Source organism: Micromonospora tarapacensis, from assembly GCF_019697375.1.
Lineage (GTDB): Bacteria > Actinomycetota > Actinomycetes > Mycobacteriales > Micromonosporaceae > Micromonospora > Micromonospora tarapacensis.
On record NZ_JAHCDI010000004.1, the window covers coordinates 1,633,236 to 1,748,578 of the forward strand.

Genomic DNA, 115,343 nt, shown 5'->3' on the forward strand with positions numbered 1-115,343 from the left:
GCCACGGGCCGGCGACGGGCAGGTCCGGGTCCGGGTGGCCGCCACCCCGATCACCCCGCTGGACGTGCTCTGCGCGACCGGCACGTCGTACTTCGGCACGCCCGCCACCCCCTATGTGCCGGGCGTGCAGGGCGTCGGCCACCTCGACGACGGCACGCCGGTGTGGTTCGCCACGGGGGCCGGGATGCGCCCCGGCGACGGCAGCATGGCCGAGCACTGCGTCGTGCCGTACGCCGATGTGGTCGCCCTGCCCGACGGCGTCGACACCCTCGTGGCGGCCCTCGGGCTCTCCGCGGTGGCCGCCCTGATGGCGCTGACCTGGCGCGGCGAGCTGAGCCCGGGGGAGCAGGTGGTGGTCCTCGGTGCCGGCGGCGTCGTCGGTCAGGCCGCCGTGCAGCTGGCCCGGCTGCGCGGTGCCCGGCGGGTCGTCGCCGCCGCCCGGTCGACCGCCGCCCAGGAACGGGCCCGCGTGCTGGGTGCCGACGCGGTGGTCGCGCTCGCCGACACCGACACCGTCGACGACCTCGCCGCCCGGCTCACGGCCGCCTGCGACGGGCCGGCCGACCTCGTGCTCGACCCGCTGTTCGGGGTGCCGGCCGCCGCGGCGCTGCGCACCCTCGCCCCGTACGGCCGGTTGGTCAATCTCGGCAGCTCGGCCGGCGAACAGGCGCCGTTCGACTCCGCGACGCTGCGCAGCCGCTCGCTGCGCATCCTCGGCTACACCAACAACGAACTGGACCCGGTGCAACGCGCGCGGGCGATTCGGGAGATCGCCGACCACGTCGCCGCCGGTCGGCTCGCCGCGACCCACGAGACCGTGCCACTGGCCGACGTCGCTGACGCGTGGACCCGACAGGCAACCGGTCGGGCGGCCGGCCGGATCGTGCTGACCATGCCGAGGCACTGAGCCGCTGCCCCCGTTGCCGCTCTCGACTGGCCGTGACGCTTCGTATCGGCTGGCCCGCCCGCCACCCTCGCCTGTGCGCCCTTTGCTCTGCTTCACCATACGCAACAGTCACTTCGTGTGACTGCCGTGTCGCGGTAACCCTCCCGCTTCCGGTTGCGTCGTCGCTGCTCGCGAGGGGGTTGCGTGGGTTGAAGCAGAGCAAAGCGTGGACCGTATGTGTCCGACGGGGGCGCGGCTTGAATACGGTGCGTGACGGTTACCCGTGGTCGGAAACGCGCGGAGCCGGACGTGGTGGGTGGCGGATGGTGGCGGCGCGGCTTGGCCGGGACCTTGCCGCTGACCTGTCGGCGTGCCACCGAGATCGGACGGGTTGAGCAGTGTCGCATCGGGCACGACTGGCTGTCAGAAGTCGCTAGACTTCGTCAGCTCCCCCCGCCGGAGCAGGTAAGTCCCGCAACACGGCTCGGCTCGGCGCCCACCCGACCCGGCAAGCCGTCAAGATTGCTCTTCTCAGCGCCCTGTCCCGGCCCTGGTTCCGCCACGATAGCCCGGCAGCGGTTGGCCCGGGTCGTCGGGGCACCACGCCGACCGTGCTCGGCGTGGTGCCCCGACTGGCCAGACTCCGCAGCGGGATCGTCAGTACCGTAGGTTGCGCAGGTAGTGGTAGCCGACCGCGGCGGTCTGCTGGGGCGTCACGTCGGGGGTGTCGTTCTCCACGATGTATTCCAGCACCGGGTGCTTCCGGAAGATCCGCGCGAAATCGATCATCCCGGTGCCCAGGTCGGCCATGTCGCCGTCGGCGGCGTGCCGGTCCTTGACGTGGTACTGCAGCACCCGTTGCGGCGCGGAGCGGATGACGTCCAGGGTGAAGCCCTCGGGGTCGGCCACCCCGTCACCGGAGTTGATGCCGCCGGTGACCGCCCAGTAGATGTCGATCTCCAGATGGACGAGCCGGGGATCCAGTTCCTCGGTCAGCACGTCCCACGGGGTACGGCCACCGCCCAGGTCGATGGTGAACTCGTGGGCGTGGTTGTGGTAGCCGTACCGCAGGCCGGCCCGGGCCGCCGCGGCGGCCTCGACGTTCATCTGCTCCGCCCAGCGTTTCCAGTCGTCGGCGTTCTGGGAGTTGAGGTATGGCACCACCATGAACTTCTGGCCCAGGGTGACCGCGTTGTGGATCTTCTCCTGCAGGGCGGCGGGATCGGCGCTGATCCCGTCGTGGCTGGAGCTGGCCTTGACGCGGATGCTGTCCAGGAAGCGACGCAACTGGGCGGCGTTGCGCCCGAAGTAGCCGAGCGCCAGTTCCACCTTCGGGTAGCCGATCCGGGCGAGGTGCCGCAGGGTGGCGTCGTACCCCGGCTCGCCGTTCAACGCGTCCCGGACCGTCCACAGCTGGATGCTGATCAGGCCCGGCGGCACCCGCCGCCTGGCATGACCCGGGCCGTGGCCGTGCCCTGGACCGTGGCCGTGGCCGTGGCCGTGCCCCGGGCCGGCGGCAGCCGCAGTGGCGCCGACTCCCGTCGCGAGGCCGACACCGGCCACCGCGGCCATCGAGCCGCGCAGCAGACCCCGCCGGTCGATGACGGAGCGCCGCAGCGCGGCCATTCCGTCGTAGCCGTAACACATGATGACTCCTTTCGTGGATCTACACGCCGGGAACCAGCACGACCTGGTCGGTGCCGGTGAGTGCGGGCAGGCCGTCACCACCGGCGTCGGTGCAGGACGCGACGAACACGGCGGACAGGTTGTCGGTCTCCGGGTCGTGGCCGGAGGGCACGGTCGTCAGGATCGAGCCGGTGCAGCCGTTGGCGGTGGTCTGAGGGTGGCCGTGGTCGTCGTGGCCCAGCACGTAGGTCACGCCGACCCGGGCGCAGTCCACCGCCTGGTCGTCGGTGACCTGCACCTCGAACTGCACCGTGTCGCCGAAGGCGAAGGGCTGGCCCTCGACCGGCGCGACCAGTTCCACCACCGGCACGGCGTTGCCGACCACGATCGGAGCCGGTCGCCGTCCGGGTCGCTGGTGCCGTCGCTGGAGAACTCGACGGTCAGCGGCGCGAGGCCGGCGGTCGGCGCGGCCGAGACCTGGGGCACCGGGCTGTGGTTGCCGTCCCAGCCGATGTGGTCGATCCGGGCGACCTGCGCCTCCGGGTTCTCGCTGAAGAAGCCGTCGCCGTACTCCAGCACGTAGAGCGCGCCGTTCGGGCCGAACTCCAGGCAGGTCCAGGTTGCCCTTGGCGTCGAAGACGATGTCCCCGCCGACGTGGCAGCAGATGCCCCGGTCGACGGGCACGTCGAGGATCCGCTGCTCGGTGGAGAGCACCAGCCTGTCCCTGACCAGGCGGAACCGGGACAGCCGGATGACACCCTCGAAGGGCGCCAGTTCCTCCTCGGTGCCCCAGGCCGGCGCGTCACCCTCGTTGACGTCGGGGGTGGACGGGTCGTCGACCGGGGTGTCCATCGGCGGCGAGTAGTACAGATAGACGTCGAGGGTGGCGGCGATCGTGTTGCGGCCGGTGTCGGGGTCGTGCAGCCAGACCTCGCCGGCCCGGGTCACGTGCAGCACCCGGCCGTCGGGCAGCACGGCGAGGTCCATCGGCTCGCCGGGCCGGTCGTTGAGGGTGACCTTCTGGAAGGCCGTCTCCGGTGGAGGGCTGGTCGTGCCGGGCCTGGCCGTCGGGTTGGCCGGCGCGGCCATCGAGGTGGCGGGTGGGGCGACAGCGCGATGGTCGTCAGGCCCGCCACGGCGAGCGCGAGTCGTCTCTTCAACTGCCTCTCCTTGGTGAGGACGGGTCGGGGCAGGTCGGGGACGTAGCGGTGAATCCTCCTGGGGATGGTGTCGGGCAGCACCGAGCAGCCCGTCGTCGCCGATGTTCGGCGACGCGGGCGAAGGATCGGGTAGGTGAGGGCGGCTGTCGGTAGGGTCACGGTCGAGGCGCTGGTCCCCGTGTCGGTTCACCTCGACGCAACATCCCGGCTGAAGTTAACAAAAGTGTTGTCGATGTGTCTATGGGTTCCGCCGGCCCTGGCGCGAACTTTTCGTCAGGACAGCGAAAGACTCATTCGTGCCGGTAAAACCATCCCCGGTCACGCCGAGCCGGGTGAGTAGGATGCTCACCTCGCCGTGCAGGCGGCGCAGCTCGGTGGCGGTGGGAGCGAGCTCATAGCAGTGGTGGTGGGTGGCGGTCGAGAGGGTTGCCCAGGCGAGCGCGACACGGCGGGCGACCTCGCCGCCGGGCCCGAGCCGGCCACGCAGCATCAGCTGCTTCGCCCGGCCCTGCCGGCAGGCGGCCACCGACGGCTTCACCCGCCGCCAGTACGCGTCGATGCCGCCCTCAAGGGCGAGGCGGACGAGGCAGGCACAGGCCCGCGGCCACCAGCCCGCGGTGACCGCCGCCGTGCCGAGCGGGCCGGCTCCGCGCAGCAACTGGTCGGCCGCCGCGAGGCAGCGGTGGGGGTCGGCGGGGTCGCCCCGACACGGGCGGTCACGACAGGGCCTGCGCGAGGTGGCGGGCGTCGGAAACCAGGCCGGGCAGATCCCCCGGGTACGTCCCGTGTACACCCTCCTTGCACGCCTTGTACGCGTCCACCGCCCGCTTCCCATGTCGACGGACCAGGTGACCGAGCACGTCACCGCCCCGATCGGCGTCGTCGAACAGCGCCAGCGCGACGAGGGTGGCCAGGCGCCGGGAGGCGTCCATGATGGCCGCCTCGACGCGGTCGTGCGGTGTTCCGCGCGCCACCTGCTGCCGCCATACGGCCCGATGGCAGGCCGCCTCGATCGCCGACCGGCACAGCTCCGCCACGACCGGCCCACGCACCTCGGTGGCGATGTCGTCGTTGCGCGCCAGCGCGTACGCGTCGTCGAGATGGCGGCTGACCGGGTCGGAGCCGGGCCGCAACGTCACCACCGACCGCTCCGCACGGTGCACCTCGACGATCCGTGCGTCGCCGAGTCCGAGCCGGGCGACCGCGTCGGGCAGCCGCGTGTCGTGCGTGAAGACCACCACCTGCCGCTGCTCGGCAAGCTCGGCGAGGACCCGGGCCAGCCCGTCGACCTTGGCCGGGTCCATGCTCTGCACCGGGTCGTCGACGACGACGAACCGGAACGGACTCTCCGGAGCGCAGCCGCGCGGCAGGAACGTGGCCAGCCCCAGGGCGTGCATCTCGCCCTGGCTCATCACCCCGAGAGCGGTGCCGTTGTCGGCGCCGTCCACGCTCACCGGGAAGACCACCCGCCGCCGGGTGTTCGTGCCGTCCAGGGTCATCGCGCCCAGCTCGACATTGCTCTCCTGCCGCAGCTGCGCCCAGATCCGCTGGGAGTGGGCCGCGAACGGGGCGACCCGTTCGTTGCGCAGGTCCGCCGCGGTGGTCTTCAGCCAACCCCGGGCCGCCTTCAACCGGGCCAGTGTCGTTTCCCGCTGCGGCAGCCGGGCCGCCGCCTCGATCCAGTCCCGCAGCCTGCCGGCCGCGCGCCGCCAGCCGCTGCCCCGTTGCCGCAGGAAACCCTCGGCGTGGGCGCGGGCTTCCTGGGCCGCCGCCACCACCGCCGGGTACCGCTCGCCCAGGTGCTTGGCGAGCTGGTCCGGGTCGCCCGGCGCGGCCCGCAGCGCCGCCACCGCCGCGCGCAGCCCGTCCAGCGGCACCTCGGGTGCGTCACCCTCGGGCACGACGAGACCGTCGAGCAGGTGGTGGACCTGCCGCAGCAGCGTGCTCAGCCGGGCGGACGCCGTCTGGGCGGCGAGACTCCGGTCGCGCAACCGGGCCAGCGAGGCCGCCGCGTCGGTACGCCAACGCTCGTCGAGGGCGCCGGCCGCGCAGACCGGGCAGGGGCCGTCGCCCAGCTCCTCGTGCTGCTCGATGGCGAGCCGGAGCAGCTCGGCGCTGCGCAGTGCCGCCCGGGACCGGCCGTCGTCGCGTCGCTGCGCCTCCGCAGCCGCGTCAGGCAGCTGCGCGACCAGCCGCCGCACCTCGTCCGGTGCCGGCAGGCTCATCGTGACCAGACTGCGGCAGAGCAGCAGCGGGCCGTCGACGGTCACCTCGTCCGGCTCGTCGAGGATCGCGGTCAGCGCCGCGAGGTCCACGGTGCCACGGCCGCCGAGCAGGTCGGCGGCTCGCCGTGCCCGGTCGTCGGCGATGTCGGCCAGGTCGGTGGCGAGGGTGGCGCGCTGCGCGCGTACCTCCTTGAGGGTCGTCTCGACGGGCCGGGCGGCGGCCATCAGTCGCCGGTCGGCCTCGGTGACCGCCTCCAGGCCGAGGATCGCGGCGATGGCGTCGAAGAGCTGGCTCTGCGTGCCGGCGGTGAGTCGCCCCAACTCGGCGGCGGTGAGGAACGGACGGTACAGCTCCAGCGGGCGGAGCAGCCCCAGCCCGGTGAGGTCGCCGTGCCGGCCCTGGTCGCTGGTTACCGTGACCTCCGCATCGGCCAGGGCCGCGCCGTTCGGCCACGAACGGGTCACCGTCACCGGCTTCGCCACGCCGTCGACCCGCAGCCGCACCTCGATCCAGCACGGGTCGGGGTGGTGCAGGTTGCGCCATCCGGTCCGCCAGACGCTGTTGCGGTCCGCCCACCGGGCGCTGTCGCCGGTCAACGCCAGTTCGACGGCCTCGGCGAAACTCGACTTGCCCGAGCCGTTGCGGCCGACCACCAGTGTGATGCCCGGCCCGGGGCTGATCCGCAGCGTGCGTTCCGGGCCGACGCCCCGGAACCCGGCGACGGTCACCGAGTCGAGCCAGACCCGCGCCGGCGGCCCGCCTCCGGTGGAGGTGCCCGGCATGAGACTGGTCTTCCCGCCGTCCAGTGCGGCAGCCAGGTCGTCGGCCCCGCCCAGCGCGGCGAGGATCAACTCGGCGGTGTCGTCGGGTACGTGGTCGGCGGCGAGCCGGTCGAAGATCAGCTCGACGAGGGGTTCGCTGCGCCGCTCGCCGGAGGGCTGCGGCACGGCTGTGGGCTGACGGGGGATCGGCATGGTCGTCTCCAGGCGCGTGGTCTGCGCGGGCCGGCGGGGTGCCGGCCCGGCGGCGGGCAGAGGGAACGGGTGCGGGGAACCTGTCGAGCTGATGGCGTGGCCGGATCAGGCCGGCGCGGTGCGCAAGGTTCAGGCCCTCCGGCGTCGGGTCCGCGGCCAGTTTTCAGAGGATCTTGATGGAGTCGATGCTGAGCAACGGCACGGTCGTCTCGCCACCGATCTGGGTGTCGTAGCTGAACGAGCCGAGCACCGTGACGTCGGCCCGGAAGATGTCGTCCTCGACCACGTCTTCGAGTTCGTCGGCGTCGCCGGAGAGCAACGTGTTCGTCTCGTAGTCGTACTCCGAGGCCATCCGTCGGTGAGCGACATCGGCGCGGAACGTGTCGACGCCGGTGGCGGCGTCGAACTGCGTCACCTTGCCGAAGACCACGTAGGTCTTGCCGATGTGCGCATCTGGGTTCTTGGCGACCAGCTTCCACTGCCGCTCGCTCAACGTCCTGTAGGACGGTGCCTTTGGTCTCGGCGCAGGCGTGGTCCTCGTCGGGGACGGGACGGTGGTGGCGGGGGCTGCGGTCGTGGGGTCGGCGGTGCTTGGCGTGGTGGCCGGGCTGGCCGGCCTGGCCGGGGTGGGGCTGGCGACTGCGGTGGGATCACCGCCATCGCCACCGATCAGGGCGGCGATGCCGACTCCACCACAGCAGAGGGCGATGACGAGGACGACGCCACCGACGATCCAGGCCTTGACGTTGGAGCGTGCGGTCGGCGGGGCGGTGGCCACGGGAGGCGGGGCGGGGGAGGTCGGCTCGGTCATCACGTACTCCTGCCATGGGAGGGAGCTGTGAACGGCCGGGGCGGGCGGGGTTTCGCCCGCCCCGGGTGGGGTCAGCGCAGGGCGACGTCGACGCCGCCGGAGAAGGCGGAGTCGTGCAGTTCGAGCTTGGTGAGCTTGACGCCCTTCGGGATGTCGAAGACGAACACGCCGGTGACCTGGTTGCCGGGGTTGATCTCCTCGAAGAAGGTGTTGCCGTCCTCGTTGGCGTAAAGACCCGCCTCGGTGTCGGACGAGTACTCGGTGCCGTCGGCCGCGTACGCCTTCTGGCTGCTGCCGTCGAGCAGCTGAGCCTCCTTGCCGATGTTCTTCACGTTCATCGTGATCAGGCAGAACTGGCCCTGGGCCTTGGCCCCCAGCAGGTCGCTGCCGACCTTCTTCACGCCGCACTTGGACGACTTGACGGTGAACTCGAACTTGCCGTCCCGGACGGACTCGCCGATCTTGGCGGTCTTCGCCGTGTCCTCGCCCTTGGCGCTGTCATCCCCGCTGGCGCTGCTGGCGGCGTCGTCGGTCGAGCCGGCTCCGCAGCCCAGCGCGACGAGAGCGGTGGCGAGCAGGGCGAAGGTCGCGATCTTGCGCATGATTGTCCTCCTGATATGAGCGTGGCGGCGTCAATGAGAGCACTGCTTGTGAACGATGTCAACGCACATGATGGTTGACAGATGTGACACACTCTGGAGGTGCAGGTGAACCCGACCATCACGGCGGCGGAGATCGCCCGGCTCGCCGGGGTCGGCCGCGCCGCCGTCAGCAACTGGCGCAAGCGTCACCCCGCCTTCCCGACGCCGGTCGGAGGCACGGCCGCCAGCCCCGAGTTCGACCTCATCGCCGTCGAACAGTGGCTCCGCGCGCAGGGCAAGCTGCCCGAGGTGTCCCAGGCCGACCGGCTCTGGCGGCACCTCGCCGCCGTCACCGAGAACCCCGCCGCCGCCCTGGCCGACATCGGGGCCCGGCTACTCGCCCGCCAGCGCGGTGGCCGGCCGCCACGGCAGCAGGCCGAGCCGCCCCTCAAGGCGCTGCTGCCGGAGGTCGACGCCCTCGCCGAGGCCCTCGGCCCACCGGCCGCCTTCGACGAGCTGTGGCAACGCTTCTCCACCTCCGGTGCCGGCCGCCCGGCGTCCACCCCCGACCAGCTGGCCGACCTGATGACCGCGCTCGCGGCGGCCGGCGACGGCACCGTCTTCGACCCCGCGGCCGGCACCGGTGCCGCCCTGCGCGCCGCCGTCCGTGCCGGCTGCACCACGGCGTACGGGCAGGAGATCGACCCCGATCTCGCGCGACTGGCCGGCCTCTGGCTCGCCCTGCACGACGTGCCCGGAGACGTCCGCCCCGGCGACTCGCTGCGCGCCGACGCGCACCCCGGACAGACCGTCGACGCCGTCGTCTGCCACCCACCGTTCGGTCTCACCAACTGGGGCAGCGAGGAGCTCAGCTACGACCCCCGCTGGGAGTACGGCGGCGTCCCACCCCGCACCGAACCGGAACTGGCCTGGGTGCAGCACTGCCTGGCCCACCTGCGCCCCGGCGGGTACGCCGTACTGCTGATGCCGCCCACCGTGGCGGGTCGCCGGGCCGGCCGCCGCTTCCGCGCCGAACTGCTGCGCCGCGGTGCGCTGCGTGCCGTCATCGCGCTGCCCAGCGGGGTGGCCGCGCCGCACGGCGTACCACTGCACCTGTGGGTCCTGCGACGGCCCGCGCCCGACGCGCCGGCACCGGCGCGGGCGCTGCTCGTCGACGCCACCGAAGACGACCTGCCCGACCGGATCCTCAGCGCCTGGCAGAAGTTCACCGCCGGGGAGGAGGTCGAGGAGGCGGGCTTCGCCCGCGCCGTACCCGTGATCGAGCTGCTCGACGAGGACGTCGACCTGACCCCCGCGCGCCGCCAGCCGACCACCGCCGACGGGCGCACCGACGAGCACCTGCTGCACACCCGCGACCGCCTCGCCGCCGTCGTGGCCGCCCTGCCGGCGCTGATCCCGCACGCCGAGCCCACGCCCGACGGGGCGAACCCACCGCTGATGACGGTCAACGAGCTGGCCCGAAGCGGCGCGCTGCACCTGCTCGGTCCGGTCCGCACCGCCACCGACCCGGCCGACGACGACGATGCCGGCGCACCCGTGCTGACCGTCTCCGACGTGCTCGTCGGCGGCGACGCCTCCGGGGCCGCCGACGACCGGCTCGGCCAGCGAATCGTGCTGGCCGTCGGGGACGTGGTGGTGCCCATGGTCGCCCGCGCGCTCACCGCCCGGGTGGTCACCACCGCCGGGGCCCTGCTCGGGCGCAACCTCTACCTGCTGCGCCCCAACCCGGCCGCCCTGGATCCGTGGTTCCTGGCCGGGCAGCTGCGCACCTCGGCCAACGAGAGGCAGACCTCCAGCCTCTCCGGCACGCTGCGCTTCGACGTGCGGCGGGCACTGGTGCGCCGGCTGCCGCTGGAGGAGCAACGGGCGTACGGCGAGGCGTTCCGGCGACTGGCTGCCTTCGAGTCGGCACTGGGCCAGGCCGCCGCTCTCGGTGCCGAGTTGGCCCAGCTCACCGCCGACGGGTTGGCCCGTGGCTCGCTGCGCGCCACAACCGACTGATGACTTCCATTGCCCATGTCCGACGGCCGCCGGGCCGCGGCAGGCGCGTGGGTCGATGTTTCGGGAACGGCTGAGAGCCAGGTCAGACCTCGATGATGGGCCAATCGTCGCCGAGGATCTTCCGGACCTGATCGGGCCGGGAAGCAGGCACACGAGCGGGTCGTACGGGAACTCGCCATGTCCGGCGGCCCGCAGCGCGGCGCGCACGTCGTCGGAGTTTCGACGTCGGCGCAGCGCCTCGTGACGTACGCGGACACCTGCCGGGCGGGCAGCGCGTCGAGTTGCTCGGCCACGTCATCGGGAACGGAGATCGTCACACGCCGACTCATACCCGAGCCCTACCGGAGTATGAATCAGCTTGTCGCGGGTAGCGGAAGACGTGTCGAGTGCCCGTGCCGGGCGCGCCTCGATACTTGTCGCCGTCGACCAGGGGCATCGGGCAGCTCGAATTTTGCCGGTCAGCTGTCGATGACCCGGAGGATCACTGTTCCGGTGCTGGTGTCGAGATAGACGAGGCCGTTGTAGTGCGTGGTCCGCACGTCCTCGGCGTACTGGTCGTTGGCGTGCCAGGTGCCGCCGTCGGGCAGGAAGGGTCGTAGCCCGGTGCTCAACAGTTCGGCCCACCCCGCGGGCGCAGGGCTCCATTCGTAACGCTTCAGGGCCGCCGCCAGGGTGTCGGGCCGTAGTACGACGACGGCCTCGATGCGGGTGTCGGTCGGTCCGGGCACCCCGGGGTCGTCCGTGCCGGCCGTCGACGCCTGCCAGTGAACCTCGACGAAGTCGCCGAGATTCGGGAACCGACTGGCGATCGGTTCCCGATCGGTCCGTACCGGTGGAGGGCTCACGCTGGTGGTCCTTTCTGTCGGCTGCCCGTCGCGGTCGACGCAGCCGGAGAGGGCCACGGCAATGGCCGCCACCAGGAGAAGCCCCGCAGGGCGGTCAGCCATCGGAACGTCCGTCCGCACGGTCCTCACCTGGGGCGCTGCGTTCGGGACCGGTGCCACCGCCGAGGTCGGGCGGCTCGCCGATGGTCCACGTCACGGTGCGCTCCATCTCTCCGTAGGTACGGAACTCCTTGGCCCACCCTAAGGTCGAGAAGCGGCCGTTGTCGTTGTCGGGCTCACCCGTGGCGATGTCGGCGGCGTTGAGGTTGAAGTTGTACACGTCCTCGGCATGGACTCTGATCTTCATCGTGATCTGGTCTCCGTCGACCACCACGTCGGACGTACCGTAGATCGCGAAGTCACCGAGGGCCTTCTGCCAATTCTCCGTGGTCGGGTAAAGGCCCATGCTGTCGACCATCGCCGGGTCTCCGGTCATCTGGAAGCCGGTCTGCCCGGTCTCCCGGTAGAGCCGCTCCGCTTCCCGCTGCGCGAGCGCGATCTCGTTGTCCACCGCCTGGCGAATGTTGGGGTCTTCCCGGTAGCCCTCCTCGAAGTCGACACGCATGTCGGTGCCCAACCCGGTGCGGTAGTGGGCATACAGGGCGAGGGCGTCGTCGAGATCGGGGCGGGCTGCCTGAGCACCCCGCAGGATGGCCTGCCACTTGTTCCAGCCGGCGTAGTCCGCGGGGGTCGGGGTGGCGTTCGGGTCGTACGGGAAGTCGTTGTCCCACCTCAGTTCGGGAGCGGTCGGTGGGCCGACGTGGTATTTCCCGCTGGCATCGCGGAGGCCGGGCGTCTGGCTGACGATCTTCGCGCTGAGTTCGGAGTTCGCCAGGAAGTCGGGTAGTAGCCGGTAGGCGGCGGTGAGCTGGGCGACCGCTTCGGTGCGAGCGTCGGTCTCGATCCGGATCGCGTCGTCGTAGGCGCCGGTTGCGGTCTGCCACAGCCGATCGGCGTCGGCGCGTACCTCCTCGATCTCATCCTGGGCACCGAACTCGATGAGCCAGTCGGTGAAGCCGGTGGTGGCGCGCAGGTCGTGCCACGCGCGCAGTGCGTCGGACATCCGCACCACCGGAGACTGGGTGGCCACGATCGGCGCGATCAGCACGCGCAGCTGGCCCTCCGCGGTGATCCCGTCGGCCACCAATTCCTGGGCGCGCGTCTGTGCCCGCACGTAGTCGGCAATGGCCCTGCCGGCCTTCTCGAACCCGTCATGCAGGCCCTCGACCAGGTCGATGGTCTCCCGGAGACGCTGCTCGTAGAGGCCGGCCGCGTCCGAGACCCACTCCGTCCGACCCCGCAGCCCGTCGAGGTCCGGCAGGGCCTCCCGGATGATTCCTCTGGTGTTCAGGCATTCCTGTGCCACGACGTTGACGTGCCCAGGCTTCATTTCCTCGATGTACTTCACCGCATCCCGGTACGCCATGGCGTCAATTTGGGCGCTGGTCGGCGGGCTGGAAGGTCGACTCGGTGAGGAACCTGGTCATCTCCGCAGCGATCGCTGCATCGGTGTGCTGGTAGCCGTCGGATGAGGATTCGACCCGGGTCGACAACGCCGCCAGCAGGGCGATCACATCCTGGTACTGGTCGTGAGCGAATTCGGCGAACGAGCGCATGGCCCGCGCCATGTCGGGATGGCTGGCCGGGGCGGCGGCCCAGTCGAGCAGGAACAGGTCGACCTGACCCGCCTGAAGTTGCTGAGCCAGGTCGTGCAGGATCGCCGCCGTCCCGGTCAGGGACGTCGGGTTGGCCTGGAACCCGTCCAACACGTCGTCGCCCCCGTCTTCACTGACGTACCCCGATTCTGCCAACCGGCCACCACGAGCGTGAAGGAGCAGCGGCCGAACGGTTGACCGTCGGATATCCGACTGCGGCACGTTGTGGCACGAGGATGACCGCGAGTCTGGCGTGCCGGAGCGGGTCCAACCGGGCGGACAGGTCGTGCGCATCGGCTCTCGCCCTGCCGGGTCAGTGGCCGGGCACGGTAACCGGCCAGGAGAACCAGCGTAACTGGCCAGGAGAAACGGGCGGGTCGGCTGTTGGCCCGAGGATCGCTGTTCGTTGTACGGTCATGCGTCCCGCGCGGTGGGTGGCCGGAGCCGGCGGGCGGCGATGGATCGTGGGGCATCGTGAGGAGGATGGGTGACGCTGGGCAGCGTTGGCGGTTACCAACTGGTCAAGCCGCTCGGCGCGGGCGGCATGGGTGACGTGTGGTTCGCGGTGTCGCCGACGGCGGAGCGGGTCGCCGTCAAGGTGATCAAGAAGCATCTGTTGGCGGCGCCGACCATGCAGGAGCGGTTCGCCGCTGAGGTGGAGAGCCTCAAGCTCGTCTACGGCTCCCGGGTGGCGCGGCTGGAGAACGCCGACCCCTTCGGCGATCCGGCCTGGCTGGCGGTCGAGTACGTGCCCGGCGCCACCCTCCGTCAGCACCTCGACGCCCGGGGGGCGCTGTCGACGCCGCACGCCGCCATGGTCGGCGCGATGCTGGCCGAGGGCCTGACCAACGTGCACCAGGTGGGTCTGCTGCACCGCGACCTCAAGCCGCAGAACATCATTCTGGGCCCGGACGGCCCCAAACTCATCGACTTCGGCCTCGCCGTTCTCGTCGACCGTCACGACTATCTGACCGAGCCGGGCGCGCTGGTGGGTACGCCGGCCTACATGTCGCCGGAGCAGGTACGCGGCGAGCGGGACCTCACCGTCGCCGTGGACGTCTACGGTCTCGCCGCGACGTTGGTCTTCGCCCTCACCGGGCACGGCCTCTACCCGCAGAGCAACTCCTGGAATCTGCTGCTGCGCATCACCGAGCCGGGTGACCTGCCCGACCTCAGCGGCGTACCCGAGGAGTTGGCGCCGCTGCTGGGCGCGATGCTCGCCCACGACCCGACGGCCCGACCCGGGCTCGACACCGTGCGCCGACGGCTGCTGACCGTGGCCACCACGGCCGGCGGCGCGAGCGTGGTGGAGCTGCGCCGACAGGTCGCCGCCCTCACCTACGTGGGCGACGCCGAGCTGCTGGTGCCCCCGGATCTGGACGACCCCCGGCAGGACCCGGAGCAGGTGGCGGCGGTCGAGCCGACGGCCCTGGACGCCGGACCGGCCACCACGAACGTCGATCCCGAGGCACCCGCCGCCAGCGGGGTCGACGTGCGGTGGCTGGTCGACAAGCTGCGCCGTCAGTACGCCCGCCGCGCCACCCTGTAGGAGGGCCCACCGATGAGCACCCCCCAGGACGCGACCTTCGCCCCGGGTTCCCGCATCGTCGTGCGGGACGAGGAGTGGCTGATCCGCAGCGTCAAGACCGGCACCGCCGACGGCACCATGATCAAAGCGGTCGGAGTGTCCGAGTTCGTGCAGGACGTCGCGGCGACCTTCTTCACCGCGCTGGAGGACATCACGCCGCTGGTGCCCGAGGAGACGGAGCTGGTCCAGGACACGTCGTCGCGGTTCCGGCAGAGCCGGCTGTTCCTGGAGGCCGTGCTGCGGCGCACCCCGCTGCCGCGCACCGAGCGGGGCCTGGCCCTGGCCGACCGGTTCCTGCTGGACCCGCTGACCTACCAGCAGCGCCCCGTCGAGCTGGCGTTGTCCGGCCTCCGGCCGCGGATCCTGCTCGCCGACGTGGTGGGCCTGGGCAAGACCCTGGAGGTCGGGCTGATCCTGGCCGAGCTGATCCGCCGGGGGCGGGGTGAGCGCATCCTGGTGGTCTCCCCGCAGCAGGTGCTGGAGCAGTTCCAGCGGGAGCTGTGGACCCGCTTCGCGATCCCGCTGGTGCGGCTGGACTCGACCGGCATCCAGCGCATCCAGCAGGAGATCCCCGCCGGGCGGAACCCGTTCACCTACTTCAAGCGGGCCATCATCTCCGTCGACACGCTCAAGGACGCCGGGCAGTTCGGTCACCACCTCGACGCCACCACCTGGGACGCGGTCGTCATCGACGAGTCACACAACCTGATCAACAAGGGCACCCAGCGCAACGAGCTGGCCCGCCGGCTGGCCGCCAAGACCGACGCGCTGCTGCTGGCCAGCGCCACCCCGCACAACGGCGACAAGGAGTCCTTCGCGCAGCTGATCTCGCTGCTCGACCCGGCGGCGATCGCCAACGAGAAGGACTACCAGGCCAGCGACATCGCCCACCTCTACCTGCGCCGCACGAAGATCAGCCCGGAGGTACGCGACCAGATCGGCGACCGCTGGGCCGACCGTGGCCCGTCGGAGGCGGTGCGCTGCACGGCGACCCCGGTCGAGGAGCAGATCTTCGACGAGCTGACCGATGTGTGGCTGGCCGGCAAGTGGTCCGACGAGGCGATCACCGGGCAGCACCGACTCTTCCCGTACACCCTGTTGAAGTCGTTTCTGTCCTCGCACCGGGCGCTGCACGAGACGGTGACCAACCGGCGCAGGAAGGCCACCGGCACCGAGCGGACGGCGCTGGACCGGCTCGCGGAGCTGACCTCCGCGATGACCGACCGGGATTCCAGCAAGCTGCACGGGCTGGTCGAGGAGCTGAAGAGGATCGGTGTCGGGCGGGGCAGCGACATCCGGGCCGTGGTCTTCTCCGAGCGGGTACCGACGATCAAGTGGCTCGCCGAGGTGGTTCCCGGCATGCTGGGTCTGAAGCCGACCGCGATCCGGGTGCTGCACGGCGGGGTGGCCGACGCCGACGAGCAGACGATCCTCCAGGAGTTCGAGCTGGCCGGCAGCGACGTCCGGTTGCTGTTCACCGGCGATGTCGTCTCCGAGGGCGTCAACCTGCACCAGCAGTGCCACCACCTGTTCCACTACGACATCCCGTGGAGCCTGATCCGGATCGAGCAGCGCAACGGCCGCGTCGACCGCTACGGGCAGCGCCACCGGCCGCAGTTCCGCGCGCTGATCCTCACCTCCGGCCGTGAGGACGCCAAGGACGACCGGGCGGTCTCCGAGAAGCTGCTCGACCGGGAGGAGACCGCGCACCGCAGCCTCGGCAGCGTCGAGGCCGTGACGGGTCGCTACGACGCGAAGGCCGAGGAGGACCGGTTGGTCCGCGACCTGCTGGCCGGCAGGACGGTGGAGGAGTCCTACGCGGGCGCCCACGCCGAGATCGACGTGATGGCCGATCTCTTCGGAGAGGTGGGCAGCGCACCCGTCACGGCGGACGTGCCGCGCGCCCGGGTGCCGAAGCTCTTCGACTCGACGCGGGATTTCGTCGACGCCGCCCTGAACGAGGTGTACCAGGACCGGCCGGAGGACCACATCGACCTGCGTCGTGAGGACGAGCTGCTGACCTTCCTCGCCCCCGACGACCTGGTGCACCGGCTCACCGACCTGCCCCGCTCCTACCTGCGTGCCCACCGCGAGGGCGAGGACCTGCGCCTGAAGGTCACCTTCGATCGGGCGCTCGCGCAGCGCAAGCTCGACCAGGCCCGGCAGAGCCGTACCCCGAGGTGGCCGGAGATCGCGTTCCTCAGCGACGTGCACCCGATGGTCGACTGGCTTGTCGACAAGGTGCTGATCCGGCTGGGTCGCCAGCAGGCCCCGGTGCTGACCGCCGAGGTGTCCGCGCCGACGTTCCTGATCCAGGGCGTCTACGCCAACCGCCTCGGGCAGCCCACGGTCGTGCAGTGGATGGCCGTCGCCGGGCTGCCCGGGTCGCCGACGATCCGGCCGATGGACGAGGTGCTGAGGGAGGCCAACGTCGGCCCCACGATGGTCAACCGGGCCGAGCCCATCGCGGTCGGTCCACTGCGGGCGCTGCTGCCGGCGGCCGTCGAGGTGGCCCGCCAGCACCTCGGTGACAAGGGTGCCGAGTGGGCCGAGACCAACGCCGGGCCGCTGCGCCGCTACCGGGAGCGGCTGGCCGCCTTCCAGCAGGCCAGCCTCGTCGACGAGCTGACCGGCGCGCACCGGGAGAGGCGACGCCAACGGGTCGACGCCACCGTCCGGGAGCAGCACGACCTGCTCGACCGCCTGGAGACCGCCGGTGATCCGCTGCTGCGGGTGCTCGCCGTCCTCGTACCGTCGCAGCGAAGCGGAGTGCCGGCATGAGTGAGCGTAGCGAGCGAATCATCAGGCTCAGTGTGGTGGTGCCTCATGACGGCACGCAGCGAAGCGGAGTGCCGGCATGAGTGAGCGTAGCGAGCGAATCATCAGGCTCAGTGTGGTGGTGCCTCATGACGGCACGCAGCGAAGCGGAGTGCCGGCATGAGTTTCGAGTCGCTGACCAACCGTGGCGAGTACCTTTCCGCGCACTATCTCGCCGAGATCCTGCCCGCCACCCTCAAGGGCGGCCTGGTCAAGCAGTGGGCCGAGCGGGAGAAGGCGGGGGAGGGCACCCCGCGCACCGGGTTGCGTGGCATGCGCCGGCAGTACTTCGACGCCAGGACGGAGCTGACCGACGTCGAGTTCTTCGACCCGGAGCGGCTGCGCAAGCAGCATCAGGACGTGCTGCGGGCGCTCGGGTTCGCACCGCAGCCGCAGACCGTCACGGTGGAGCGCGCCGGCCACGAGTACGAGATCCGGGTGGCCCACGCCGAGTTGGGCACCGGGCACGGCATCGTCGCGCTGGACTGTGGTTGGGCGGTCGACGCCGAGGCGGCGCAGGATCCGGACGACGCCGGCCGCCTGCTCGACCCGCTCACCCTGTCGAGCACCGAGACCATCGCCACGGGCGCCAAGCTCGCCTCGCTGCTGTTCGCCGCCGACAGCCCGAAGCTGCGCTATGTGCTGATCCTCAGCGGTGGTGTGGTCACGCTCGCCGACCGCAGCGTCTGGGGTGAGGGCCGCTACCTGGCGGTCAGCCTGGACACCGCGTACGCCCGCAACGACGACCGGGAGTTGGACGTCGTCGCCGCCCTCTTCGGCGCGGATTCGCTGCGTCCACCCGCCGAGGGCGGCACCGAACCCCTCGCCGAGCTGGTCGCCGGCTCCCGCCAGCACGCGGTCGGCGTGTCCAGCGAACTCCGCGAGGGCCTGAAGGTCTCTGTCGAACTCATCGCCAACGAGGTCCTCGACCAGATCCGGCGGGCCGGCTTCCAGCCGCAGCAGGTGATGGCCCTCGACGAGCTGGCCAGGGAACTCGCTCGGGAGGCCCTGCGTTACCTGTACCGGATCCTGTTCCTGCTCTACGCCGAGGCGCGTCCCGAGCTGGGTGTGCTGCCGGTCAACGACCCGCAGTACGTCGAGGGCTACAGCCTGGCCCGCATCGGTGAGCTGGTCTCCCGCCGGCTCGCCCCGTCCGCCGAGGGCGGCACCCACCTGCACGAGTCACTCGACCTGCTGTTCCGCATGGTCAACGAGGGCCACCGGCCACGCGGCGGCGCGGGGGCCGGCGAGCGGGCCAGCGAGGGCGAGGGCCTGCGCTTCGAGCCGATGCGCTCGGATCTGTTCCTGCCGGAGAAGACCAGGCTGATCGGCCGGCTGATCGCCGAACCGGGCAGCGACCCCGACGACCCGGACGGCCCGAAGATCGACACCCGGCTGCGCAACAAGGTGCTCTACGAGGTGCTGCGCCGGCTGATGCTCACCAGGGGCGGCAAGCGCCGCCGGGGCGGGTTCATCTCGTACGCGCAGCTCGGCATCAACCAGCTCGGCGCGGTCTACGAGGGCCTGATGTCGTACACCGGGTTCGTCGCCACCGAGCAGCTCTACGAGGTCGCCAAGAACGGCGACCCGAAGGACGGCTCCTGGATGATCCCTGCCTCCAAGGCCGACGAGTACGACGACGCCGTCTTCGTCACCAGGGAGGACCCGTACACGGGGGTGCGCAGCCGGGTCAGCTACCAACCCGGCCAGTTCGTCTACCGGCTCGCTGGCCGGGACCGGCAGACCAGCGCCTCCTACTACACCCCGCAGTCGTTGACCGAGGTCACCGTCCAGCTCGCCCTGAAATACCGCCTCGACCAGGACGACACTGTCACCCCGGCCCGTGAGCTGTTGGACTGGACGATCTGCGAGCCGGCGCTCGGCTCCGGCGCGTTCCTCAACGAGGCGATCAACCAGGTCGCCGCCGAATACCTGCGCCGCCGGCAGACCGAACTGGAAATCACCCTCGACCCGGAGCAGTACCACCTGGAACTCCAGCGGGTGAAGGCGTACATCGCCCTGCACAACAGCTACGGCGTCGACCTCAACCGCACCGCCGTCGAGCTGGCCGAGGTGTCGCTCTGGCTCAACGTCATGCACGCCGGCCTCCAAGCCCCCTGGTTCGGCCTGCACCTGCAACGCGGCAACTCGCTCATCGGCTGCGGACGCAAGACCTACGAGCCCAGGCAGCTCGCCGACAAGTCGTGGCTGACCACCGCCCCGGCCGAGAGGCCGTTCCGGGACGGCCCGACCGACGAGGGCACCATCCACCACTTCCTGCTCCCCGCCGACGGCTGGGGTGCGGTAGCGGGGGAGCGCGAGGCCCGCGAGCTGGCGCCGGCCGAAACCGCAAAACTCAAGGCCTGGCGTACGGCGATGAAGCGCACCCCCTCCGCCAAGGGCAAAAACTCGCAGGTCAAACGCTTGCAGGCGCTGGCCGGTCGGGTCGAGTTCCTGTGGGGGCTGGTGCAGCAGCGCCTCGCCATCTCCGAGCAGGAGATCCGCCGCCACATCCCGGTCTGGGGCGCCGACGACCTGCCGCCGGTCACCGAGGCAGTGCCCCGCGAGGACATCCTCGCCGACCTGACCGCACCCGGCACCCCGTACTGGCGGCTCAAGACCCTGATGGACGTCTGGTGCGCGCTGTGGTTCTGGCCGCTGGACAAGGTCGGCCTCCTCGACGGCTCCGACCCCGCCTACCCGGCCGCGCCCGTCCAGGTCGCCCACGTCAAGAACGAGCCAGCGTACGACGCACCGGTGGTCTACGAGGTCGCAGACCTCCTCGGCAACGTGCAGCCGCAGCAGGTAAAGCTGCCCACCAAGGCGACCGGCACCCGCCGGACCACCGTGGCCGAACAACTCCGTAAACAGGTCCCACTGACCAACCTGGACGACTGGCTGACCTTCGCCGAGGCGCTGATCGGCCGACGTGACCTGGACGAGAACACCGAGCGGTTCTACGGTCAAACGTTCACCAGCCTGAGCGAGATGAGCGACTTCGAGCAAAAACTCGACGGTGTCATCGGCGTGGACTCGCCTTGGACACTTTCGGACCGGTTCCCCTGGCTGCTTTCCGCCGACCAACTCGCGGATCAGCACGGCTTCTTTCAATGGGAACTGACATTTGCCCAAGCCTTCGCTAAGGGTGGATTCGATCTCCAAGTCGGCAATCCGCCGTGGGTTCGCCCGCGATGGCAGGAAGATGTCGTGCTCGCCGAACGTGATCCCTGGTTCGTGCTGACCGAGAGCCCTTCGCCGGACGCCTGGCATCGCCGGAGGCTGCTGACAGCGACAATCGACACCTTTTTTGCCCAGGAATTCACTGCCAACACCGGATACGTCGCCTTCTACTCTGCTCCGGCAACCTACGCCTTACTCGCAGGCACCCAGCCGGATTTGTATCGAGCATTCGCGTGCCGTGTGTGGTCCAATCTGTCAGGCGAGGGCGTAGCTGGGCTCATCCACCCAGACAGTCACTTCAACGGTGCGCGAGAGGGCCGGCTACGCGCGGCGGCCTATGGCCACTTGAGGCTTCACGCGCACTTTCAAAACATGCGGCTACTCTTCGGGGAGATCAACTGGCGGCAGGAGTTCGGCATACATGTATACGGGCCAATGCGGGGTCATGTCGATTTTGCCCATATTAGCTGGCTGTACGCGCCCGAAACGCTGGTCGGATCTCTAGCGCACGATGGACGTGGCCCACTGCCCGGCATGAAGGCCGAAGGCACATGGGACCTACGGCCACATCGAGGCCGACTTATCACCGTTGACGAGGAGGTACTCGCTGAGTGGCGACTAGTAGTCGGCGAATTCGACGTTCCTGTGCGCCAAACGAGGCTGCTACAGCCAATCACCGTGGGCGAGCAGGGTGCGATCGCCGCCATGGCGCATGTGCGCAACCGCCTTGCTGATCGGAAGAACATGATCTCTAGAGGCTTCGATGAGAAGGGTGCCAAGGATGATGGAACTATCACCTGGCAGGGCTTGGCCTCGCAAGACTGGTCCGAGGTGATCTTGCAGGGGCCACACTTCAGCGTTGCCACCCCGCTAGCCAAACAGCCCAATATTCCGTGCCGGAGTAACAAGGACTACGAGCCCTGGGATCTGACAGTTGTTGGCGAAGACGCGGTCCCTCGGACGAACTATCGCAGGAGTGGGGACCGCCGAGGATATCTACGAGCGCAGGATGTGTGGGATGGGCGCCCGTATTCTGATTACTACCGCCTGGTGTGGCGCGAGATGGTGCCGTTGACGACGGAGCGGAGCCTGTTTGCAGCCATCATCCCGCCAGGGCCAGCCCATATCCACGCGGTCCGCTCGATGGTGGTAGGTGCCGAGCGTGAGACCGCTCTGCACGCAGCATTCTGGGCCTCTTTGCCGTTGGATTACCTACTTCGGATCACCGGTCGTGGACACCTAGATGTGCATAATGCGGGTGTGATGCCCGCGCCTGATCCCGATCATCCGCTTGCGTCTGCGGCGTTGCTGCGCGCGCTGCGGCTGAACTGTCTAACCCGCGCATACGGTCCACTGTGGCAGAGGACCTCCGACGATCGGTGGAGAGATGAGGAGGGCTGGGCGGTTTGTTGGCCCGCGCTGCCCGAGGCGCAGGCCCTCGGCGATGTCGGACGCACGTGGACTTACCGAGTCCCGCTCCGGACAGAGCGGGTCCGCCGGTCCGCTTTGGTAGAGCTTGATGCACTCGTCGCCGTCTGGCTCGGAATTGATGACGAAGAGCTGCTGTCGATTTATCGGGCTCGCTTCCCAGTGCTGAATGAGTATGAGTCCGCGATGTGGTTTGACAGCAATGGACGCAGGATTACGCGGGACTATTATGCGCGTGGAATCAAGCAGTCTGGCGAAGCGTACGGGCAGCTGATGGCATTTCTTGAAGATCCCGAGGGAAAGCCGGTCCCGGACGGGTACGCGGCACCGTTCTACCGGGCGGATCGGGAGAATGAGTATCAGCAGGCGCATGCTACGTTCAGTAGGCGGCTTCGGGATGCGATTGACGCGGGTTGGCGGCCGTCGTAGCCCGCGCCACCCCCTACCTTCGAAGGAGACAAGGTGACTCCGAGTAACCATCAGAAGCACCAGGCTGGGCGGCATCTTGTGGTGGCCGAGGCGTTGTTGCAGGGATATTCGGCGAGTCTGGATGGTGCGCGGACCTTCGTGAAGATCAACGGTAGGACGGCTGCCGTGCAGGTGGCGGCGCAGGGTGGGTGGATGATCGCGGACATCGACAAGATGACGGCGATGTCGGTCGACATCTACGTCCTCGTGGATGTGACCGATGTGCGTCGGGACTTCTACGTCGTGCCCGGCGGTGAGCTGCGGGCCGGGGTGCGGGCGCGGCACGAGGGATTCATGGCAAGTGTTGGCGGTGTCCGGCCGCGTAACCCGGACAGCCGGCACACGGCGATCTACCCGTCGAACGTGGAGACGTGGCGTAACCGGTGGTCGCTGTTCGACCACGAGACGCAGCCCGCCGGTGGAGACGCGACCGCCTGATCGGTCGTGCAGCGGGAGCGCATCAGCTGGCTGCGCTCTCGCCTGGTGTACGGCTCAGTGCGGGGTCTTGCTGGACCGGACGAAGCGGGTCCACGCGGCGGGGGAGAAGGTGAGGGCAGGCCCGGCCGGGTTCTTGCTGTCGCGCACCGCGATGAAGCCGGGCAGGTTGTCGGCGACCTCGACGCAGTTGCCGCCGTTGTCGCCGCTGCGGGTGCTCTTGCGCCAGTTGGCGCCGGTCAGCTCAGCCATGATGGACCTCTCCGACGATCTTGTTGATCAGTTGCTTCGATTGTTGCTCATCGAGGGCCAAAGACGTGAGGCTCGTCCACACTTCCTCGTAGATGGCGAGTTCTTCCTTGCGGTCGAGGTAGAGCGCCCCGGTCAGCGACTCGCTGTAGATGACCGATGGATCGGGCTCGACCCGGTTGCGGAGCGGGAAGTCCAGCATGACGAAGGGACCAGCGACCGCGCCGAAGTGCAGCCCTGCGGCGAGAGGAGTGACCCGGATCGAGACGTGCGGGAGACCGCCCATGTTGAGCAGGTGTCGTAGCTGCTCGACCATCGTGGCGGGACTGCCGACAACCCGCAGGAGAACTGCCTCGGCGAGAACGACCTCGAACTGGGGTGCGGCGGGAAGGCGACGTTCCAGGAGCGTCTGACGTTGAAGTCGCACTTCAACCAGCCGCTCCCGCTCGTCCTCCGAGATGCGTGATCGGTGCTGGTATACGCCATGGGCGTAACCCCTGGTCTGGAGTAGCCCGGGTATCAGGGTGTCGTCGTACTCGCGGAGGCGGGAGGCGGCGGCTTCGAGGCCGACGTACATCTCGAACCAGTCTGGGATGGCGTCGCCGTAGGAGTGCCACCAGCCCTTGGCCTTGGTTTCGGAGGCCAGAGCGGTGAGGGCGGCGGTCAGCTCGGGGGTGGCGGCGTACAGCTCGCAGAGGGCCTTGACGTCGACGGCGCGGGTCGGGCCGAGGCCGGTCTCGATGCGCCACATCTTTTGCCGGCTGCACTGCATGGCCTCGGCTGCGCCGTCGAGGGTCATGCGTGCTTCGGTGCGCAGGTCGCGCAGCGCCCGCCCGAGCTGTCGCCTGGGGACTGTCGATCCCATGTCGTCGGCCATCAGCCACCCCTCTCGTGTAGCGTTTTGTTACATCCGGACGCCATTGGCGAAACGTGGAACGGTTGCTCGATAATTGATTGCCCCGAGCGCCGTTCGCGCAAGAGCGAATACCGTCTGACGATACAAGACACCCCCGACAGCAGCCACCACCACGCAATTCCCATAAGCGCAAGTGGCGGACCTCGGGCTTGCGGCGCACGCACCCGCGCGGCTCTTACTGCTCCGAAGTGGACGAACAGGTGAGGTGGCGAATGCGATCTCATCGATAGATTGACCGGTCTGCCTATGGGTGGGCGAGGCAGATGCGTTGGTGGAGGTGAGGCATGAGGTCGAGGTGGATCCCGGCCTGCTGCCCGCCACGCTCGCGCGCGACGGCGTCGTCCTGATCCAGCAGGGGTCCGTCGCTGCGGTCAGGGCGCTACTTGAGAGCTGGACGGTGCCGGTCAGCCATCCTCACCAGGTGGCCGACGGACTGACAGCCATTGCGCCCCGCGTTGTCGAAGATGCCGCCGCCGTCCGACGCGGCCTTTCCACAGACGATCCGAGCCGTCATCGAGGCGTACCCTGAACCCGAGCCGCTGCTGCGTGCCATCCTCGACGACCATCGAATGCAGTCTGCTGCGTATCGACAGGTTATTGCCGCTCTTCTGGTGACTCCGAGCTGACGCCGCACCCTGGAAGGAATGTCCTATGACCGAGCGACCGCCGTACCTGGTCGAGAGAAGCCCGGGGTACTTCGAATATCAGCTGCCGATCTCGGTCAAGCTGGTGATCGACCACCATGGCCGGGTGCCGCTGTTGCGCAACGAGCGTGACGAGTGGGAGCTGCCCGGTGGGAAGCTCGAAGTAGGCGAGACACCCGAGGACGGCGTCTGCCGGGAGGTTGCCGAAGAACTCGGGCTGACCATCGAAGCAGTCGACATCATCGACTCCTGGGTCTATGAGATCACGCCGGTCCGGCACGTGTTCATCGTGAGCTTCGGCGCCACCTACGTCGGCGACGAGGACCTCGTCCATTCGGCTGAGCACAAGGAACTCGGCGTGTTCACCTACGACCAGGTGTCAAGCCTGCACATGCCTGAGCCCTACAAGCGCACTGTTCGTCGCTGGCACGAGCGCCGACTGACCGGGCGATCGGTCCCCACCTGATCTGCGGGCCCGGCGCATCCGCCGGCTGCGCTCCCGGCTGGAGACTGTCGATCCCATGTCGCCGGCCATCGGCCACCCTCTGTTGCGTCTTGTCACATCCGGACGCCATCGGTGAAACGTGGAATGGCGGCAGTCATCGTCCGTGCAACTCTTCTTGGGTGGGCATTGGCGTACCGTCGAGGTCTTCGGGTTTCGGTCCGAATCGGGTTGGCTGGCCATCGTGGAACATTCCGTGATCCGTCTGTGCAACATCCGGTGATTGCGTAGAAGAAAATCAGCTGAGTCGCAAGGAATTGCCTTGCGATACGTTGCCTTTCCGCCGCACGCCGGCACAGGATGACCGCAGCGCGGCGGCCGGCTCTTCCCCGAACCGGCCGCCGCGCCGCCCGGCAGGATCGTGCCGCGCCGCCCGGCGGCGAAGACGGCCACGGGACATCGGGCAAGGACTTCGAGCGGGCAGGGAAGGCGGGTGGGGACATGGGCGGACGATGGAAGTGGTTCCTGCGGCCCGGCAAGGTCGCGCTGGACCTGACCGGGCAGGCGGTACCGGACGGGGACGTGCCGGGACGGTTCCGGCGGCAGGTGATCGAGCACCTCGTACCGCAGGCGCGGGTGACGTCGCGGTGCGACGGCGCGCTCGTCTACGAACGGCCCGAGGAGCGGCCGGCATCGCCGGGCCGGAACCAGCGGGCGGGCCGCTACGACGCGGACCGGTTTGGCGAGCGGAACCAGGGGAGGTTCGAGACGCAGGCCGCCTCGGCGCCGTCCGGTGGTGAGCCGGTCGAGGCCATGCCGCCGGCCGAACTCCTCGCCACCGCCGCCCAGCTCGAACGGGCCAACCGCCTGGCGGATTCGCACTGGCGCAGCCCCACAGAGGACCCGCGTAGCCGCAGATGCCCGGCCTGCCGCGCGGACGGCACCTGCCCCCGGGCGGCCTGGGCCGACGCGATCCTCATGCGCTGCCTGCGGTCGTACCTGCGATGAACGCCTTCGACCTGTCGCCCGCGCAGATCCGCAACCGGCTGATCCTGCGGGCCCGGAAGGCGGCACTGGCCGGCCGCCCACGGCCGCCGTCGCCGGGATGCCCGCGCGGTCCCGTCGAGGCGACACCGACGACGGTCCCCGGGCCGGTCGTGCCGTGTGTGGCCGTCGCCGTGGGGGACGTGGTCCGGCTCGCCGAATCCGACCACCGGCACGCGACCGGTCCGCTCCGGCTCCGGATCGCCCGCCTCCGGCCGGACATCAGCGAATGGTACGAGGGCGAGTGGGTGTGGCTCGAAGGCGTCGAGATCGGGCCGGACGACCAGGACGGCGCGTACCGGCCGGTGCTGGTCAAGATAGCTGCGCTCCGGCCGCTGCCGGAACGGTGATGACGTGCCTGCGTCAGCCCGCTACCCGATGTTGAAGACCCGGCGTGGCCCGTCGATCGCCTCGAAGTAGGAGTGGCATGGCGGCGGGATGAACGTCGTCCAGTCCGCACCTGCGGCCACCCTGGCTCGAATCGCGGTGGTGGTGAGGACCTCGGCGGGGCCCAGATCGTCGAAGATGTGCACGCGCTCGCCGCGGGACCGCCACACCGATTCCTTCGCCGCCTCGAATCCATCCTTTGTGGTCAGACAGATCACTCGTCGGGGTGGGTAGAACTGCGCCACGGTCGGCCAGTCGAGGTCGTGCCGTGGGGCAACGAGCAACGCCACCCGTTCGGTGCCGGCCTCACCTGTCAGGGCCAGGCGCATCAGGGTGAACCGTTCCCAGATCGTCAACGGGTTTCGGGACGGGTGGTAGGCATCGTTGGCCAGATCTCCGTAGCGGCCCGGCGACCGCCAGCCGAAGTGGGTGGTCAGGACCGCGACATGGGGGAGTGGCAGAGCCGTCAGGCTGTGCCGCAGTACGGCGAGATGCCCGATGTGTGGAGGCTGGAACCTGCCCGTCCACACCGCATGCAGTCGTTCCATCGCTGCTCACTGGTCCGTGCTGGGCATCGGCCCGGTGAGAGCGGTGAGGGCCGCTCCGGTTGACGCCAGTAGCCGAGCGGGGCTGTCGTTGGTCGAGAAGTTGTGGTCGGCGCCCTCGATGACACGTACCCGGGCGGTCGGGATCGCGGTCAGGTCCATTCCTGCGGTGTACTGGTCCGCGCCGCCGAGCCACACCCCGTCGACGTCCTTGCAGTGCGCGTCCCAGGCGGCGCCCGACTCGTCGATCATGTCCCGGCGCAGTTCCAGACCGTGCCGGTACGTCCGCCCGGTGCGGTGCAGTTCGTCGAGCTGCCTGCCGCGCAGGAACACCCGGCTCAGATCGACCAGCCGGCACAGCGGCGCGAGGCACCAGACGAGCCAGTTTTCTGCCCCTGCCTGGTCGCGGGCCCGCAGGGCAGTCGCACCGCCCATGGAGTGACCCACCAGCAGCAGAGACGAACCATGTCTGCTCGCCCACTCGCTGACGATCTCGATGGACCGCACCTCGGAGGTGAAGTCTCTGAAGACGGGTGTCGAGTCTCCGGATCCGAGCGGGTCGACGGTCAACGTCTCGAAACCCTGCCACGACCAGGCACGCGCCAACCGGTTGTAGAGCCCGTACGGACCGTGCCGCGAGCTGCCGAAGTAACCCGGGATCAGGATGACGGTCCGCCGGCTGGCAGCCCAACTCGGTACGTGTCTGGTCACCGCGACAGCGCCGTCGGGCGACGAGATCCGTAACTGCTCGACGTCGGGCCACGACTGCTGCGGAAACGCGGGCACGGCCCGCCAACCGTCGGCCTCCTCCCGCCACATGCGAGCAGTGCCGTTCGGGGTGGCCAGGTAGCGGTACCGGGAATCGGTGGGCAGAACTCCGTTCAACAGGTGGCTGATCATCAACACCGTCGAATTGCTGCCCACCACCAGGCGGTCGCGGCACCGTTTCCGGCCCTCTGTCCGCCACCAGCCGACCAGCCGCTTCTCAAGATCCTTGGCGGCCTCGCTGGCGGGGATCTCCAGCTCGGCGGCGCTGATCACTCTGGCCCGGAAGAGGTCGATCGAGCGGTGCGCCTGTGGATGTGCGCTGCGCAATTCGGCTGTCGACAGGCCAGCGGCCACGCCGAGGTGGACGGCGGGCAGCCCCAATTCGCCCTCGTATGGAAGCTGTAGCTCTCCGGCGATCAGGCGGGCCGAGGAGACCGCCTGCGGGGTGGGGGTGGCAACGACGGCCGTCAGGGTGACGGCGCGGGATCGGAGCGTGCGGGCGAGATGGGCTACCTGGTCCTGGCCTCTGAGGGTGACGGATGCCAACCCGGAGGCGCCGTGGATGTCTCGAAGGTTCTTCTCGGTCTCGACGTGGCGAGCAAGGACGATGGTTGCCAACCGTCAGCCGTCCTGTTACGAGATCGCCAGCGGGCCGGCGTTGGACAGGAGCCGTTCAGCCATGATCAGCGTGGTGAGGTAATAGCGCTGGATTCTTGGCAGGAAGGATTCTCGGGTGACCGAAAGGGTGAACTCCTCCCAGCGTGCACCGGCCGACTTCTCGAAGGTGCGGCCGTGCAGGGTGAGAGCATCGATCTCTCCGGTGAAGAGGTCCATGCCCGCCGCGACCGGCAGCCAGACCAGCGCGGCGACCTCGTCGGCCGCCGGGCGGTAGTCAGCCAGGGGTAGGTCACAGCGGTAGAGGTAGACCGACTGGTACTCCCGGTTGCGTTGGCCGTTGGACTGGTCGGCGACCTCGACGCGCTCGCCAAGGTGGTGCAGGCTGTCCGGCGCGACGGTCAAGCCGAGTTCCTCGGTGACCTCACGCAGCCCGGCCATCAGCGGTTCGCCGGCCTCAAGGTGTCCTGCGGCGCTGATATCGAGCAGACCGGGAAAGTTGCGCATGGTGTCCGCGCGTTTCTGCAACAGAAGTGCGCCACCGTCGTTACCCGAGACGATCCAGCAGTGGAACGTGCGGTGCCACTTTCCCTGTAGGTGCGCCTCGATGCGGTCCATGTTGCCGGCGGGCTCCAAGTTCGCGTTGTAGATGTCGATCTGCTCTGCCACGGACTCACCTTCCTGTGATGAATGCGGCGCCGGCCGGTCGCGCCCAGACCGAGGCCGCCACCGCCCGATCACGCAACGGTGCCAGCTGATCCGCCTCTACATCCTCACGCAGTGCTTCCAGGATCCGGACTTCCAGCACAAGGGACTTTGCGTAGCGTCCCTGATCTGACTCGGCGTGGAACGCCGCCTTCGCCTGGCGCACGAGGTCGAGCGCCTCACGCAGCGAGGCGGTGCCCAGGAAGTCGCCGGGTTGGACAAAGCCGCCGGTGTTCACACCCACCATCGTGACGATCGCCAGCGCTCGCGCGTACCCGACGTGTGCGAGGTCGACGCGTACCTCGCGCGGAACCAGCTCGGCCACACCGGCCAGCAGTTCGGCGGCTCGATCGAAGTTCCACTCGGAGGGCCGGCCATCGCGGACCGTCCGGATGACGCCCAGATGGCGGTGAGCCTTCGCCAGCAGGAGACTCCGCCGGGGCTCGCCGAAGCCCGTCGGCAGTTGGTCGCCGTACCGGATCGCTCGCTCGATGTTGACCACGGCGATGTTGCGATTCAGGAGGTAGTTGGCCCAGCCGAGGTCATCGATGAGGATGGAGATGATCGCCAGCTTGTCGTCGACGAACTGAGCCGATTCCAGCGCCCATTCGCCGAGTTGCACGCGTTGCTCGTGGAAGCCGAGGACATGCAGCGTCAGCGAGGCGTTCTCCCGCAGTCGCAACAGGGCCGGATCGCGCTGCTGTTCATGCAGGATCCCGCCGTAGGCGGTGATTCCGTCGGCGTACTGATGGTAGGCGTCAACCACGTCGTGTTCGGCCGCTTGTCGTCTTGTCAGCAGGTAGACACCCTCGACGATGGCAGCCACGGCGATCACTACCACCGCCACGGCAGAGGGCAGTAGCCATCGATACACGCGTTCGTGCCCGCCTTCGTCCACCCACTCCTGTGTCGTCTGGAAGGCGAAGGTGGCGAGGGCGATCGCCGTACCGACGAGGAGACTGGTGACGGTGCCTGAACCGGTGAGCGCACGTCGCAGGCGCACCGCACCTCCCCGGCGGATGGTCGCGAACAGGAGCGCTGATACTACCGACAGTGAAGATGTCTCGTGTGGCCCCGGACGCCGCTCACCGAGGATCCGCAGCCCGTCGCTGGCATCCAGCGGTGTCGCGAATCCGACTCATCGTGCGATCGTGGCTTGTCGGCCGGGTCAGCGCAGGTCACGGGTGCAGTAGCATCCCCGGGTGATCCGCTCATGAGGCCGACCATCGCCGCCGACACCCTGCGTCGGACCCTCACCCAGTACCTGACCACCACCTTCGGGCTGACCGAGGACGGCGTACGCCAGGGTCTGGAGGGTTTTCTCTCCCACCCGGAGCAGGGCATCTTCCGCGGACCGTACCTGCGGATCCGCACCCCGTTCCGGCCGGCGGAGGGTGACTGGCGGGCGGGCCTGGACTGGGCGCCGGCCGACTTCACCCCCTACCTGCACCAGGCGACCGCGTTCGCCCGGCTGTCGACGAAGGGCAAGGCGGCCGAGCCGACACTGATCACCACCGGTACCGGCTCCGGCAAGACGGAGTCGTTCCTGATCCCGGTGCTCGACCACTGCCGGCGGCAGAAGCAGCGGGGCCGGGCCGGCGTCAAAGCGATCCTGCTCTACCCGATGAACGCCCTGGCGACCGACCAGACGGCTCGCATCAACGAGCTGCTCACCGATCCGGCGCTGGCCGGCGTCACCGCCGGTCTCTACATCGGCGACGTGGCCGCGATCGAGTACCCGCACGTGTTCACCAAGCGGTCGGAGATGCGCCGCACCCCGCCGGACATCCTGATCACCAACTACAAGATGCTGGACCTGCTGCTCCAACCTCGATCCGTCAGAGGGTTTTGCTCCCCTGCCTGACCGTTTCGGCTGACCGTTTTGTCCGGCCCGAGTGGGGGTGGGACTGCCACGTGTCGCTGTGGAAGCGCGAGGTCTCCGGCCCTCGGAGGGCAGCCTTTCTGCTGGTAGGTGCGGGAGTCGGGGTCAGGTGGTCAGTGGTAGCTGGGTGAGGCGTTGCCAGCAGAGGGTGAACGCGTCGGCCCAGGGCCAGGTCTCGGGGATCGACAGGACACGGCGGCGGGCGTGGACGGCGATTTTGCCGGGCAGGTGCAGCAGCCGGTAGCGCAGGGTGTCGGGTTCGGCGTCGGCGAGATCCGGCTGGTCGTGCAGGCCGAGCAGTCTGGTCCAGGAGGCCAGGTCGGCGGCGAGGTTGGCGGTCAGGACCCAGCCGCGGTTGACCGTCCACGTTTTCGAGGGCAGGTTGCGCAGGCCCATCGCCTTTGCGCCGCGGACGTGATCTTCCACGCCGGCGTGAGAACGGTGTAGGGCGTCGAGCCATTGCGGCTGGTGCGAGCCGGGCACGCCGGCGATACGGGTGATGTTGGTGGCCACGATCTGGTAGCGCCAGCCGGTGCGTTTCTCCAGGTCGGTGAGGTTCTTGGCGTGCCGGGCCGAGGGTTTCACCCGGCGTACGAGCAGCCGTAGTGTGCCGGTCCAGGCGTGCAGGCGCGGGTTGAGGCCGGTCAGTTCCGCGACGTGCGCGTCGCTGGTGGCGGTGCCGTCCTGGTGCAGGCTGTCGCTCCAGGCGTCGGCGGGGATCTGGTTGATCGCGGTCTCGTCGGCGGTGGTGATCGTCCAGCCGACGGTGAACTTCACGCTGCGCCACGCCCGGTTCATCTGCTGAAGATGTTCCAGGAGCTCGTGGGTGGCGCCGGCACCGTCGACGCGGATCAGCAGCTTGCGCCGGTAGGCGACCGGGAGTTGCGTGATCGCGTCGCCGAGGACCCGGATGTGATCAGCAACCGTGTTCGATCCGGCGTTGCCGGGCCGCAGCAGCATGGCCAGGCATTCCGCGGTGTTGGCACACCACGCGCCGAGCGGGTGGAAGCCATAGCCTTTCTTGAAGGTGGCCGCCGCGCCCTGCTTGTCGCTGTGGGCGGTGATCAGCGTGGCATCCAGATCGATGACCACCCACCCGGTCAGGAGTTTGCCCGCGACGGTCAGCCACGGGAATCCCTGCGGGCGGCGGGCGAGCAGCGCCCACACGTGGGCGCGGACCTTCGCCCGCGCATTGCCGATCCGCTTCAACGCGGTCTCGTCGAGGCCGGCCAACGCTCGCCGGACGGTCGACTCCGACGGGGATCACCGAAGACCAGGCCCTGATGGGCGAGCAGCGCGATGTCGGACATGCTCGTGGCGCCGAGCACGATCGCGACCGCGAGCGACACCAGGACCGTGCCGCGATCCCACCATCCAGGGCCCTTGCCGCGCGGCAGCACCTTGTTCAATCCGCTGGTCAGACCGGTCCGATCAGCGCATTTCCGCAGCAGGACCGCACCCGCATGACCGACCAGCCCTTTCCCGCCCGAGCCGACGACCAGCCGCTGATCCCACCCACTACCCTTACTCACCAGGAAGGTGCACCCGATTCTGCTGTGGACATGGACTCGACACCCACATCCTTGCAGGTCAGGTGCACCTTTCTTTCACTGACCTCGATCAGTCAAATCCCCCTCTGAACAGGGGAGGCCAACGCGCCGACGACCTGCCGCTGTGGGAGGGCGCCGAGCCGGCGTACGTGGTGCTGGACGAGTTCCACACCTACGACGGCGCGCAGGGCACCGACGTGGCGATGCTGCTGCGCCGGCTCGCCGCCGCGCTCGGCCTCACCGAGCCGGAGCGGCCGTTGGGGCCGATCTGTCCCGTGGCCACCTCCGCCACGCTCGGCGAGGGCGGCGGCCGGGACGGGCGTTCCGCGATCCGCGAGGTCGCCGAGCAGGTCTTCGGTGTCGCCTTCGAGGCCGGTTCAGTGGTGGGGGAGGACCGCTACGAGGCCGGCGAGTTCGTCGCCCACCAGGATTTCAGCCTGCCGCTGCCCAGCCCGGAACAGCTCGCCGCCGTCGACGACCGCGACACCGAGGCGATGATGGCGCAGGTCGCCGAGCTGGTCCTCGGCGAGGACTGCCTCGACGACCCGGCGCGCCTGGGCGACCTGCTGCGTCAGCATCCGTTGACCAGGGCGGTGCTCGACTCGCTCCAGGCGCGGCCGTGCACCCTCGACGAGGTCATCGACGTGCTGCCCCGCAAGAACGCCACCGGCTGGGGCAGCGTGATGAAGACCCGACCCGAGATCACGGCGAAGGCGCTCGCCCGGTTCGTCGGCCTGCTCTCCGTGGCGCAGCACCCGCAGGCCCCCGGCCGGCCACTGCTGAACATCGAAACCCACCTGTGGGTACGCGCCGTCTCGCGTCTGCTGCGCGGCACCTCCGGGCAGGCCACCTTCGGCTGGTACGGCGAAGCGCCGCGCGAGCTGGACCCGTACGCCACCGACGCCGACGTGGTCGTGGCCGACAACCGCCACCCCCGGCTGCCGGCCATCTACTGCCGGCACTGCGGCCGTTCCGGCTGGATGGCGTTGTCGCCCGAGAAGGACCCGCAGGAGCTGGAGACCGACCCGGACAAGATCTACCGGGCCAGCGTCGGCCGGGACAAGCGCCGGGTCCGCGCGCTGATCGCCGCGACCCCCGACGAGGTACGCCAGCACCCGGCCGGCCTGCTGGTCCTGGAGTACGGCCGCCGGGTGCGTCCCTTCGACGAGCAGCGCGACGGCCAGCTCACCGACGACGCCCTCGTGGTGCTCGGTGACCTCGTCGACCTCGACGGCGCCGACAAGGACCGCTGCCCGTCCTGCGAGCTGGACCACGGCATCCGTTTCCTCGGCGCCGGACTGGCCACCCTCGCCTCGGTGGCGATCACGCAACTCTTCACCGGCGGCGAACTCGACGCGGCCGAGAAGAAGACGCTGCTGTTCAACGACTCGGTGCAGGACGCCGCGCACCGCGCCGGGTTCGTCGCCAACCGGTCCTACTCGTTCTCGCTGCGCTCCCTGCTCGCCAGCCGGCTCGGGCCGGGGGAGTCGATCGGGCTCGACGACCTCTTCGCCAGGATGGTCGAGGCGGCGGCCCAGCCGGAGATCCTCTGCACCGTCGTGCCGCCGGACCTGCACGACCAGCCCGGCGTCGACAGCCTGCTCGCCGGGGAGCACACCGGCAGCCGGGAAACCTGGGAGCTGATCAGCGAACGCCTCGTCTTCGCCACCGTGATGGAGACCGGGCTGCGTTCCCGGCAGGGCCGCACCCTGGAGTTGACCCGCAGCGTCGCGGTCGACGTGGCCCTCGAAGACCCGGCGCGGGCCGCCGAGATCTGCCGGGACGTCCAGCTCACCGGCCCCGGCCACCTCGACGGCACGGCACCGGACGACGCCCGCTACCTCGCCTTCCTCCGGGGTCTGCTGGAACGGCTGCGTACCCGGGGTGCGGTGTACCACGAGTGGCTGGTGCCGTACCTCAAGCGTGGTGGCACCCGGTGGCAGGTCTGGGGCGGCCGTCCGGCCGGCATGCCCGCGTTCCCCAGAGGTCTGTCGGCGCCCGCGTTCCTGCTCGCCACACCGAAGTCCCGCTCCGAGTTCGACGTGATCACCGCGCGCGGCAACTGGTACCAGGACTGGACGTCACGCTGTCTCGGCCTCGGTCCCGGCGACGCCGCCGGCTACCTGACCCGGCTGTTTCCGGCCCTGGCCGCCGCCGACGTGGTCGCCGTCGGTGACACCGAGGACGGCAACACGGTGTACGGGCTGATGCCCGGCCACCTGCGGGTGACCCGGCTCGACGAGGCGTCCGCCGCGGCGGGCGGCGTCGGCTGCGACACCTGCCACTGGCAGCAGACGGAACACCCCGACCGGGTGGCCGACTGGGTCGGCCAGCCGTGCCGGCAGTACCGCTGCCGTGGCCACCTCCAGGCCGCCCACGACGACGCCGCGCCCGACGACTACTACCGGCGGCTCTACCTGGACAGCCCGGTGTTCCGGGTGGTCACCGGCGAACACACCGGCATGCTCACCCGCGCCCAGCGGGAGACCGTGGAGCGGCAGTTCCGCGACGGCGAGCGGTACACCGACCCGAACGTGCTCTCCTGCACACCCACCCTGGAGATGGGTATCGACATCGGCGCCCTCTCGGCGGTGGTGCTGGCGTCGCTGCCGCACGGGCCGGCCAACTACATGCAGCGGGCCGGCCGCGCCGGCCGTCGCAGCGGCAACGCGCTCGTGCTGACCCTCGTCGGGCGATCCGAGCGGGACCGCTACTACCTCACCGACCCGCGCGACATGATCGCCGGTCAGATCGTCCCGCCCGGCTGTTTCCTCTCCGCCGTGGAGATTCTGCGCCGCCAGTACCTCGCCCACCTGATCGACCTGGCCGCCCGCGGCCGGCTGGCCGGAGTGCTGCCGATGCCACGACGCGCGCACGTGCTGTTCGGTCCGACCGGCTGGCTGGCCGGTCTCGCCGAGGCCGGCCGGCGCGACGGTGCCCGGCTGGTGGAGGAGTTCCTGGCGATCTTCGGCGACAAGGTCCTGCGGGCCGCCGCCGACCAGCTACGGGAGTTCGCGGTCGACGGCGTCGTCGGTCGCGTCACGGAGGCCGACGAGGTCTGGGAGTCCCGGCTGGCCGACCTGCGCCGCCGGCTCCAGGAACTCGCCGCCGCCCGGGGCACCCTGGTGCCCAGCGACCCCGACCACGCCCGCGAGATCAAGATGTTGAAGGCCGAGGAGGCCGCGGTCCGTCGCCGGCTGCGGGAGGCCAGTGCGGCTGCCGCGCACGGCACGCTTGTCGCGTTCGGGCTGCTGCCGAACTACGCGCTCATCGACACCCGCACCGACCTGGAAGCCACCCTCACCTGGGAGGACAAGACCGACGGCGACCGCCGGTTCCACAGCGAGATCCGCGAGTACGCCCGCCCCGCCCGCCCGGCGCTGGTCGAGATCGCCCCCGGCAACAGCTACTACGTGCGGGGCTACCGGCACGAGATCTCGGGGCTCGACGTCGGCACCGTCGACCGGCCGTCCTACGAGCAGTGGCGCGTCTGCGGTCAGTGCGGCTACGTCCGTACCCACCTGGCCAAGGAGGACACCAGCGCCTGCCCGCGATGCGCGGACCCCGGCATCGCCGATCACGGGCGACTGTTCCAGGTGCTTCAACCGACCCGGGTGCTCAGCCGCGACAAGCGCGACGACGCCCGCATCCGCGACGACAGCGACGACCGGGACCGGCGCTTCTACGCCACCACCGTCGCCGTCGCCGTCGACCCGGCGAAGGTCGATTCCTCCTGGCGGCACGCCCACGACACCTTCGGCGTCGACTACAGCCGGCACGCGATGATCCGCCACTTCAACCTCGGTGCCCAGCGCTACGACCGGGCGGCGGAGTTCTTCGCCGGCGACGAGGTGCGGATCAACCGGTTCCACGCCTGCACCTCCTGCGGGGGGACCACGGTCGACGGTGCGCCCGCCGTGAGCGCGCAACTCGCCGCGCAGGCCTCCGGATCGACAGTCGTGCAGGGCGCCGAGCACCACCGCCCCTGGTGTGCGTACCGCCGGTCGCCGGCCGCACCGGACACCCACGTGGACCTGATCCTGGCCCACCAGCTGGAGACCGAGGCCCTGCGCATCCTGATCCCCGCGGCGACCGCCGTGGTGCAGGAGCGCGTCGTGTCGTTCGCCGCCGCCGTCCGGCTCGGGATCGCCGCCCAGTACGGCGGCGACCCCGCGCACCTTCAGGCGGTGTCGGCCACCATGCCCGACGGCCAGAGCGACGGAACCCGCAACTTCGTGGTCGTCTACGACACCCAACCGCAGGGCACCGGCTACCTGCACCGCCTCGCCAGGCCGGAGGAGTTCCGCGGCGTCCTGGAACTGGCCCGGACGCGGATCGCCGACTGCGTCTGCCGCCACGAGGGCAGGGCGGTCTGCCACCGCTGCCTGCTGCGTTACGCCCGCAACGACGAGTTCGCGCTGATGAGCCGCGACGAGGCGCTGGGCATGCTGGACAAGCTCCTGGACACCTGGGACGTCGAGGAGGGCACCCGGACCGACGAGATCTCGCTGATCCACCAGGTGGAGAGCGAGTTGGAGATGCGTTTCCTGACCAAACTGCTGGCGCTCGGCGAGGCGCCCCACTCGGGCCTGCGCATCGACCGGCGGACCGATCACGACGGTGCCCGCATCGCCGACCTGCGGTTCGTCCGGGACGACGGTCGGGGCGTCACGCACTGGCAGATGAAGCTACAGAACACCGTCCGGGGCACCCGCCCGGACGTCCACTTCAAGCGCCTCGACGCGCCCTCGCCCGAGGTGGCCGTCTACCTCGACGGCTTCAAGTACCACGCCTCGTCCCAGTACAACCGGCTCGCCGACGACGCGGAGAAGCGGGCCCGGCTGCGCGCCCACGGCTACCTCGTCTTCGCCGCCACCTGGGACGACGTCAAGACGTGGGGCGGCACCGACGGGCAGGGCCGCTGGACCCCGTACGGCGGGGTCTGCAAGCAGGCGGCCCGGGAGAACTACCGGAGGTTCCTCCCCGGCGCGCACCCGGACGAGCTGGAGGAGACCATCTGGGTCAACCCGATCCAGCAGCTGATGCGCTTCCTCGCCGAGCCCGATCCGACCCGCTGGCAGCGTCGGGCCGAAGCGACCCTGGCGGGTCTGCTCAAGCAGGCGCGGGACAACACCGCCACCGACTCCGGCGGCGTGGCGGAGCGACTGCTGGCCGCGTTGCGCGGAGAACCACTGCCCGCACCGACCGCACGGCACATCATGATCGCGCGGGCCCGGGACAACGCGGACTGCCCGGTGACCGTCGTCGTCGACGGCCGCAGCAGACCCCTGCCGACCTGGTCGGCGCTTGCCGTCCTCGACGACCTGCCGGCAGCCGTGGCCGGGGCGGGACACAAGGAACGCTGGGCGGCCTGGCTGGCGTGGGGCAACGTCGTCCAGTTCCTCGGCAACGGCGGCGGTGACGCCGGTCAGCTCGCCGTCTCCGACCTCGACGCCTTCGAACCGGCCTCGATGGCCGTCACCGAGGGCACCGGGTTCGGGCCCGCCCACCGGGCGTTGCCGCTCGACGAGGAGACGGCGACCTGGCTCGGCGTCGTGACACCGCCGATGGCCACCGGGGCCGGGACGCTCGGCAGCGAGTCGCCGTGGCGGGACGTCCTTCGCTACCTGGACCCGGAGGAGCACACGCTGGACCAGCTCGTCCAGCAGCTCGCCCGGCAGGACCTGCCCGCACCGGTCGTCGGCTACGAGCTGGGCGACCAGGGTTGGCAGGCCGAGCTGGCGTGGCCGGAGCGGCGCATCGCCATCGTGCTCAGCGGCCCCTCCGACGACCCCGAGACCGAAGACCGCGACCGGGCCTACGCGCAGGCGGGCTGGCACGCCCGGACCGCCCGGGAATGGTCGGTCGACGAGCTGGCGGCAAAGATCAGAGCGTGGAGTGGGGGAGAACCGCGATGAGCACCGGGGCAAGCCTGCGGATGCTGGACCGCGCCGACAAGGAGGTCATGAAGCTCACCCGCGCCGACATCGGCGCGGTCTACGAGTTCATGCACAAGTTCCGGCACAACCCGGAGAACCCCGGGCTCAACCTCAAGGCGCTCAACAGCGACACCCGCCTGATGTCGGCCCGGGTCAACAAGGACTACCGGGCGCTGCTGCTGCACATCGCCGAACGCGACTACCTGCTCGTCGCGGTCAAGCACCGCGGGGAGGTGTATGACGACCTCGGCCGCTACGCGTACCGGATCAACCGGGTCACCGGCGGTATCGAGGTGGTCGACCTGGCTCCGCTCGGCGACAGCATCGTCGGTCGGGTGGTGCCGCCGGAGGCCGAAGCGGAACCGGCGCAGAAACCGCTCTTCGCGGCGTACGCCGACGCCCAGCTGCTGGAGCTCGGCGTCTCCGAACCGCTGCTGCCGCAGGTCCGGGAACTGACCACCGAGGCCGAGCTGCTGGAGCTGCTTGACCGGGCACCGCAACTCACCACCGACGTGCTCTTCGCGCTCTTCGACGGCACCCCCTACGACGAGGTGCTCCAGCAGGTCACCGACCCGGTGCGCGCCGACGATCCGGTCGACACGGAGGACTTCGAGGCCGCCGTCGAGCGCCCCGCCACCCAGGTGACCTCCGACGACGAAGCGTTGCAGGCGATGCTCGGCGAAGCGTTCGAGCGGTGGCAGATCTTCCTGCACCCCACCCAGCGCAAGCTGGTCGAGCGCCGGTACAACGGCCCCGCCCGGGTCGGCGGCGGTCCGGGCACCGGCAAGACCATCGTCGCCCTGCACCGGGTGGCGCACCTCGCCCGACAACTGCCACCCGGTGTGGACAAGCCGATCCTGCTCACCACCTTCAACCGGAACCTCGCCGCCGACCTGCGTACCCGGCTGATGGCCCTGGGTGGTCAGGAGCTCGTGTCGCGGGTCGACATCGTCAACATCGACCGGCTGGCCAGCCGGGTGGTGGCCGAGGCGAAGTCGGGCGGCGGCCGGCGCGTCGTGGACGACAACCGGGTGCCCGAGCTGTGGGCCGAATTCCTCGTCGAGACGGGGGAGACCGGTTGGGAGGCGGAGTTCCTCGCCGCCGAGTGGACCCAGGTGATCCTCGGCCAGGTGCTCAACTCACGGACGGACTACTTCAAGGCCCGCCGGCCCAACCGGGGCCGCAGCCTCACCCGGGCGGAGCGCGACCGGACCTGGCAGCTGACCGAGCGCTTCACCAGCTGGCTGGAGAACCGTGGCATCTGGACCTGGCGGCAGGTGGCACAGCGGGCCGCCCGCCTCGAAATGGACCGTACGGCCCACCACAGCGGTGCCGGTGGGGATCCGTCCGGCGGGTTCTACCGGCCGCGTTACCGTCACGTGGTGGTCGACGAGGCGCAGGATCTCAGCGCCGCCCACTGGAAGATGCTGCGCGCCATGGTCGCGCCCGAACCGGACGACATGTTCCTCACCGGCGACACCCACCAGCGCATCTACGACAACCACGTCACGTTGGGCAGCCTCGGCGTCAACATCCGTGGCCGGTCGTCGCGGCTGACGCTGAGCTACCGCACCACCCGGCAGATCCTCGCCGACGCCCTGCAGATCATGACCGGCGAGGTGTACGACGACCTCGACGGCGGCGAGGAGGACCTGGCCGGCTACCGCTCGTTGTTGCGCGGTGGCCGGCCGCACTTCCGTGGGGCACCGACCTGGGCGCAGGAGCGGGACCTGATCGTCGAGCAGCTGCGGAGCTGGGGCAACCCGACCGACGGCTCGGTGGCCATCTGCGTGCCGACGAAGGAGCTGGCGGCGGAGTTGATCAGCAGGCTGGAGACCGACGGGCTGCCGGTGGTGGAGATCGGGCCGGACGGCCCCAAGCAGCCTGACGGGATCCATGTCGGCACCATGCACCGGTTCAAGGGCCTGGAGTACCAGCGCATGGTCATCGCCGCGGTGAGTGACGGCCTCGTCCCCCGGCAGGTGATCAGCCGATACCGGGACACCGATCCGAAGCGCTATCAGCGTGAACGCCAACGGGACCGTTCCCTGCTCTTCGTGGCCGCCACCCGGCCCCGCGACGAGCTGACGGTGTTCTGGCACGGCACGCCAAGCCCGTTCCTGACCAGCCGCCTGGTGCAGCGCCAACCACCGTGAGTCCCGGCGGCGCCCTTCGCCCGCCACGGCCCACGTGGTGGGCCGCGTCGGGCGACCCGCGCGCAAGTAACGAACATTGGTGAACTTCGATGCATTCTGGACCTTCACCTGGCGCGCCCCCGTAACACTGCCCTACCGTCGGGGCATGGTCTCGCGTCGATCGGTCCTGCGGGCGGTACCGCTCGCGGCTGCTGCCCTCACCGCCGCCCCAGGTCATCCCCGTTGGCTCACCGGGTCGTCCACGTCGACGGATCCGGTCCGCGTACCCCCGGACCCGGCCACGACCGAGGCCGCCGCGACCGCGGTACGCGGCTTCACCGCCGACCTCTACCGCACGATCGCGTCGAGCCACGCGGGCGGCAACGTGGTGTGTGCGCCGTACTCGGTTCAACTGGCGCTCGCGATGGCCAGGGCAGGCGCCGGATCGACCACTGCGGACGAGATGGATGCCGTGCTGCACGCGCCGCATCCGCGACCCGGCGCGCTCGACAGCGGGCTGAACACCGTCGACCAGTCGCTCGCCGCGCGGTTCCAGGGTGGCGACGGAGTGCGGCAGCCCCGGGTGACCACGGCCAACGCCGTGTGGACCCGGCTCGATCTGGGCCTGCGGTCCGGGTTCCGGGACACCCTGGCCGGCTACTACGGCGCGGTCGCGCACCCGGTGGACTTCCGTGGTGCGCCGGAAGCGGCCCGCCAGGAGATCAACACCTGGGTGTCCGACCGGACCAACGCGAAGATCCCGGAGCTGTTGGCCCCGGACTCGGTGCGCACCGACACCAGCCTGATGCTGACCAACACGGCCTACCTCAAGGCGGCCTGGTACTACCCCTTCCGGGCGTCGGCCACCGTGGAGGAACCGTTCACCCGGGACGACGGCACGGTCGTCCAGGTGCCGATGATGCGCGGCCCGTTCGACCGGATGGGGCACGTCCTGGGCGACGGTTGGCGGGCGGTCGACGTGCCGCTCGCGGGCGACGGGCTGGCCATGGCCATCGTCATGCCGACCCGCGACAACCTCGCCGCGGTCGAGGCGAACCTCGACGCGGCGTGGCTGGGCGCATTGTTCACCGGCTTCCAGTTCACCGACATCCAACTGCGGATGCCCCGGTGGACGTTCCGCCTGCCGGCCCAGTTGGGCGCGGCGCTGAGCGGGCTCGGCATGCCCACGGCGTTCACGTCGTACGCCGACTTCACCGGCATGAGCACCACCGACCCGGCGCTGTGCATCGACGACGTGGTGCACGAGACGTTCATCGGGGTGGACGAGAAGGGTGTCGAGGCGGCAGCCGCGTCGGCAGTCATCATCCGGCCGCCGTCGATCCCGCAGGGACCGCAGTTCTTCGTGAACCGGCCGTTCCTGTACGTCATCCATGACCGGTTCACCGGCGTACCGCTGTTCCTCGGCCGGGTCCACGACCCGCTGGCCACCGGCCCAGCCTGACCGGGTGCTGCCCGCCGAGGTGACCGGAGGTCGGCCGCGTTTCAGGTCGAGAGGGGCCGGTCACGGCGGGCGTCGGCCAGCACCTCGGCCCACCATCGCAGCTCGGTCAGGCTCGCGGTCAGGCCACGGGTGAGGTCCGCGTCCGGCGCGTACCGGCCCTGGCCGTCGAGGGATGCCCACGGCTCCCGCAGGCCCGTGACTCGGCGGGTCGTCACGACGCTCAGTTCGGCCAGCACCCCGCGCAGGTGCTCGATCGCGGCGTGCCTGCCCTGCGCGCCGTAGGCCACGATGGTCGCGGGCTTGAGGCGCCACTCACCGTAGTGCCAGTCGATCAGGCGTTTGAGCGAGGCAGGGTAGCTGTGGTTGTACTCCGGCGTGACGAACACGAACGCGTCGGCTGCGGCTATCCGGTCGGCGATCTCGCTTTTCGGCCCGCCGCCGGGAAAGAGAAGGCTGTCGTCGGGCAGGGTGACGTCGGCGACGTCGATCCGGTCGACCTCGATCGACGTGTCCAGGGCGGCGGCGACCCAGCCGGCGATCGTCGGGCCCATCCGTTCCCTGCGGACGCTGCCCGAGATCACGGCGACGCGCAGTCGGACGGGGACTGTGGCGGCGGATGGGCTGCTGTGGTGGTCGGTCGACGTAGTCAATGCTCGTAAGAAGCCAGACGGGTCTGACACCCGTCCAAACCACCCCTGAACTGTGCCATCCCACCTGGCCAAGTCGACGAGGAGACGGCCGGAGGTCAACGCCGGTCAGGCCGGGGGATGCCCCGTAGGTGCCAGGTGAGGGCGAGGGTTAGGAGTGCGATGGCAGTGGTGACCCAGTAATTGGTGTGCCAGGAACGGCCAGTGGCGAACTCGTCGGTGAGAACCGAGTTCGGTACTGCGTGCTGGGCAACCACGAAGCCCGCGAAGAGTGCTGGCGTAACCACGGCGGAGGCTAGCGGGCCGAGAGCCAAGCACAGGATGGCGCCAATGCATGAGAAGGCGGCCACGTTGCCGATCAGCCCGTGCAGGGGTGGAAACTGTTCGCCGGGGTGCCTGAGAATGATCGCCAAATACCACGCCGGCAAAACGGCCAAGGGCGCGGCGAGCGTGGCCACAGAGTAGGCCATGTGTCCGAGCCGGGCCGACAGTCGGGCGGTGAATTCGCGGCCATGAAACTGCGGGATGGTGATGGCGGGGAGGACGCTGGCCAGTGCGACCGCGACGATTTCCGGGGTGCCCACGCCCCGGGGTGGTAGGTCGAACACGACGCTTACCGAGAGGCTCAGTTCGGGAAACAATACCGTGAACAGCAATGCGACAAGGGTGACGGCTACCGCGAGTGGGCCACCACGGACGTGCCACAGCCCTGCAGCGCGGCTTCGCATTACCTGAGAGCTGCGGACAGGCGGCACGAGGTAATCAACTCCTGGTTGACCTGGACGAATGCGCTGATTTGCTCGGCGTTCATGGTGGTCAGCTTTCGCGCTGCCGGTGGTGGTTCGTCGGGACCATAGGCGCCTGCCAGGTCTTCGAATCCGGCTAATTGAACAATTCGCGCATAGAGAACGGTGGCGGTGTCGTAGCTTTCGGTGGTCCGGCCGGGCTGGAGGCAGCCGCCGAGCGTGATGGCTTCGCTTACCTGGAGGGCAACTTGGGCGGGAATGGTACTGGCGAGGAGTCTTCGGTCCTGGGGACTCGGGTCCAGGTTGATGAGGGCCTCTCCAGGGCCTGGGGTGTCGTGATCGGACGCGGCAAAATCCGTCACCTGGTGCAGGATCGGTGCGAGCCCGGCAGCACGCAGCCGTGTCACGACATCGACGGTGCTGGCCATAGCCGGCTGGTTCGCCGTGTGCAGGCACACCTCTGTGCCATCGACTTGCTGGCACACGCGTGAGACGGGACGGTCCACCACAGTCAACGCAGGGCGCCACGCGAAGGCGATTGCAGCTAGGGCACCCACCACGGCCAGCCACGTGAGAAGGGGCCGGCCCTGTCGGCGGACTGACCCGCGGGATGCAGCCCACGATGCGAGAGAGGCGGAAAGCAGGCAGATGCCGATGGAAGCGACAACGGCGAAGACGGCGGTCGCGGGGTTCATCTCGAATCTGGGCGAGCTGGGAGTCCACTGGCGTACTGGCAGCAAGAGCCCGATCGGCATAAACAGCGGCTCATTTGGCAAGCCCATTACAGCGAAGGCTAGAACAGCGACCGCGGGAGCAATCACCCAGTGCCGTACGGCAGCACCAACGCAGAATCCGATGACCGCCAATGTGGTCACACCGGCCAAACCGACTACCACGTCCCGGACTGCTAACGCACCGGCGGTCGCTTGTCGCGCCGCGGCGAGATGAACCGGGACCAACCCGAGGGCATGGCCCAGGCAGAGCCACACCGCCAGGGCAAGCCCATGGACGAGGAACAGACCGGCGCCCACCCTCGGCCGCAGTACTGCGGCCACCGGAGAAGCCTTGGGGAAGTATGTTGCTCCGAGCGCAGCGGCTACACCGGCTACCAACGATCCGGGGATCCAGAGCGACTCGTGCCACGAGGTGGCGACGGTCGACCAAGTGACGTAGTCGGATCCGACTACATCCCTGGTGGCCAGAAACGAACCGGTCGCCATGAGAGCGCCTGCGGCCGGGAACACCCACAGGGGTCCGGGCCAACCGAACAACAGGCGCAGGCGATTCACTCGGAACCGCCGAGGGACACGATCAGATCATCGTAGGCCCGCTCGAACGGCGACCCAGGGCGGCCATCGTCAGACGCCTCGGGAATGGTCAGCTGCGAGATCGGGCCCTGGTACTGAATCTTTCCGTCTACCAGGACACCGACCGAGTCCGCGAGGTGCTCGACATCCTCGGTCATGTGCGTCGACAGCACCACCGGCCGCTCGGTGGCGAACTGCTGAATCACCTGCCGTACCTTGAGCCGCTGCCCCGGGTCGAGACCCACAGTGGGCTCGTCGAGGATGAGAATGCGCGGATCATGCACAATTCCGGTGGCCAGAGCTACCCGTTGCCGCTGCCCGCCGCTGAGGGTGCGGATCCTCCGAGAGGCCAGGTCCAAAGCCTGCATCTTGCTCAAGGCTGCCTCGACTGCCGCGTCCGTCCGCGCCGCTTCCATCCCGCTCAGCCAGGCCGCGTAGGCGACGAGGTCGCGCACCCTGGCCAAACCCGGAAGCGACGGGTTCTGCGGTACGTACCCAAGCACCTCCTGAGCCGCCTTACCGTCACTGACGTCCCGGCCGTCGATGATCACTTCACCATGGCTGGGCCGTGCCAGACCCACCATGCACTTGATCAATGTAGTCTTTCCCGACCCGTTCGGACCCAGCAGGGCGGTCACCCCCGGACCGATCGTCCAGGAGGCGCCGGTCAGAGCCCGACGCCTCCCGTACGAGAATGACAGGTTTCGAACCTCAACGATCCCGGTCACTCAAACCTCTTGCCCTTGTAGTAGTGAGACTCGCAGTGTAGTCAGCAGCGGGTGGCGCCCGACGAAGACGCATACGCCCCAGTGCTTGATCTGAAGTCAGAGTAGTAGGTACCACGGCCGTTGCCGCAGGACCCGTCGACCGTTTTGGTGCCCCAGCCACCACCAGAGATTGAACCGACAGTGTCGTCGGGCCAGTTGTTCCGGTCCTCCCTGATCCGACCCTCGCCATCGAGCGTGTTGGAGCAGCCCGAACGACCTACGACCGCGTCGTTGTTCGAGTTCGGCGTGTCGACCCGTAGGGTACACGCCCGAACTGAGGATGAATCAGCCATCGCCACTCCAGCCCCCACGCCAACCAAGCCGAAAGCCGCAACGCCGATGATCAACACCTGTGGAATTCTCCGCATGAAACTCTCCAGATTCGGTAGTTTTGCAGTGCCACAAAGATCAGTAGTAGTGGTGCAGTGACTGCACTCTTTTTGGGTGCGACTCCTTCGAGAGATGCACCATTAGCGGCGACAGCGTCGGCCCTCTATATAGGGCGGAGAGCGCGCGATGAGGGGACCACCTCCTGAGTCGGATCGCATCTCGTCACACAGTCGAGGCACCGTTGAGAGCAACACAACGGGAACCGTCCGACAATTCGCTCAACACGGAGCAGGGCCCACCACATTCCGATCATGACTGGGACAATCCAGTAACGACAGATCGACCCTTACCACCCCCGCGATAAGCTCGATAGACATCGACGTCCGAATAACTTTAACCGTCGATCAAGGCCTATCATCAGGCTTCCACATCTAAGCACGATAATCAATCCCGCGGGTCCAGGCAGAGGAAGGCAGAGGACACGCCGAGTTGCCGAGTTGGCCACCTGGGTGCGCACACATGATCAACCGTCGCTGACGGGCGGCAACGCTCACGCTTGTACTGGTACTCAATACTAGGCACGAACCAGACGGGCGCTCTACGTCGCCCTCCCCCCGATCTCCAACCATGATCTTTTCCGGGTGGAAGCAATGGCGGCTGCTGTGTCGGATCACGACAACCTGGAAAGATCCACGGGTCGGAATTGCCGCCCGATACTGGGTGCGTGAGGGTGAGGGCCACGGCCCAATGGCGCTTCTTTAAGGGATCACATCGCCAGGGCGAAGTACATGGTCAGCCGGGCCGGCAACGACCGTTTCCGCTGCTCCCGCGCCTGCGCCTGATCAACCACCGCGTCCACCAACTCCGGCGGGAACGTCTTGGTCAACACCCCGATCGCCACCCGATCCGGTAACCGATCCCGCGCTGCCTTGACGATACGAGTCACACCAGCCACAGGGAAGATCATAGCCCACCATGGACCTAAGGAAGCGCCATTGGGGCCACGGCCGTTGACCGTTGCGGCCGGCGTGTGTCGAGGAGGGCATCGACTTGCGCGTGGCGAGCGACCCGTTCGGGTACGGGTAGTCATGCCTGCGCGAGTGCCTTCAAATCCAGCCACGGCACAGGTTCGCGAGTCAGGACGGCCGCCGTTAACCGCCGAGGAGCGCCGGAAATTTCGGTGCTCTAGCCACCGACGCGGCCTGCCAGCACCGAGGCAATGATCGCGTTTCACATTGACCGGTTTGGGCCAGGTCTGGGCCACGCCAGATTTCCGACGGGGCGGTGACCCGGCCGGCTGGGCAATGTTGACAAGGTGGTGAGTACGGGTCCCGAGCCACTCGGCGGGACTCCGAAGTGCCGTGCGGAGGTGTTCCAGCGCGCGGGCGGTCTGACTCTTGACCGTGGTCATGTCCGAGACGGTGCAGGTTCAACATATGTTGAAGTCAAGCCCTCGGGGTGCCTATCCTGCGGTCATGACAGCTCTCGGACGGTCCACCCGGACGTTCAGTGTGAGTGAGGTCGCCGTTGACGGCGGCGTCGCGCCCTCCGCCGTGCGGTTCTACGAGAACCACGGGGTCATCACGGCGGTACGCACTTCGGGCAACCAACGTCGCTTCGACGAATCCGCCGCGTGCCGGATCCAGGTGGCCAAACTCGCCCAGCGGGCGGGCCTGAGTGTGCGCGAGATCGCCGCACTCTTTGCCGACCTGTCGGCCGACCCGACGCCCGAGGAGTGGGCGGGTGTCGCCGGTCGGCTGGTGGCCGAGGTCGAGGAGCGGGTACGCAAGCTCAAGGCGCAACTCGCGGCGATGGAGTCGGGAGCCAAGTTGTGCGAGATCGGGCGGGACGACCCCGCACGATGATCCGTCCGTGAGCGACTGTCGTCGCGCACTTGACTTCGACATATGTTCAACGCTGATCGTCGGGGGATGAACGATTCCCGAACCGAGGTCCCGTCGTCCGCCCAGACGCTCGCCGCCCTCGTCGAGACGGCCACGATCGTCGGCCTGGGCACCAGCACCCGAGCGGCGACCGAGACCTTCCGCCTGGTCGAGGAGACCACGCACGCGCTGATCGAGCACGGTTTCCGGGCCGTCGCGTTGCTGGAGAACGAGCGGGTCGGCCACCTCTACGACCGGTATGTCCGGGGCGAGGACGTCGACCTCGACCGGGCGCTCGCCCAGGCGTGGGGTCCGTGGCGGACGGTCGAGATGCGCGACGCGCTCGCCCGGTTGCGCCGGCTCAACGAGCGCCACCGCGACGATCCGGTCCGCATCGTCGCCGTCGACGGGCGACGTACGTTGCCCGCCGACTACGACCGCGTCGTGGCGCTGCTCGCCCCGGCGGAGCCGGCGACGACGGCGCGGATCGGCGAGATCTTCGGCATCATCCGCACCGCCCACGACAACGGTGAGCACGTCCAACGGCTACGCGGCGCCCACCCGGGCGTGCCGTTCGTCGAACTCGCCCGGGACGCCCGTGACCTGGCCGCCCAGCTGGACGCCGGTCCGGCCCGCGACGAGGCGGTGCGGCTGATCGAGATGATCGTCGACTTCCACGCGAACGCCATCGGTGCCGGATACGACCCGGAACGGGAGGAGCGCGCCGCAGCCGAGCGGCTTCTGGATCATCAGCGGCGCACCGGTGACCGCGTCGTGCTGTGGGAAGGCGCCGCCCACGTCGCGGCTCACGGCAGCACCATGATGGGGGCGCATCTCAGGGCGGCCATGGCCGACGGGTACGCGGCCGTCCACATCACCTTCGGCGACGGCCGGATCCCCGACACCGACATCCCGCGCCCCAGCCCGACATCGCTGGAGGCGCTGCTGCTCCAGGGCGGTGGTGAACGGATCATCGACCTGCGCTCCGATGTCCCCGCCGACCTCGCCGACCGGCTCGCACAGCCGTGGCGGACCCGACTGATCTCCGGTCTCTACCAGGCGGACCATGACGAGGAGCACTACTACGAACTGCCCGGCCTGGCCGGCAGCTTCGACGCGATCGCCTTCATCCCCAGGGTCACCGCGATTCACCCGTTGCCGGACTGAAAAGCGACACACCTGGCGGGTGCAGCGGGCCGGCGGCGGAGGGTCTCGGTAGGGTGCTGCGGGACGAGACCGCCGCCGGAGGGACGAGATGACCGAGCAGCCGTCGAGGCCCACCTTCGGGCTGGACGAATTCGGGCTCGACGACCGGATGCGGTTGTTCGGTTATGTCACGGCGGAGAACCGGTTCGCGTACCGCTGGCTGTTGCGCGCCTTCGAGGCGGCGCGCTCCACCTATCACGTCATGCTGCACACCGCCGAGGTGGCCGCGACGCTGGGCGCGCTGCACGAGGCGGACCCGGACTGCCCGGACCCGGCCGAGCTGGAGCTGCCTCGGCTGCTCGACGCCCTGGTCGAGTGGGGGGTCCTCGACCGGGGCCAGGACGGCACCCGGGCGAGCACCCTCGCCGAGTACCGCAACCGCCATTCGGTCTACCAGTTCACCGAGGCCGGCTACCGGGCCCACCGGGCGGTGGAGGCGGTCCTGACCGCGACGATGGACGACAGCACGCTCTCCCGCCTGGTCTTCGCTGACCTGCTCGCCGACCTGGCCGCGCTCGCCGCGGCCAACGAGGCCGGCGACGCCGAGGAGGTCTACCGGAAACTCGACCGCCTCGACCGGGCGCTGGCCGACATCGCCGAGCGGGCGGCCCGCTTCTACCACATGCTCGGTGACCTGAGCCGCACCAACGACGTACGCCCGGAGGCGTTCCTCGCCCACAAGGATGCCCTGCTGGCCCATCTGCGGGACTTCCACGACGAGTTGCAGCGCTACACGCCGCGGCTGCGGGCGGCGGTGCACGACGTGGAGGCGACCGGCCTGGAGCGCCTGGTCGAGGCGGCGGCCGAGGCGGACGAGCGGATCTTCCACACCCCGAAGCAGCGTCTGGAGGACTGGCGGCGCCGGTGGCATGGGCTGCGGTCGTGGCTGGCGCCGCCGGGCGCCGAGGAGACCAGCGAGGCCGACCGGCTCGCCGACGCCACCATCGCCGCCATCGGCGACGTGTTGGCGCTGCTGCGGCGGGTCACCGAGGCCCGCCGTGGCGGGGTGAGTCGCGAGTCGCAACTGCGCCATCTCGCCGCCTGGTTCACCCGGGTTCCGTCGCAGGACGCCGCCGACGCGCTCTTCGACGCCGTGTTCGGCCTGGGCGCTCCCCGGCACGTCGCGGTGACCCACGCCGATCCGGAGGCGATCCCGACCCGGCTGTCGTGGTGGGAGTCACCGGCGGTGGAGCTGTCGCGCACCCTGGTCGCGACCGGCCGGGAACCCGGCCAGGGGCGGGCCGGCCGGCCCGGATCGACCGTAGCGACGACCGCCGGCACCGGCTGCGCGCCGACCAGCTGGCCCGCGAGCGCCGACTCGCCGACGCCGCCGCCGTCCTGGCGACGGAGGACCTCGACGGGCATCGGCTGGACGCGGAGCAGACCACCGTGTTGCTGCGGCTGCTCGACATCGCCCTCGCCGCGCGGGTCGGCGCGGCCCGGGCGGTGCCGCTCGCCGCCGCCGGGCACGGCGTCCGGCTCACCCTCACTCCGACGCCGGGCCGTTTCACCACCGTACGCACCGCCGCGGGCCGGCTCCTTCTCGACGGGTACGCGCTGAGCGTGGCCGCCGCCGGCCACACCGCCGTGCACCGCCGGGAACTGGTCACGGCATGAGTGAGCGTCAGCGAGTGAATCGTCGGCTCAGTGCGGTGGTGCCTCGTGCTGGCACGGAGCGCAGCGGAGTGCCGGCATGAGCGATCCGGTTCGGCATCGGTTCGCCGCTGACCTCACCGAGTTGGAACTCGCCGACTACCAGCGGGCCGTCCGCCTGGTGCTGCGGCATCCCCTGATCACCTCGACCTGGCCGGACGAGCGGGCGCTGCCCCGGGTGCGGCGGTTCGCCTCGACGCTGCGCCGGGACCTCTCCGAGGCGTTCGGGTACCGGCTGGAACTGCACGGCGGCACGGCTCGGCTGGTCCGGGCGAAGGACCGCCTGGACCCCACCCAGCCGGCCCGGTCGCGGACCGGCCGGCAGTTCGACCGACGGCGGTACGCGTACCTCGCGCTCTGTCTCGCGGTGCTGGGCCGGGCCGGTGTCCAGATCACCCTCAGCGAGCTGGCGGACTCGGTGGCCGCCGACGCGACCCGGATCAGCGGCCTCGGCCTCGATCCGGACCACGGTACCGACCGGCGGGCGTTCGTCGACGCCGTCGGCTGGCTCGAGGAGCGGGGCGCGCTGCGGCTGGCCGACGGTTCCAGTTCGGCCTGGGCCACCGACCCGGGAGCCGGCGAGGCGCTGTACGACGTGGCACGCGACGTGATCGTCGCGTTGTTCCGCCCGGCCCGGGTGCTGCAACACGTCGGCTCGGTGGAGGGGCTGCTGGACCGGTCGTTGGCCAGCAGCGGCAACGCCGAGCGCCGGCGGACCGCGCAGGTGGCCCGCCGGACGGTGGTGGAGTCCCCGGTGGTCTACCTCGGCGACGTCGACCCCACGGTCGCCAACCATCTGCGGGGTACCGCCCTCGCCGCCGACCTGGCCCGGCTGACCGGCTTGCGGTTGGAACGGCGGGCCGAGGGCGTGCTGCTGGTGGACACCGCCGGCTTCACCGTGGAGCGGTTCCCCGGCACCGGGTCGGTGGCGCAGGCGGCCGTGCTGCTCGCCGTCGAGCTGGCCGACCGGGCCCTCGACCCGGACGGTCGCCGCGTCCGGCGGCTGGCCGCACCCGACGAGACCGCCCGGCAGCGGATGCTCGTCGGGCAGGTCGACGCCGGCCTGCCCACCGACACGTTCGTCCAGCTCGAAGACGAGGTCGGGCCGCACGCTCCCGGCGAGCCGGAGGGGACGCCGGGGGTGCCCGACGAGAGTCGGCTGCCGCTGGTGACCGACAGCTTCCTGCGCGACGCGGTGGCGGAGATCCTGCGACGCTACGGGTCGGCGTTCGGTGCCCAGTGGCACGCCGACCCGCAACGGCTGGGCAGCGAGGCGATCGCGCTGCTGGAACGGTTCGGCGCGGTCATCCGGGTACCGGGCGGCGTGCTGGTCCGGCCGCTGGTCGGTCGCTACCGCAACACCATCGCGGCGGTCAGGCAACGCGCCGCCGCCGAGCCCGAGCCCCTCTTCTGACCCCGGGAATCCGCCGTGATCGAACAACGCGCCGTCCGCCGCTTCACGCCCACCCGGGCGGGAATCATCAACCTGTGGGACTACCGCGACGAGGAGTTCCTCTTCGTCGACGGGTGGCTGGTGCTGCGCGGGCCGAACGGTTCCGGCAAGACGAAGGCCCTGGAGGTGCTCTTCCCGTACGTGTTGGACGGGCGGATCGAGCCGCGTCGGCTCAACCCGTTCGCCAGCGAGGACCGGACGATGAAGTCGAACCTGCTCTACCGGGGGCAGGAGGTGGCCCACTCGTACGTGTGGATGGAGTTCGGCAACGGCGAGACGTACGTGACGGTCGGGATCGGGTTGCGCGCCCACCGGCACGTCGACCGGGTGACCCGCTGGCACTTCGTCACCGACGGTCGGGTCGGGGTCGACTTCGCGCTGCTCGACGCCGACGACCGGCCGCTGACCCGGCGGGATCTGATCAACCTGCTCGGCGCGGACGCGGTGCGGGACTCGCCGGAGGAGTACCGCCACCTGGTCGACACCCGGCTGTTCGGTCTCGGCCCGGCGCGCTACGAGCAACTGCTCGACCTGGTGCTGACACTGCGCAAGCCGCAGCTGGCCAAGGATCTCAACCCGGTCGAGCTGTCCCGCACCCTGCAACGCGGGCTGCGCCCCATCGAGGACCACCTGCTCGTCGAGGCCGCCCGCTCGTTCGACGACATGGAGGCGGTCGCCCGTACCCTCGAAGGGTTGGCCGCGGCGGACGGTGCCACCGCCGCCTTCCTCACCGTCTACTCCACCTACCTGCGGACCCACGCGCGGGCCGCGGCCGACCAGTTGACCGCCCGCCGCGACGCGATCGCCGGCCGGTCCCGGGCGCTGGCCGAGGGCGTGCGGAGGCCGCGACGGCCGGCGAGGCGGAGGCGACGGCCGGCGCTGCCCTGCGAGGCGTCGAGGGGGAGCCGGGCCGGCTGCGGTCACACCTGGACCGGTTGAAGAGCTCGGCGGCGTACCAGTCCCACGAGCAGCTCGCCGACCTGGAACGGCACGTGCACGACCTGGTGGAGGCGGCCGAGCGGGCGAGCCGTTCGGTCGCCGACGAGCAGGCGGCCACCATCCGGCGGCGCGGCGAGTGGGAGCGGGCGGTGACGGCGACCCGGGACGCCCGGTCGGCGGCGGACCGGCTCGCCGCCGAGCTGCTGCTCGACGCCGAGGCGGCCGGCATCCCGTGGTCCGCCGGGGAGAACACGGCCGAGGGGTTGGCCATCCGGCTCACCGCCCGCGCCGGTGCCCGGCGCGACGACGTGCGCGCCGTGCGGGAGCAGGCGGCCCGGCAGGCCCAGGCTGAGCGTGACCAGATCCGGTCGGCCGCCGAGGCCGCCGCCGCGGCGGACGCGGTGGCCGCCGCCGAGCAGGCCGAGCAGCACTCGGAGCAGGCGGTCGCCGACGCGCGGGCGCAGGTGCGCGCCGACCTCGACCGGTGGGCGCGGCAGCACCACGACCTGCTGCCCGACCTCGACCGGCCGGACCTTCCGGCCGTGCTCGCCGGTGCCGTCGATGCCGTCGGCGAACCCGGCGCGGCGACCCTGCGGGAGCTGTACGCGGACACGACCGCCCCGGCGGTCGACCGGCACCGGGATCGGCTGGCCGGACTGGGCGCCCAGCGGACGGTGTTGACCGGTCGCCGGGCCGAACTGGCCGCCGAACGGGACCGGATCGGCGCCGAGCAGGATGACGCTCCGCCGGCCCCGGTGACCCGGGCCGCGCCGCGTGCCGACCGGGCGGGTGCGCCCCTGTGGCGGTTGGTCCAGTACCGCGCGTCGGTGCCCGCCTCCGACGCCGCCGCCATCGAGGCGGCGCTGCACGCCGCCGGACTGTTGGACGCGTGGGTGCACCCGGACGCGGACGCCGCCGCCGCCGCGGTGGCCGGCGACGACCTGGACGGCTACCTGCTGCCCCTGCCCGCGCAGCGCCGACCGGCCGGCGCCACCCTCGCCGACGTGCTGGTCGCCGAGGATCAGGACGCGGTGCCCGCGCAACGGATCGGCGACGTGCTCGCCTCGGTGGCGTTGGCCGACGTGCTGGGCCCGGCGAGCGTGGTGGGCCCGGAGAGCATCGCCGCCGTGACGATCGGCGCCGACGGCCGGTACGCCCAGGGCGTCACCGCGGGACGGTTCGCCAAGGACCGTTGCGAGTTCATCGGCGCCACCGCCCGCGCGGCCCGTCGCGCCGCCCGGGTGGCCGAATGCGACCGGCAGCTCGCCGCGCTCGACGCCGAGCTGCGGACGCTCGACGGGGAGCGGGCGACGATCGACCGCCTGCTCACCGCCGTGGCCACCGCCGCCGGGCAGCTGCCGTCCCCCGTCGGGATCCACACCGCACTGCGGAACCTGGAACGGGCGGCCACCATGCTGCGCGGCCGGCAGGAGGCGGCGGCGGTGGCCAACGCGCGACTGGACCAGGCGCTGGCCGAACGCGCCACCGCGGAGGCCGCGCTGCGCCGGGCCACGGCGGAGCGGTCCCTGCCCTGGGCCGGCTGGAGGCCACCGCCGACGCGGTGGACCGGTTCGAACGACGCGGGCTGCGCCTCGACAGCGCCCACCCGGCCGTGGCGCGCGCCGACGAGCAGGAGGAACAGGCGCAGCAACGCCACGACGAGGCCGCCGACCGGTTGCTGGCGGCCGAGCAGGCGGCCCGCGTCGCCGCCGACCGGCACCGGGAGAAGGCCGAGGCATACCAGACCCTGCGGGTCAGCATCGGTGCCGAGGCGGAGCGGGTGCTGGCCGACGTGGCCCGGACCGCCGACGAGATCGAACGGGCCGAAGCCGCCGTGGACCGCGTCCGGACCGAACTGAGCGCCGCCCAGCAGCGCCGGGCCGCCGCGGTGACCCGGGTCGAGTTGAGTGAGCAGGCGGTCGCCGCGGCGGTCACCGAGGCGCACCAGGACGCGCTGCGGCTGCGGCCGTACGCCCGACCCGACCTGCTGGGGTTGCTTCGCTGCCCGACGGAGCTGCGGTGGCCGACCCGGGTGACCGACGACGCGCCCGGCGCCGAGCTGGCGCCGGAGGTGGTCGGCCTGCACGAGGCGATCCTCACGGCGACCCGGGAGCTGAGTCCCACCGAGACGTCGCTCAAGCAGAGCGCCACCCGGCTCACCACCGCCCTGACCGAGTTGCAGGCGCAGTTGCCGGCGGCCGGGCTCGACCAGCGTCCGGAATGGGACACCGACGACGGGGTGATCCTCGTCCGGGTCGCCGACGAACAGGGGCTCACTCCGGTCGCGCACTTCGCCGACCGGATCGCCGCCGAGCGGCGGGACCAGGAACAGCTGCTCACCGACGCCGAGCAACGGGTCCTGGAGGACGCGCTGCTCGGCCAGCTGGCCCGGCAGATCCACCACCGCACCATCGAGGCCCGCGACCTGGTGGCCGCGATGGACACCCAGATGCGGGCCCGACGGATGTCCAGTGGACTCACCGTCGGCGTCGGCTGGCGGCTCGCCGACGACCTCGACGACCAGCAGCGGGAAGTGTGCAAACTGCTGGAGAAGGACCCGGCCCGGCTGGGTCCGGCGCCGCTGACCACCATGCGTCGGCACTTCGCCGCCCGGATCAAGGCGGCCCGGGCGCTGTACCCCGAGCGGCCGTACCGGGATCTGCTCGCCGAGGTGCTCGACTACCGGCAGTGGCGGACCTTCGCGTTCACCCTGCACCGGGCGGGCGGCGGCACCGAGGCGCTGACCCGGTCCCGCCACAGCCAGCTCTCCGGCGGCGAGCAGTCCGTGTCGCTGCACCTGCCGCTCTTCGCCGCCGCGAACGCGCTGTTCGGCTCGGCCCGCCCGGACGCGCCTCGGCTGTTGGGCCTGGACGAGGCGTTCGCCGGCGTCGACGACACCGGCCGGGGCGAGCTGATGGCGCTGGCCAAACAGTTCGACCTGGACCTGTTCATGACCGGGTACGACCTGTGGGCCACCCACCCGGCCGTCAGCGGGGCGGCCCACTACGACCTGTCCCACTCGGCGACCGAGCACGCCGTGTCCAGTCTGCTGCTGGTCTGGGACGGATCGGTGAACGTCGCCGACTTCGACGGGACGCTGGCCCGCGCGCTGGGCTCACCGGAGACCCGCCGCGCACCGGCCGCCGCCCGTACCGGCGTCGCCGCCTCCCTTCTCCTCGACGTCGCCGACCAGTGACCACCGAGCCGTCCCAGCCGCTGCCCCCGCCGCCGGACCGGCGGCGGCTGTCGGAGCATCCGGGCTGGCGGCGGCTGTTGGCGGCGGCGCGGCGCAGCCTCGAACGCGGCGGGGGGCGGCTCGACGGCGCCGTGACGCTCCAGTCACCCACCGACGACGAGCGGGTCGTCGTCATCGGGATCACCGGTGCCCACCGGTCGGCCGGTGCGGCCCGGCTGAGTGTGCGGCTGACCGATGTGGACGAGCAGCTCCGGGCGGTCCACGGGGTGGGGCTGCGGGAGCTGCTGGCCTCGGCGGCACCGCTGCGTAACCGTGCCGCCGAGGCGAAGCGGGACGCGGTGGCCCGGGACGCGCTGCTCGACCTGGCCGCCGACGGCCGGCACGCCACCGCCGGCTGGTACGCCGAATGGCTCGACGGGATGCGCCGCGACGGCACCCTCACCCGGGTCGTCCGGGCCGGGCTGCCGTTCGGGGACGTGCTGCGGGTGCTGGACGCCCTGCCGGCGCCGGACGAGCCGATCCCGGTCTTCGCCGACCGGGTGCTCGACGACACCAAGGCGCTCAGCGAGGGCCCGTGCGCGGCCTGGTGCTCCGGGCCCTCGCCGCCTGGCAGCTGGTGCCGGTGCCGACCGGCGGCGAGCCCGAGCGCGCGCTGTGGGAATCCGTCGGACTCGTCCCCGACGACTTCGCCAGCCAGGTGCTGGTCCTCAACATCACGGCCGACGGCGGCCCGCTCGGCCGGTGGCTGACCGAGGCCGCCGCCGTCGGCGAGCCGATCCGGATCACCCTGCACCAGCTGCGTCGCTTTCCGCTGGCGGTGACCGCCGACGAGCTTTTCGTCTGCGAGAACCCGGCCGTGCTCCGGGCCGCCACCACCGCGCTCGGCGCGCAGTCGCCACCGCTGGTCTGCACCGAGGGCGTGCCCTCGGCGGCGGTGCACACCCTGCTGCGCGCGGCCGGCGGCACCGTGATCAGGTGGCGCAACGACCTGGACTGGACGGGCGTCCGGCTGACCGCCGCCGCCCTCGACCGCTACCCGACGGCGGTGCCGTGGCGGATGAGCGCCGCCGAGTACACCCCGGCGGCCGGTTCCGGTCCCGCGCTGGTCGGTGTTCCCACCGCCACCGGTTGGGACCCTGCGCTCGCCGACGCCATGCATCGGGCCGGCCGGGCCGTGATGGAGGAACGCCTGATCGGTCTCCTGCTCGACGACCTGCGCGACGCGGGCGCGACGGATCGTCGGCCCGGCATGACTTCCAGGATCGGGGGCCTACCCGAGTCTGCGGATCACCCGGCGGCTGAGCGGGATCAGCCAGGCGGTGGCGCAGGCCAGGCCGGCGAGCAGGTGGGCCGTGTCGGTGGCGGGCCAGGATCGCACGATCCAGTACGTGGGCAGGGGCGCGAGTAGCCAGCCGGCCGGTCCGGTGAGCCACCATGCCGCGATCGGCAGGTACGCGGGTAGCGCCAGGAGCTTGTCGGCGGTGACGCCCTGTACCCGGCTGCGGGCGACCGCGAGGGTCGCGAGGGTGACCAGCGGCCCGAGCGGTACGGCGAGCAGGAGCGCGCCGGTCGCGGCGGCGGGGACAAGACCGGACAGTGGCGCGGCGACGGCGAGGCCGGCGGCGCTGAGCAGCGTGACAGCCACCAGCCGGTACGTGAGGTAGCGGGCGACGCCGAGCGGTGAGGTCCGTACGACGGCGAGCGTGCCCGCTTCGAGGTCGTCCAGCACGATCAGCGCGCCGGTCATGCCGAACGCGACCGGTACGTGCACCGCGACGATGAGCATCGCCAGGACCGCTTCGTGGGGCGCCGGGTCCACGCCGTGGGTGTGCCGAAGCCATTCGGCCAGCGGCGGGTAGCCCAGGCGCAGGGCGAGCGCGAGCAGCAGCGGGCTCAGCGCCACCACGGCCAGCATCGAGTCGCGGGTGAGGTTGCGCAGGTCCGCGCGGGGGAACACCAGCCAGCGCGGTCGGCTGGGCAGCGCCCGCGTGTGCACCACGGCCCGGTGAGGTGGCACCTCCTGGCTGGCGCGTTGACGCCAGGTGGCGTAGCCGACGGCTCCCGCCGTGCACAGCGCCAGATATCCGAGCAGCAGGCCGGCCGGGTAGGGGGAGTCGCCGCGCAGCAGCATGAGGGCGCCGGTGGTGGGCGTGGCGTACCACAGCGGTCCGGTCAGCAGCCCGACGGAGACCGCGAGCGGCACCGCGAGCAGCAGCGCCAGCGGGCCGGGCAACGCCACCATGAAGGCCACGAACCCGTCCCGCCGGGCGGCGAGGCCGGCGGCGACGGCGAGCAGGAGCAGGCCGCACAGCGCGATCACGGGCAGGGCCGTGCCGAGTTGGCCGGTCCTCCGCCCGGCGAGCAGCACCGGTAGCGCGCTGAGCGTGGTGAGCACGGCGAGCGGTGCCAGCCGTGCCGTGACCCGTTCCCACGGGTGTGCCGGGCTGACGCCGAGCGCGTCGGCGACGCCGGTGGACCGGTCGGTGACGGTCAGCGCGCCGGCGAACAGCGTGCCGACCGTGGTGATCTCCAGGAAGATCAGGTACGGCGTGGCGATCTGGGCGGCCGGCGTCGGCAGCAGCACGAGCAGCCCGGACCAGCAGGCGGCGAGCCCGAGTAGCGCCGCCGGGACGCGCTGCCGCGACTGGGTGCGCAGTTCGAGTGCGAGCAGGGCGTTCAGTCGCCGGGTCACGGTGCGGGCCGGTGGCCGGTGACGGCGATGAAGACGTCGGCGAGCGCGGCCTCGCGGGTGTGTACGGTCCGCACCCGGCCGGTGGCGAGCAGGGCCAGCAGGGCCGGGTCGTCGGTGGCCGGGAACTCGGCCTGCCGCAGCTGTCCGGCCTCGGTGAACTCGACCGCCACCGAGCGGTGGCCGTGGGCGAGCCGGAGGTTGCGCGGGGTGTCGGTGGCCACGATGGCGCCGTCGCGCATGAACGCGACCCGGCTGCACAACTCCTCGACGGCCGGCATGTCGTGGGTGGTGAGCAGGACCGTCCGACCGGCGTCCGCCTGCGCGCGGATCACCGCCCGGACGTCGGCGGCGTTGGCCGGGTCCAGCCCGGAGGTGGGTTCGTCGAGGAACAGCACGTCCGGCCGGTGCAGGATCGCGCGGGCCAGGTTCAGCCGCATCTTCATGCCCTTGGAGAAGGTCGCGACCCGCTGGTCGGCGGCGTGGGCGAGGCCGACGGTGGCCAGCGCCTGCGCCGGCCGGTCGGCGGGCCGGCGGTAGAGCGCGGCGAAGGCGGCCAGGTTTTCCCGGGCGGTGAGCTTGGGGAAGTACGCCGGCAGCTCGAACCCCACGCCGATGCGCTCGTACAGCGCCCGTCCGCGACCGGCGACGGGTCGGCCGAGCACCTCGACGTCGCCGGTGTACCGGTGGTGTTGGCCGGTGAGCACCCGCTGGGTGGTGGACTTGCCGGCGCCGTTGGGCCCGAGCAGGCCGAACACCTCGCCGGTGGTCACCGCGAAGTCGATGCCGGCCACCGCGTCACGCGCGGCGGCGGGGTAGCGGACCCGGAGCCCTTCGACCCGGACGACCTCATTTTGCATCACGATGCAAAGTTACATCAGCGTGTAAAGTAGCGCCATGGGGTTGCGGGAGCAGAAGAAGCAGCAGACCCGGGCGGCCCTGGTCGACGCGGCGGCGCGGCTGTTCGCGGCGACGGGGTACGACAAGACCACGGTCGCGGACATCGCCGCCGCGGCGGGCGTCTCGACACGTACCTTCTTCTCCTACTTCCGGGCCAAGGAGGACGTACTCTTCGCCGGCACCGACCAGCGACTGGCGGCGATCGCGGCGGCGTTCGACACGGTGCGGGCCGAGACCCCGCTGGCGGCGGTGCATCGCCTCGTCGAGCAGGTGCTGGCGGCCTCGGACGACCTGTCCGACCCGGGCCGGCTGGCCATCATGTTCGCCAGACCCGAGTTGCAGGCGCAGGCGCTGCGACGGCTGGTCGCCGCGCAGCGGCTGATCGGCGAATGGCTGCGCCGCGCCTACCCCGACCGGTTGGACGACGCGCAGTCCCGCGCGGTGGCCGGTGCCGTGGTCGGCGCGTTGGTCGGTACGGTCCTGGGTGCCATCGAGCGCGGTGACGCACCATCGGGGCTGCGCGAACAGATCGGCCGTGCCCTCGCGCTGCTGGAGGACGGGCTGCGCGTCCTCGACTGAGCACCGCGACCGTCGGGTCAGCGGGCGCGCGCACCCCCGGTGAATCCCGCTGACGCACGTGGCATGCTGCTGGCCATGCGTCAGCCCGGGAGCGTGGTCTCTGTCATCAACTACAAGGGCGGCGTGGGCAAGACGACGTTGACGGCGAACATCGGGGCCGAGTTGGCCACGCGCGGCCTCACCGTGCTCCTGATCGACCTGGACCCGCAGGCGAGCCTGACCTTCTCCTTCTACCAGCCGCACCAGTGGGAGCGGGACCTCGCCGACGAGCGCACCATCCTCCAGTGGTTCGGTGCGGTGCTGGGCTCCGGCGGCTCCCGCCCGCTCGATCCGTACGTGGTGACCCCGCCGGTGGTCAACGAGGTGATCGCCCGCGCCGGCCCGGGCCGGCTGGACCTGGTCCCGTCGCACCTCATGCTGATCGACGCCGACCTCGACTTCGCCGCCGACCTGGGCGGCTCCCGGTTCCAGCACGGCAGCCCGCGCTACCTGCCGCTGCACCGGGCGCTGGCCGACGCGCTCGACGACACGTCCTTTCCCGGGTACGACGCCGTCCTGATCGACTGCGCGCCCAACTTCACCATGGTCACCCGCACCGGTATCGTCGCCAGCGATCACATCCTGATTCCGGCGAAGGCGGACTACCTCTCCACGCTCGGCATCGACTATCTCCGCAAGAAGCTCTCCGAACTGGTACGCGACTACAACCGGGTGGCGGGCGGCGCCGTCGCGAAGATCAACCCCACGATTCTCGGTGTCGTACTCACCATGATCCAGTACGCCGGCTCCGGGCCGATCCTCGCCCAGCGCAACTTCATCGAACAGCCCAGCAGCGTCGAACTGCCGGTGTTCCGGCAGATGATCCGGGACAACAAGACCCTCTTCGCTCCCGCCGGCGAGCACGGGATTCCGGCCGTCCTGCTGCCCCACGCGAACCCCACAGTCCAGTACGAGCTACAGCAGCTCGCCAGCGAGTTCCTCGCCCGGATCCGAAACTAGGAGCATTCGTGACCAGCCCAGCCGACCTGAGCCACGCCGTACTGCTGCGGGTGGCGGACTTCCTGCGGACGCTTCCGGCGGACCAGTTGGCCGCGCTGGCCGACGGGTCCGCCCGGTTGCAGCTCGCGGCGACGGGCGCGACCGCGGCGACCCGCGACCGGCCGGCGGGTGCGCCGGTGGGGACCAGGGCCACGGGTCGAACGGCGAAGACCGCGCCGGCGCTGTCGGTCGACCCGGAGCGGGTCCGTGCCGACCTGGCCGCGATCGACGACCGGACGGCCGCCGGGCGCTACCTCGACGACCTGCGGCTGACCGTGCCGCAGCTGAAGGCGCTCGCCAGGCAACTCGGCATCGCGGTGCCCAGTCGGGCGACCAAGCCGGACGTGCGGCGCGACATCGTGCAGTGGACGGTCGGCCGGCGGCTCGACTCCTCGGCGATCAGCCGGCCGGCGCCGGCCGGCTGACCCGCGCTCAGCCGGGCCGCTCCGCCGCGTCCAGCGCGCGGCGCACCTCGTCGAGGACCGCGTCCCACGACGCGCGCGGTGCCGCGCCGCGCACCTGACCGGCGAGGTGCTCGGCGAGCCGGCGCAACGCCCGGTCGGTGAACAGCCCGCCGGGCTCCACCGCCGGCGGCTCCGGCCGCGGTGGCACGGTCATCGGCAGCGGATCCGCGACGCAGACGATGTCCAGATAGGCCGTGGTGCGGGTCAGCGCCACGTACAGCAGCCGGTGCCCACGCTCGTCCTCGGCCACGATCTGTTCCGGCTCGACCACGACGACCGCGTCGAACTCCAGCCCCTTCGCCTCCTGCGGACTCACCAGGTTGACCGAGCCGCCCAGCTCACCGCGCTGCGTGCTGCTCCAGCCGACACCGTTGTCGGCCAGCGCGGCCTCCACCTCGCGGCGACAGCGTGCCGGGCAGACGATCCCGACGAAGGCGCCGTTGTCGGCGTGCGCGGCGGCCAGGGCGACCACCCGCCCGGCCCGCTCGGTCAGCGAGACCCGGTGGATCCCGGGCTCGGCCGGACCCGTCCGCACCACCTCCGGCGGCGTCACGCCGGCAGCGGCCACCGGCAGCACCCGGGCGGCGAGCCGGTACGCCTGCGCGGGCACCCGGTAGCCGTACCGCAGCGGGGCGATCGTCACGGGATGGACCGCAGGCAGGTGATCGGTCACCTCGGTCCAGTCGTCACGGGCCCACGGGCCGGTCGACTGGGCGAGATCCCCGATCAGGGTGAACGAGCCGCTCGCGCAGCGGCGGCCGACGGCCCGCAGCTGCATCGGCGACAGGTCCTGCGCCTCGTCGATCACCACGTGCGCGTACTGCCGCCCCGGGCCGTCGACGAGCCGCTCCACCTCGTCCAGGAGCGGCAGATCCGCCGCGGCCCAGACCTCCTCGGAGAGCCGGTCCGCGCCCTGGCGGTGCAACCGGGCGACCTCCTCGGCGGTGAACGCCGTGCCGGCCGCGGCGCGCAGCCGCGCCGCCGAGCCGAACAGGTCGCGCAGGAACGCCGCCGCCGACTGCTGCGGCCACAGCCGCTCGACGAGATTCGCCACCGCGGGCGCCCCGGCCGGGTCGACGCCGGCCCGCTGACCGACCAGGTGGTTCACCCGGTCCCAGAACAGGCGCCGCTGCTGGGAGTACGGCAGGTCGGCCGCGTTCGCCACCGCCGTCGCCTCGGCCAGCTCCGTCCCGGGCACGGTGACGAACCGCCCGCCCAGCAGGAGCCGTTCGGCCGGCTCGGGCACCCCCACCCGGTTGCGCAGCGCGCGGGAGAGCAGGCCGGCCATCCGGGCTTCGCCCTTGAGCCGGGTCACCTCGGCCGGCTCGGTCCGGCCGCGGCGCACGTCGGGCGCCAGCCGGGCGACGTCACGGAGCAACACCTCGGCGTCGCCCAGCTCGGGCAGCACCCGGCCGATGTAGCGCATGAAGGTCGGGTTCGGTCCGACCACCAGCACGTCGGTCGGCACCAGGTCGGGGCTGTTGAACAGCAGCCAGGAGACGCGGTGCAGGGCGACCGCCGTCTTGCCGGTGCCCGGCCCGCCCTCGATCACCAGCACCTGCTCCATCGGCGCCCGGATCAGCTCGAACTGGGCCGCCTGGATCGTCGCCACGATGTCGCGCAGCTCGCCGGTACGCGCCCTGGCCAGGTCGTCGAGCAGGCGCTGGTCGGGCCCGTCCATCGCGTCCGCGAGCTGGGCGAAGAGCAGGTCGGCGAAGTCCTGGACCGTGTTGCCGGCGCACTGGAAACTGCGCTTGCGCACCAGGCCGCGAGGGTCGGCATGGCTCGCCTCGAAGTATGGTGCGGCGGCCGGGGCCTGCCAGTTCGCGACCTGCACCTCGCTGTGCTCGTCGAGCACGACGTGCCGGCCGATGTAGAGCACGTCGCCCGAGTCGTCGTCGATCCGGCCGAACGCCACCGCCTCGTCGTCGCCGCCGAGGGTCTCGGCGGTCGTCTCGGCGTAGCGCTTCAGGTGCACGGCGGCGCCGTGATGCGCCGCCGCCCCGCTCACCTCCGTCAGTCCGTCCCGCCGGCGGGCTCGATGCCGGGCCGCCGCGTCGAAGAAGGTCTGCTCGTTGGCGATTTCCGACGATTTGCTGCCCACGTGCGCTCCTGACTCCGGCGGAACCGCCACACCCTATCCCCACGAACGGCGACGGCTGCTGCGCCCGTCGTCGCCGTCGCTGACCGGCGTGTAACAAGAGAGCCACGTCGATGAAACGCGGTGCTGGGATCGTCGGACTTCGATCTTGTGAGGGAGGCGGCGGTGACGATACCGACGACGCGGCGGCAGTTCCTACAGGCCGTCGGGGTTTCCGGCGGTGCGGGCGTTCTCTACAGCACGATGGGCGCGCTGGGCCTGACGCCCGCCGCGCAGGCGGCACCGCCGTTCCGGGCGCCCGACCGATCCGATTTCACCCTGACCGGCCGGGGCGCGAAGTCCGTCGTCGTCCTCGGCGCCGGCATCGCCGGCCTGGCCACCGCCTACGAACTCGGCAAGGCGGGCTACCGGGTGCGGATTTTGGAGGCGCGCACCCGCCCCGGCGGGCGCAACTGGACGGTCCGTGCCGGCACCACCGAGACCGACCTGGACGGGCGGACCCAGCGGGCCCGGTTCAGCGGCGGGCAGTACCTCAACGCCGGCCCGGCGCGCATCGCGCAGCACATGGTCACCCTCGACTACTGCCGGGAACTCGGCGTGCCGATCGAGATCTTCGGCAACCAGAACGCCGACGCCTACTACGTCAACGAGAACGCCGGGCCGCTCTCCGGCAGGCCGATCCGGCACCGGGAGGCGAAGGCGGACGTTTACGGCTACGTCTCCGAACTGCTCGCCAAGGCCACCGACCAGGGTGCGCTCGACGGCTACCTGACCGGCGACGACCAGGAACGGCTGCTGGAGTTCCTGCGCGGCTTCGGCGCCATCGGCGGCCGGGTGGCCGGCGACCCGGCGGCCAGCTGGAAGTACGCGGGCACCAACCGGCGCGGCTACGAGGTGGAACCGGGCGCCGGTTTCGAGGCCGGTACGCCGAAGCTCGCGCCGTATCCGTTGGAGGACATCCTGGCCAGCGGCGTCGGGCGGTACTTCTCCTTCGAGTTCGGCTACGACCAGGCGATGCTGATGTTCCAGCCGGTCGGCGGGATGGACCGCATCGCGTACGCCCTGGAGGAGGCCGTGGGCCGGCGCTTCATCACCTACGGTGCCGAGGTGCGGTCCATCTCGAACACCGGATCCGGTGTCTCCGTGGTCTACCGCGGGCACGGTGGCCGGCCGCGGATCGCCACCGCCGACTTCTGCGTCTGCACCATCCCGCCGCAGGTGCTGGCGAAGATCCCGTCGAACCTCACCCAGCCGGTGCGGGACGCGCTCGGCTACCCGGTCCCGGTGAGCACCGGCAAGATCGGTTTGCAGTACCGCCGGCGCTGGTGGGAACAGGACGAGAACATCTACTCCGGCATCACCAACACCAACCTGGACCTCGCCACGATCTGGTACCCGTCCTACGGCTACCACGGCGCCAAGGGCCTGGTCGTCGGCTACTACAACTTCGGCGGCAACGCACAGGCGTACGCGGCGCTGACCCCCGCCGAGCGGGAGGCCCGGGCCGTCGCCCAGGGCGTCAGGATCCACGGCGAGAAGTACCGCACCGAGCTGGAGACCTCGTTCTCCGTCGCCTGGGAGCGCACCCGCCACTCGGAGGGCGGCTGGGTGTCGTGGCCGTCGCGGACCAGCGGGCAGTACGGCCGGTTGCTGGAACCGGACGGGCGGGTCTACTTCGCCGGTGACCACCTCAGCCACTACATCGCCTGGCAGGCCGGTGCGTTCGAGTCGGCCCGCAAGGTGGTCACCGACCTGCACGCCCGCGTCATGTCGAGCTGACCGGCACCGGGGCCGGTTTGCCGCCGGTGACCCGGGGTAACCGCACCCTTTCGGTCGACGGAGGGACGACGGGGCATGGCTGAACTGCAGTTCTTCGAGAAGGTGGCCGGACGGGCGGGCGTCGCGCCGGACACGGCGCAGGCGTTGACGGTGGCCACCCTGCGCACCCTCACGGAGCGGATCAGCGGCGGCGAGGCGGCCAGGCTGGCCGACCGGGTCGCGTACGAGCTGCGCGACTACCTGACCAAGGGCACGGAGGAGCCGGAGGCCTTCGGGTACGACGAGTTCCTGCGGCGGGTGACGGAACGCGCCGGGGTGGATCCCGAGCTCGCCGAGCGCGGCGTACGGGCCGTCCTGCAGACCCTGCACCCGGTGGCCGGGCACCGCGAGTTCACCGACGCGCTGGCGCAGCTGCCGGCGCAGCTGCGCAACCTGGTCCAGCCGCTGCCCCGCGCACCCTGACCGGTCCTCACCTGCGAAAAAGTGCCGGCCGGCCGGCACGCCGAACACCGTCTTGATCGACTTCGTCCAATACCATGGCGCCCATGGTCGCAATCCGGTGGCCGCGACGACGGCCCGGGCGTCGAGGTCTGCCCGGCGGGCGTCCCCACGGTCACCCGGCCCGGGCAGCCGCGCCGTGACGCCCCGATCCCCGGCGCGGTCCGCCCCGCCGCGTGGTGGCTGCGAGCCGTGTTCGCGGTGATCGGCCTGGTCGCGTTGACGCTCGGCTATCTCGGCCTGGAACGCCTGTCGGAGGTGCGCCCCGGCACCATCCACGACACCTACGACATCCTCTACTACGACCTGCAACTGTTCTTCCTCAGCGCCGAACTCTTCGAGGAGCCGGGCCCGTACCCGTGGCAACTGCAGGTCGCCCGGTTCGTCGCCCCGCTGTTCACCCTGCTGGCCGTGGCCGAGGCCGGCCGGCTGCTGCTGGCCGCCGAGATCCGCCGGCTGCGCGCCCGGCGAGCCGGCGACCACGTGGTGGTCTGCGGCGACTCGCAGTTCGCCCACATGCTCGCCGACCGGCTCTACGCCGACGGCGAGCGGGTGGTCGTGGTGCGCGCCGAACCGTTCGGACCGCTGGAGTACCGCCGGCGCCGGTACCTCGGCGTCGTCGGTGATCCCACCAACATCGAGGTGTTGCGCGGCGCCGGCCTGCCACGATCGCACACCGTCTACGCCTGCACCGACGACGACGACCACAACCACGCGATCGCCAACACCGCCAACCGGCTGATCCAGGACCGGCGGCACCCACCCCGGGTCTACGTCCAGGTCCACGATCCGGAGATGTGCCTGTCGTTGCAGGCCCGGCGGCTCGGCGCCGCCGGCTCCAGCCGGCTGCGGCTGGACTACTTCCACGTCGACGACATCGCCGCCCGCGCCCTGCACCGGCACCACCCGTTGCCGTCGACTCCCGGCCGGCCGACGAAGGTGCTCATCGCCGGTGCCGGCAGCTTCCGTCGGGCGCTGCTGGTGGAGACGGCCCGGCACTGGCGGGTACGCCGGGCGGCCGGCGGCCGGCCCGTCCGGCCGTTGCAGGTGGACCTGGTGGCACCGGACGCCCGCACCGAACTCACCCTCGCCGCCTCGCGCTACCCCTTCCTGCGCAGCGTCTGCCGGGTGTCCGCGTACGACCTTGACATCGACGGGCTGGTCGGGCTGGCCCAGTTCGGCGCGGGTGGCTACGACCGCATCTACGTCTGCGCCCCGGACGAGCTCGGTGGCCTGCAGTTCGCGCTGGACACGCCCGCGCTCTGGCGGGGGGCAGAGAGTGCGGTCTTCGTGCCCGTCTACCGGCAGGCCGCCCTCGCCGCCGCCTTCCACGGCGACTCCCGCCACGACCTGCTCGACGAGGTGCACGGCAAGCTGCGCCTCTATCCGGTGCTGACGCACGCCTGCGACGCCCGGCTGATCGCCGAGGACCTCACCGAGCGGTTGGCCCAGCAGATCCACGAGCGGTACCTGCACGCCCAGCAGCGCGCTGGGGTACGCCTCGGCGAGGCGCCCGCCATGGTGCCCTGGTCCCGGCTGCCCGAGTCGCTGCGCCGGGCCAATCGCAGCCACGTCCAGGACATCGCCGCCAAGCTGCTGAACCTCGGCTGTGTCGTCGCGCCCCGCCACGGCGGCGCCGGTGACGCCACGGCCGCCGGGCGGGCCATCGACGACCGGATCGACCAGCTGGCCCGGCTGGAACACGAGCGGTGGTGCCGGGAACGGCGCGGCGAGGGCTGGACGTACGGCGTGCCGCGCGACGAGATCCGACGGCGGCATCCCGCCCTGCGGCCGTGGGCCGAGCTGTCCCCGGCCGTCCAGGAGCAGAACCGCGAGGAGATCCGGGCGCTGCCCGACGTGTTGTCCGACGGTGGTTTCGAGTTGATCCGGCTGGCTCCCGCCGTGCCCGCCCAGCGGGAGGGATCGGCCGATGTCGCCTGATCGCGGGCCGGTCCGGGTCGGGGTCACCGGGCACATCAACCTGACCCCGGCCACCGAGCGGCTGGTCGAAGACGCGCTGCGGGTCGAGCTGGGCCGGATCAGCGACCGGCCGGTGCACGGCGTCACCTGCCTAGCGGCCGGCACCGACCAGATCTTCGCCCGCGCGGTGCTGGACAGCGGGGGCACGTACGAGGTGATCCTGCCCGCCCGGGACTACCGGGACACGATCGGGCCGACCAGCCGGGCCGCCTTCGACGAGTTGCTGCGCCGGGCGAGCCGGGTCGTGCACACCGGGCACCGGACCTCCAGCACCGCCGCCTACGTGGCGGCCAACCGGGAGCTGCTGCTGCGGGTGCAGCGGCTGGTGGCGGTCTGGGACGGCAAGCCGGGCTGTCACGCGGCGTCGACCGACCGGACCGTGGGCTGGGCGCGGCAGCGCGGCATCCCGACCACGATCCTCTGGCCCGCCAACTCCCGTCGCGAGTCCCGCGAGGTCTGAGCGGTCCGGTCGGGCGACCGTACGGCCCGTGGCCGGTCTCGCCCGGCGCCGCCGCTACCCGGCCGGCGGCGTGGCCAGGGAGAGCCAGAAGACGCCGTGACCGGCCACGCCGAGGTCGTAGTCGCCGGAGTCCGGCACCCGGGGGAACTCGGCGCCGCCCATCAGCTCCCGGGGCCGGCGTCCGGCGTGCGGGAGCAGGCCGAGCGTCGACGTCTGCGGGTACCGCGAGAAGTTGAACAGGCAGAGCACCTCGTCGTCGGGCTCGCCGCGCAGGAACGCCAGGACCGCCGGGTTGGTCGACCGGACGATCCGGCAGCCGGGGCGGGAGAAGGCCGGCCAGGCCTGCCGTGTCTCGATCAGCTTCTCGACCACGTGCAGCAGCGAGGAGCGCGAGCGGAGCTGGTTCTCCACGTTGACCGCCATGTAGCCGTAGATCGACTCGTGGATGGGCGGTGCCGGCAGGTTCTCCGGCTGCGCCACGGAGAAGCCCCCGTTGCGGTCCGGTGCCCACTGCATCGGCGTGTTGAACGCCAGGTGGCCCGGCAGCGCCAGGTTCTCGCCCATGCCGATCTCGTCGCCGTAGTACAGCACCGGTACGCCCGGCATGGACAGCAACAACGCGAACGCCAGCTCCAGCTGGCCCCGGTCGTCGTTGAGCAGCGTGGCGGTCCGGCGGCGGATACCGGTCGCACCGCGCATCCGGGCCAGCGGCGCGTACGCCCGCAGCAGGTCGTCGCGTTCCCGTTCGTGCAGCAGGCCCAGCGGCATCTCGTCGCCGTTGCGGAGGAACACCGCCCAGTGCCGGTCGGCCGGCTGGTCACCCATCTGCGACAGCACCCGGGACACCGGCCGGTGCGTCTCGCGCCGCATGGCCAGCAGCAGACTCGGCATCAGCGGGGCGTACATCACCAGGTGGCACTCGGGGTGTTCCGCGGTGCCGAAGTAGGAGCCGGCGCCCTGCGGCCAGTCCTCGCTCCACGCGACGAGGATCCGGTTGGCGTACGTCGAGTCCAACCAGGACCGCAGCTCCCGCAGGTAGCCGTGGGTCTCGTCGAGGCCCTTGCTGGAGGTGCCGCTGCGTTCGAACAGGTAGGGCACGGTCAGCAGGCGCAGGCCGTCCACGCCCTGCCGGAGCCAGAAGTCCATCACGTCGCGCATCGCCGCCCGCACCTCGGGCACGTCGTAGTTCAGGTCCGGCTCTGCCCGGCCGTAGCGGTGCCAGTAGTACTGGCGTCGCCGGCCGTCGTAGGTCCACCCCGCGCCGTGGCTGCCCAGCGGATCGTCGGCCTCGGCGTAGTCCTCGCCCGTGTCGCTCCACACGTAGAAGTCGCCGTACGGGCCGTCCGGGTCGCTGCGGGACGCCTGGAACCACGGGTGCTGGTCGCTGGTGTGGTTCAGCACCAGGTCCAGCACCACCCGCAGCCCCTGCCGGTGGGCGAGGCTGAGCAACTCCAGCAGGTGTGACGGGGCACCGAGACCCTCGTCGATCGCCTCGAAGTCCGACGCCGCCCGACCGTCGCCCGGCGACGGAGACGCCATGATCGGGTTGAGCAGCAGGCAGTCGACCCCCAGCCGGCGCAGGTAGTCCAGCTTCTCGGTGACGCCGCGCAGGTCGCCGTGGCCGTCGCCGTCGGAGTCGTAGAAGAACCGGACGTTGACCTCGTAGAAGGTGCTGCCGGCCGCCCAGCCCGGCTCGTCCGGCGGCTCCGGTCCGGGTTCCTCGGTGACCTCGGCGCGGGTGACCCGGAGCCGGCCGGACAGGGCCTGGCGGGCCCGTTCGGCCACCCGCTCCGCGGGATCCCGTTCCAGGGCCTCCAGCGTCTCGAAGGCGGCCACCAACTGCTCGCGGGTCCGCTGGTTGCCGTACGCCCAGTTGCTCAGCTCGTCCACGGCCAGCACCCGCGCCGCCGGCAGCCGGCTGCGGGTGAGCGCGAGCAGGTCGTCTGGTACGAGTTCGGGGCGGCGCGGCGCGTTGCTGAGGATCAGGTCCCCGACGCCGGCGGCCCGCATCTGGGGGGTCTGCCGGCGTTCCCGGTCGACCATCCGGACGGCCGCGTACTCGAATGCCTCCCGGACGCTGATGATGCCGTTGCCGTCGCGGTCGGCACCGCCGGTGCGCAGCCCTTCCAGGAAGGGCCCGGCGAACGCGGACGGCAACGCGTGCTGCTTGTGCCCGTCACCCTCGTGAGCCAGCTCGGTGGCGCCGGCGGAGACCACCACGATGCGGCTGCGGTCGCCGCGCTGCTTGAGGTCGCCGAAGGCGCCCGCGTGGCAGCAGTCGAGAACGAGGACCAGTTCGCGGGCCCGGCACTCGTCGATCCAGTGCCGCAGCTCGTCGGTGGGCACGGCGGTCGGCGGCAACCGGTCGGTGTCGGTGTCGGTCGCGGTGAGGTAGAGCCGGTGGTCGTTGTGCAGCCGCCCGTGGCCGGAGTAGCCGACCAGCAGGAAGTCGTGCGGATCCGCTCTGGTCAGGAAGTCGTAGAGGGCGAGCTGCACGGTGTGCGAGTCGGCGTCGAGGCAGTCCCGCACGTCGTCGAAGGCGCCGAGGGCCGGATCCCGCAGGAGCCGGGCCCAGTCCTTGAGGTCGCTGGCGGGGGAGTCCAGCTCGGGCAGCGCCTCGCTGGTGTAGCTGCCCACCCCGATCAGGAGTGCGCGCTTCACCGCGGCTGTCCGACGGGTCCGGATGCCTCCGGGTCAGTCACCGTCGACCTTCTCGGGCACCCCGGCGGTGCCCTGCCGGGGCACCGACACCGACCTGATGAGCTCGGTCAGGGTCTTCTCCGACACGTCCCGCACGTCGATCTCGGTGCCGTCCGGCATGGTCATCCGCAGCCGCTTGCCCTTGTTGCGTTCCTGGTAGCGCTTGATGACCTCGGCCACGTGCCGGAGATCCGCCGCCGCCCGTTTCACCGTCGGCACGGTGAAGACGGCGAGGGCGAGCAGCCCGAAGATGTAGCTGACCGTGTCCCGCGCCCCCGGCACCGCCTCCCCGGTGACTTCGGTCGCCTCGACGCCCGGCAGCTGGTTCAGGTGGTCCTTGAGATGCCGTGCCTGCTCTGCCAGTTCCTCGTCGGAGACCGGCCCGTCGGGCACGACCTGCAAGATCAATCCATCGGCCATGATCCCATCGTGGTCGTTGGCACTACGCTGTGCAAGGGTCCCGGCGGTGGGATCCGCGCGGGAAACCGCCGGCCGCGGGGCGGTGCCGCCGTCACCATCGGATCGCCCTGATCACGAGCACCCACCCGCGCGCCCGTGACGCACATCCGACAGACCGCGACGGTCCGGCCGGCGGTGCCGTCGTGTCCGCCCGGCTGACGCCTTTTCGTCATACCCGGGGAGTAGACCGACCACGAGCCGATGGATCACGGCGTGGCGGGCGCTGTCACCCGCCCCGGCCGGAGACGATGATGATGACGAGAGGACACGCAGATGAGCGGTGTACGGGTGCTGGTGGGGACGCGAAAGGGCGCCTTCGTGCTGACCTCGGACGGCAGTCGGAGGGACTGGACGGTCGAGGGGCCGCACTTCGGCGGCTGGGAGATCTTCCACCTCACCGGGTCGCCGGCCGATCCGGACCGGCTCTACGCCTCCCAGTCCGGCGGCTGGTTCGGCCAGCTGATCCAACGCTCGGACGACGGCGGCCGGACCTGGGCCACGGTCGGCAACGACTTCGCCTACGCCGGCGACGTCGGCGAACACCTCTGGTACGACGGCACCCCGCGCCCGTGGGAGTTCAAGCGCATCTGGCATCTCGAGCCGTCCCGCGACGACCCCGACACGCTGTACGCGGGCGCGGAGGACGCCGCCCTCTACGTCTCCGGCGACGGCGGCGGCAAGTGGACCGAGCTGACCGCCCTGCGTAACCACCCGAGCGGGCCGTCGTGGCAGCCCGGCGCCGGTGGCCTGTGCCTGCACACGATCATTCTCGACCCGGTGCGCCCGGGCCGGATCTACACCGCCGTCTCGGCGGCGGGCGCGTTCCGCAGCGACGACGCGGGCGCCAGTTGGCTGCCGATCAACAAGGGCCTGCGCTCGGGCGAGATCCCCGACCAGGACTCCGAGGTCGGCCACTGCGTGCACCACATCACCCAGCACCCGTCCCGGCCGGACACGCTGTTCATGCAGAAACACTGGGACGTCATGCGCAGTGACGACGCCGGGGCGAACTGGCGCGAGGTCAGCGGCGACCTGCCGTCGGACTTCGGCTTCCCGATCGCGGTGCACGCGCACGAGCCGGAGACCATCTACGTCGTGCCGATCAAGAGCGACTCCGAGCACTACCCGCCGGAGGGGAGGCTGCGCGTCTACCGCAGCCGCACCGGTGGCGACGAGTGGGAGCCGCTGACCGACGGGCTGCCGCAGGCCAACTGCTACGTCAACGTGTTGCGCGACGCGATGGCGGTCGACTCGCTGGAGGACTGCGGGATCTACTTCGGCACCACCGGTGGCCAGGTCTACCACTCCACCGACAGTGGCGACAGCTGGGCGCCGATCGTCCGGGACCTGCCGCCCGTGCTCTCCGTGGAAGTCCAGGTGCTGCCGTGATCCGGGTCGTCCTCCCGGCTCATCTGAAGAACCTCGCCCATGTGACCGGCGAGGTGCGGGTGGCGGTGGCCGGCCCCGGGCCGGCCACCCAACGCCTGGTGCTGGACGCCGTCGAGGCGCGGTACCCGATGCTGCTCGGCACCATCCGCGACCGGCACAGCGGCAAGCGCCGCGCCTTCGTCCGCTTCTACGCCTGCGAGGAGGACCTCTCCAACTCCCCGGCCGACGCACCACTGCCCGAGCGGGTGATCGCCGGCGACGAGCCGTTCATCATCCTCGGCGCGATGGCCGGGGGATAGCCGGACAGCCGACCGCGAGCGGAAGGCCGGCGGCGGCGGGCACTCAGACGCCGCGGGCGGACAGGGCCAGGCGCACCCGGTTGGGGCTGCCCGTCTTGGTCATCAGCGCGGTGATGTGGGTCTTCACCGTGGTGACGCCGATGTGCAGGCGCTCCGCGATCTCGGCGTTGGACAGACCCTCGGCGACCAACTCCAGCACCTGCTGCTCCCGGGCGGTCAGCCCGTCGACCGGTGGTGGTGTCTCGGCGCGCGCGTGCACCGCCCGATGTACCAGGCGGCGCAGCACCTCCGGGCTGAACGGGCTCTCGCCGCTCGCGGCCCGGCGCACCCCGTCCAGCAGGTCGGCCGGCGGGGCGTCCTTGAGCAGGAAACCGCAGGCGCCCGCGGTCAGCGCCGGATAGAGGTGGTCGTCGTCGCCGAACGTGGTCAGCACCAGGACGCGGACGGTGGGACGGTCGGCGAGGATGCGGCTGGTCGCGGAGATCCCGTCGACGCCCGGCATGCGCAGGTCCATCACCACCACGTCGGGGACGAGCCGAGCGGCGAGGGTGATCGCGTCACGGCCGTTGTCGGCCTCGCCGACCACCTCGATGTCGGGCTCGGACTCGCAGAGCATGCGCAGGCCCGTGCGGATGAGATGCTGGTCGTCGACCAACAGGACGCGGATCATGCCGGCTCCGTCGGTCGCGGCGCGGCCGGCAGCACGGTGCCCACCCGCCAACCCGTGCCCAACGGGCCGGCCGCCAGTTGCCCGCCGAGCACCTCGACCCGCTCGCGCATCCCGGTGAGGCCGTGGCCGCCGCCGACCGGCACCGAGGCCGGCACCCGGCCGCGCCCGTCGTCGACGACCTCCCAGTGGACGGCCCCGTCGACCACCCCGACCGACAGGCGGGCCACCGCGGCCGTGCCGGCATGCTTGGCCACGTTGGTCAGCGACTCCTGGGTGAGGCGGAGCACCGCCAGACCCCGCACCGCGTCGAGCGAACCGACCGCCGGATCGATGTCGGCCTCCACGGTGACACCGGACTGGCGGGCCCGGTCGACCGCCGCGCCGAGGGCGGCCGGCAGCGCCGCCGGGTCGATCGCGGTCAGCGCCGCGTCGGACCGCGCACCGTCGGGATCACGCAGCACCGCGACCAGCCGGCGCAGGTCGGCCAGAGCCGCGCTGCCCGTGCCGTGCACGTCGTCGAAGACCGCACCGACCCGCGGATCCAGGTCGGTCAGCACGTGCCGGGCCACGCCGACCCGCAGCACCATCGACGCCACGTGATGCGCGACCACGTCATGCAACTCCCGTGCGATGGCGCTGCGCTCGTCGGCCCGCGCGGCGCGGTTCTCCGATTCGCGCCGACGTTGCGCCTCCGCCACCCGCTGCTGCGCCTGCTGGGCGAGCTCCCGGGTGGTCCGGATGACCAGTCCGAGCAGCAGCGGAATGCCGACCTCGGGCAGCAGGCCGAAGACGCCGGAGAGAAAGCGCGGGAGCGGGTCGCCGATCGAGTCGGTCAGGTCGACCACGGCCAGCAGCCCGGCGGCCAGCCAGACGGTCCGGGTCCGGCGGGCCCGCATGGTCAGCTCCAGCAACGCCCAACTGGCGCCGACCTGGTTGATCGTGATGTCGTCGATGAGTTGGATCGTGACCGCCAGCAGCGCGGTCTGGACGACCAGGTTGACCAGCGGCCGGCGGTGGAACCACAGCCCGACGGCGAAGGCGAGCACCGCGAGGATCCACTGCGCGGTCGTCGGCGCGACGCCGCTCTTGGTTCCGAAGACCAGATATCCGACGCCGGAGAGGACCAGCAGCGCCATCCGCACGAGGGTGTCGCGCGCGTCGAACAGCCGCCCCACCCATCCCACGGCCTCAGCCTAGGCGGTGCGGCTCGGAGCGACGAATGGCCGGCGGCGGCATCCATCTGGTGCGCACCGCCAGGTAGGCGGCCAGACCGAGCGGGCCGAGCAGGATCGTCAGCACCAGCACCGGCGCCACGACCAGCGGCGGCACCCGCCGCTCCCGGCTGTCCAGCCACGCCCACCGGCCGACGAACAGGTCGAACGCGATCATGTGTGCCCAGGCCGCCGCCGCACCGTCGTCGGTGCCCAGCAGGTCGCGTACGGCGTCCAGGGTGGGCGACGCCACCGCCGGCAGGACCTCGCCGAGCGCCGGAAGCACCAGGATCGCGTAGATCGCCACGACGGGCGCGACGATCAGCGGCGACCGGATGACCCGGGCGGTGACGGACCAGTTCGGCAGCAGGATCATCAACGCCCAGAACGGGGCGGCCACCGCGAACGTCAGGGTGAACAACGTAGCGCTCATGCCGGCACTCCGCTGCGCTCCGTGCCGGCATGAGGCACGGTCTGATCCGCCGGGCGAGGTCGCCGGATCATCACGCCGCCGATCGCCGTCGCCGTCGCCACCAGCAGCACCGCCGTGGCGGCCAGGGTGTGCGCGTCCGGCCGCAGCAGTGGCTGACCGCGCAGCGCCTGCCAGGTGAGCAGGATCGTGAACGCACCGTACGCGACGCCCGCGACCATCAGCAGCCGCGCCCGGGTGCGCTCGTCCAGCCGGCCACCGGCGAACCTGCCCAGCAGCAGCGCCAGGATCGGCAACAATTGCATCCCGTGCAGTCCGACGAAATGCCCGATCCGCAGGTCTCCGCCGGTGGTGCTCCAGCCGACCAGCGGCAGCCCCGGCCCGCCGTCCGCCACGCCGACACTGTGCGCCCCGGCGATCCCCTCGACGGCGGGAGCCTGGCCGGGCAACGTCATCGGTATCGCGACCAGCATGCCGAGCAGCGCCAGGCCGAGCCCCAGGCCGATCGCGTACCGGCCGGCCCGGTCGGCGATCGGCTGCCGCAGCACCACGATGCCGATCACGAGGTGCGCGATGAACAGCACGATGATCGCCGTGCCCATCAGTTGCCACAGCGCGGCGTTCAGGCTGGAGGTCTCGTTGTAGTGGCTGGTGGTGCCGCGCAGCACCTGGCCGACGATGACGATCATCTCCACCACCGCCATGGCGACCACGACGGTGGCCGCCCACTCCGCGACCCGGCTGCGGCGGCGCAGCAGGGAGAGCAGCCAGGCCAGGGTGAGGCCGTACAACACGAAGGACACCGAGAACTTGAACGGCTTGAGCCAGATCGGCACGCCGGTCAGCACCCGCTGGTCGGCGACGATGCCGACCGCGCAGACGAGGGCGAGCACCGCCATCGCCGAGACGAAGACCATCAGGGGGCGGTGCCAGTGCGCCCGCCGGAACAGGTTGGCAGTCATGCCTGTAGATGCTGCTGGCCGCGGGCGCGGACGTCGCCCGACCGCGGGGCGCGGTTGCGGCCGGTGGTAGGGCCGCCGCCTCCTCCCTCGGTAGGAGAGGGGCGACCACCGAGCGGCTCCTGCACCCGGGCGTGACTAGCCAGGCGGTTGCTCTCCACGCCGACTGGCGCCGGTACGCGGGCGACGACCTGCTGGTGATCCTGGGCCAGGAGGTCACCACCCGGACCGGGCACTGGCTCGCCCTCGGCCTTGCTCCGGAGCAACTGGTCGACTGACGGTACGGCGGGTTCGGCAACAGCGACGCCCACCTCGCCGGCCAACTCGGCACACCACACACCGTGGTCTTCGCCGCGCTCATCGTAGACCCGCCGCTGCCCCGGCCTGCGTCAGCGAGGCGCGGTCGGAGGGCCGGGAACCTCGATCTGTTCGGCGAGGAACGCCTCGAAGGTCCGCGTGCCGGTGGTGGCGCCGTCGAGCGCCAGGTTCGCCCCGGCACGGTACGCGCGACCCGCCCGCCCCGGCATCCGGACCGGCAGCAGCAGCCGGCGCCGACCGGTGGCACGCAGGTAGCGGCGGATCAGCTCGTCCATCGCGTACACCCGGGGCCGGCCAGGTCGGGCACCCGGCCGGCCGGCGGTGCCAGCGTGAGTTCGGCGAGCCGGGTCGCGACGTCGCGGCCGTCCACCGGTTGCAGCCGGATCCCCGGGGTCGGGACCACCGGCAGCGCGGCCAGTTTCTGGGCAAGGGTCAGCACCAGCTCGTGGAGTTGGGCGGCGCGCAGGATCGTCCAGGGCAGTCCGGAGCCCGCGACCGCTTCCTCGGCGGCCAGCTTGGTGCGCAGCCAGCCGAGTGGCACCCGGTCGGCTCCGATGACCGAGATGAAGACCAGATGGCGTACGCGGGCCTGCTGTGCCGCCCGCACCAGCGTGCGGGCCACCTGGTCGTCGCCCTTCTGCCCACCGGCCAGGTGCAGGACGATCCCGGCGTCGCGCACCGCGTCGTCGACGCGGTCGCCGCTGGACAGGTCGGCGGTGACCTGTTCCACCCCGGTGCGGCCGGGCCGCCGTGGCGGCTGAGCACCCGCACCGGCTGCCGGGCCTCACGCAGCAGCGGCGTGACCAGCCGCCCGAGGGTGCCGGTGCCGCCGGTGACCAGGATCGGTGAGGTCATGGTGTCTCCCCGCGTCGGGACCGCACCGTGCGGGCGGTCGGCTACGTTCGTGGCGTCACCGGCTCGACCCCGCCGGCCCGGTCGATGTGACCGGGCCGCTGTCACATCCACGAGCCCGGCGGGGTCGAGTGGATGACGTCACCGGGAAGGGGAGCGGGATGGGTGGGTCCGCCTGGTCGGTCGAGCGGTTCGAGGAGCAGCGGCCCCAGCTGCGTGCGGTGGCCTACCGGATGCTCGGTTCCCTCGGCGAGGCCGACGACGCCGTGCAGGAGACCTGGCTACGCCTGTCCCGCACCGACGCCGACAAGGTGGACAACCTGGCCGCCTGGCTGACCACGGTGATCGCCCGGGTGTGCCTGAACATCCTGCGCACCCGTCAGCGCCGGGGCGAGGAGCCGCTCGACGTGCGGGTACCCGATCCGGTGGTCAGCCCCGCCGGCCCCGACGACCCCGAGCATGCCGCTGTGCTGGCCGACTCGGTCGGGTTGGCGCTGCTGGTGGTGCTCGACACGCTCGCCCCGGCGGAACGGCTGGCGTTCGTGCTGCACGACATGTTCGGGGTGCCCTTCGACGAGATCGCCCCGATGATCGAGCGGTCACCCGTCGCCGCGCGGCAGCTGGCCAGCCGGGCCCGGCGCCGGGTGCGCGGGCAGGCACCGCCGGCCGACACCGACCTGGCCCGTCAGCGTGACGTGGTCACCGCGTTCCTGGCCGCCGCCCGTGACGGTGACTTCGACCGGCTCGTCACGCTGCTGCACCCGGACGTCGTGCTGCGTGCCGACGGCGGCGCCACGCGCACCCGCCACACCACCGTGATCACCGGCGCGCCGGCCGTCGCCGCCCAGGCGACCACGTTCGGTCGGTTCTCACCGTTCGCGCGTCACGCCGTGATCAACGGCGGTGCCGGGGTGGTCGTCACCGCGGCCGGGCGTCCGCTCTCCGTCATGGCCTTCACCGTCAGCGGTGGACGCATCGCCGGGATCGACGTCATCGCCGACCCGGACCGGCTGCACCGGCTGGACCTCGCCGCCTTCACCGACTGACGCCCGCCCGGCCCGCAGGTCCACCGGCGGTGTCAGCGCACCCAGGCGTACGCCAGGGGTGCGCTGATGCCGTCCCAGGTGCCGGTCAGCGTGGCGTCACCCGAGGCGGGCACGGTGCCGGGTTTCCGGATCACCGCCAGCTCGGCGCCGTCGGTGACGATGACGGTCGGGTCCCCGTCGACCACCCGGTGCACCTTCCCGACGGCGGGGACGGCACCTCCCTCGGGCGCGTCGCTGGCGATGTCCATGCTGGGCGGACGCGCCTCACGCCGGCCGTCGACCTCGAAGTACTCCGCGGCCTGCCCGGCACCGGCCAGGACGGCGCCGGCCAGCCCGGCGGCGTAGGCCGGGTCGCCGGGCGCGTCGTAGATCCAGCGCCGGCCGAGCACCGAGTGCTCCATGGTGCCCACCAGCCGGTCGTCGGCACCCGGCAGCGGCGCGCCGCGGTAGGTCAGCGGCACCTGGTACACGGGCCCGTCGGCGACGCGCACCAGCAGCGTCTCGATCCCGACCTCACCGGCCGGGTCGTCGAACCGGTACGCGGCCACCCGCACCACCTCGGTGCCGGCCTCGCCTTCGTACCAGTCGCGGGTCGGCAGCCATGTCGCGAGCAGTTCGAGTTTGGTGGGGTGCAGTTCCGCCCGGTGTAACAACGCCATGCGCCGCATCGTACGCACCGCACCGCCCCCGACGTGCGCGGCTTCCGCGGACGCCGCCGGGTGTGCGGGCGCCGTCGGCGGGTACCCGCCGGCTTTCGACGACGGGAGCCGGTGATGGCCGACGAGGCGCCGGACTACTTCCAGCCCGAGGGCGGGCTGGTCCTCACCCACCTGCTGATCGTCCGGGACGTGGACCGTTCCCGGGAGTTCTACCGCCGGGTGCTGGGTGCCACGGTGGTGCGTGAGCGCCAGCCGGCCGTCCTGCGCCTGCAGAACGGCTACATCGTGATCAACGACGAGGGTGGCCCGACCGACGACAAGCCGGGCGTCCGGGCCCAGGCGCCGGCTGATCGGAACACGCTCAGCGGTGCGATGAACATCAGGGTCACCGATGTGCGCGCCGTCTACGAGCGGTGGCGCACCCGAGGCGGGGAGTTCCTGACCGAGCCGAAGGACCACGGCGTGGAGATCCGCTGCTACCTGCGGGATCCGGACGGCTACCTGATCGAGGTCGGGCAGGCGACCGGGATCCTCGCCGAGCAGGGTCGGGCCGGCTGAGCGACCCACCGACAAATCCGAGGAGGAGCGCATGACCCAGCAGAAGCACGAGTCGGACAGCCAGCCCCGGCTGCACCAGCACGGCCGGGAGATCCAGGCGTTCGGCACCGTCCGGCAGTTGCCGGTCGCCCTGCCCTACAACACCCGGATGTACGCGTGCGAGCGGCTGAACCGGATCCTCGCCGACACGCGCATCCTGTACTCGCTCTACAAGAAGCACCACTGGCTCATGCGCGGGCCGACCTTCTACCAACTCCACCTGCTGTTGGACAAGCACGCCGCGGAGCAGCTCGAACTGGTCGACATGGTCGCCGAGCGGATCCAGACCCTGGGCGGGATCGCCGTGGGGGACCCGCGGCACGTGGCCGAGCTGACCCGGATCCCGCGCCCGCCGGACGGTGCCGAGGAGGTGCCGGCGATGTTGTCGCGCCTGCTGGAAGCGCACGAGACGATCCTCACCGACGCGCACGACGCGGCGGCGCGGGTGGCCGAGGGCGGCGACGACGGCAGCAACGACCTGCTGGTGTCCAACGTCATCCGCACCAACGAGTTGCAGACCTGGTTCATCGCCGAACACCTCGTGGACACGCCCGTCGTGTCGACCTGATCACGCGGGCGATGCCGGGGAGCCAGCTCGGCGCCGCCGATGGCGGTGCCGAGATGGTCGAGTACGCGACCCTTGTACGAATCTGCTTCATGTGCCTAGCATCCGAAAATAAGAGAGACGGCAATAGGGCGGTGGCGGCGAGGCGGGTCCTGGCCGACGACGACAACGCCGCCAACCGAAGCGCCAGGGCGCGCCGCAGCCCCGCCAGTCCTATTGCCGGTCTCTCTAAGCGGATGTAACAGGGTTCGGCCGGTCCGCTGAGCGCACCCTGTGGAGAGAGGCACCCCTTCGTGAAGATCGTCGCCGCCGACGTCATCGTCTCCAGCCCCGACCGCAACTTCGTCACCCTGAAGCTCACCACCGAGGACGGCATCACCGGGCTCGGCGACGGCACGCTCAACGGACGCGAGCTCTCGGTGGCCTCGTACCTGCGCGACCACCTGGTGCCGCTGCTGCTCGGGCGGGACGCGCACCGCATCGAGGACACCTGGCAGTTCCTCTACCGCTCGGCGTACTGGCGCCGCGGGCCGGTCACCATGGCCGCCATCGCCGCGGTCGACGTCGCGCTCTGGGACATCAAGGCCAAGGCCGCCGGCATGCCGCTCTACCAGCTGCTCGGCGGCGCGTCGCGGGCCGGCATCATGGCGTACGGCCACGCCTCCGGCCGCGACCTGCCGGAGCTGTTCGACTCGATCCGCGCCCACCTCGACCAGGGCTTCCGGTCGATCCGGGTGCAGACCTCGGTGCCCGGCATCAACGCCGTCTACGGCGTGGCCACCCAGACCGGTGCCGACGGCAGGCGCTACGACTACGAGCCGGCCCGGCGCATCCCGCTGCCGGCCGAGGAGGACTGGGACAGCCGCGCGTACCTGCGTCACCTGCCGGGGGTCTTCGAGGCGGTCCGCAACGAGTTCGGCCCGGAGCTGCCACTGCTGCACGACGGGCACCACCGGATGACCCCGATCCAGGCCGCCAGGCTGGGCAAGGCCCTCGAACCGTACGACCTGTTCTGGCTGGAGGACTGCACCCCCGCGGAGAACCAGCAGGCGCTGCGGCTGGTCCGCCAGCACACCACCACGCCGCTGGCCATCGGCGAGGTCTTCAACACCGTCTGGGACTACCAGACCCTGATCTCCGAACAGCTGATCGACTACGTCCGCTCCGCCGTCACCCACACCGGCGGCATCACCGCGATGCGCAAGTTGCTCGACTTCGCCGCCCAGTACCAGATCAAGTCGGGCATCCACGGCCCGACCGACATCTCGCCGGTCGGCATGGCCGCCGCGCTGCACCTGGACCTGGCCATCCACAACTTCGGCATCCAGGAGTACATGCGCCACGGGCCGCTCACCGACGAGGTGTTCCGCCAGTCGTTCACGTTCGTCGACGGTTACCTGCACCCCGGCGAGCAGCCCGGTCTCGGCGTGAAACTGGACGAAGAGGCCGCCGCGCGGTTCCCGTACGTGCCGGCGTACCTGCCGTTCAACCGGCTCAGGGACGGCACCGTCCACGACTGGTGACCTGCCTAGCAGACGCGGAGGTGGGGTGGGGGATTTTTCGTGTTCCGCGGGTCGGTCGGCGCCTCGGGGGCCACCATCAGACGCAGCGACGGGATGCGACGGCGGGTGGGCGGGCGTGCGCGAGACAGCGGTTGAGCCGATCGTCGGCGGCGACGATGGCAGCCTGGCTGAGCAGGTGTGGCGCAACGCGGCCGAGGATCCGGACACGGTGCAGTTCATCCGCCCGGACCCGGACCCCCGGTCGTGGCCGGTCCGCCGCTCCGGACGTGGCGGCGCCCTGCCGGTGAGCTGCCGGCAGTTCCGCGACGACGTGCTCGCCGTGGCCCGCGGTCTGCTCGCCGCCGGGGTCGCCCACGGCGATCGGATCGGTCTGCTCAGCCGCACCCGCTACGAGTGGACGCTCGTCGACTACGCGCTCTGGTCGGTCGGCGCGGTCACCGTGCCGATTTACGACACCTCCAGCGTCGACCAGGTCCGCTGGATCCTCGGCGACTCCGGTGCGGTCGGCTGCGTGGTGGAGACCGCCGACCACGCCATCACGGTGGAGGGCCTGCGACCGGACCTGCCGTCGTTGCGGCGGACCTGGCGCATCGACGCCGGTGGTCTGATCGAGCTGGCCGCACAGGGCCGCCAGGTCGACGCTGGCGAGGTCGATGCGCGCCGGGACGCGGTGACCGGTGCCGACATGGCCACGATCGTCTACACCAGCGGCACCACCGGCCCGCCGAAGGGTTGCGTGCTGACCCACCGCAACATCTCCACCGACATCGGTAACGCCACCGCGGTGCTGCCGCAGCTGCTGCACCCGGGCGCGTCGACGGTGCTGTTCCTGCCGCTGGCGCACGCCTTCGCCCGGCTGATCCAGGTCGGCATGGTGCACAACCGCGCCTGCATGGTGCACAGTGCCGACGTCTCCGGGGTGCTCGACCAACTGCGCCGGTTCCGGCCCACCTTCATCCTCGCCGTGCCCCGGATGTTCGAGAAGATGCACGACCAGGCCCGGCGCTCCGCCGAGGACACGCACCGGGGATGGCTGTTCAGCCTCGCCGAGCGGGCGGCGGTGCGGTACAGCCGGGGTCTGGACACACCGACCGGGCCGGGAGCGCCGCTGCGCCTGGCGCACCTGCTGTTCGACCTGGTTGCGTACCGGAAGCTGCGCAGCGCGCTCGGCGGACGGTGCCGGCTGGCCATCGTGGGCGGTGCGCCGCTGGGGGAGCGGCTGGGACACTTCTTCCGTGGCGCGGGAATCACGGTGCTGGAGGGCTACGGGCTGACCGAGACCTCACCGGCGCTGGCGGCGAACCTGCCGACGGCGATGCGGATCGGCACGGTGGGCCGGCCGCTGCCCGGGGTGCGGATCCGGGTCACCGACGACCGGGAGATCCACGCCCAGGGCGAGGTCGTCTTCACCGGCTACTGGAACAATCCGGCGGCCACCCGGGAGACGCTGACCGCCGACGGCTGGCTGCGCACCGGCGACCTCGGCCAGCTCGACGACGACGGTTTCCTGCGGATCACCGGCCGTACGAAGGAGATCATGGTCACCGCCGCCGGCAAGAACATCGCGCCGGCCCCGATCGAGGAACGCATCCGGGCGCATCCGCTGGTCAGCCAGGTCATGCTCGTCGGGGACGGGCGCCCGTACGTCGCCGCGCTGGTCTCCGTGGACCCGCAGGGCTGGCAACGATGGCGGGATCAGCACGGGCAGCCCGGGGCGTCCGTGGCCAAGCTGCGCGATGACCCGCAACTGCGTGGTGCGATCCAGGAGGCGGTCGACGAGGCCAACCGGACGGTCTCCCATGCCGAGCAGGTCAAGACCTTCCGGATCCTGCCCCGGGACCTCACCGAGGCCGACGGGGAACTCACCCCCACCCTGAAGATCAAGCGGGACGCGGTGCAGGACCACTTCGCCGACGACATCGCCGCCCTCTATCGCGGCCACTGATGCGGACTGTCACCCGACCCGACGGGTCGCCGGCCGGTGGTGATCGGCAGCGCGCTGTCCCGGACCGGGCGCCTGCCCAACTGTACGCGGGGGTGCCCGCGGGGTGGCTCATCGGGCGGGCTGCCAGCCGGGACGGCGTAGAGCACGGCGGGGATCATGCTCGACTGTCCTTTCTGGTGGGAGCGGTGAGTGCGGCGGTGAGCAGGGTCCGGGCCTGCTCGGCGGCCTCGGCGTCGCGTCCGTCGGCGATGGCCTCCGCCAGCCGGCGGTGCCCGGCGACATCGAGCAACTCGGCGGACCGTCGCTGCGGCGGCACCTCGGCCACCGCCAGGGCACCGGCGACCAGGCTGTTGAAGGCCAACAGGTAGGCGGTGTTGCCGCAGCCGTGCAGGATCTGCCGCCACAGGGCGATGTTGGCCGCACCCATCGCGGTCAGGTCGGGGGCGAGGCCGGCGTACTCCTCGACCGCCTGCCCGATCCGCCGACGGGCCGCGCCGTCGGCGCGGCGGGCGCAGAGCCGGGCGGCGTCCACGCCGATGCAGGCCCGCATGTCCATCATGTCGCGGACCAGCGCGGCGACCGGGAGGACGTCACCGGACTGCACCAGGGACAGGGCGAGGTCCAGACCGGCGTGCACCCGCCAGTCCAGCACCCGGGTCGCCCCGCCCTGACTGACCCGGAGCAGGCCCAGTTGCTGCAACCGGCGCAGCGCCTCGCGGACCGCGTGCCGGTTCACCTGGAACGCGGCGGCCAGTTCCCGTTCACCGGGCAGGGTGTCGTCGGTGTGGTAGGCGCCGCTGACGATCGCGTCGCGCAGCTGGCCGAAGACGAGGTCCGACACGGAGGCGCGGATGACGGGGACGAAGGCCATGCCGGGAAGTGTGGGCCAGCGCATATCAACCCGTCAACTGGTTGTACCAGTGTGGCCGCCGGCAACACGCCCAGCACTCTGTGGTCGGGGTATCGCCGTGGGTTAAAGTGCGTTCGTAGCTGGTGGCGGTCGGGTACGGGAGGCGCCGGTGACGAGTCGATGGCGTGGCCCACTCGTCCGCGCGGCGATACGGCTGGGCTTCCTGGCCGCGGTCGCCACCGCGGCCTGGGCCGCCTACGACGTCGCGACGGCGGTTCCCGGGTATGCCGCCGAGGAACCGCCGGCCGGCATCGGGGACGCACCCGCAGCCGACCAGGACCGGCTTGGCGAACGCGCCGCCGACCTGATCGGGGCCGTCCTTGCCCCGGTGGTCGCCGCCGACCGCCCGGCCCGGGAGCCGCCCCGGCCAGCGGCCTCCGGCCCGTCCGAGCAGCCCACGCCGCCACGGCGGTCGGCGGACGCGGCGCCACCCCTGAGATCGACGCCCCGCCCGTCGTGCCCCCGGCCGCGCAGCGACGGTCCGAGCGGCCGGCACCGGTCCGCGGCGACGACCGGGCGTTGGCGGCGCCCCGGCGGGTGGTGGCGCTCGTCGACATGGTGCCCGACGGGGCCGCCGCCCCGGCCACCGCGGGACCGCCGGCCGATCCACTCGCCGCCGTGCTGAGCCAACTGCTGGGCCCCCGGGCGTCGCTGCTCGACCCGGTCGTGACCGAGCTGGATCCGCTGCTCCAGGACCTCGCGCCGATCCTCGGCCCGCTCGACCCGGTGCTCGACCTCCTGGATCCCGTCGTCACCACGCCCCAACCGGCCCCGCCCACGTCCGATCCCGATCCGGCCCCCCAACCGGCCCCGGATCCCGCCGTGCCGCCGTCGTCACCACCGGCCGAGACGCTCCCGCCCGCAGCGCGGGACCTCGCCGACCAACCCCCGCAGGCCGGAAACCTCGCCGGCGCCACCACGCGCCCCCTCCAGGACCGGTCCGGGTTCTCCCCGTCGCCAGAACCGCTCGGCCGGGCGGCCGTCGAGAACGGCCCGGACAGCCCGGACCCGCAGGTCGATCCCGCCCCGGGCCAGGCGCCCGTCTCGCCGGCCCCCGGCACGAGCGGCGTCGACCTGACTCCGACCCCCACGCCACCGACGCCGCCGCCCCGACCGGCTGGGCGCCGCCGGCGGTCCAGAGCGGATTGTCGCGGGCGGCACCGGAGCAGGTCCTCCCCTCGCGATCCCCACGCCCTCGGAGCCGGCCGGCCTGACCCTGGTGGACGTGATGCGCCGTGCTGCCGTGACCGTGGCGGCCACCCGGCGCGACATCCGACGGCCGCCGTTCGCGGTCCCGCGTCACCGCCCGCCCGCCGCCCGCACTCGTCCCCGCGGCGCCGGTCCGGCCCTTTCTTGCTGACTTTCGTCTGACCAGGAGTTCTCATGCACGTCACCCTGCCGGTCGACCGCGCCCGATGGCGCGACATCGACTGGATCGTCGACCTCGTAACCGCCACCGCCGTCCCGACCACCCTCGCCGCCTGGCTCGTGCCCGACGAGCGGCGGCGTGCCGCGACGATCGCCGCAGTGGCCCGCATCTGGATCGAACACGCCCTGCTGTTCGGCGACGCGTTCCTGCTGAAGGACGGGACCGCCGCCACCGTCTGGTTCCACCGCTACCGCCCGATTCCGCCTCCACCGCGCTACGACGACCGCCTCGACGATGCCTGCGGCGCCGAGGCCGCCCGCTTCCGCCGGCTCGATCACCTGCTCGCCGCGCGGCGCCCGGAGGAGCCCCACAACCACCTCGCGTTCCTCGCCGCACCACCGGACGCCGCCCGCACCGCGCAGGCAGCGGCGGTCCTCGCCGGCAGCCACCGGTGGATGGACAACCTCGGCCTGCCGGCCTACACCGAGGTGCACGACAGCGCCGACCTCGGCCTCTACCGGCGGCTCGGCTACCGCGGCCGGCGCCGGGTGTCACGGCCCGACGGGGCCGCGGTGGACCTGCTCTGGCGGCCGGTGCCGTCGGTCCGGCTCCGCGGCCCGAACTGCCCGACGTCGCGGGCCGACCCCGCCGGGTGCGCACCGGCGCCCCGGCTGGCCGTGGCCGGCTCCAGCGGCGGTGCCCCGGCTGCCGGTGATGCCGCCCAGCGGGCACGGGTGGATTCGCCGCTCGCGCCGGGCTTCGGCACGCCCCGGCGCAACGGCGACCCGTGCCCGCTGGCTCACGGGTCGGGCAGCAGCGGCATCTCCCGCCCGGTGTCGTGGCCAGCGCGTGCCGGGCCGCCATCGGCGCGACAGGACCTACACCCCGGTATCCAGCCACCTGCGGCCAGCGGCGGATCGGCCGGGCCCGGTCCACGCCGGACGGCAGGCGTTGACCGAGGGTGCTACCAGTGACAATGTGTCCATGACCGACCACGCCGGGCCGCCGGCCGCGGTGGCGACAATGACCAGTGTGTCCGGCAGCACTGTCCGAACGCGCGTGGCGCGGGGAGCGACGACATGATCGGTTGGCAGGTTTCCGGCTACACCCCGGTCCGTCGGCTCGGCGCCGGTGCCTCCGGCAGCGTCGACCTCGCCGTCCACGACGCCACCGGTACTCCGGTGGCGATCAAGTACCTGGCCGGCCGGCCCGGCGACGAGGTGTCCCGGGACGCCTTCCGGGACGAGGCACGGCTGCTGGCCGACATCGATGACCCGTACGTCTGCCGTCTCTACGAATATGTGGAGGCGCCCGGCGGCGCGGCCATCGTGATGGAACTGGTCAACGGCGTCTCGCTGCGCCAGATGCTGCGCGCCCAGGGCCCGACCACGCCGGAGGCGGCGCTGTGCGTACTCAAGGGCTCGCTCGCGGGGCTCGCCGCGGCCCACCTGCACGGCGTGGTGCATCGCGACTACAAGCCGGAGAACGTGCTGGTCACCGCCGAGGGAGCGAGCAAGCTCGCCGACTTCGGCATCGCCATGCCGGTTGGGACCAGCTCCGGCGGCAGCGTCACCGGCACCCCGCGCTACATGGCCCCCGAGCAGTGGACCGGTGCTCCCGCCAGCCCGGCCGGCGACATCTACGCGGCCACCGCGACCTTCTTCGAGTGCCTCACCGGCCATCCACCGTACGACGGGAGGGACCTGGCCACCCTGCGTCAACAGCACGCCCGTGCGCCGATTCCCACCGATCCGGCACCGCGCCCGGTGCACGGCCTGCTGCGTCACGGGATGTCCAAGCGTCCCGACGACCGGCCGCAGCCCGCGCAGATCTTCCTGGCCACCCTGGAACAGGTGGCCGCCGGCGCGTACGGCGCGGACTGGGAGGATCGCGGGCTGCGGGAGTTGGCCCGGCGGGCGGCGCTGCTGGCCGCCCTCTTCCCGTTCCCGGACGGCACCGGCGGCGCCGTCAGCGTGGCCAGCACGGCGCTCGGCGCGTCCACCCCGCCGCCCGGCGGCGACGGCTCCGGTGCGCCCGCGTCCCGGCGCACCGGACGGGCCCGAGCGGCGCTGGTCGGGAGTGGGCTGGTGGCGGCGTTGCTGGTCGGTGGTGCCGGGCTGAGCTACGCCGCGAAGGACGAACCACCGGCGGCCGTGGGAACGGCCACCGAGGCCAGCACGGACCTGACCGGCGGCCTCGCCCCGCCCGGCGTCCCCGTCACGCCGACGTCCACCCCGGACGGACCGGCGACCGCCACCCCGGCACACCGCCCGTCCCGACCGCAGGCGGCACCGACCCGACCGACGGCGCCTCCGCCTCGCCCGGGCCGAGGCCGTCGGTGACCCCCACCGGCGACACCCCCGTACCCACGCCGGTGCCCAGCCCGTCGACCAGCTCCAGCCCGTCGACCAGCTCCAGCCCGGCACCGCCGCGGGACGTCACCGCGCCCACCGTCGACGGGGTCGCGGCTGGTCCGACCGAACTGGACCCGACCGGCTGCCCGTTCGGGCCCACGACGAGCACCATCACCGCCCTGGTCGCCGACGACCGCACGGCCCCGGGCGAGCTGCGGGTCCGCTTCCGCTACCTGTTGGAGAAGCGGTCGTACGAGCAGCGCATGAGCCCGCTGCGCGGGGGCGAGTTCCGGGGGCTGCTCGGGGACCTGTCCCGTCCCGGCTCCACCACCCGGATCCCCGTGGCGGTCATTGCCACCGACGCCGCCGGCAACACCACCACGGGCTCGACGGTGTACGTGACGCTCTACTCGTTCTGCACACCCGGCTGACCCGGCTACCCGCCGCAAGCACGGGCGCTCCCCGCACGCAGACCCACGATGACCCAGGAGAGGCAGCCGTGACCCAGCCGGACGACGCCACCGAGGCCCTGCCCACCCAACGGGTACCGGCTCAGCCGGCCGTCAGCACCCAGCCTGGTCGCACCCCACCTGCGGACATACCGGCGGACGCGCCGACGGTGTCGTTGGGTGGTGCCGAGCCGACGGTGTCGTTGGGTGGTGCCGAGCCGACGGTGTCGTTGGGTGGTGCCGAGCCGACGGCGCTTCTGGGTGGTGCGGAGCCCACGTGGCCCCTCGGCGTCACCGGGGTCGCGGGCGCGACCGAGGCCGGGCGCACCACGGCGGCTACGGCCGGCGCGCGTACCGGTGGGGAGCGCTCGCCGCGCCGACCGCCGGAGCCGGCGGGGAGTTGCGGTTCGGCCCCGGCGTGCCGGTCGCCCCGCCGCCGGCTCCGGCCTGGCCGACGCCCCCGCCGCCACGACGCAGGTCCGCCTGGCGGCGCCTGGTCTCGGTGTTGTCCACCCTGCTCACCCTCGTCCTGCTCGCCGCGGTCGGGCTCTGGATCTGGCAGCGACTCAGCCCGCTGGAGATCGTCGAGGTCAGCGTGGCCGTGCCGCGTCCCGCCGACGAGCGGTGCGACGTCAGCGTCGACGTGGTCGCCGCCGTGCGGACCAACGGCCGGGCGGGCGTCATCGAGTACCAGTGGTTGCGGTCCGGCAGCGCCCCCGGTGCCCTGCTCACCGAGCGGGTCGGTTGGGGTCAACGCACCGTCGAGCTGACCCTGCGCTGGTCGTTCGGCGGGGTCGGCAGCACCACCGAGACCGCGACGGTGAACATCGTCTCCCCGTCACCGGCACAGGCGACAACCGAGGTCAGCTACGCCTGCCCCGGCTGAGGCGGATGGTTTCTGCCGGGGACCACGGGGGTAGGTCGGGCCGGACGAACACCGAACACCAGCCTCTGGAGGACCATCCCATGCGAGACAACTTCGGCGACGCGGTGGGGGACACCCTCCGTGCGATACTTCTCTTCCTACCCAAGGCACTCGCCTTCGTGGCGATCCTGGTCGCCGGCTGGCTGATCGCCAAGGCGGCCCTGAAGATCGTCGACCGGCTGCTCGAACGGGTCGGCTTCGACCGCGCGGTCGAGCGCGGCGGGATCCGCCGGGCACTGGCCCGGTCGCGCTACGACGCCAGCGACATCGTCGCCCGGCTCGCCTACTACGGGATCCTGCTGCTCACCCTCTACCTGGCGTTCGGGATCTGGGGGCCGAACCCGATCTCCGACCTGATCGCCGGGGTCATCGCCTGGCTGCCGCGCGCCTTCGTCGCGATCGTCATCGTGGTGGTCGCCGCCGCCATCGCCAGTGCGGTGAAGGACATCATCTCCGGTGCCCTCGGCGGCCTGTCCTACGGGCGGCTGCTGGCCACCGTCGCCTCGGCGTTCATCCTGGGCCTCGGCATCATCGCCGCGCTCAACCAGATCGGCGTAGCCACGGCCGTGACCACCCCGGTGCTGGTCGCCGTGCTGGCGACCGTCGGCGGCATCCTCGTGGTCGGCGTCGGCGGCGGGCTGATCCGGCCGATGCAGGGCCGGTGGGAGTCCTGGCTGGCCCGCGCCGAGCAGGAGTCGCGGACGATCGCCGAGCATGCCCGCGCCTACTCGGCAGATCGCCGTGACCGCGAGGAGCCTCCCGCCGACCCGGTCGCCGCACCGGCTGCCGCCGCGCCCAGCTTCGGCGCACCGGCGTCCACCGGGCCGGCCGGACAGCCGCCGGCCGCCACGAGCGGCGAACGGGGCGGCGACCCGGGTCGGCCAGCTCGTCGGACGACGACCCGGAGGCCACCCAGGTCGTCACCCCGCCCGGCACCGACGCCGGCACCACCACGCCGCTGCCGCGCGATACGGAGACCACGCAGACGCAGGTCACCTCGCCCGCTCCGGCGGTGCCCGCGCAGCGTGGCTCCGACGACAGCGAGTCGACGGTGATCCTGCCGCGGGCCGACGAACAGCGCTGACCCTCCCGCCGGGGCAGGGCCGGCCGGCCCCGCCCCGGCGTCTCCGGCGTGGCACACCACCGTGCCGCCGACTAGCATCACCACCATGACCTGGCGACATTGATGCGTCATCCGAGGCCGTGGGCCGCCTGCGGTCGCCGTACACCCGGCGTCCGTCAGCCGTACCACCCGAAAGGTCTCGATGACCCCGACCTCGACGCGGGCTCGCCGCCTGGCCGGCACGCTCTACGCATACGCCTTCCTCACCGATTTGGTCCTGCTCTACCCGGTTTACGCGCTGCTGTTCGCCGACACCGGGCTGTCGGTCGGGCAGATCTCGTCACTGTTCGTGATCTGGTCACTGGCCGGCATCGTGCTGGAGGTGCCCTCCGGCGCGTGGGCCGACGCGACCTCCCGGCGGCGGATGCTCTGCCTCGCACCGCTGTGCACCGCCGGCGGCTTCGCACTCTGGACGCTCGTGCCGTCCTACCCCGCGTTCGCCGTCGGGTTCGTCCTCTGGGGAGCCGGCGGTGCGCTCGCCTCCGGCGCACTGGAGGCGCTGGTCTTCGACGAGCTGGACCACCTCGGCACCGCCGACCGGTACGCCCGGGTGATCGGCCGGGCGCGGACCGCCGGCACCGTCGGTGTGCTGGCCGCGATCGTGCTGGCCAGCCCGGTGCTCGGGTCCGCCGGCTATTTGGGGTCGGCGCGGCCAGTGTCGCGGCCTGCCTGCTCGCCGCCGCCGTCGCCACCCGTCTCCCCGAACACCGCCCCGGTGCCGAGGCGGACATCGTCACCGCCCACGTCGAGTCGTCCGGCGCGGGACGGGCGGCGAGCCCGACCGGCACCGCCGGCAGCCAGCCGGACGACCCTGCCGGGGTCGACGGGCTCGGTTGGTGGCAGGGCCTGCGGGCGGGAGTCGCCGAGGCCCGCGGTGACCGAGCGGTACGCGCGGCCGTGCTGCTCGTCGCTGCGGTCACCGCCGTCTGGGGAGCCTTGGACGAGTACACCCCGCTGCTGGCCCGGGACACCGGGGTCGCCCTGGCAACGGTGCCGCTGCTGCTCCTGATCGTCACCGTCGGGCAGGTCGCCGGCGGCCTGCTCGCCCCCGTCGGCGAGCGGCTACGCACGCCCGGTTACGCGGTGCTGCTGGCCGGCTCGGCACTGGCCCTGGCCGGCGGCGCGCTACTGGGGCATCCGGCCGGGTTCCTGCTGGTGGCGGCGGCCTTCTGCGGTCTCCAACTCGCCTCGGTGCTGGCCGACGCGCGCCTACAGGCCCGGATCGGCGGACCCGCTCGGGCCACCGTCACCTCGTTGGCCGGGATGGCCACCGACCTGACCGTCATCGCGGCCTACGCCGGCTACGGCCTGGTCGCCACGGTGGCCGGCAATCCGGTGGCGTTCGCGGTCGCCGCCGGGGCGTACCTGCTGGTCGCGGTGGCGCTGGTGATCCGCTCGGCATCCGACCGGACACCGTCCGAGCCGGTGACGCGGACGCCGGCGGCGCGGGCCGGCAGGTGACGGTGGTCAGCCCTGGTCGGCGCCCAGGTAGACCCAGCGGCCCTCCTCGCGGACGAAGCGGCTGCGCTCGGTCAGCGTGCCCGGATCACGGCCCTCGCGGTAGTGGGCGCGGAACTCGACGGTGCCGATGCGGTCGAGGAGGCCACCGCGGTCGGTGCCGAGGATCTCCAGCCCGGTCCAGCGTCGGGCGGTGCCGAGGAGCAACCGGGGCGGCCGGGTGCGGGGGTGCCAGCTGCGCAGCAGGTAGCCGGGTCGCCGACGGCGGAGGCCGCGTACCGGGAACGCATCAGCGCCTCGGCCGTCGGCGCGTCGGCCTCGCCCCGGTGCAACCGTCCGCAGCAGTCCGCGTAGGGCAGGCCCGGCGGTCAGACACCCGCAGCGGGCGGTGCGCGCTCACGGCGTCCGGGTGGCGAAGACGATGACGTTGTCGACGTATCCGCCGCTGTCCCGGTCGAAGCGGCCACCACAGGTGACCAGGCGAAGCCCGGCCGCGCCGCTCGGGCCGTAGACCAGGTCGGTGGGGAAGCGGTCCTTCGGGTACGCTCGCACGGCGTCCACGGTGAAGCGCACCAGGCTGGCGTCTTTCCGGGCGATGTGGACGGTGTCGCCGGGGCGCAACCTCCCCAGGTCGAAGAAGACGGCCGGCCCGCTACGGGTGTCCACGTGACCCACCAGGACCGCGTTGCCGGTCTCGCCGGGGCTGACTCCTGGCCGGTACCAGCCCGCGACGCCCGGCCGGTCCAGCGGTGGCACCTCCAGCGCCCCGGCGTCGTCGGCGGCGACGGCGACGAGCGGTGCGGCCACGCCGATGGTCGGGATCCGCAGCTCGACGGGGACGGCGCGGGGCAACGGCGGCAGGCCCGGTGTGGTCTCCGCCCGATGCGGAACGCCGGAGGGCTGCGGCGGCCGGGCCGGCAGGCGCGTGATCCCCGTACCCATCAGCACGACGCCGGCCACGGCGAGCAGCGCGACCAGGATGCGGCCCAGGCGGTGCGCCCACACGGAAACCTCCGATCGCCGGTGGTGCGCGACTGGGCGGCGGCTGCCGGCCCGTCCTCCGGGCCACCTCGGGTGCCCGCACCGTGCACGGCACGGGCACCCGTCGCAGGATGGCTGGATGCAGTGTGGCTACGGTCAGAGCGTCGCGGCGGTGGCCGCGTGGCGTCGCCGCCGGGTCAGGATGACGGTGCCCCCGAGCGCGGTGGTGAGCAGCGTGGCACCGGCGGCCAGGGTGCCGATGCCGTCGTCGCCGTCGCGGCCCCGGCCTCGGCGCCGCCGATCGGGGTGACGGTGAAGGTCGCGCTGCCGTCGGGCGTGCCGTCGCCGCAGGTGGCCGCCACCGTGTACGTGCCGAGAGTGAATCCGGCGGTGAACAGTTCGGCGCTCAACCCGCCACCGGTGGCGGCCGTGGTCGAGCGGACGTTCTGGTCGCGGTCGGGCCCGGTGACCCGGAAGAGCGCGTCGCCGGCCTTCGGGTTGCAGGTGGTGGCCGTGAGCACGACGGTTCCGCCCACCGGTGTGGTCGACGGCGACACGGTCGTCTCGGCGAGCGCGGCGCCCGGCAGCAGCAGCGCGCCGAGGGCGATGCCGCCCGCCGCCGGTACGAGAATCTTGGTTGCCTTCATACGCGTGTTCCCTCACTTTTCGTCCGCTGACTGCATGGGACGTCGCTCGGGTGGCCAACTCCGTGACTAGCACCGGTGTGCCCAACACTAGGTGGGGTTGGACCCCCGATCCGGTGAAAATGAGAAATCCTCGTTGCCGTCCCGTGTCCACCCGAGAGACGGAGGCGTCGCCGAAGCGCCGGCACGGGTCCACCGGGGGCGTTGTCCGGCTCGGCTCTTTCTGCCAACCGGCCGGGCTGCCGGGTTGCCGGGTTGCCGATGTGGCAGCGTGACCGGATGAGTTCCGTGCCGGTCGACGTCGACCTCGCCCTGGTCGGTGGGGGTGGTGCCGCGTCGCTGGTGCTGGCCGCGTTGGCCCGCCATGGCGGGTGCGATGTGCGGATCGCCGTCGTCGACCCGGTGCGCCGGCGTGGCCAGGACCGGACGTGGGCCTTCTGGGACCACCCGGGCAACGACCTGGACGACCTGCTGAGCGCGAGCTGGTCGCGGGTCGAGGTGATCACCGCGGGTACGCACCGGGCGCTGGAACTCGCCCCACTGCGGTACGCGATGCTGCGCTCGGGCCCGATCTACGCGCGGGCCGCCGACGCGGAGCGGCGCCTCGGCGTGATCCGGATCGTCGCTGGTGTCGAGGCTCTCGACGACGACGGCGACCGGGTGCTCGTGCGTACCGGTTCCGGGACACCGGTGCTGCGGGCCCGTTGGGTGCTGGACTCCCGGCCCCGGCCACCACACCGGCCCGGGCGGACGAACTGGTTGCAGCACTTCCGGGGCTGGTGGCTGGCGGCCGACCGGCCGGTCTTCGATCCGGGACGGGCCGTCCTGATGGACTTCCGCACCCCGCAGCCGGCCCGGGGTGTCTCGTTCGGCTACGTGCTGCCGGTCGACAGCCGCTACGCGCTCGTCGAGTACACCGAGTTCTCGCCCGGCCTGCTCAGCGGGCCGGCGTACGACACGGCGTTGGCCGGCTACCGGGATCTGCTCGGCCTCGACCCGGCCCGGCTGACCGTCGCCGAGGTCGAGAACGGCGTGATCCCGATGACCGACGGTCCGTTCGTCGCCCGTCCCTCACCTCGGGTGGTACGCCTCGGCACGGCCGGCGGCGCCACCCGCCCGTCGACCGGCTTCACCTTCTCCGCGATGCACCGGCAGGCCGAGCAGGTCGCCCGGGCGGTGGCCGCCGGACGGCCGCCGGTGCCGGCGCCCGCGTACCCCGCCGGCACCGTTGGATGGACGCGGTCGCCCTGCGGGCGCTGGACCGCGACCTGGTCGATGGCCCGGAGTTCTTCGGCCGGCTGTTCGACCGCAATCCGGCGCAGCGGGTGCTGCGCTTTCTGGACGGCGGCACCGGCGTGGCCGAGGACCTGGCGGTGATGCGCTCCACGCCGATGCTGCCGATGCTCACCGCCGGTGTGGCCGACGCCGCCGGCCGGCTCGGCGACCGTCTCGCACCGGCGCGCCGTCCGGTCTGGACGGTGCCACCACCCGTCGTCGGCCCCGAGCCTCCGGCCGTCGAGCGGCCCCACCGCTGAGCCGCACCGCCATCCGGTGCCGGACTCGGCCCGATCCCTGCCTCGACCCCCGACCCCGCCGACCGCCCAACCCTGCCGGCCGGCCGGGTGCCGGCGGGCCCGGCGGGCTTCGGTAGGTTTGCCGCATGGTGGACGAGGTGGCCGGCCCGGTGGTGGAGATCTGGACCGACGGCGCGTGCAGCGGCAACCCCGGCCCGGGCGGCTGGGGCGCGGTGCTGCGCTACGGGGCCCACGAGCGCGAACTGCGCGGCGGGGAGGCGGACCCGACCACCAACAACCGGATGGAGCTGACCGCCGCCATCGAGGCGCTGGAGAGCCTGACCCGTCCGGCCACGGTCGAGTTGCACACCGACAGCACGTACGTGCGCAACGGCATCACCGGTTGGTTGGCGTCCTGGAAACGCAACGGCTGGCGGACCGCGGCGAAGCAGCCGGTCAAGAACGCCGACCTGTGGCAGCGGCTCGAGGCGGCGGGCGCCCGCCACCGGATCACCTGGCTGTGGGTGAAGGGGCATAACGGGCATCCGGAGAACGAGCGGGCCGACGCGCTGGCCAACCAGGGGATGAACGAGGCGCGGGCCGGGGCCCGACGAGGCGTATCGAATCGATGACGGTGCAACAGGTGTATTGCCTGTGGTGATCGCCTCTGACATATTCCTGCGTGGACGCTGCCAGCGACGGTTGCCAATCCGGACGCCGCGCTGCGGTGACGCTGCATGCCGGAGGAAACCTCGTGAAGCGTAGACGTCGCCATCTGCTCGTAGGTCTGGCGGTCGGTGCCCTGGTGGCCTCGACCGGTCTGGTCGGAATCCACTACGCCGGCGCCGAGGTGCCGGCGCCCGTCGCGGTCGGCGGGGAGATGCCCGACGCCCTCGGCGCCCATCTGGAGCGGCTGCGCCGGGCCGTCCCCGGTGACGGCGGCATGTCGCCCGACGGGCCCGGCGGCGCCGCGCAGCAGGCATTCCTGGAGCGCGCCTACCCCGCCGACGCGATCACCATCGCCCAACTGGACCGGTCGAAGGCGGCCTTCACCGCGGCCGACCGGCGGTTCAGGGGCGGCCGGCAGTGGACCAACGTCGGCCCCAGCGAGGCGCTCTACCCGTTCACCGAGTACCGCAACGCCTTCAACTACGTGCCCAACGAGTACGTCGCGGGTGGCCGGGTCACCTCGATCGACATCAGCCCGGACTGCAACAAGCTGCTCTGCCGGGCGTACGTCACCCCGGCCGGTGGCGGCGTCTGGGGCACCCTGAACATTCTCGCCGCCACGCCCAAGTGGTTCTACCTCGGCGGCCCGCTGGGCATCAACGCCGCCGGCGCGGTGACGATCGACCGCAACGACCGCACCGGCCTGACCATCTACGTCGGCACCGGCGAGGCCAACACCTGCGGCTCCGGCTGTGTCGCCGGCGTCGGCCTGTACCGGTCGACCAACGGCGGCCTGACCTGGTCCGGCCCGCTCGGCAAGAACGTCCTCGCCGGCAAGGGCATCGGTGAGATCACCATCAAGCCCGGTGACCCGAAGACGCTCTACGTGGCCACCACCACCGCCCTGCGCGGCATGTCCAGCTCCTGCTGCGGCGGTGTCACCCGGCCGGTGCCGGACGCCGAGAAGTGGGGCCTCTACAAGTCCACCAACGGCGGCAAGAGCTGGAAGTTCATCCACAACGGCTCGGCCGACGCCACGGCCTGCACCGGCAGCACCGCCGAGTACAACAACGCGGCCAGTTGCTCACCGCGCGGGGTACGCCAGGTCAAGCTCGACCCGCGCGACGCCAACATCGTCTACGCCTCCTCGTACGCCCGGGGCGTGTGGCGCTCGTCGGACGCCGGTGCGACCTGGACCCAGATCAAGCCGTCGCTCAACGCCGCGATGTTCCAGACCCGGGCGGCGATCGACGTGACCGCGCTGCCGGGCGGCAAGACCCGGATGTACGTCTACGAGGGCAACACCGGCAACCCGTACTCGCGGCTGTTCCGCAGCGACGACGTGGCCACCGGCGGCCCGACGTTCACCGACCTGACCAGCTCCAACCCGGCCGACCCCGGCTTCGCCACCTACAACCAGTGCACCGGCCAGTGCTGGTACGACGTGTTCGTGCACACCCCGCAGGGGCACCCGGACATCGTCTACACCGGCGGCTCCTACGTCTACGGCGAGACGATCGCCCACAAGCGGGGTGTCGTCCTCTCCACCGACGCCGGGGTCAGCGGCACCGACATGACGTACGACGGCACCGACGAGTTGCACCCCAACGGCCTGCACCCCGACCAGCACGACCTGGTCACCAACCCGCGCAACCCGTACCAGTTCTTCGAGGCCAGCGACGGCGGGGTGATGCGATCGAGCGGCACCCTCGTCGACCGGTCGGGCTGGTGCGACAACCCGGACCGCAGGCTGACCACCCAGACGCAGCGGGATCGCTGCCGGCAGATGCTGTCGAAGATCCCGTCCAAGCTGGAGGGCGTGAACAAGGGGATGAACACGCTACAGTTCATCAGCCTGTCGGCCAGCCCGCACGACGTGAACCTGCTCCAGGGCGGCACCCAGGACAACGGCACCTGGGAGAACAAGGGTCAACGCCAGCGCTGGGTCAACACGATGATCGGTGACGGTGGCGCCTCCGGCTGGGACGTCGCCCGCCCCGAGTTCCGGTTCCACACCTACTACGACGTCACGCCCGAGGTGAGCTTCGCCGGCGGCGACATCGCCAGCTGGATCTGGACGGCCGACCCGATCTACGGCCAGCCGGGCAACCTGTTCTACGCCCCGGTGATCAGCGACCCGAAGGTCAGCGGCACCATGTTCGCCGGCACCGGCCTGTCGGTCTACCGCACCAAGACCTTCGGCCTGGGCGACCGCAGCCTGGCCGAGGCCGACCGGATCTGCAACACCTGGGTCGGCACCTTCGAGGAGGACTGCGGTGACTGGGAGCCGCTGGGCACCACCAACCTGACCGGCGCCGGGTGGGGCGACCGGGCCGGTGGGGCCGTTTCGGTGGTCCAGCGGGTCGATTCCGACAGCTCCACCGCGTGGGCGGCCACCAGCACCGGCCGGGTCTTCGTCACCCGCAACGCCGATGCCGAGCCGGCCGCCGCGGTGACCTGGACCCGGGTCGACACCGCCGCCACGCCGAACCGCTTCGTCACCAGCGTCCACATCGACCCGGCCGACCCGGCCCGGGCGTGGATCTCCTACAGCGGCTACGGCTCCAACACCCCGACCACCCTGGGGCACGCGTTCGAGGTGAAGGCCACGGGCGGCGGGGCGACCTGGACCGACCGGTCGTACGACTTCGGCGACCAGCCGATCACCGACCTGGTCCGCGACGACGTCACCGGTGACCTGTACGCCTCCACCGACTTCGGCGTGCTGCTGCTGCCGAAGGGCAAGAAGTCCTGGACCAAGGCGGCTCGCGGGATGCCGAACGTCGAGGTCGCCGGACTGACCATCGTGCCCGGCGAGCGGGTCCTCTACGCCGCCTCGCACGGGCTCGGCGCCTGGAAACTCACCCTGAGGTAGGAACGCGATCATCGGCATCACACCGGCGAGGGCCGCACCCGCGGCCCTCGCCGCTGCCCGAGCGCGCGGCCCGGCTGTGGCGCACGCTCGGCGCGGCCTTCGTCGTCCTGGTCTTCGTGCCGCCACTGCTGCTGCTGGTCTCCGGCTCCCTCACCGAGCCCGGCCTGCCACCGTCGCCGACACCGCAGCTGGTGCCGGATCCGCTCTCCACCGCGGGCTACGAGCGTGCCCTCGACCTCGGCGGACTGCTGCGCGCCTCGCTGAACTCGGTGCTGGTCGCCGTCCTGGCGGTGCCGCTGAGCGTGCTGGTCGCCTCGCTGGCCGGGTTCGCGCTGGCCCGGCTGGCGCCGCGCACCACCGCCGTCGTGGTAGCGGCCTCACTGGTGGCGCTCATGGTGCCGGCGACCGCGCTGCTCGTGCCGCGCTTCACGATCTTCCGGTTCCTCGGGCTGACCGACACCCTCGTACCGCTTGTCGCGCCGGCGCTGCTGGGCACCTCGCCGCTCTACGTCCTGGTCTACTACCTGGCCTTCCGGGCGTTACCGGGCGAGTTGTACGACGCCTGTCTGGTGGCGGACCTGACCCCGCTGCGCACCTGGTGGCGGGTCGCGCTGCCGCTGGTGCGGCCGGTGACCGCCGGGCTCACCGCGCTCACCTTCGTGCTCACCTGGTCGAACTTCCTCGACCCGCTGGTCTACCTCTACGACCGTGACCTGTTCACCCTGCCGTTGGCGCTGCGTTCGCTGTCGCTGCTCGACCCCACCAACTTCCCGGTCTTCCTGGCCGGTGCGGTGATCGCCACGGTTCCCGCGCTGGTGGTCTTCGCCCTGGCCCAGCGGCGTTTTCTGCACCACCATGACTGAACCGCGACATCTGATTCAGAGGAATGATCCATTGTGAAACCGAAGCCGCTGCTCGCCCTCGCGCTGGGCGCCCTGCTCGCGGTCACCGGCTGCGGCTCCGGTGGCGGGTCCTCGTCGGCCGATCCGGTCAAGCTGCTGGTGTTCGGCGCGCCGGAGGAGTTGGCCGCGTACCGGACGCTGATCGAGGCGTACGAGAACGCCCGGCCGGGCGAGCGGGTCCAGCTGATCGAGGCCAGCGACCGCAAGGACCTGCTGGCCCGGCTGGCCACCTCGGTCGCCGGCGGCGCGCCACCGGACCTGTTCCTGATGAACTACCGCTTCTACGGCCAGTTCGCCGCGAAGGGCGTGGTGGAGCCGCTGGATGAGCGGATCGCCGCGTCCTCGGTGCTGGACCCGGCCGACTACTACCCGGTGGCGATGGCGGCGTTCACGTGGGACGGCGCGCAGCTGTGCCTGCCGCAGAACGTCTCCAGCCTCGCCGTCTACTACAACCGCACCCTGTTCACCAGGCACGGCGTGCCCGAGCCGACGGCCGGCTGGACCTGGAACGACCTGGTCGGCACCGCCACCCTGATGACCCGCGACGAGCGGGGTCTGGTCATCAAGGGCACCGAGGCGGAGGGCGCGGCCCGGCTGCCCGCCGTGCACGGGCTCGGCGTGGAGCCGTCCATCATCCGGCTGGCCCCGCTGGTCTGGTCCAACGGCGGTGAGATCGTCGACGACCCGGAGAAGCCGACCCGGCTGACGCTGGACAGCCCGCCGGCGCGCGAGGTGCTGCGGAACCTGGTCGACCTGCGGCTGGCGTACGGGGTGGTGCCGAGCGACGCGGAGGTGGAGGCGGAGGACGACGAGTCCCGCTTCCTCAACGGCCGGCTGGCCATGCTGATGACCTCCCGCCGGGCCACCACCAACTTCCGCACCATCACCGGCTTCGAGTGGGACGTCGCCCCGCTGCCGGTGTACCGGCAGCCGGTCGGTGTGCTGCACTCGGACGCGTACTGCCTGACCCGGGGGTCGAAGAACAAGGACGCCGCCTGGCGGTTCATGGAGTACGCGATGGACGAGGAGGGGCAGCGGATCATCGCCGCGACCGGGCGTACGGTGCCGTCGCACGTCGAGGTGTCCCGCTCACCGGCGTTCCTGGACCCGGACCGGCCGCCCCGCAACTCGAAGGTCTTCCTCGACGCCATCCCCACCGTCCGGGCGCTGCCCACCGTCTCCACCTGGCCGGAGATCGAGGATCTCAGCTACGGCATCCTGGAGAACGCCATGCACCGCGGCGACCGGCTCGACGACGTCATCCGGGAGCTGGACACGAAGAGCCGGCCGATGTTCGCCCGTGGGGAGAACGGGTGAGCGACGGGCTGGTGCTCGACGGCGTCAGCGCCGCCTACCGCGACACCACCGTGCTGCACGAGGTGCGGCTGAGCGTCGAGCGCGGCGAGCTGCTGGTGGTGCTCGGCCCCTCCGGCGCCGGCAAGTCGACGGTGCTGCGGGTGGTGGCCGGGTTGGAACCGGCCACCGCCGGCCGGGTCCGCATCGCCGGTCGGGACGTCACCGACCAGCGGCCCGGGCGGCGCAACGTGTCGATGGTCTTCCAGTCGTACGCACTGTTCCCGCACCTGACCGTGGTGGAGAACATCGCCTTCGGACTCGAGGTACGCGACACCCCGCGCGGCGAGGCCCGCCGGCGGGCGCGGGCGGCGGCCGAGACGGTGGGCTGCGCCGGTCTGCTGGACCGGCGACCGGGCCAACTCTCCGGCGGCGAGCGCCAGCGGGTGGCCCTGGCCCGGGCGCTGGTCCGCGAGCCGGACGTCTTCCTGCTCGACGAGCCGCTGTCCAACCTGGACCTGGCGCTGCGCGTCGAGATGCGGGCGGAACTGCGGGCGCTGCACGACCGGATCGGCGCGACCATGGTGCACGTCACCCACGACCAGACCGAGGCGTTGGTGCTCGCCGACCGGATCGCGGTGCTGCGGGACGGCCGGGTCGAGCAGGTGGGCACGCCGGACGAGATCTGGCGTACCCCGGCGAGCACCTTCGTGGCCCGGTTCGTCGGGTCGCCGGCGATGAACCTGCTCCCGGCCGACGGCGTGTTGCGGCCCAGCGGCGACGGGCCGGAACTGCCGGACGTGCCGCTGGAGATCGGCTTCCGCCCGGAGGCGGTCACCCTCGACGTCGCCGAGGGCACCACGGCCGTTGTCGACCGGGTCGAGGTGATCGGCGAGGACGCCTACGCCTATCTCACCCTCGCCGCCGGGCAGCCGGTGGTCGCCCGGGTGCCGGCCGCCCGCCGCCCCGCGCGGGACGCGACGGTACGGCTCGACGTGCGCTGGGCGGACGTCCACCTGTTCCACGCCGCGTCCGGCCGCCGGGTGCGCCCGTGACGGACCCGCGTTCGCGGCGGCAGTTGACGCTGATGCTGGCGCCCTACCTGGTCGGTCTGGTGGGCCTGGTGCTGCTGCCGGCGCTGGTCACCCTGGGCATGGCCTTCACCGAGTACGACCTGCTGCGCCCGCCGACCTGGGCCGGGCTGGAGAACTTCACTGCCCTGCTCGACGACCCGATCTTCCGGGTCGCGTTGCTCAACTCGGTGGTGTTCGCCCTGGTTGCCGTCCCGTTGCGGGTGCTGCTGGCGCTCGGCCTGGCACTGCTGCTGCACCGGCGGGCCCGCGGCGTCGGCACTGCCCGCACCGCCGCGCTGCTGCCCACCGCCGTGCCGGAGATCGCCTACGGCCTGCTCTGGTTGTGGCTGTTCAACCCGTTGTACGGCCCGATCAACCAGCTGTTGCGCGTCGGCGGGGAGCACGGGCTGACCGTGCTGGGGCGGACTCCGCCGCAGTGGCTGACCGACCCGACCAGTGCCCGCGCGGGGATCATCCTGATGAGCCTGTTCACCATGGGGGAGACCTTCGTGGTGCTGCTGGCTGCCCGGCGGGCGCTGCCCCGTGACGTGTACGAGATGGCCGCCGTCGAGGACGCCACCGGCTGGGACGTCGTCCGCCGGATCACCCTGCCGCTGATGGCGCCGGTGCTGGGGCTGCTGGCGGTGCGTGACGCCGTGGCCAGCCTGCACTTCACCTTCGTGCCGGCGTTCGTGGTGACCGACGGCGGCCCGCCACCGTACGCCACCACCTATCTGTCCCTGTTCGTCTACCAGACCGGCTTCGAGTACCTGCGCTACGGTTACGCGGCGGCGGCGACCCTGGTGATGATGCTGCTGACCGGCGTGGCGGTGCTGGCGCAGTGGCGCCTGATCCGCCGATACCGCCGCTTCTACCGGCTGTGACGCCGGCATCCGCCGCGGTCGGCGCCGGCCGCTCAGTGCGCACCCAGCCGGGCGATCGGCTCGACGAGTTCACGTTCCTCGTAGGACAGGTGGGACAGCAGCGTGTCGCTGAGCAGGTCGACGGCGGCCCGCAACTCGGCCATCCCGTCCGGCGTGGCGACGAAGGCGACCAGCGCCCGGTCGACTCCCTCCAGCACGTCGTGGATGGCGTGGTGCTCCTCCTCGAGCCGGTCGACGACCGGCCTGAGCCGGGGGTCCGCCCGGCGCAGGTGCGGGAAGAGCGACCGGTCCTCGATGGTGTGGTGGGTCGTGACCACCCGGCAGTACGACTCGCAGTAGGTGCCCAGCGTCCACTTGTTCTGCCGCATCGTCATCGTGTTGATGTGCGAGCGCGCGGTACCCACGTCGATCAACCCGGCGGCGACCTGCTCGATCAGGTCGTGGATCTGGGCGAGTTCGGCGCGCAACCCGTCGTGCACGTCGATCAGGTGCTGGGCGCCCGCCTGCTCGTGTGCCGTGTAGGTGCGCTCCGGGTCCGGTGCCGGCCCGGCCGGTCGGGCCGATTCGTCCCACACCCGCACGTCGCTGCGGCGGATGCCCTCGTCGGGCGTCGCCGTCACGGCGAACGGCGTGGCGGCGACGCTGGCTCGCCGGTCCGGCTGTCCCGCGCGGGCCGCCGCGCCGGCGGCCACGCCGGCCCCGGGGCCATCGCCGTTGCCGGCCGCCGGTGGCTCACCGGTCGTGGCGGCCGAGCGGGGAGCGTTCGGCGGCGACCAGCTCCCGGGTGGCCGGTGCCACCTCGGCGGCGAATCGTCGCAGGTCGTCCGGGTTGTCGCTGCCGAGGATGAAGGTGCTGATCCCCTCGGTCAGGGCCAGGTCGGCAAGTTCCTCGGCCCACTGCTCGGCCGGGCCGTCCAGCGGGCCGCGGCCCGTCGCCGCGAACCGTCCGTTGATGTTGAGCAGGCGGCGCACGTCGGACGGGACGCGGCCGGCACCCGCCGCGGCGTCGTCGATGATCGCGTTGCCGCTGGCCAGGTCGCCGGGTTGCAGGTAGGCCAGCGAGGGCAGCCAGCCGTCGGCCCGCCGGCCGGTCAGCGCGAGCATGCGTGGCTTGTAGGCGCCGAGCCAGATGCCCACGTCGTGCGCGGGAGCCGGGCCCCGCTTGGCGCCGACCGCCCGGTGGAACTCACCCTCGACGCGGACGCCGCCCCGGGCGTCGGCGTCCCAGATCTGCCGGATGATCTCGATCGCCTCCTCCAGGGCCCGGACGCCCTGCCCGGCGGAGAGGCGGCGCCCACCCATGGCCTCGATGGCGTCCCAGAACGCGCCGGCGCCGAGGCCGAGCTCCAGCCGCCCGCCGCTGAGCAGGTCGAGGCTGGCCACGCTGCGGGCGAGCACGGCGGGTGGACGCAGCGGCAGGTTGGTGACGTTGGCGGACAGGCGTACCCGCTCGGTCCGCGCGGCGACATAGCTGAGCAGCGTCCAGGTGTCCAGGAAGGCCGGCTGGTACGGGTGGTCCTGGAAGGTGACCAGGTCGAGGCCGACCTGCTCGGAGAGCATGGCCAGGCCGACCGGCCGGGCGGGGTCGGCGTTGCCGGGCGTCAGGAACGACCCGAAGGTCAGCTGGTGTCCGTAGTCGCTCATCTCGGCCTTCCTCAGGATCGTGTGGCGATCAACAGGCGCAATGTTATTGCGTGCAGAACATCATTGCCCAATAAAGTTTGTGATCTGCGATAACCTGGCGGGATGACCGGCGCGCAGGCCAGCGACTCCCGTCCCGACCCGCTCAACGACGACCTCGGGTGGATGCTCGGTGTCGTCTTCCGCGCCTACATCCGGGCCGCCGACCACGCGGTGGGTGACCTGCCGGGCGGGCCCCGGGGCTACCAGGTGCTCACCGCCGCCGACCGGCAGCCCGCCCGCAACCAGGGCGCGATCGCCGAGGAACTGGGCATCGACCGCACCGTCCTGACGTACCTGATCGACGACCTGGAACACGACGGCCTGGTGGTCCGCCGGCCCGACCCGGCGGACCGGCGCAGCCGCCTGGTCACCCTCACCGACGCCGGGCGCGACGCCGCGCGGCGCCGGCGGGAGACGCTGCGGACGGTCGAGTCACGGCTGCTACGGGCGATCCCGCCCGAGGACGCCGCCACGCTGCGAGGGCTGCTGCGACGGGTGGCCGGCGCGGCGCAGGCGCTCGACCCACTCACCGACCTGTGCGAGGCGGTGGCGGAGACGGTGGAACGGCCGCCCACCGGCCGGTCCGCCCGCCGCCGGTCCGCCCGCACCTGACGCCACCCGGGGCGGTGTCGACGTCCCGGGCATGCCGCTGCCCACCGGAGATCGGCGGCGCGGAGCCCGACGTACCGTCCCCGGCTACCGCCACCTCGCCCCCGGAGAGACCGCCTGACCGGCGGAGGCCAGGCCGCCCCGGGCGGGCCGGAGACCGAAGGTGTGCCCGTCAGCCCGGGCCGCGTTGCGGTAGGCGGTCGCCGCTCAGGCGGTCGTCCGCCGCCTGCCGGCCGTCGTCGTCGTCGGCCGCCTCGCAGACCGCCGACGCGTCCACCCAGTGCCGGCGGGCCTCGTCGTCGTCGCCCAGTACGGACGCCGCGTCGCCCAGGTGCAGCAGCGTCCGGCCCAACCCGGCGTCCGGCCGGCGGCCCTCCCGCAGCCGCCGGCTCTCGGCCAGCATCTCGTACGCCTGGCGGGCCTGACCCGGCGTCACACCCAGCAGCGTGGCCGCCGCGTTGAGCAGCGCCGCAGCCCGGTTGGTCGGGTCGCCGACCGACTCGTACTCGCGCAGCGCGGCCCGCCATGCCTGCGCCGCGTCGAGGTGCTCGCCCATCGCGGAGTGGACCAGTACGAGGTCGGTCAGCGCCGCCGCATAGCCGCGCGAGTCCCCGAGCGAGCGGAACGTGTTCGCGGCGCGGACCAGCAGGTCGTGGGCGGCATCGAGCTCGTACCGCGCCAACCGCGCCGCACCCAGTCCCAGGTCGCTGAGCGCCTGCCCGGCCCGGTCGCTGCCCGCGCGGTGCCGGCGGGACAGTTCCAGATGTTCCACCGCCTCATCTGCCCGGCCCAGGTCGAGCAGGGCCAGGCCGAGGTTCATCCGGGCCTGGGCGGTGCCGCGTCGCCCCCGCCCGGCCACCGCCAGGCTCAGGGCGGCCACCGCGCCGTACGGGTCGTGCCGGCGACGGCGCAACACCCCCAGCTCGTTGTGCGCCCAACCGGCGATCTCCGGCCGATCCTGGGCGGTGGGGTTGGCCAGCACGGTCCGGCACACCTCCTCCCACTCGTCCAGCCGCTCGGCGTGGGCGAGCCAGCCGCACAGCGCCACGGCCAGCCGGAACCACCAGTCCCGCACCCGGCGCGGCAGCGTCTCCACCGCGCCGGCCGGCACCTTCACCACCGCCAGCAGCAGCTCCTGATGCAGGTCGAACCAGCCGTACGGATCGTCGTCGGGCAGCCGGCGGTCCCGGTCGAGCAGGCCGGCCAACGCCAGCCCCGCCACGTGCTGCTCGGCCCGGCGGGCCAGGTGCCGGGTCAGCCGGGCCTGGGCGGTGACCCGGCGGTGCACCGGCTCGGCCTCCCGCAGGTGCATCCGGGCGTACGGGGCGAGCAGCGGCCGGACCTCGTACCGGTCGCCCGGTGCACCGGTGACGAACGCGCCGTCGGCGAGTTCGTCCAGCAGCGCCGCGATCCGATGCGGCCGGCGCCGGGCGAGGGCGGCGATGGTCGCCCGGTCCAGTGGCACCGAGCTCAACGACAGCAACCGCCACAACCGCCGCGCCTCGCCGGTCAACGCGTGGTAGGCGGTGTCCCGGCCGGTGACCAGTCCGGTCACCGGCGAGACGCCGACCCGCTGGTGCGGCGGCGTGTCGGCGGCGCGGCGCAGCGCGTGCAGCACGTCGGCGTGCCGCCAGCCGTGCTGCGCCGTGCGCCGCCCAGTTCGGTCACCGCGCGCGGCTGCCGCCCGCACAACTCCACGACGGCGCGCACCGCCGGATCGCCGCGTGGGTCCGGCCGGTGCGGGCGGGCCACCGCCGTGGCGGCGCCGGCATCGGCGAACATCTCCACCGCGTCGTCGGCGTCCGGTTCGGCCAGCCAGTAGGCGACCACCCCGTCGAGTGCGGCGAGCCGGCCGGTGCCGGCCAGCAGCAACCGGCAGGTCCGGGCGGTCGGCGGCAGCAACGGCCGAACCTGGGCGGGGCTGTCGACGTTGTCGAGCACCAGCAGCACCTTGCGACCGTCGAGCTGGCCGCGCAGCTCGTCCGCGGCGTCGGCGAGGTCGTCGGGACGGCCGGAGCGCGGTGGCGTGGTGCCGAGGATGCGGGCCAGCGCCGTGAGGACCTGCCGCGGCGAGCGGGCCCGACCGCTCCGGCGCAGGTCGAGGTAGTACTGGCCGTCGGGGAAGTCCGTCCGGCCGAGGTTCGCCGCCTGGACGGCGCACCAGGACGTGCCCACGGCACGCCGGCCGACCACCGCCACGGCGTGTTCCGGGGCCAGCATGGCCGCCACGGCCTCGGCCTGGCCCCGTCGGCCGGTGAAGCCGGCCGGCCAGGGCAACGTGGGTGCGCTGCTGGTCGCCGGGGCCTCGCCGTCAGCGGCCAGCGACTGCTCCTGTTGGCGGCGTCGCCACTCCACCAGGAAGGAGGCGGCCACCCCGACCACCACCAGGCCCAGGCTCGCCGAGCCGAGGGCGGTGACGGAGAGTTCGGAGAGCAGGTTGCCGGTGACGTTGCCGAGCAGGGCGCTGATCCCGGCGCCGGCCACCCCGCCGAGGGCGAGCAGGACGCTCAGCAGCCGTGGCCGGCGGGAGCCCCGCCGTGGCGGGGTCACCGTACGCCCCCGGCGACCAGGCCGGCGACGACCTGCCGGCGGGCCAGGACGAACACCAGCACGGGCAGGACCGAGGCGAGCACGCAGCCGGCGGCGAGCGTGCCGCTGCCGGCCACGAAGCCGCGGGTCTGCCCGGCGAGGAACAACCCGAGCGGGGCGCCGTCGGGGCCGCTGAACAGCAGCCCCACCACCAGGTCGTTCCACACCTGCACGAACTCCAGCACGGCCACCGCCACCAGGGCGGTGCGGTTGTGCCGGGCCAGCCGGCGCAGCGTGCCCCACCAGTGCCGCCCGCCGAACCGGGCGCCGCGCACCTGTTCGGCGGGCAGGTCGGCGAAGGAGTTGCGCAGCACCAGCACGGCGAACGGCACACCCAGCGCGATGTGCACCAGGGCCACCCCCCGGGCCGTGCCGGAGGAGAGTGCCAGGCCGAGCACCTCGTTGAGCGGACCGGCGATCACCTGCACCGGAACGACCACCGCGGCCATCAGCACCAGCCCGGTGGCCTGGGCGGCCGGCCCGGTCAGCCAGGCCAGCGGGTAGGCGGCGAGCAGCGCGACGCCCAGCACCGCGCCGGTGACGACGGTGGCGAGCACCAGCGTGAAGCCGAGGCTGCGCCACAGCTCCGGCCGGCCGAGCACGGCCTGGTAGGAGTCGAGACTCGGCGGGCTGGACCACCAGCTTCCGGTGGCCGCGCGGACGGGGTTCTGCACCGACGTGGCGGCCAGCACTCCCAGCGGGAGCAGCCAGGCCACGGCCGCGCCGGCGGCGAGCAGCCGGACCATCCGCCGTGGCGGCGGTGCGCTCGCCACGGCGCCGGCCGGCTGCTGCGGCGGCGGCCACGCCTGCCGGACGAACAGCGCCACCACCAGCATTCCGGCGGTCACCGCGACCAGCCAGATCACCCCCAGGGCGGCACCCTCGCCGGTGGTGGTCGCGCCGGAGGTCTGCCAGATCCGCAGCGAGAGCACCGACGCCTCGTCGCGCACCGAGCCGGGCGTCATCACCAGGATCAGATCGAAGGTGCGGCTGGTGCCGACCGCGACGAGGGCGAAGACCACCGCCACGGTACGCAGCAGCAGTGGTCGCCACTGCGCGTCCCAGAGCACGTCACGGCGGCTGCCGCCGAAGGCGCGTACCGCGTCGACGAGACCGGCCGGCACCGCGTCGAGGGCGGCCCGGAACACCAGCATGGCCAGCCCGACCCAGGCCCACACGAACGCCGACATCACGGCCACGGTGACCAGCTCCGGCCCGAGCAGCTGCGGCACCTGTTCCGGTGGACGCCCGGTGATCCGGGCCAGGACCAGGGTGGCCAGCCCGCGTTGCGGGTCCGGGTCGTAGAGCAGCCGGAAGGTCACGCCGGTGACCACCAGGGGCAGCGCGGTCGGCACCACCAGGATGAGCCGGACCAGCCAGCCCTCCTGGGACCGCCGGGAGGCCGCGGCGAGCAGGTAGCCCAGCACCGTGACCACGGTGGGCACCAGCAGCGCCCAGAGCAGCGTGCGCCCGACCGCCGCGCCGGTGCCCGGTGCGGCGAGGGCGGCCCGGTAGTGTTCGCCGCCCACCCAGCGACCGTCGGTGGTGACGCTGGCCTGCGCGGTACGCAGCACGGGCCAGGCGAGCAGCCCGCCCAGCAGCAGCACCGCCGGCGCGAGCAGCGCCCAGCTGGCCCCGGCCGCCGGATAGGCCCGGCCCCGCCGGGGCGGTCCGACGTCGTCGAGCACCGCCAGCTCGCCCAGCAGCGGCGCCCGGCTCACCGCCCGCCTCCGCCGCGCGGGCCGCCTCGGCGAGCTGGCCGGTGGCCCGGCGGACCGCCTCGCGGGCGTGCACCCCGTCGGTCACGTCCATGAAGAAGTCCTGCATGATCCGCCAGATCCCCACCCCGTCGGTGCCGGTGAAGGTGCCGGGCAGCCGGTCGGAGAGGTCGAACTGCACCTTGTCGGCGGCGCGCAACTCGTCGGCCAGCCGCCGACGCAGCGGGTCGCGGTAGCTGCCCACCGGCACCGCGAGGTTGGGGGAGAGGTAGCCGCCGGCGTCGAGCCACGGCAGGAAGGCCGCCGCGTCGCTGAGCCACCGCACCAGTTCCACCCCGCCCGGTGACCCGGCGAACGCGACCGCCGCGTCGCCGCCGACGATCAGCGGCTGGCTGGCCACCCGGGCGCCGGGGAACCGGAACGTGGCCAGCGGTTCGGTGCCGCGACGGAACCGGGCGACGACCGCGTCGACGAAGTCGGCCTCGAACACCATGGTCGCGGCGCGGTGGTGCACCACCTGGATGATCGACTCCTCGAACTGGGTGAGCAGGGCCCGCCGCCCGCCGCCCGGAAAGGCGCCGTCGATGCTCCACAGCTCGGCGAGCCGGTCCAGCGCGTACCCGACGGGCGGGCCCCGCCAGTCGGCCTCGCCACGGGCCAGTGCCTCGTACAGGTCGGGGCCGGCGACGTCGGCGAGGATGTTCTCGAACCAGTCGGTGAGGACCCAGCCGTCGGCGGCACCGATCGCCAGCGGCGCCGGGCCGGCGCCGATCCGGTGCCGCGCGCCGAGCCGGCGGGTCGACGCGACCAACGCGTCCCAGGTCGTCGGTGGCTCGGCCAGCATCGACGGGAAATGCCAGAACAGCGACTTGTGCGCGGCCTTGACCCACACGCCGTAACGGCGCCGGTCGACGGTGAGCAGGTCCGCCATGCCGGCCGGTGCGGTGTAGCTGTCGGCGGGCCGCACCTCGCTGAGCCAGCCGCGGCGGGCGTACTCGACGACCAGGCCGGGGCGGGGCAGGATCGCGACGTCCGGGCTGGTGCCGGCCGACCGCCGGGCGACCAGAAAGGCGTCGATGTCGTTGCCCACCCCGATCACCTGCACGTTCACGGGGTAACCGGCGACGACCTGACGGAACCGGGCCAGCTCGCCATCGGCCCAGACGACCGCCACCTGGACCGACCGACCGCCCCGCGCACAACCGCCGACACCGGCCGCGGTGACCGTCGCCGCGCCGGCCCGCAGCAGGGTGCGGCGGCGCAGTCCCACCCTCGTCACGGGCGCGCCTCCCGTCGGGCCGGCGCGGCCGGTCGTCCACCGGTCACCGGGACCCGGTCGGTCGCGTCGGCCAGCACCTCGTCGTCGGCCGAGCAGAGCAGCACCGCGACGCCGGACGAGTCCGGCGGGGACGACCGGCCGACCAGGTCGTCGAGGCGCACCCCGTCGACCGCGGCGGGCAGGTCGACCACCAGCACCTCGGGCAGACACGCCATCGCCCGGGCGAGGGCGACCCGGAACCGCTGTGCCTCGGAGAGCAGGTGCGGACGCAGCCCCAGCGTCGGGGCGAGTTCGAGCCGGTCGACCAGGGTGGCCGCCCAGTCGTCGGCCACGTCGCGCACCCGCTGGCGCCGGCGCTGGCCGTAGGAGATGTTGCGTCCGACGGTGAGATGGGGCAGCAGGACGCCGCCGGCCGGGACGTACCCGATGCGGCGGCGCAGCGGTGGCAGGTCGGTGACGTCGCGGTCGCCGACCCGGATCCGGCCGGTGACCGGCGCGGCCAGCCCGACCAGCACCCGGGCCACGGCGGTGCCCAGTCGCGGCCCGGCGACCAGGGCCACGGTCGCGCCGACGGGCACCTCGATGTCGAGCGGTGGGATGTCCGGTACGGCGACGAGTTCGTGCGTGCGTAACGTGACCCTCACCTCCGGCGACCGCCGTCGTCACCCCAGGGTGACACAGCCCGGCCACGGCCGGTGTCCCGCCGGCCGTCCACCATGGCCGGCGGCGCCGACCCGCCACCGTCACGGCCATGGCAGCTTCGACTCCGTTCGCCGCCGGCCGGGACGCCGACGTGTACGGCCTCGGCGCGGACCGGGTGCTGCGCCGTTACCGCGACGGCACCGACGTCACGGTGGAGGCCGGGTTCATGACCCACCTACACGCCGCCGGTTTCCCGGTGCCCCAGGTGCACCACGCCGCCGGCGCGGATCTGGTCATGCGCCGGGTGCCCGGCCCGACGATGCTCCAGGCGCTGGTCGCCCGGACGATCGAGATCGGTCCGGCCGCCCGGATCCTCGCCGGCCTGCACCGCCGGCTGCACGCCGTCGCACCGCTGCCCGGCGCCGTCGGCGGCGAGCGGATCCTGCACCTGGACCGATGGCCACCGAGGCCGGTGAGCTGCTGCGCGGCTACCTATCCGCGACCCGTAACCAGGTGACCCCGCTGGTCGAGGAGGCCCTGGCCATCCGCCGCGGCAACCCCACCCAGCCCCCCACCGAACTCGCCCTGCTCGACCCGGCGGCGGCCCTGGTCACCGCGGGGGCGTGGCGGCGATAGGGTGCGGGTCACGACTGACCTCGCGGGCGGGAGATCGGGTGGACCACGTCGACGTGCTCATCGTCGGCGCCGGGCTGTCCGGCATCGGCGCCGCCTGCCACCTGCGACGACGCTGCCCCGACAAGACGTTCGTGTTGCTGGAGGCGCGCGACGCGGCCGGCGGCACCTGGGACCTGTTCCGCTACCCGGGGGTGCGCTCCGACTCCGACATGTTCACCTTCGGCTACTCGTTCGCGCCGTGGACCGCCCCGAAGTCGCTGGCCGACGGCGCGACCATCCGCGACTACCTGCGCCGTACCGCCGACGAACACGACGTCACCCGACACATCCGGTTCCGCCACCGGGTGGTGCGGGCCGAGTGGGACGGCCGGCGGGCCCGCTGGACGGTGCACGTGCACCGCGACGACACCACCGAGAACGTCGTGCTCAGCTGCGCCTTCCTGTACGCCTGCACCGGCTACTACCGCTACGACGCCGGCCACACCCCGGACCTCGCCGGCCGGGAACGGTTCGCCGGCCGGGTCGTGCACCCGCAGCACTGGCCGGCCGAACTGGACCACACCGGCAAGCGGGTGGTGGTGATCGGCAGCGGTGCCACCGCCGTCACCCTGGTGCCCGCGCTGGCCGAGCGGGCCAGTCAGGTGACCATGCTGCAACGCTCACCCACGTACGTGCTGGCGTTGCCCTCCCGCGACGTGCTCGCCGGGGTGCTGCGCGGCCTGCTGCCGCCGCGGCTGGCGTACCCGATCATGCGGTGGAAGAACGTGCTGCTCGCCACCGCCACCTACCAGCTCGCCCGGCGTGCCCCGAGGCTGGTGCGCGGGCTGCTGCGCCGGGCCGTCGCCCGGCGGCTACCGGCCGGCTACGACGTCGACCGCCACTTCACGCCCGGCTACGACCCGTGGGACCAGCGGCTGTGCGTCGTGCCCGACGGGGACCTGTTCGCCGCCCTGTCCGACGGGCGCGCCGAGGTGGTCACCGACACCGTCGACACCTTCACCGAGCACGGCATCCGACTCGCCTCGGGCCGGGAGCTGCCGGCCGACGTGGTGGTCACCGCCACCGGGCTGGAGCTGCTCGCGCTGGGCGGCATGACGCTGCGGGTGGACGGCGTCGACGTCGACCTGCCGCGAACCGTCGCGTACAAGGGGATGATGCTCTCCGGGGTGCCGAACTTCGCCATGACCCTCGGCTACACCAACGCCTCCTGGACGCTCAAGGCCGACCTGGTGGCCGGCTACGTGTGCCGGCTGCTGCGTCACCTGGGCCGCAGCGGAAACCAGGCCGTCACCCCACTGGCGCCGCCGCCGGGCCCGCGTACCCCGCTGATCGGTCTCACCTCCGGGTACGTCCGACGCGGTGTCGGGCAACTGCCCCGCCAGGGGCACCGCAAGCCCTGGCGGCTGCACCAGAACTACGTCCGTGACCTGCTGCTGATGCGGTACGGGCGGGTCACCGACGCGGGGGTACGGTTCGACCGCGCCGGCGTTGCTCCGGCTCCTTCCGAAACGGGGGGCGCTGATCCTGCCGGTCTCGGCCCGGAGATCGCCGATCCGCCGTCGCGGCGGTAGGTTCGCCTCCGGGAGCGATCGTCGAAGCCGTCGGCGGCGGCGCGTCGTGGCCGCGGCACCGCGCGTCGGCGCGGAGTAGGAGGAGAGCGTGAGCCAGCAGGTCAGGGGAGTCATTTCGCGCAGCAAGGGTGCGCCCGTCGAGGTCGCCGAGATCGTGGTGCCCGACCCCGGGCCCGGCGAGGCGGTGGTCCGGGTGCAGTCCTGCGGGGTCTGCCACACCGACCTGCACTACCGCGAGGGCGGCATCAACGACGACTACCCGTTCCTGCTCGGCCACGAGGCCGCCGGGATCGTCGAGCAGACCGGCGAGGGGGTCGACGCCGTCGCGCCGGGCGATTTCGTGGTGCTCAACTGGCGAGCCGTCTGCGGAGTGTGCCGGGCCTGCCGCCGGGGCCGGCCCTGGTACTGCTTCGACACCCACAACGCCGCCCGGAAGATGACCCTGACCGACGGCACCGAACTCTCTCCGGCGCTGGGCATCGGCGCCTTCGCCGAGAAGACCCTCGTCCACGCCGGCCAGTGCACCAAGGTGGACCCGGCCGCCCGGCCGGCCGCCGTCGGCCTGCTCGGCTGCGGGGTGATGGCCGGGCTCGGCGCGGCGATGAACACCGGCGGAGTGACCCGCGGCGACTCGGTGGCGGTGATCGGTTGCGGTGGCGTCGGCGACGCCGCGGTGGCCGGTGCGGCACTCGCCGGGGCGACGACGATCATCGCCGTGGACACCGACTCCCGCAAGCTCGACTGGGCCCGCAAATTCGGTGCCACCCACACGGTGAACGCCTCCGAGGCCGACCCGGTGGCCGAGATCCGGGCCGCCACCGGTGGCTTCGGCGCCGATGTGGTGATCGAGGCGGTCGGTCGCCCCGAGACCTGGAAGCAGGCCTTCTACGCCCGTGACCTGGCCGGCACCGTCGTGCTGGTCGGCGTACCC

General features: G+C 71.9%; 96 protein-coding genes and 6 pseudogenes (2 of these 102 cut by a window edge). 56 read left to right on the forward strand and 46 right to left on the reverse strand.

Going from position 1 to position 115,343, the window contains the following annotated elements; all coding sequences use genetic code 11:
• Positions 1–907 carry the 3' portion of a quinone oxidoreductase family protein gene (locus KIF24_RS13325; RefSeq protein WP_230415554.1) on the forward strand. Its footprint begins 59 nt before the window's first position, so 907 of the gene's 966 nt are visible here — the last part of the coding sequence; its start codon lies beyond the left edge, outside the window; its stop codon occupies positions 905–907.
• Positions 908–1,543: 636 nt separating this feature from the next.
• Here the strand turns inward: KIF24_RS13325 and KIF24_RS13330 are convergent.
• The 6 genes from KIF24_RS13330 to KIF24_RS13355 form a co-directional block, all read right to left on the reverse strand.
• Positions 1,544–2,533 carry a sugar phosphate isomerase/epimerase family protein gene (locus KIF24_RS13330; RefSeq protein ID WP_221084311.1) on the reverse strand — a complete coding sequence of 330 codons (990 nt, stop codon included), beginning with the start codon at positions 2,531–2,533 and terminating at the stop codon, positions 1,544–1,546.
• 19 nt (positions 2,534–2,552) lie between these two features.
• The gene (locus tag KIF24_RS13335) at positions 2,553–3,602 is read right to left on the reverse strand and encodes a PQQ-dependent sugar dehydrogenase (protein WP_221084312.1); all 1,050 of its coding nucleotides are present in this window, start codon (positions 3,600–3,602) and stop codon (positions 2,553–2,555) included.
• A 309-nt stretch (positions 3,603–3,911) separates the two neighbouring features.
• Positions 3,912–4,331, reverse strand: a complete 420-nt coding sequence (locus KIF24_RS13340; protein ID WP_221084313.1) for a hypothetical protein — start codon at positions 4,329–4,331, stop codon at positions 3,912–3,914.
• Between the two features lie 58 nt (positions 4,332–4,389).
• Complete coding sequence (locus KIF24_RS13345) at positions 4,390–6,873, reverse strand: AAA family ATPase (RefSeq protein ID WP_221084314.1); 2,484 nt, start codon at positions 6,871–6,873, stop codon at positions 4,390–4,392.
• 163 nt (positions 6,874–7,036) lie between these two features.
• On the reverse strand, positions 7,037–7,684 hold the full coding sequence (locus tag KIF24_RS13350) for a hypothetical protein (RefSeq protein ID WP_221084315.1): 648 nt from the start codon (positions 7,682–7,684) through the stop codon (positions 7,037–7,039).
• A 71-nt stretch (positions 7,685–7,755) separates the two neighbouring features.
• The gene (locus tag KIF24_RS13355; protein ID WP_221084316.1) at positions 7,756–8,286 is read right to left on the reverse strand and encodes a DUF4352 domain-containing protein; all 531 of its coding nucleotides are present in this window, start codon (positions 8,284–8,286) and stop codon (positions 7,756–7,758) included.
• 105 nt (positions 8,287–8,391) lie between these two features.
• Between KIF24_RS13355 and KIF24_RS13360 the strand changes: the two genes are divergently transcribed.
• Positions 8,392–10,287 (forward strand): N-6 DNA methylase, encoded by a 1,896-nt coding sequence (locus tag KIF24_RS13360; RefSeq protein WP_331461113.1) that lies wholly within the window; start codon positions 8,392–8,394, stop codon positions 10,285–10,287.
• A 458-nt stretch (positions 10,288–10,745) separates the two neighbouring features.
• Here the strand turns inward: KIF24_RS13360 and KIF24_RS13365 are convergent, their stop codons facing one another.
• From KIF24_RS13365 to KIF24_RS13375, 3 genes are read right to left on the reverse strand one after another with little or no spacing between them, the layout of a single operon-like run.
• Positions 10,746–11,234, reverse strand: a complete 489-nt coding sequence (locus KIF24_RS13365) for a hypothetical protein (protein ID WP_221084318.1) — start codon at positions 11,232–11,234, stop codon at positions 10,746–10,748.
• Positions 11,227–12,597, reverse strand: a complete 1,371-nt coding sequence (locus KIF24_RS13370) for a hypothetical protein (protein WP_221084319.1) — start codon at positions 12,595–12,597, stop codon at positions 11,227–11,229. Before KIF24_RS13370 ends, KIF24_RS13365 begins: the two co-directional genes overlap by 8 nt.
• 4 nt (positions 12,598–12,601) lie before the next feature.
• Entirely contained in the window at positions 12,602–12,982 is a 381-nt protein-coding gene (locus KIF24_RS13375; RefSeq protein WP_221084320.1) for a hypothetical protein, read from the reverse strand.
• 331 nt (positions 12,983–13,313) lie between these two features.
• Between KIF24_RS13375 and KIF24_RS13380 the strand changes: the two genes are divergently transcribed.
• The 4 genes from KIF24_RS13380 (at position 13,314) to KIF24_RS13395 (ending at position 22,745) form a co-directional block, all read left to right on the forward strand.
• Complete coding sequence (locus KIF24_RS13380) at positions 13,314–14,375, forward strand: serine/threonine-protein kinase (protein ID WP_221084321.1); 1,062 nt, start codon at positions 13,314–13,316, stop codon at positions 14,373–14,375.
• Between the two features lie 12 nt (positions 14,376–14,387).
• Positions 14,388–17,195, forward strand: a complete 2,808-nt coding sequence (locus KIF24_RS13385; RefSeq protein WP_221084322.1) for an SNF2-related protein — start codon at positions 14,388–14,390, stop codon at positions 17,193–17,195.
• A gap of 156 nt (positions 17,196–17,351) precedes the next feature.
• Positions 17,352–22,268: a class I SAM-dependent DNA methyltransferase gene (locus tag KIF24_RS13390; protein ID WP_221084323.1), complete on the forward strand. Its 4,917-nt coding sequence runs from the start codon at positions 17,352–17,354 to the stop codon at positions 22,266–22,268.
• A gap of 33 nt (positions 22,269–22,301) precedes the next feature.
• Complete coding sequence (locus KIF24_RS13395) at positions 22,302–22,745, forward strand: hypothetical protein (protein ID WP_221084324.1); 444 nt, start codon at positions 22,302–22,304, stop codon at positions 22,743–22,745.
• 54 nt (positions 22,746–22,799) lie between these two features.
• Here KIF24_RS13395 and KIF24_RS13400 read toward each other — a convergent pair whose 3' ends face one another.
• Positions 22,800–22,994, reverse strand: coding sequence for a DUF397 domain-containing protein (locus KIF24_RS13400; protein WP_221084325.1), 195 nt, complete (start codon positions 22,992–22,994; stop codon positions 22,800–22,802).
• Positions 22,987–23,868: a helix-turn-helix domain-containing protein gene (locus KIF24_RS13405; RefSeq protein ID WP_221084326.1), complete on the reverse strand. Its 882-nt coding sequence runs from the start codon at positions 23,866–23,868 to the stop codon at positions 22,987–22,989. The genes KIF24_RS13400 and KIF24_RS13405 overlap by 8 nt, the downstream gene beginning before the upstream one ends.
• 289 nt (positions 23,869–24,157) lie before the next feature.
• On the opposite strand from KIF24_RS13405, the gene KIF24_RS13410 reads away from it, so the two are divergent.
• From KIF24_RS13410 to KIF24_RS13425, 4 genes are all read left to right on the forward strand, one after another.
• On the forward strand, positions 24,158–24,436 hold the full coding sequence (locus KIF24_RS13410) for a hypothetical protein (protein WP_221084327.1): 279 nt from the start codon (positions 24,158–24,160) through the stop codon (positions 24,434–24,436).
• A 122-nt stretch (positions 24,437–24,558) separates the two neighbouring features.
• Positions 24,559–25,017: an NUDIX hydrolase gene (locus KIF24_RS13415; RefSeq protein WP_221084328.1), complete on the forward strand. Its 459-nt coding sequence runs from the start codon at positions 24,559–24,561 to the stop codon at positions 25,015–25,017.
• 477 nt (positions 25,018–25,494) lie between these two features.
• The gene (locus KIF24_RS13420; RefSeq protein WP_221084329.1) at positions 25,495–26,001 is read left to right on the forward strand and encodes a hypothetical protein; all 507 of its coding nucleotides are present in this window, start codon (positions 25,495–25,497) and stop codon (positions 25,999–26,001) included.
• Positions 25,998–26,387, forward strand: a complete 390-nt coding sequence (locus KIF24_RS13425; RefSeq protein ID WP_221084330.1) for a hypothetical protein — start codon at positions 25,998–26,000, stop codon at positions 26,385–26,387. Before KIF24_RS13420 ends, KIF24_RS13425 begins: the two co-directional genes overlap by 4 nt.
• A gap of 21 nt (positions 26,388–26,408) precedes the next feature.
• Here the strand turns inward: KIF24_RS13425 and KIF24_RS13430 are convergent, their stop codons facing one another.
• The 4 genes from KIF24_RS13430 to KIF24_RS13445 are packed head-to-tail and all read right to left on the reverse strand — an operon-like array spanning position 26,409 to position 30,060.
• Complete coding sequence (locus tag KIF24_RS13430) at positions 26,409–26,972, reverse strand: nucleotidyl transferase family protein (protein WP_221084331.1); 564 nt, start codon at positions 26,970–26,972, stop codon at positions 26,409–26,411.
• A 6-nt stretch (positions 26,973–26,978) separates the two neighbouring features.
• Positions 26,979–28,355, reverse strand: coding sequence for an alpha/beta fold hydrolase (locus tag KIF24_RS13435; protein ID WP_221084332.1), 1,377 nt, complete (start codon positions 28,353–28,355; stop codon positions 26,979–26,981).
• A 15-nt stretch (positions 28,356–28,370) separates the two neighbouring features.
• Positions 28,371–29,021 carry an NUDIX hydrolase gene (locus tag KIF24_RS13440; RefSeq protein WP_221084333.1) on the reverse strand — a complete coding sequence of 217 codons (651 nt, stop codon included), beginning with the start codon at positions 29,019–29,021 and terminating at the stop codon, positions 28,371–28,373.
• Between the two features lie 4 nt (positions 29,022–29,025).
• Positions 29,026–30,060 carry a hypothetical protein gene (locus KIF24_RS13445; RefSeq protein WP_221084334.1) on the reverse strand — a complete coding sequence of 345 codons (1,035 nt, stop codon included), beginning with the start codon at positions 30,058–30,060 and terminating at the stop codon, positions 29,026–29,028.
• 210 nt (positions 30,061–30,270) lie between these two features.
• Between KIF24_RS13445 and KIF24_RS13450 the strand changes: the two genes are divergently transcribed.
• The gene (locus KIF24_RS13450) at positions 30,271–30,921 is read left to right on the forward strand and encodes a DEAD/DEAH box helicase (protein WP_221084335.1); all 651 of its coding nucleotides are present in this window, start codon (positions 30,271–30,273) and stop codon (positions 30,919–30,921) included.
• A 123-nt stretch (positions 30,922–31,044) separates the two neighbouring features.
• Here the strand turns inward: KIF24_RS13450 and KIF24_RS13455 are convergent, their stop codons facing one another.
• Positions 31,045–32,172, reverse strand: coding sequence for an IS1380 family transposase (locus KIF24_RS13455; RefSeq protein WP_230415557.1), 1,128 nt, complete (start codon positions 32,170–32,172; stop codon positions 31,045–31,047).
• On the reverse strand, positions 32,145–32,471 hold the full coding sequence (locus KIF24_RS32765; RefSeq protein ID WP_230415559.1) for a hypothetical protein: 327 nt from the start codon (positions 32,469–32,471) through the stop codon (positions 32,145–32,147). Before KIF24_RS32765 ends, KIF24_RS13455 begins: the two co-directional genes overlap by 28 nt.
• Before the next feature lie 62 nt (positions 32,472–32,533).
• Here KIF24_RS32765 and KIF24_RS13460 point away from each other — a divergent pair, with 62 nt between their 5' ends.
• The 3 genes from KIF24_RS13460 to KIF24_RS13470 all read left to right on the forward strand — a co-directional run bounded on the left by KIF24_RS13460 (position 32,534) and on the right by KIF24_RS13470 (position 42,025).
• A complete protein-coding gene (locus KIF24_RS13460) occupies positions 32,534–38,407 on the forward strand; it encodes a helicase-related protein (RefSeq protein WP_331461114.1) in 5,874 nt (1,957 codons plus the stop codon).
• Positions 38,404–40,584: a UvrD-helicase domain-containing protein gene (locus KIF24_RS13465; RefSeq protein ID WP_221084336.1), complete on the forward strand. Its 2,181-nt coding sequence runs from the start codon at positions 38,404–38,406 to the stop codon at positions 40,582–40,584. The genes KIF24_RS13460 and KIF24_RS13465 overlap by 4 nt, the downstream gene beginning before the upstream one ends.
• A gap of 145 nt (positions 40,585–40,729) precedes the next feature.
• Complete coding sequence (locus KIF24_RS13470; RefSeq protein ID WP_221084337.1) at positions 40,730–42,025, forward strand: serpin family protein; 1,296 nt, start codon at positions 40,730–40,732, stop codon at positions 42,023–42,025.
• 41 nt (positions 42,026–42,066) lie between these two features.
• On the opposite strand, the gene KIF24_RS13475 is transcribed toward KIF24_RS13470, so the two are convergent.
• The 5 genes from KIF24_RS13475 to KIF24_RS13495 form a co-directional block, all read right to left on the reverse strand.
• Complete coding sequence (locus KIF24_RS13475; RefSeq protein ID WP_331461115.1) at positions 42,067–42,606, reverse strand: NADPH-dependent FMN reductase; 540 nt, start codon at positions 42,604–42,606, stop codon at positions 42,067–42,069.
• Positions 42,607–42,770: 164 nt separating this feature from the next.
• On the reverse strand, positions 42,771–43,328 hold the full coding sequence (locus tag KIF24_RS13480; RefSeq protein ID WP_230415561.1) for a hypothetical protein: 558 nt from the start codon (positions 43,326–43,328) through the stop codon (positions 42,771–42,773).
• Positions 43,329–43,399: 71 nt separating this feature from the next.
• Positions 43,400–43,846 carry a hypothetical protein gene (locus KIF24_RS13485; protein ID WP_221084339.1) on the reverse strand — a complete coding sequence of 149 codons (447 nt, stop codon included), beginning with the start codon at positions 43,844–43,846 and terminating at the stop codon, positions 43,400–43,402.
• Positions 43,847–44,703: 857 nt separating this feature from the next.
• Positions 44,704–45,453 carry an ABC transporter ATP-binding protein gene (locus KIF24_RS13490; RefSeq protein WP_331461116.1) on the reverse strand — a complete coding sequence of 250 codons (750 nt, stop codon included), beginning with the start codon at positions 45,451–45,453 and terminating at the stop codon, positions 44,704–44,706.
• Positions 45,454–46,588: 1,135 nt separating this feature from the next.
• Complete coding sequence (locus tag KIF24_RS13495) at positions 46,589–46,777, reverse strand: transposase domain-containing protein (protein ID WP_221084341.1); 189 nt, start codon at positions 46,775–46,777, stop codon at positions 46,589–46,591.
• Positions 46,778–47,297: 520 nt separating this feature from the next.
• Between KIF24_RS13495 and KIF24_RS13500 the strand changes: the two genes are divergently transcribed.
• From KIF24_RS13500 to KIF24_RS13525, 9 genes and pseudogenes are all read left to right on the forward strand, one after another.
• The gene (locus KIF24_RS13500; protein WP_221084342.1) at positions 47,298–47,687 is read left to right on the forward strand and encodes a MerR family transcriptional regulator; all 390 of its coding nucleotides are present in this window, start codon (positions 47,298–47,300) and stop codon (positions 47,685–47,687) included.
• A 66-nt stretch (positions 47,688–47,753) separates the two neighbouring features.
• Positions 47,754–48,872 carry an erythromycin esterase family protein gene (locus tag KIF24_RS13505; protein ID WP_221084343.1) on the forward strand — a complete coding sequence of 373 codons (1,119 nt, stop codon included), beginning with the start codon at positions 47,754–47,756 and terminating at the stop codon, positions 48,870–48,872.
• A gap of 148 nt (positions 48,873–49,020) precedes the next feature.
• Positions 49,021–50,076: pseudogene (locus tag KIF24_RS13510) on the forward strand (TIGR02677 family protein); the annotation flags it as partial.
• Between the two features lie 5 nt (positions 50,077–50,081).
• Complete coding sequence (locus KIF24_RS33925; RefSeq protein ID WP_331461365.1) at positions 50,082–50,528, forward strand: DUF2397 family protein; 447 nt, start codon at positions 50,082–50,084, stop codon at positions 50,526–50,528.
• A gap of 76 nt (positions 50,529–50,604) precedes the next feature.
• Positions 50,605–51,978, forward strand: a complete 1,374-nt coding sequence (locus tag KIF24_RS13515; RefSeq protein WP_221084344.1) for a TIGR02678 family protein — start codon at positions 50,605–50,607, stop codon at positions 51,976–51,978.
• Between the two features lie 15 nt (positions 51,979–51,993).
• On the forward strand, positions 51,994–52,956 hold the full coding sequence (locus KIF24_RS32770; RefSeq protein WP_230415565.1) for a hypothetical protein: 963 nt from the start codon (positions 51,994–51,996) through the stop codon (positions 52,954–52,956).
• Positions 52,953–54,815 (forward strand): hypothetical protein, encoded by a 1,863-nt coding sequence (locus tag KIF24_RS33930; RefSeq protein ID WP_269440613.1) that lies wholly within the window; start codon positions 52,953–52,955, stop codon positions 54,813–54,815. The genes KIF24_RS32770 and KIF24_RS33930 overlap by 4 nt, the downstream gene beginning before the upstream one ends.
• Positions 54,816–55,546: 731 nt before the next feature.
• Complete coding sequence (locus tag KIF24_RS33935) at positions 55,547–56,152, forward strand: SbcC/MukB-like Walker B domain-containing protein (protein WP_269440709.1); 606 nt, start codon at positions 55,547–55,549, stop codon at positions 56,150–56,152.
• A 131-nt stretch (positions 56,153–56,283) separates the two neighbouring features.
• Positions 56,284–57,308 (forward strand): annotated as a pseudogene (locus tag KIF24_RS13525) (TIGR02679 domain-containing protein); the annotation flags it as partial.
• A 114-nt stretch (positions 57,309–57,422) separates the two neighbouring features.
• Here the strand turns inward: KIF24_RS13525 and KIF24_RS13530 are convergent.
• Both KIF24_RS13530 and KIF24_RS13535 read right to left on the reverse strand, forming a co-directional pair.
• The gene (locus KIF24_RS13530) at positions 57,423–58,844 is read right to left on the reverse strand and encodes a hypothetical protein (protein ID WP_221084345.1); all 1,422 of its coding nucleotides are present in this window, start codon (positions 58,842–58,844) and stop codon (positions 57,423–57,425) included.
• The gene (locus KIF24_RS13535) at positions 58,841–59,701 is read right to left on the reverse strand and encodes an ABC transporter ATP-binding protein (RefSeq protein WP_221087335.1); all 861 of its coding nucleotides are present in this window, start codon (positions 59,699–59,701) and stop codon (positions 58,841–58,843) included. The genes KIF24_RS13530 and KIF24_RS13535 overlap by 4 nt, the downstream gene beginning before the upstream one ends.
• A gap of 37 nt (positions 59,702–59,738) precedes the next feature.
• Here KIF24_RS13535 and KIF24_RS13540 point away from each other — a divergent pair, with 37 nt between their 5' ends.
• From KIF24_RS13540 to KIF24_RS13550, 3 genes are all read left to right on the forward strand, one after another.
• Complete coding sequence (locus KIF24_RS13540; protein WP_221084346.1) at positions 59,739–60,320, forward strand: TetR/AcrR family transcriptional regulator; 582 nt, start codon at positions 59,739–59,741, stop codon at positions 60,318–60,320.
• Between the two features lie 75 nt (positions 60,321–60,395).
• Positions 60,396–61,319 (forward strand): ParA family protein, encoded by a 924-nt coding sequence (locus tag KIF24_RS13545; RefSeq protein ID WP_221084347.1) that lies wholly within the window; start codon positions 60,396–60,398, stop codon positions 61,317–61,319.
• An 8-nt stretch (positions 61,320–61,327) separates the two neighbouring features.
• Positions 61,328–61,783 (forward strand): hypothetical protein, encoded by a 456-nt coding sequence (locus KIF24_RS13550; protein WP_221084348.1) that lies wholly within the window; start codon positions 61,328–61,330, stop codon positions 61,781–61,783.
• Positions 61,784–61,790: 7 nt separating this feature from the next.
• Here KIF24_RS13550 and KIF24_RS34480 read toward each other — a convergent pair whose 3' ends face one another.
• Entirely contained in the window at positions 61,791–63,926 is a 2,136-nt protein-coding gene (locus tag KIF24_RS34480) for a HelD family protein (RefSeq protein WP_221084349.1), read from the reverse strand.
• 162 nt (positions 63,927–64,088) lie between these two features.
• Here KIF24_RS34480 and KIF24_RS13560 point away from each other — a divergent pair, with 162 nt between their 5' ends.
• The 4 genes from KIF24_RS13560 (at position 64,089) to KIF24_RS13575 (ending at position 68,640) form a co-directional block, all read left to right on the forward strand.
• A complete protein-coding gene (locus KIF24_RS13560) occupies positions 64,089–65,702 on the forward strand; it encodes a flavin monoamine oxidase family protein (RefSeq protein ID WP_221084350.1) in 1,614 nt (537 codons plus the stop codon).
• Positions 65,703–65,777: 75 nt separating this feature from the next.
• Positions 65,778–66,164, forward strand: a complete 387-nt coding sequence (locus tag KIF24_RS13565; protein ID WP_221084351.1) for a DUF2267 domain-containing protein — start codon at positions 65,778–65,780, stop codon at positions 66,162–66,164.
• A gap of 228 nt (positions 66,165–66,392) precedes the next feature.
• Positions 66,393–68,141, forward strand: a complete 1,749-nt coding sequence (locus KIF24_RS13570; RefSeq protein WP_221084352.1) for a RyR domain-containing protein — start codon at positions 66,393–66,395, stop codon at positions 68,139–68,141.
• Positions 68,131–68,640: a hypothetical protein gene (locus tag KIF24_RS13575; RefSeq protein ID WP_221084353.1), complete on the forward strand. Its 510-nt coding sequence runs from the start codon at positions 68,131–68,133 to the stop codon at positions 68,638–68,640. The genes KIF24_RS13570 and KIF24_RS13575 overlap by 11 nt, the downstream gene beginning before the upstream one ends.
• A gap of 54 nt (positions 68,641–68,694) precedes the next feature.
• On the opposite strand, the gene KIF24_RS13580 is transcribed toward KIF24_RS13575, so the two are convergent.
• Together KIF24_RS13580 and KIF24_RS13585 are read right to left on the reverse strand one after the other, a co-directional pair.
• A complete protein-coding gene (locus KIF24_RS13580; RefSeq protein WP_221084354.1) occupies positions 68,695–71,301 on the reverse strand; it encodes an alpha-amylase family glycosyl hydrolase in 2,607 nt (868 codons plus the stop codon).
• A 33-nt stretch (positions 71,302–71,334) separates the two neighbouring features.
• The gene (locus KIF24_RS13585) at positions 71,335–71,760 is read right to left on the reverse strand and encodes a hypothetical protein (RefSeq protein ID WP_221084355.1); all 426 of its coding nucleotides are present in this window, start codon (positions 71,758–71,760) and stop codon (positions 71,335–71,337) included.
• 312 nt (positions 71,761–72,072) lie between these two features.
• Here KIF24_RS13585 and KIF24_RS13590 point away from each other — a divergent pair, with 312 nt between their 5' ends.
• Positions 72,073–73,188 carry a WD40/YVTN/BNR-like repeat-containing protein gene (locus KIF24_RS13590; RefSeq protein WP_221084356.1) on the forward strand — a complete coding sequence of 372 codons (1,116 nt, stop codon included), beginning with the start codon at positions 72,073–72,075 and terminating at the stop codon, positions 73,186–73,188.
• Positions 73,185–73,487: a MoaD/ThiS family protein gene (locus KIF24_RS13595; RefSeq protein WP_221084357.1), complete on the forward strand. Its 303-nt coding sequence runs from the start codon at positions 73,185–73,187 to the stop codon at positions 73,485–73,487. Before KIF24_RS13590 ends, KIF24_RS13595 begins: the two co-directional genes overlap by 4 nt.
• A 43-nt stretch (positions 73,488–73,530) precedes the next feature.
• Here KIF24_RS13595 and KIF24_RS13600 read toward each other — a convergent pair whose 3' ends face one another.
• From KIF24_RS13600 to KIF24_RS13615, 4 genes are read right to left on the reverse strand one after another with little or no spacing between them, the layout of a single operon-like run.
• Complete coding sequence (locus tag KIF24_RS13600; RefSeq protein WP_221084358.1) at positions 73,531–74,157, reverse strand: response regulator transcription factor; 627 nt, start codon at positions 74,155–74,157, stop codon at positions 73,531–73,533.
• On the reverse strand, positions 74,154–75,341 hold the full coding sequence (locus KIF24_RS13605; RefSeq protein WP_221084359.1) for a sensor histidine kinase: 1,188 nt from the start codon (positions 75,339–75,341) through the stop codon (positions 74,154–74,156). Before KIF24_RS13605 ends, KIF24_RS13600 begins: the two co-directional genes overlap by 4 nt.
• Positions 75,342–75,345: 4 nt before the next feature.
• Positions 75,346–75,801, reverse strand: coding sequence for an ABA4-like family protein (locus KIF24_RS13610; protein ID WP_221084360.1), 456 nt, complete (start codon positions 75,799–75,801; stop codon positions 75,346–75,348).
• Positions 75,798–76,760 (reverse strand): hypothetical protein, encoded by a 963-nt coding sequence (locus KIF24_RS13615; protein ID WP_230415569.1) that lies wholly within the window; start codon positions 76,758–76,760, stop codon positions 75,798–75,800. The genes KIF24_RS13610 and KIF24_RS13615 overlap by 4 nt, the downstream gene beginning before the upstream one ends.
• 8 nt (positions 76,761–76,768) lie before the next feature.
• Here KIF24_RS13615 and KIF24_RS35065 point away from each other — a divergent pair.
• Positions 76,769–77,032, forward strand: a pseudogene (locus tag KIF24_RS35065) (hypothetical protein); the annotation flags it as partial.
• A gap of 114 nt (positions 77,033–77,146) precedes the next feature.
• Here KIF24_RS35065 and KIF24_RS32785 read toward each other — a convergent pair.
• Together KIF24_RS32785 and KIF24_RS32790 are read right to left on the reverse strand one after the other, a co-directional pair.
• Entirely contained in the window at positions 77,147–77,350 is a 204-nt protein-coding gene (locus KIF24_RS32785; protein ID WP_230415573.1) for a hypothetical protein, read from the reverse strand.
• On the reverse strand, positions 77,338–77,805 hold the full coding sequence (locus KIF24_RS32790) for an SDR family oxidoreductase (protein WP_331461117.1): 468 nt from the start codon (positions 77,803–77,805) through the stop codon (positions 77,338–77,340). Before KIF24_RS32790 ends, KIF24_RS32785 begins: the two co-directional genes overlap by 13 nt.
• Positions 77,806–78,088: 283 nt before the next feature.
• Here KIF24_RS32790 and sigJ point away from each other — a divergent pair, with 283 nt between their 5' ends.
• Entirely contained in the window at positions 78,089–78,973 is an 885-nt protein-coding gene (gene sigJ / locus KIF24_RS13630) for an RNA polymerase sigma factor SigJ (RefSeq protein WP_221084361.1), read from the forward strand.
• Positions 78,974–79,005: 32 nt separating this feature from the next.
• Here sigJ and KIF24_RS13635 read toward each other — a convergent pair whose 3' ends face one another.
• Positions 79,006–79,632 (reverse strand): CG0192-related protein, encoded by a 627-nt coding sequence (locus KIF24_RS13635; RefSeq protein ID WP_221084362.1) that lies wholly within the window; start codon positions 79,630–79,632, stop codon positions 79,006–79,008.
• A gap of 114 nt (positions 79,633–79,746) precedes the next feature.
• On the opposite strand from KIF24_RS13635, the gene KIF24_RS13640 reads away from it, so the two are divergent.
• The 4 genes from KIF24_RS13640 (at position 79,747) to KIF24_RS13655 (ending at position 84,262) form a co-directional block, all read left to right on the forward strand.
• Positions 79,747–80,190, forward strand: coding sequence for a VOC family protein (locus KIF24_RS13640; RefSeq protein WP_221084363.1), 444 nt, complete (start codon positions 79,747–79,749; stop codon positions 80,188–80,190).
• A gap of 31 nt (positions 80,191–80,221) precedes the next feature.
• Complete coding sequence (locus tag KIF24_RS13645) at positions 80,222–80,797, forward strand: Dps family protein (RefSeq protein WP_221084364.1); 576 nt, start codon at positions 80,222–80,224, stop codon at positions 80,795–80,797.
• 290 nt (positions 80,798–81,087) lie between these two features.
• Positions 81,088–82,317 (forward strand): D-mannonate dehydratase ManD, encoded by a 1,230-nt coding sequence (manD, locus tag KIF24_RS13650; protein WP_221084365.1) that lies wholly within the window; start codon positions 81,088–81,090, stop codon positions 82,315–82,317.
• 115 nt (positions 82,318–82,432) lie between these two features.
• Positions 82,433–84,262 (forward strand): AMP-dependent synthetase/ligase, encoded by a 1,830-nt coding sequence (locus KIF24_RS13655; protein ID WP_221084366.1) that lies wholly within the window; start codon positions 82,433–82,435, stop codon positions 84,260–84,262.
• Between the two features lie 154 nt (positions 84,263–84,416).
• Here the strand turns inward: KIF24_RS13655 and KIF24_RS13660 are convergent, their stop codons facing one another.
• Together KIF24_RS13660 and KIF24_RS13665 are read right to left on the reverse strand one after the other, a co-directional pair.
• Complete coding sequence (locus KIF24_RS13660) at positions 84,417–85,133, reverse strand: FadR/GntR family transcriptional regulator (RefSeq protein ID WP_221084367.1); 717 nt, start codon at positions 85,131–85,133, stop codon at positions 84,417–84,419.
• A gap of 234 nt (positions 85,134–85,367) precedes the next feature.
• Positions 85,368–85,937 carry a hypothetical protein gene (locus tag KIF24_RS13665; RefSeq protein ID WP_221084368.1) on the reverse strand — a complete coding sequence of 190 codons (570 nt, stop codon included), beginning with the start codon at positions 85,935–85,937 and terminating at the stop codon, positions 85,368–85,370.
• 618 nt (positions 85,938–86,555) lie between these two features.
• Between KIF24_RS13665 and KIF24_RS32795 the strand changes: the two genes are divergently transcribed.
• The 6 genes and pseudogenes from KIF24_RS32795 (at position 86,556) to KIF24_RS13690 (ending at position 92,853) form a co-directional block, all read left to right on the forward strand.
• On the forward strand, positions 86,556–87,515 hold the full coding sequence (locus tag KIF24_RS32795; protein ID WP_230415575.1) for a hypothetical protein: 960 nt from the start codon (positions 86,556–86,558) through the stop codon (positions 87,513–87,515).
• Positions 87,516–87,620: 105 nt separating this feature from the next.
• On the forward strand, positions 87,621–88,883 hold the full coding sequence (locus KIF24_RS13675; RefSeq protein WP_230415577.1) for a serine/threonine-protein kinase: 1,263 nt from the start codon (positions 87,621–87,623) through the stop codon (positions 88,881–88,883).
• Positions 88,880–89,326: a hypothetical protein gene (locus tag KIF24_RS32800; RefSeq protein WP_230415579.1), complete on the forward strand. Its 447-nt coding sequence runs from the start codon at positions 88,880–88,882 to the stop codon at positions 89,324–89,326. Before KIF24_RS13675 ends, KIF24_RS32800 begins: the two co-directional genes overlap by 4 nt.
• A gap of 295 nt (positions 89,327–89,621) precedes the next feature.
• Entirely contained in the window at positions 89,622–90,230 is a 609-nt protein-coding gene (locus KIF24_RS13680) for a hypothetical protein (protein ID WP_230415580.1), read from the forward strand.
• An 80-nt stretch (positions 90,231–90,310) separates the two neighbouring features.
• Positions 90,311–91,324 (forward strand): mechanosensitive ion channel family protein, encoded by a 1,014-nt coding sequence (locus KIF24_RS13685; RefSeq protein ID WP_407939919.1) that lies wholly within the window; start codon positions 90,311–90,313, stop codon positions 91,322–91,324.
• A 210-nt stretch (positions 91,325–91,534) separates the two neighbouring features.
• Positions 91,535–92,853 (forward strand): annotated as a pseudogene (locus tag KIF24_RS13690) (MFS transporter).
• 6 nt (positions 92,854–92,859) lie between these two features.
• On the opposite strand, the gene KIF24_RS34485 reads toward KIF24_RS13690, so the two are convergent.
• The 3 genes from KIF24_RS34485 to KIF24_RS13705 form a co-directional block, all read right to left on the reverse strand.
• On the reverse strand, positions 92,860–93,057 hold the full coding sequence (locus tag KIF24_RS34485) for a YchJ family metal-binding protein (RefSeq protein ID WP_331461118.1): 198 nt from the start codon (positions 93,055–93,057) through the stop codon (positions 92,860–92,862).
• 189 nt (positions 93,058–93,246) lie between these two features.
• Positions 93,247–93,855, reverse strand: coding sequence for a class F sortase (locus tag KIF24_RS13700; RefSeq protein ID WP_331461119.1), 609 nt, complete (start codon positions 93,853–93,855; stop codon positions 93,247–93,249).
• Positions 93,856–94,028: 173 nt separating this feature from the next.
• Positions 94,029–94,478 carry a hypothetical protein gene (locus KIF24_RS13705; RefSeq protein WP_230415582.1) on the reverse strand — a complete coding sequence of 150 codons (450 nt, stop codon included), beginning with the start codon at positions 94,476–94,478 and terminating at the stop codon, positions 94,029–94,031.
• A gap of 258 nt (positions 94,479–94,736) precedes the next feature.
• On the opposite strand from KIF24_RS13705, the pseudogene KIF24_RS13710 reads away from it, so the two are divergent.
• The 7 genes and pseudogenes from KIF24_RS13710 (at position 94,737) to KIF24_RS13740 (ending at position 103,685) form a co-directional block, all read left to right on the forward strand.
• Positions 94,737–96,010: pseudogene (locus tag KIF24_RS13710) on the forward strand (lycopene cyclase family protein).
• A 125-nt stretch (positions 96,011–96,135) separates the two neighbouring features.
• On the forward strand, positions 96,136–96,621 hold the full coding sequence (gene rnhA / locus KIF24_RS13715; RefSeq protein ID WP_221084369.1) for a ribonuclease HI: 486 nt from the start codon (positions 96,136–96,138) through the stop codon (positions 96,619–96,621).
• A 122-nt stretch (positions 96,622–96,743) separates the two neighbouring features.
• Entirely contained in the window at positions 96,744–99,533 is a 2,790-nt protein-coding gene (locus KIF24_RS13720) for a beta propeller repeat protein (protein WP_221084370.1), read from the forward strand.
• A gap of 53 nt (positions 99,534–99,586) precedes the next feature.
• A complete protein-coding gene (locus tag KIF24_RS13725; RefSeq protein WP_221087338.1) occupies positions 99,587–100,396 on the forward strand; it encodes a carbohydrate ABC transporter permease in 810 nt (269 codons plus the stop codon).
• A gap of 30 nt (positions 100,397–100,426) precedes the next feature.
• Entirely contained in the window at positions 100,427–101,752 is a 1,326-nt protein-coding gene (locus KIF24_RS13730) for an ABC transporter substrate-binding protein (RefSeq protein ID WP_221087339.1), read from the forward strand.
• Positions 101,749–102,783 (forward strand): ABC transporter ATP-binding protein, encoded by a 1,035-nt coding sequence (locus KIF24_RS13735; RefSeq protein ID WP_221084371.1) that lies wholly within the window; start codon positions 101,749–101,751, stop codon positions 102,781–102,783. The genes KIF24_RS13730 and KIF24_RS13735 overlap by 4 nt, the downstream gene beginning before the upstream one ends.
• A gap of 32 nt (positions 102,784–102,815) precedes the next feature.
• Complete coding sequence (locus KIF24_RS13740) at positions 102,816–103,685, forward strand: carbohydrate ABC transporter permease (RefSeq protein WP_221087340.1); 870 nt, start codon at positions 102,816–102,818, stop codon at positions 103,683–103,685.
• 32 nt (positions 103,686–103,717) lie between these two features.
• Here KIF24_RS13740 and KIF24_RS13745 read toward each other — a convergent pair whose 3' ends face one another.
• Both KIF24_RS13745 and KIF24_RS13750 read right to left on the reverse strand, forming a co-directional pair.
• Positions 103,718–104,377: a hemerythrin domain-containing protein gene (locus KIF24_RS13745; RefSeq protein WP_221084372.1), complete on the reverse strand. Its 660-nt coding sequence runs from the start codon at positions 104,375–104,377 to the stop codon at positions 103,718–103,720.
• A gap of 40 nt (positions 104,378–104,417) precedes the next feature.
• Complete coding sequence (locus tag KIF24_RS13750) at positions 104,418–105,329, reverse strand: LLM class flavin-dependent oxidoreductase (RefSeq protein WP_221084373.1); 912 nt, start codon at positions 105,327–105,329, stop codon at positions 104,418–104,420.
• Positions 105,330–105,431: 102 nt separating this feature from the next.
• Here KIF24_RS13750 and KIF24_RS13755 point away from each other — a divergent pair, with 102 nt between their 5' ends.
• Positions 105,432–105,980 (forward strand): MarR family winged helix-turn-helix transcriptional regulator, encoded by a 549-nt coding sequence (locus tag KIF24_RS13755; RefSeq protein ID WP_221084374.1) that lies wholly within the window; start codon positions 105,432–105,434, stop codon positions 105,978–105,980.
• A 169-nt stretch (positions 105,981–106,149) separates the two neighbouring features.
• On the opposite strand, the gene KIF24_RS33940 is transcribed toward KIF24_RS13755, so the two are convergent.
• From KIF24_RS33940 to KIF24_RS13780, 5 genes and pseudogenes are all read right to left on the reverse strand, one after another.
• A complete protein-coding gene (locus tag KIF24_RS33940) occupies positions 106,150–107,595 on the reverse strand; it encodes a tetratricopeptide repeat protein (protein WP_221084375.1) in 1,446 nt (481 codons plus the stop codon).
• A complete protein-coding gene (locus KIF24_RS13765; protein WP_221084376.1) occupies positions 107,529–108,527 on the reverse strand; it encodes a hypothetical protein in 999 nt (332 codons plus the stop codon). Before KIF24_RS13765 ends, KIF24_RS33940 begins: the two co-directional genes overlap by 67 nt.
• Complete coding sequence (locus KIF24_RS13770; protein WP_331461120.1) at positions 108,524–110,287, reverse strand: ABC transporter permease; 1,764 nt, start codon at positions 110,285–110,287, stop codon at positions 108,524–108,526. The genes KIF24_RS13765 and KIF24_RS13770 overlap by 4 nt, the downstream gene beginning before the upstream one ends.
• 661 nt (positions 110,288–110,948) lie before the next feature.
• Positions 110,949–111,563 (reverse strand): annotated as a pseudogene (locus tag KIF24_RS32810) (extracellular solute-binding protein); the annotation flags it as partial.
• The gene (locus tag KIF24_RS13780) at positions 111,560–112,207 is read right to left on the reverse strand and encodes an ATP-binding cassette domain-containing protein (RefSeq protein ID WP_221084378.1); all 648 of its coding nucleotides are present in this window, start codon (positions 112,205–112,207) and stop codon (positions 111,560–111,562) included. The pseudogene KIF24_RS32810 and the gene KIF24_RS13780, both read right to left, overlap by 4 nt.
• A 107-nt stretch (positions 112,208–112,314) precedes the next feature.
• Between KIF24_RS13780 and KIF24_RS13785 the strand changes: the two genes are divergently transcribed.
• From KIF24_RS13785 to KIF24_RS13795, 4 genes are all read left to right on the forward strand, one after another.
• Positions 112,315–112,722, forward strand: coding sequence for a phosphotransferase family protein (locus KIF24_RS13785; RefSeq protein ID WP_221084379.1), 408 nt, complete (start codon positions 112,315–112,317; stop codon positions 112,720–112,722).
• The gene (locus KIF24_RS33945) at positions 112,719–112,841 is read left to right on the forward strand and encodes a hypothetical protein (RefSeq protein ID WP_269440614.1); all 123 of its coding nucleotides are present in this window, start codon (positions 112,719–112,721) and stop codon (positions 112,839–112,841) included. The genes KIF24_RS13785 and KIF24_RS33945 overlap by 4 nt, the downstream gene beginning before the upstream one ends.
• A gap of 38 nt (positions 112,842–112,879) precedes the next feature.
• Positions 112,880–114,412, forward strand: coding sequence for a flavin-containing monooxygenase (locus KIF24_RS13790; protein WP_221084380.1), 1,533 nt, complete (start codon positions 112,880–112,882; stop codon positions 114,410–114,412).
• An 88-nt stretch (positions 114,413–114,500) separates the two neighbouring features.
• Positions 114,501–115,343: the 5' portion of an S-(hydroxymethyl)mycothiol dehydrogenase gene (locus tag KIF24_RS13795; RefSeq protein WP_221084381.1), read on the forward strand. 243 nt of this gene lie beyond the right edge of the window; the window shows 843 of its 1,086 coding nt (coding positions 1–843); its start codon is at positions 114,501–114,503; its stop codon lies beyond the right edge, outside the window.

Coding starts and splice junctions, on each gene's coding strand:
- KIF24_RS13515 (WP_221084344.1), top strand. CDS start 50,605: ATGAGCGATCCGGTTCGGCATCGGTTCGCCGCTGACCTCACCGAGTTG.
- KIF24_RS13705 (WP_230415582.1), bottom strand. CDS start 94,478: ATGAAGGCAACCAAGATTCTCGTACCGGCGGCGGGCGGCATCGCCCTC.
- KIF24_RS13585 (WP_221084355.1), bottom strand. CDS start 71,760: ATGGCCGATGGATTGATCTTGCAGGTCGTGCCCGACGGGCCGGTCTCC.
- KIF24_RS13645 (WP_221084364.1), top strand. CDS start 80,222: ATGACCCAGCAGAAGCACGAGTCGGACAGCCAGCCCCGGCTGCACCAG.
- KIF24_RS13345 (WP_221084314.1), bottom strand. CDS start 6,873: ATGCCGATCCCCCGTCAGCCCACAGCCGTGCCGCAGCCCTCCGGCGAG.
- KIF24_RS13600 (WP_221084358.1), bottom strand. CDS start 74,157: ATGATCCGCGTCCTGTTGGTCGACGACCAGCATCTCATCCGCACGGGC.
- KIF24_RS32785 (WP_230415573.1), bottom strand. CDS start 77,350: ATGGACGAGCTGATCCGCCGCTACCTGCGTGCCACCGGTCGGCGCCGG.
- KIF24_RS13540 (WP_221084346.1), top strand. CDS start 59,739: ATGGGGTTGCGGGAGCAGAAGAAGCAGCAGACCCGGGCGGCCCTGGTC.
- KIF24_RS13365 (WP_221084318.1), bottom strand. CDS start 11,234: ATGGCTGACCGCCCTGCGGGGCTTCTCCTGGTGGCGGCCATTGCCGTG.
- KIF24_RS13415 (WP_221084328.1), top strand. CDS start 24,559: ATGACCGAGCGACCGCCGTACCTGGTCGAGAGAAGCCCGGGGTACTTC.
- KIF24_RS13450 (WP_221084335.1), top strand. CDS start 30,271: ATGAGGCCGACCATCGCCGCCGACACCCTGCGTCGGACCCTCACCCAG.
- KIF24_RS13675 (WP_230415577.1), top strand. CDS start 87,621: ATGATCGGTTGGCAGGTTTCCGGCTACACCCCGGTCCGTCGGCTCGGC.
- KIF24_RS33935 (WP_269440709.1), top strand. CDS start 55,547: ATGCGTCGGCACTTCGCCGCCCGGATCAAGGCGGCCCGGGCGCTGTAC.
- KIF24_RS13750 (WP_221084373.1), bottom strand. CDS start 105,329: ATGAGCGACTACGGACACCAGCTGACCTTCGGGTCGTTCCTGACGCCC.
- KIF24_RS13660 (WP_221084367.1), bottom strand. CDS start 85,133: ATGGCCTTCGTCCCCGTCATCCGCGCCTCCGTGTCGGACCTCGTCTTC.
- KIF24_RS13610 (WP_221084360.1), bottom strand. CDS start 75,801: ATGAGCGCTACGTTGTTCACCCTGACGTTCGCGGTGGCCGCCCCGTTC.
- KIF24_RS13565 (WP_221084351.1), top strand. CDS start 65,778: ATGGCTGAACTGCAGTTCTTCGAGAAGGTGGCCGGACGGGCGGGCGTC.
- KIF24_RS13465 (WP_221084336.1), top strand. CDS start 38,404: ATGAGCACCGGGGCAAGCCTGCGGATGCTGGACCGCGCCGACAAGGAG.
- KIF24_RS13400 (WP_221084325.1), bottom strand. CDS start 22,994: ATGGCTGAGCTGACCGGCGCCAACTGGCGCAAGAGCACCCGCAGCGGC.
- KIF24_RS13390 (WP_221084323.1), top strand. CDS start 17,352: ATGAGTTTCGAGTCGCTGACCAACCGTGGCGAGTACCTTTCCGCGCAC.
- KIF24_RS13420 (WP_221084329.1), top strand. CDS start 25,495: ATGGGCGGACGATGGAAGTGGTTCCTGCGGCCCGGCAAGGTCGCGCTG.
- KIF24_RS13370 (WP_221084319.1), bottom strand. CDS start 12,597: ATGGCGTACCGGGATGCGGTGAAGTACATCGAGGAAATGAAGCCTGGG.
- KIF24_RS13785 (WP_221084379.1), top strand. CDS start 112,315: ATGGCAGCTTCGACTCCGTTCGCCGCCGGCCGGGACGCCGACGTGTAC.
- KIF24_RS13640 (WP_221084363.1), top strand. CDS start 79,747: ATGGCCGACGAGGCGCCGGACTACTTCCAGCCCGAGGGCGGGCTGGTC.
- KIF24_RS13335 (WP_221084312.1), bottom strand. CDS start 3,602: ATGGCCGCGCCGGCCAACCCGACGGCCAGGCCCGGCACGACCAGCCCT.
- KIF24_RS13740 (WP_221087340.1), top strand. CDS start 102,816: ATGCTGGCGCCCTACCTGGTCGGTCTGGTGGGCCTGGTGCTGCTGCCG.
- KIF24_RS13755 (WP_221084374.1), top strand. CDS start 105,432: ATGACCGGCGCGCAGGCCAGCGACTCCCGTCCCGACCCGCTCAACGAC.
- KIF24_RS13485 (WP_221084339.1), bottom strand. CDS start 43,846: ATGGCCAGCACCGTCGATGTCGTGACACGGCTGCGTGCTGCCGGGCTC.
- KIF24_RS13355 (WP_221084316.1), bottom strand. CDS start 8,286: ATGCGCAAGATCGCGACCTTCGCCCTGCTCGCCACCGCTCTCGTCGCG.
- KIF24_RS13535 (WP_221087335.1), bottom strand. CDS start 59,701: ATGCAAAATGAGGTCGTCCGGGTCGAAGGGCTCCGGGTCCGCTACCCC.
- KIF24_RS13330 (WP_221084311.1), bottom strand. CDS start 2,533: ATGTGTTACGGCTACGACGGAATGGCCGCGCTGCGGCGCTCCGTCATC.
- KIF24_RS13430 (WP_221084331.1), bottom strand. CDS start 26,972: ATGGAACGACTGCATGCGGTGTGGACGGGCAGGTTCCAGCCTCCACAC.
- KIF24_RS13505 (WP_221084343.1), top strand. CDS start 47,754: ATGAACGATTCCCGAACCGAGGTCCCGTCGTCCGCCCAGACGCTCGCC.
- KIF24_RS13575 (WP_221084353.1), top strand. CDS start 68,131: ATGTCGCCTGATCGCGGGCCGGTCCGGGTCGGGGTCACCGGGCACATC.
- KIF24_RS13545 (WP_221084347.1), top strand. CDS start 60,396: ATGCGTCAGCCCGGGAGCGTGGTCTCTGTCATCAACTACAAGGGCGGC.
- rnhA (WP_221084369.1), top strand. CDS start 96,136: ATGGTGGACGAGGTGGCCGGCCCGGTGGTGGAGATCTGGACCGACGGC.
- KIF24_RS13685 (WP_407939919.1), top strand. CDS start 90,311: ATGCGAGACAACTTCGGCGACGCGGTGGGGGACACCCTCCGTGCGATA.
- KIF24_RS13425 (WP_221084330.1), top strand. CDS start 25,998: ATGAACGCCTTCGACCTGTCGCCCGCGCAGATCCGCAACCGGCTGATC.
- KIF24_RS32795 (WP_230415575.1), top strand. CDS start 86,556: ATGCACGTCACCCTGCCGGTCGACCGCGCCCGATGGCGCGACATCGAC.
- KIF24_RS13385 (WP_221084322.1), top strand. CDS start 14,388: ATGAGCACCCCCCAGGACGCGACCTTCGCCCCGGGTTCCCGCATCGTC.
- sigJ (WP_221084361.1), top strand. CDS start 78,089: ATGGGTGGGTCCGCCTGGTCGGTCGAGCGGTTCGAGGAGCAGCGGCCC.
- KIF24_RS13350 (WP_221084315.1), bottom strand. CDS start 7,684: ATGACCGAGCCGACCTCCCCCGCCCCGCCTCCCGTGGCCACCGCCCCG.
- KIF24_RS13405 (WP_221084326.1), bottom strand. CDS start 23,868: ATGGCCGACGACATGGGATCGACAGTCCCCAGGCGACAGCTCGGGCGG.
- KIF24_RS13615 (WP_230415569.1), bottom strand. CDS start 76,760: ATGACTGCCAACCTGTTCCGGCGGGCGCACTGGCACCGCCCCCTGATG.
- KIF24_RS13590 (WP_221084356.1), top strand. CDS start 72,073: ATGAGCGGTGTACGGGTGCTGGTGGGGACGCGAAAGGGCGCCTTCGTG.
- KIF24_RS13470 (WP_221084337.1), top strand. CDS start 40,730: ATGGTCTCGCGTCGATCGGTCCTGCGGGCGGTACCGCTCGCGGCTGCT.
- KIF24_RS13500 (WP_221084342.1), top strand. CDS start 47,298: ATGACAGCTCTCGGACGGTCCACCCGGACGTTCAGTGTGAGTGAGGTC.
- KIF24_RS13635 (WP_221084362.1), bottom strand. CDS start 79,632: ATGGCGTTGTTACACCGGGCGGAACTGCACCCCACCAAACTCGAACTG.